This window comes from Paraburkholderia sp. GAS42 (assembly GCF_050436565.1).
In the GTDB taxonomy this organism is placed as follows: domain Bacteria; phylum Pseudomonadota; class Gammaproteobacteria; order Burkholderiales; family Burkholderiaceae; genus Paraburkholderia.
Genome location: NZ_JBNDML010000007.1, coordinates 115,037 through 230,379, shown reverse-complemented (window position 1 = coordinate 230,379; position 115,343 = coordinate 115,037). Strand labels below are relative to the sequence as shown.

The window sequence follows — 115,343 nt, the reverse complement described above, 5'->3', positions numbered from 1 at the left end:
GACCGCCGGGCATCCCGCTTCGGAAACAAGACCGGCATCCGTGCCGGCGAGGATCGGCGCCAGCAGCTTTTCGATCTCGCCAGCCGGCGTGTTGACGTTCAGTTCGCGAATCTCGATTTCCTGAATCGGCCGTTCGGTGCCGACTTTCTTCAGGAATGCCCGGGTCGTCTTCGCGTTTTCGCCGATGTAGTAGTGCAGTGCGGCTGCCTGCGCGCGAACCGGCGCGGGAAGGACCGCTGCGAGTGCGTCCGCGTCGCCTTCGCCGAGGGTGTTGGGGATCAGGTAGAGAACGCCGCTCATCGTGCACCAAAAAGTGGGTAACCGGCCGCGAGGAGCATGCGGGTGAGCGCGATCAGCGGAAGGCCGATCAGCGCAGTCGGATCGTCCGACTCGATCGCTTCGAGAAGCGCGATGCCGAGCCCTTCCGATTTTGCGCTGCCCGCGACGTCGTAGGGCGTTTCTGCTCGCAGATAGGCTTCCAGATCGGTGTCCGGCATGTTCCGGAACCGCACATGCGTGACGACGTCGAGCGTTTGGGCTGCGCCGGAACCGCTGTCGAACAGGCACAGCGCACTATGAAACAGCACTTCGCGGCCGCGCATCGCCTGTAGTTGGGCGAGCGCTTTCTCGTGCGTGCCTGGTTTGCCGATCTGGAGGCCATCGTAAGTGGCGACCTGATCGGAACCGATGACGAGCGTGCGCGCCTCGCCCGCAGCATGAAGCGCCACGACGGCGCGCGCCTTGGCTTCGGCGAGCCGCAACGCGGTTGTCTCGGGGCTTTCGTCGGCAAGCGGCGTCTCGTCGATATCCGGCACGATGACATCGAACGGGATCCGCAGGCGTTCAAGCAGTTCGCGGCGATAGCGTGAACTCGACGCGAGAACGAGGCGGGGCGGGCGATTCAGGGAATCTGACATGTTCAACCAAAGGCTGGAATGGCGGGTCGCAAACGGGATTCCGGATGCGGACTTAAGTGTTTGACTCGAAAAGACAAAACGGATAAGATCTCGGGCTTTTCATCGGTATGTTATTTGCGCGTCGGTTGAACGGTTGCGTAGCATGACATGCCGGATCTTCCCGGCCGAAAGCCTCGCCGACGCAGGAGCGCACATGACTGAACATCCTGGCAAACCTGCAGGTCCCGCTGCCATTCTCGATCCGCGCGAACTCGATCTGTTCGAATTCGCGCGCAGTGGTCGGCAGGCTGCGGGTGTGGTGCGCGTCTCGCAACTGCCGCGCATGTTAAACGAAGTCCCGTCCGAGGCGCCAGATCGCGATACCGCGTTCACCTGGCAGGCGGAAGGGTCGACGCAGCCGGAATTGCAGGACGACGGCACCGAAGGGCCGCAGCCTTACCTGCGGCTCGCGCTTCACGGTGCGGCCTGGCTGGTTTGTCAGCGTTGTCTGGCCCCGTATGAGCAGGCGTTCAACGTCGATGCGATATACCGGGTCGTCAACACTGAGGAAGAAGCGGAGGAATTTCCGCTTGATGAGGATGAAGTCGAGGTGATCGTGGGCTCGCGCCAGTTCGATCTCGTCGAGTTGATCGAAGAGGAATTGCTGCTTTCGCTGCCGCTGGTGCCGAAGCACGATGTTTGCCCTGAGGTTCACGAAAGTCTGGTCTCGGGTGTAAGCGGTGCGGATGCTGAGGGCGACGAAGCGGCGCGGGACGAAGCTGAAGAGGGTGGCGAACCCGAGCGGCCGAATCCATTTGCGGCGCTCAAAGGGCTCAAGCGGGGCGGCCCGGGCGGCGAAAAGCACTGAACAGTTGCATGGGAGCGCGACGGTATATCGGCGTTCTGGCCATTCGGCCAGTGGCGATTGCCGTATCGGGCTGTGTTAGAATTCGGAAAATTTTTAGGAGTTATCATGGCAGTTCAACAAAACAAGAAGTCGCCGTCGAAGCGCGGCATGCACCGCTCGCACGATTTCCTCGGCGCAGCACCGCTGGCTGTCGAACCGAGCACGGGTGAAGTGCATCTGCGTCACCACGTTAGCCCGAACGGCTACTATCGCGGCAAGAAAGTCGTCAAGACGAAGAACGACTAATCGTTCTCGACTCGTCGCTTCATCGCGTTGCGTTCAATGACGTGTCGCATGGCGATCAGCTCGCTTGACATTTTCCCGGCTCGACAAAAAGGCGGCATTCAACTGCCGCTTTTTTGTGCCTGAAATTCGTCGCATTCCATGACTGTAAAGCTCACGATCGATTGCATGGGAGGCGACCACGGCCCGTCCGTGACCGTTCCCGCGGCTGTCAACTTCGTTCGTTCGCATCCCGACGCGCACCTGATGCTCGTCGGCATCGAAACCGCGATCCGGGCCCAGCTGAAGAAGTTGAAGGCGCTGGACGAGCCCGCGCTGACGGTCGTCGCGGCCAGCGAGATCGTCGCCATGGATGATCCGGTTGAAGTTGCGCTGCGCAAGAAAAAAGACTCGTCGATGCGCGTTGCGCTGAACCGGGTCAAGGACGGCGAAGCGCAAGCCTTCATCTCCGCGGGCAATACCGGCGCGCTGATGGCGGTTTCCCGTTACGTGCTGAAGACGCTTCCGGGCATCGAGCGCCCGGCGATCGCGTTCGCCCTGCCGAACCGGACAGGCTACACGATGATGCTGGACCTTGGCGCCAACGTCGATTGCGAACCGCAGCATCTGTTGCAGTTTGCCGAGATGGGTCACGCACTCGTGTCCGCGCTTGAAGGCAAGGAGCATCCGACCATCGGTCTGCTCAACATCGGCGAAGAAGTCATCAAGGGCAATGAGACGATCAAGCGCGCCGGCGAACTGCTGCGCGCAAGCACGCTCAACTTCCGCGGCAATGTCGAAGGTGACGATATCTATAAAGGTACCGTCGATGTGATCGTCTGTGATGGCTTCGTCGGCAATGTCGCGCTGAAGACGTCGGAAGGGCTCGCGCAGATGCTTTCCGATATCATCAAGGAAGAGTTCGGCCGTTCGTGGCTGACGAAGTTGATGGCTGTTCTCGCATTGCCTGTATTGATGCGTTTCAAGAAACGTGTCGACCACCGGCAATACAACGGCGCGGCGCTTCTCGGGCTGCGCAGTCTCGTGATCAAAAGCCACGGTTCGGCGGACGCCTACGCGTTTGAGTGGGCGATCAAACGCGGGTATGATGCCGTCAAAAACGGCGTGCTGGAACGCCTTGCGTCCGCGATGGAAGAGAATGCGGGTCCTCTCGAACAGGCGGTGCGCGGGGTTATCCCCGGGGTTACCCCGGAAGCAGGCGGCGCAGGTCACACAAGCCCGGTCGCCGGCCAGCCAGCCGAGCCCTACGCTCCGCAATCCTCGAAGGCATAATGGCTCAATCGACTATTTATTCCCGCGTGCTGGGCACCGGCAGCTATCTGCCGCCTGGCCGCGTCACGAATCAGGATCTGGCTGAACGTCTCGCAAAGCAGGGTGTCGAGACGAGCGACGAGTGGATCGTCGCGCGCACGGGTATCCATGCCCGCCATTTCGCTGAACCCAACGTCACCACCAGCGATCTCGCCCTGATCGCCTCGCAACGTGCGATCGAGGCCGCTGATGTCGACCCGCAGTCCATCGATCTCATCATCGTCGCCACGTCCACGCCGGATTTCGTGTTTCCGAGCACGGCGTGTCTGTTGCAGAACAAACTCGGCATCAAGAACAACGGTGCGGCGTTCGACGTGCAGGCCGTGTGTTCCGGCTTCGCCTACGCAGTGGCCACTGCCGACAGTTTCATTCGCAGCGGCCAGCATCGCACGGCACTGGTGATCGGCGCGGAGACGTTCTCGCGCATTCTCGATTTCAATGACCGTACCACCTGCGTGCTGTTCGGCGACGGCGCCGGCGCCGTCATCCTGCAGGCGTCCGAAGAGCCAGGCGTGCTTGCAAGCGCGCTTCACGCTGACGGTAGCCATTCGAACATCCTGTGCACGCCGGGCAACGTGAATGGTGGCGTGGTCGCGGGCAGCGCGTTCCTGTATATGGATGGCCAGGCGGTGTTCAAGCTTGCCGTCAATGTACTGGAAAAGGTCGCCGTCGAAGCGCTGGCCAAAGCCAACCTCACGCCGGACCAGATCGACTGGCTGATTCCGCATCAGGCCAACATCCGCATCATGCAGAGCACGTGCCGCAAGCTCGGCCTCCCGCAGGAGCGCATGGTCGTCACCGTCGGTGAGCATGGCAACACATCGGCGGCATCGATTCCGCTCGCGTTCGACGTCGCGGTTCGCGACGGGCGCATCAAGCGCGGACAGAACGTGCTGATCGAAGGTGTCGGCGGCGGCTTCACGTGGGGCGCATCGGTTATCCGCTACTGAGCGACGGTTTCGCGTCTGCGGGCGGCGTATCGCTGCCGCGCGCAACGTCCGGTAGCGCGGTCCCGATCGCGTCAGCCCACCTCTCATCGAATTTTGAGGACGATATGAAATTTGCGTTCGTTTTCCCTGGCCAGGGCTCGCAGTCGGTCGGGATGCTCAATGCGTTCGCCGATCACGCCATCGTGCGCGAGACGGTCCAGGAAGCGTCCGACGCGCTTGGTCAGGATCTCGGCAAGCTGATCGCCGAAGGTCCGGTCGAGGATCTGAATCTCACTACCAATACCCAACCGGTCATGCTGACCGCCGCGTACGCGATCTACCGCGCGTGGCAGGCGGCGGGTGGCCCGGCGCCGGCGATCGTCGCGGGCCATAGTCTCGGCGAATACACGGCGCTCGTCGCCGCGGGCGCGCTGTCTTTCCGCGACGCCGTGCCGCTCGTACGTTTCCGCGCACAGGCTATGCAAACAGCAGTGCCGGTCGGGCAGGGCGGCATGGCCGCGATTCTCGGCCTCGACGACGACACGGTGCGCGCAGTGTGCGCAGAAGCGTCGTCGGCAGGCGTCGTGGAGGCGGTGAATTTCAACGCGCCTTCGCAGGTGGTCATTGCCGGTCACAAGGCGGCCGTTGAAAAGGCGTGTGAAGTTGCGAAGGCGAAGGGCGCGAAACGTGCGTTGCCGCTGCCGGTGTCGGCGCCGTTCCACTCGTCGCTGCTGAAACCTGCTTCCGACCAGTTGCGCGCGTATCTGGCGAACGTCGAAGTTCAGGTGCCGAAGGTTCCGGTCATCAACAACGTCGACGTTGCTGTGGTCATGGAACCAGCCGGCATCAAGGATGCGCTCGTGCGTCAGGCCGCAGGCGCTGTGCGCTGGGTGGAATGCGTGCAGGCGATGGCCGGTCAGGGCGTCACGCACGTGATCGAATGTGGCCCGGGCAAGGTGCTGGCAGGTCTGACGAAGCGCATCGACGGCAACCTCATCGGCGCTTCGATTGTCGACCCGGCATCGCTCGACGAAGCGCTCAAGCTCGCAACGGCGTAGTCGCTCTCTACACGCCACGCCAGGTCACTCAGATTCAACGATTTCAGCCCGCAACCCGCGGGCCATCCGGACACCAAGATGGAAAAGACTCTCGACAGGCAGATCGCGATTGTGACGGGCGCCTCGCGCGGCATCGGCCGTGCAATTGCGCTTGAACTGGCGCGCCAGGGCGCGACCGTGATCGGCACGGCCACCAGCGAATCGGGCGCGAACGCGATTACCGAAGCGTTCAAGGCTGAAGGCGTGAATGGCCGAGGCGCTGTGCTGGACGTGAACGACGCATCGGCAGCGGAAGCGCTGATTGAGGGCACGGTCAAGGAATTCGGCGCGCTCAACGTGCTCGTGAACAACGCCGGCATCACGCAGGACCAGCTGGCGATGCGCATGAAGGACGACGAGTGGGATGCGGTGGTCGACACCAACCTCAAGTCGGTTTTCCGTCTGTCGCGCGCGGTGCTGCGCCCGATGATGAAAGCGCGTGGCGGCCGGATCATCAACATTACGTCGGTCGTGGGCTCGGCGGGCAATCCGGGGCAGGTGAACTACGCTGCCGCGAAGGCTGGCGTCGCCGGCATGACCCGGGCGCTGGCGCGCGAAATCGGTAGCCGCAACATCACGGTGAATTGCGTCGCGCCGGGTTTTATCGATACCGATATGACGAAAACCCTGCCGGAAGAGCAGCAGACTGCCCTCAAGACGCAGATTCCGCTTGGCCGTCTGGGTAGCCCGGAAGACATCGCTCACGCCGTCGCATTTCTCGCTTCACCGCATGCTGGCTACATCACGGGCACGACGCTGCACGTGAATGGTGGCATGTATATGTCGTAAAAGTTTTCGTTTTTCATCCAGGGCTCATACCTTTCGGGTAAACGTGCTTTGGATGGCTGATCAGCAACCGTGCGCGCCGCTTTTTTAGAGTGTCAAACCTGATAAAATGCGCGCACCTGCATTTTTGAACTTCTTTCCCTTGGAGGGGTAATGGACAATATCGAACAGCGCGTCAAGAAGATCGTCGCAGAACAACTGGGCGTTGCGGAAGCAGAAATCAAGACCGAAGCATCGTTCGTGAACGACCTCGGCGCTGACTCGCTCGACACCGTCGAACTCGTGATGGCCCTCGAAGACGAATTCGGTATGGAAATTCCGGATGAAGAAGCCGAGAAGATCACGACCGTCCAGCAAGCGATCGACTACGCCCGCGCAAACGTCAAGGCCTAAGGTCATTCGGACTTTTGGCGGGATTTTGCCAGGTTAACAGCCACAGGGTTCACAGGGCATGTTCCTGTGGCCGCTGTGGCTTTTGCTTTTGTCATCTATGAAAACGAGGTTACCGTGAGCCGTCGTCGTGTTGTTGTTACAGGCCTGGGGCTGATTTCGCCTGTTGGCAATAATGTTGCCGACGGCTGGGCCAATCTGGTCGCCGGCAAGTCCGGCATTGCCGACATCACGAAGTTCGACGCATCGAACTTCTCGACTCGCTTCGCCGGCGAGGTCAAGGGCTTCAATATCGAGGACTACATCCCCGGTAAGGAAGCGCGCCACATGGATACGTTTATCCATTACGGCATCGCCGCCGGCATCCAGGCGATGAACGACAGCGGCCTCGAAATCACCGAAGAGAACGCGGAACGTGTCGGCGTTGTAGTCGGCTCGGGCATCGGCGGTCTGCCGATGATCGAAGTCACGCAGACCGAACTGCTGAATCGCGGCCCGCGCCGGATCTCGCCGTTCTTCGTGCCGGCGTCGATCATCAACATGATCTCCGGCCATCTGTCGATCAAGTTCGGTCTTAAAGGCCCGAACCTTGCAATCGTCACCGCCTGTACCACCGGCCTGCACTGCATCGGCGAGGCATCGCGTCTGATCGAATACGGCGACTGCGATGTCATGATCGCCGGCGGCGCGGAATCGACCGTGTCGCCGCTCGGTATCGGCGGCTTTGCGGCGGCGCGCGCGCTGTCGCAACGCAACGACGATCCCGCCACGGCGAGCCGTCCGTGGGACAAGGATCGCGATGGTTTCGTGCTGGGCGAAGGCGCAGGCGTGATGGTGCTCGAAGAGTACGAGCACGCGAAGGCACGCGGCGCGAAGATCTACGCGGAAGTGTCCGGTTACGGCATGAGCGGCGACGCTTACCACATGACCGCTCCGCTGGAAGATGGCGACGGCGCACGCCGCTGCATGCTGGCCGCGATGAAGAACGCGGGCATCAACGCAGATCAGGTCAGCTACCTGAACGCGCACGGTACCTCGACGCCGCTCGGCGATCTGGCTGAGACGACCGGCATCAAGCGCGCTTTCGGCGATCACGCGAAGAACATGGTCGTCAATTCGACCAAGTCGATGACGGGGCATCTGCTCGGTGGCGCGGGCGGGCTCGAATCGGTGTTCACGGTGCTGGCCGTGCATCATCAGATTTCGCCGCCGACCATCAACATCTTCAACCAGGACCCGGCCTGCGATCTCGACTACTGCGCGAACACTGCGCGGGAGATGAAGATCGACGTCGCGCTGAAGAACTCGTTCGGGTTCGGTGGCACGAACGGCACGCTGGTCTTCAAGCGCGCCTGATCGCTTGACGTCTCACCTCGGCACGGCTGATCCGGCGCATTTCGCCGGATCGGCATCGCCAGACGGCTCGCCGCCGCGTATTGCGCTGCGGTGCTCCCTGACGCTGCGCTGGGTGACAGCGGCTTTTATCCTGATCGCCGCGGCGACCGTCGTTGCCTGCGCCGCGCCGCGTCTCGGCGTCTGGCTGGCGTTTCCGCCAGCTTTAGCTGTATTCGCGTTGCTGGCGATCAGCGCGCTCGCCTGGGAGCGTCGTCAGCCGCGAGAACTGAAAATCGGGGCAAATGGTCTGTCGCTGTGGAAAGAAGCAGGCGGTGCGCCGGTTCAGGCCCGCATAACCGGCTGTTCACAGTGGAGTGACCGGCTCCTCATTCTTGCGCTTGCCGGTGAGAGCGGTCGCCTCAACCCCCTGTTTATTGCGGCCGACGCGTTGCCGGCCGACGTCTTTCGCGAACTGTCGGTCCTCGGCCGGCGTGGCTCTCCCACATCACTGTAAAGACTGTAACCACTGTTACCAGCGTAACGTGACGCGATGATGGGGACGCTACAATGGTGCCCCGCCATGCACCCTATAGTTAACGGATTTATCAGGTGAGCGAAAAAGAAATAGATCAGGTGCTGGTCGAGCGCGTCCAGAAGGGCGACAAGGCCGCGTTCGAGCTACTGGTCACCAAATACCACCGCAAGATCATCCGGCTGATCTCGCGCCTTGTGCGGGACCCCGCCGAGGTCGAGGACGTGGCTCAGGACGCCTTTATCAAGGCTTACCGGGCGCTTCCCCAGTTTCGGGGCGAATCCGCTTTTTATACGTGGTTGTACCGGATTGCGGTGAATACCGCAAAGAACTACCTTGCGACCCAGGGCCGGCGCGCGCCAACTTCGACCGAAGCCGATGCTGAAGAAGCTGAAACTTTCTCGGATGCTGACCAACTAAGGGATATCAACACGCCTGAGTCGATGTTGATGAGCAAGCAGATCGCTGAGACGGTCAATGCTGCAATGGCGGTTTTACCGGAAGAGTTGCGCACCGCCATTACTCTTCGTGAAATTGAAGGTTTGAGCTACGAAGAGATCGCTGAGATGATGGGGTGCCCGATCGGCACCGTCAGATCACGGATTTTTCGCGCTCGCGAAGCCATTGCGGCAAAATTGCGTCCGTTGCTTGACACACCTGAAGGCAAGCGCTGGTAATTGGCCAGCCGGCCTGACGGGCATGGATGCAGTATCTGGGTTAGGTGGTGTCACTACGGGATGTCTGTAAGATGGGGAGCATCATGGGGTCGGTCTCGATGCAATCGCAAGCAAGCTCGCGAGGCGAGCGTCTGTCCGCTTTTGTCGACGGTGAGCTGTCCGGCGAAGAGCATCTGAACAAGTTTATTGCTGATCTGAATCGCGACGATCGCGCAGCGTGGTCGGACTACCACCTGATCGGGGACGCCCTGCGTTCCGACGATCTGGCCGTGAGTCCGGTTGCCAGCAAAGCATTTATGGCTGGCTTTGCCGCGCGTTTCGAGTCGGAGGCGCACGTGCTCGCGCCTGCCGCGATTCCGGTCGCGCGGCGTTTGCTGGCGCTGCGCCGGCGGGTTGTGCCGGCATTTGCCGTCGCGGCCGCTGCGGCAACGTTGACGTGGGTCGTCGTGCCGCAACTGCAGGGCGTCGGCAGTGCGCCTGGTGGCGCGCAGATGGCAGCCGTATCGTCGGATTCGATGCAGCGTGTGGCGATGGCGTCTGTGCCGGCTGCTACCGCGCGGCCTGTCATGCAGGAGGCGAACATCATCCGCGACGCCAATCTCGACCAGTATCTGGAAGCGCATCAGCAGTTCGCGCAGCAACCGGTCGTCCCGGGTTCGATGCCGCTGATCCGTGCCGCCGCTGCCGTGACCTCGCAGGACCAATAGTTGATGCAGACTCCGTGGTTGAATAAAACGACAAACTGGGGGCGGCTGCCGGCATTTCTGTTCTGTGCGGCCGTACTGCTTTCCGCGACATCCCGAGCGTTCGCGCAATCCGAGGATCCCGCCGCCGTCCGCCGCACAGCGGCAGACTGGCTCAATCGCATCCATCAGGCCGCCCAGCAGCAGAACTACGAGGGCGCGTTCGTCTACCAGCGCGGCTCGTTCGTGCAGTCGTCGCGGATCTCGCATTACGCGACCCGCAACGACGGTGAATACGAGCAGCTGGAAAGCCTGGACGGCAAGCCGCGCAGGATGCTGCGCCATAACGACGACCTGTATACGTTCGTGCCGGAACGACATTTGTGCGTCGTCGAGAAGCGTCAGAACAAGGATTCGTTCCCTGCATTGCTGTCCGCGCCCGGTGACCAGGTGCTCGCGGTCTATGAGCCGAAACTGCTCGGGACTGATCGCGTCGCGGGTATCGATAGCCAGGTGATCGAACTCGATCCGAAAGACGCGTATCGCTACGCCTACAAGCTATGGGCCGATACCAAGACGGGGCTTCTGCTGCGTGCGCAGACGCTCGACCCGAGCGGCCAGGTGCTCGAACAGCTGTCGTTTTCGCAAATCCGTATCGGTGTTCCGGTCGACAAAACGGCGATCGTCAGCGGCATTCACAACACGGCTGGATGGACAGTGGTGCGTCCGCCGATCGAGTCTGTCGATATGGAAGCGCAGGGCTGGCTGATGTCGCCGACCGTTCCGGGCTTCCACAAGATCCGTGAGCTGCGTCGCCCAATGGCAGCCCGCGATCCAGGCGATCCGACCATTCCGGTCGATCAGGCAGTATTCTCGGACGGACTCGCGGCCATCTCGATCTTCGTTGAGCCTGTTGAAAAGAACACGCGCAAGGAAGGATCGGGGAGTAGTGGCGCTACGCATGTCCTCGTCAAGCGCCACGGCGATTTCTGGATTACCTTGCTCGGGGAAGTGCCCCAGGCCACGTTGCAGCAATTTGCGTCTGCCATAGAATACAAGGCTACAAAGTAATCCTCCGGCTCAAGACCTTATGACGAACTTCTCGGTGCGCAATTTTCTTGCAGCCGCGGTGGTGGCGGTATGCCTGCCACTCGTGCCGCACACTGCGCTGGCGGCGCCTGCAGCCAGTCTTCCCGACTTCACCGATCTGGTCGATAAGGTCGGGCCCTCCGTCGTGAACATTCGCACGACAGCGCGTGTGTCGAGTTCGACGCGGGGCCTGCCACCGGGCATGGACGACGGCGACATGTCCGAGTTCTTCCGCCGGTTTTTTGGAATTCCGATGCCGCAGACGCCGCAATCGCCCGGTACGCCGCCCCGCGGTGGTGGTGGTGGCGGTGGCGGTGGTGGCGGCAGTCAGGGCCAGCAGGACGCGCCCGACAGCGGCGGCGACACCGAGCAGAACAGTGGCGTCGGCTCGGGCTTCATCCTGTCGGCTGATGGCTACGTGATGACGAACGCACACGTCATCGATGATGCCGACACCATCTACGTCACGCTCACCGATAAGCGCGAGTTCAAGGCAAAGCTCGTCGGTGTCGACGATCGCACTGACGTCGCGGTCGTGAAGATCAGCGCCGCGAACCTGCCAGCCGTCACGGTCGGCGATTCGAACAAGGTCCGCGTCGGTGAATGGGTCGTCGCGATCGGTTCGCCGTTCGGGCTCGAAAACACGGTTACGGCGGGCATCGTCAGCGCCAAGGGGCGCGACACGGGTGATTATCTGCCGTTCATCCAGACCGACGTTGCCGTGAATCCGGGCAACTCGGGCGGTCCGCTGATCAATATGCAAGGCGAAGTGATCGGCATCAACTCCCAGATCTACAGCCGCACAGGCGGTTTCATGGGCATTTCGTTCGCGATTCCGATCGACGAAGCGATGCGCGTCGCCGATCAGCTGAAAACAACCGGCAAGGTCACGCGTGGCCGCATTGCCGTCGCGATCGGCGAGGTGACGAAGGACGTAGCCGACTCGCTCGGTTTGCCGAAGGCGCAAGGCGCGCTCGTCAGCAGCGTCGAGCCGGGTGGTCCGGCCGAGAAGGCGGGCGTGCAGCCAGGCGACATCATCCTGAAGTTCAACGGCCATCCGGTCGATACCGCGACGGACCTTCCGCGTATGGTCGGTGATACCAAGCCGGGCACGAAGGCGACGATCACCGTGTGGCGCAAGGGCCAGACGCGTGATCTGCCGGTCACGATCGCCGAGATGCAGCAGGATAAGACGGCGAAGGCCGACACGAAGAAAACGCCGCCGCCGAAGCAGCGCGCGACCAACGCGCTTGGCCTCGCGGTCAGCGATATCCCGTCTGACCAGCTGAAAGCGCTGAAGCTGCGCGGCGGAGTGCAGATCGACGCGGTAGAAGGGCCTGCCGCGCGCGTCGGACTGCAGAAGGGCGACATCATCCTGCGCGTGGGCGACACGGATGTCTCGAACGCAAAGGAATTCGAAGACGTCACGTCGCATCTCGACCCGCAGAAGATGACGGCGCTGCTCGTGCGTCGCGGCGACAACACGCAGTTCGTGCCGATCCGTCCGCGTTCGACACCGGCGCCGAAGTGACGATGGCGGCACGGCTGACACTCTACGGGCGCACGTGGTGTCATCTGTGCGACGACATGCATGCTGCGCTCGAGCCTTTGCTGGCCGAGTTCGGCGTGCAGCTCGATGTAATCGATATCGATGCTGACGCAGCGCTGGAAGCGCGTTACAACGAACGCGTGCCGGTTTTGCTCTGCGATGGCATCGAACTGTGCCACTATCACCTCGACGCAAAACGTGTCCGTGCCGCGCTCATCGCGCGCGCCGCTCTTGCCCGCGACGTGCGGTGAAAGGGGCGCAACAGTCCGCACGAGCCTTGGCCGACTGGCAGCCCGTCCCGCAAAAACCGCCGGGCGAGGGCCTTTTCGGCTAAAATAGTCCGGTTTTTCACCTACTTACAAGGCGTGCTCCGCAATCGTCCGAGCGCGCCTTTTTCGCTTGATCGGTACTGAATGGATCATATTCGTAACTTCTCGATCATTGCGCACATCGACCATGGCAAGTCGACGCTCGCCGATCGCATCATCCAGCTGTGTGGCGGTCTGTCCGACCGCGAAATGGAATCGCAGGTGCTCGACTCGATGGATCTCGAGCGTGAGCGCGGCATCACCATCAAGGCGCAGACGGCGGCGCTCTCCTATCGCGCGCGCGATGGCAAGGTGTACAACCTCAACATGATCGATACGCCGGGGCACGTCGACTTCTCGTACGAAGTCAGTCGCTCGCTGTCGGCGTGTGAAGGCGCGCTGCTCGTCGTCGATGCCAGCCAGGGCGTCGAGGCGCAGACGGTCGCGAACTGCTACACGGCTATCGAGCTAGGCGTCGAAGTCGTGCCAGTGCTGAACAAGATTGACCTGCCCGCAGCGAACCCGGAAGGCGCGATCGAAGAAATCGAAGACGTGATCGGCATCGACGCTTCCGACGCCACGCATTGCAGCGCGAAGACGGGCCTCGGCGTTGAGGACGTGCTCGAAGCGCTGATCGCGAAAGTGCCGCCGCCGAAGGGCAATACGGAAGCGCCGCTGCAGGCGCTGATCATCGATTCCTGGTTCGACAACTACGTCGGCGTCGTGATGCTGGTGCGCATCGTCAACGGCACGCTGCGTCCGAAGGACCGCATTCGCATGATGGCGACCGGCGCGCAGTATCCGGTCGAGCACATCGGCGTCTTCACGCCGAAGTCGAAGAATCTCGAGGTGCTGTCAGCAGGGCAGGTGGGTTTCATCATCGCGGGCATCAAGGAACTGCCGGCCGCGAAGGTGGGCGATACCGTCACGCTCGTGAACCGTCCCGCAGCTGAACCGCTGCCGGGCTTCAAGGAAGTGAAGCCGCAGGTGTTTGCCGGCCTTTATCCGGTCGAAGCCAACCAGTACGACGCGCTGCGCGAATCGCTCGAAAAGCTGAAGCTGAACGACGCGTCGCTGCAATACGAGCCGGAAGTGTCACAGGCGCTCGGCTTCGGTTTCCGCTGCGGCTTCCTTGGCCTGTTGCACATGGAGATCGTCCAGGAGCGGCTCGAACGCGAGTTCGACATGGACCTCATCACCACCGCGCCGACGGTCGTGTATGAAGTCCTGCAGCGCGACGGCACGACCATCATGGTCGAGAATCCGGCGAAGATGCCGGACCCGTCGAAGATCGAGGAAGTGCGCGAGCCGATCGTCACGGTGAACCTGTACATGCCGCAGGAATACGTTGGCTCGGTCATCACGCTCTGTACGCAGAAGCGTGGCAACCAGATCAACATGCAGTATCACGGCCGCCAGGTTCAGCTCACGTACGAAATCCCGATGGGCGAAATCGTGCTCGACTTCTTCGACCGGTTGAAGTCGACGTCGCGCGGTTACGCGTCGATGGATTACGAGTTCAAGGAATATCGCGCGGCCGACGTCGTGAAGGTCGACATGCTGATCAACGGCGACAAGGTCGATGCGCTGTCCGTGATCGTCCACCGTTCGCAGAGCCAGTACCGCGGCCGCGAAGTCGCGGCGAAGATGCGCGAACTGATCCCGCGCCAGATGTATGACGTGGCCATTCAGGCAACGATTGGCGCGAATATCATCGCGCGTGAGAACATCAAGGCGCTGCGCAAGAACGTGCTGGCAAAGTGCTACGGCGGCGACATCACGCGTAAAAAGAAACTGCTCGAAAAGCAGAAGGCCGGCAAGAAGCGGATGAAGCAGGTCGGGTCGGTGGAAATCCCGCAAGAGGCTTTCCTCGCAATCCTGCGTGTCGAAGACAAATAAGAGAGAAGAAACGGAACCCCATGAATTTTGCGCTGATTCTTTTTGTGCTCGTCATCGTAACGGGCATCGCCTGGGTCGCAGACAAACTGGTTTTCATCCCGCAACGACGCCGCGCCGCAGAGGCCGCGGTCGCCGAGTTCGACCGCCAGCAGGCGCGGGTCGGCGAGCGTTTCGCCGACGAAAACGCGGCGCAGACGCGCGCCCGTCTGCGTGACGACAAGCTGCGCCAGCCCTGGTGGCTCGAATATTCGGCGAGCTTTTTCCCGGTGATTCTCGTCGTGTTTGTCGTACGTTCGTTCGTCGTCGAGCCGTTCAAGATTCCGTCGGGTTCGATGGTGCCTACACTGCTGGTCGGCGACTTCATTCTCGTGAACAAGTACGACTACGGCATCCGTCTGCCAATTACGAACACCAAGATCACGCAGGGCCGTCCGCTCGAGCGTGGCGACGTCGTCGTGTTCCGTTATCCGAAAGACGAATCGGTCGACTACATCAAGCGCGTGATCGGCGTGCCGGGCGACGTCGTCGCGTATCAGGACAAGAAGCTCACGATCAACGGCAAACCCGTGCCGGAAACGGCGCTGCCGGATTACTTCGACGAAGAACGTATCGGCTACGCGAAACAGTTCGACGAAAATCTGAACGGGCGCAAGAACGCGATTCTGAACAACCCGGCAGTGCCGCCGTTTATCATTGGCGCAGAAGATTATCCGTATCGCGACAACTGCACGTACAACGCGCAAGGCGTGATCTGCAAGGTGCCAGCAGGCAACTATTTCATGATGGGCGACAACCGCGATAACAGCGCGGACAGCCGCTACTGGGGCTTCGCGCCGGACAAGAATATCGTCGGTCGCGCGTTCTTCATCTGGATGAACTTCAGCAGCCTCAAGCGCATCGGTTCCTTTAACTGATCGCGTAGCAACGGAGCCGCATAACACGCCGCGCACAACGCGCGGCGTGTTAGCACGCTACTTTAAGAACGTGCGGTAACGTCGCTTCACCACGCTTTTTCGTCGGCCGCCCCGCGTTTTCGCCCGGGCAGGCGCCCGCGTTATACTCTGCACATGCCCCTATCTCCGTTGGAAAGCCGTTTGCGCTACGAATTTCGCAATGCGGAATTGTTGCGTCAGGCTTTAACTCATCGCAGTCACAGTGCTACGCATAATGAACGGCTCGAGTTTCTCGGCGACTCCGTTCTGAATTGCGCGGTGGCTGCGCTATTGTTCCAACGTTTCAGCAAGCTGGACGAAGGCGATCTCTCACGCGTCCGGGCCAATCTGGTCAAGCAGCAGTCGCTTTACGAGATCGCTCAGGCCCTGAATATCTCCGAAGGCCTGCGCCTCGGCGAAGGCGAACTGCGTAGCGGCGGCTTCCGTCGTCCGTCGATCCTCGCGGATACGCTGGAAGCCGTGCTGGGCGCGGTGTTCCTCGATGGCGGCTTCGACGCCGCCCAGACGGTCATCAAGCGGCTGTACGTGCCGATTCTCGATCACATCGATCCGCGTACCCTCGGCAAAGACTCGAAAACGCTGCTGCAGGAATACCTGCAGGGTCACAAGATCGCTTTGCCGACCTATACGGTCGTCGCAACGCATGGTGCGGCGCACAACCAGCAATTCGAAGTCGAATGCACGGTGCCCAAGCTGGACGTGAAGGTGTCCGGCTCGGGCGCCAGCCGTCGCGCGGCTGAGCAGGCGGCGGCCAAGAAGGCGCTCGAAGAAGTCATGGCGGCTGCGCCCGCACTGGTTGCGAAACCGAAGCGCTCGAAAGGCGCGCGGGCCGCGAAGCATGCGGAGCCGGAGATCGTTCCGGGCGTCGCGGGCGTGCAGACGGCGTTGGACCTGCGCGCGCCGGACCATCGCAAGTCGTCTGAACGCGTCGGGCGCGGTGAAGCGAAGCCGACGCTGACCGCGGCGACGGGCGACTCCGATAGCGCAGCTGCTGCCGGGGAATCGCCGGCCAGCGCGCCGACGCCGCTGCCACTCGCGGTGATCCGTGCCGCTCATGTCGAATACAGCGAGCACGCGCAGTCGCAGGACAAAACCGACCGCGCCGACAAAGCCACGGAAAAGTCCGCCGACCGGCTGAATGACAAGCCCAGCGAAAAGTCCAGCGACAAGTCCAGCGAAAAGCCGTCCGACAAGCCGGACACGAGCCGCACCGTCACCGACAAGCCCACGCTTCGCAACCGCGAATCAGTGCCTGGCGTACCGGCATCGGACGAAGCCGAACTCGAACCTGGCGTTGCAGGCGCGGTGCAAACGCGCGCCGCCGACGCCGGCCATTGATGCAAAAAACGCGCTGCATGGGTCGCATCCCGCAGCGCGTCCACCCGAACCAGCCGTAGCCTGAATATGAACGCTCCCACTCCCACTGGTTTTCGCTGCGGCATGGTCGCGATCGTCGGCCGTCCCAATGTCGGCAAATCGACGCTGATGAACGCGCTCGTCGGCCAGAAAGTCAGCATTACGTCGCGCAAGGCGCAGACGACGCGCCATCGCATCACCGGCATCCACACGCTCGAAGACGCGCAGTACATCTTCGTCGACACGCCCGGCTTCCAGACGAAGCACAGCGGCGCGCTGAACCGCTCGCTGAATCGCGCGGTGACGTCGACGCTGACATCCGTCGACGCCATCCTGTTCGTGATCGAAGCCGGCCGTTTCGGCCCGGACGACCAGAAGGTGCTCGACCTGATTCCGCCGTCGGTGCCCACGCTCCTGATCGCGAACAAGCTCGATCGCGTTTCCGACAAGGACAGCCTGTTTCCGTTCATGCAGCAGGTCAGCGCGCTGCGTCAGTTCAACGAAATCGTGCCGCTGTCGGCCAAGAACCCTGACGACATCAAACGCCTGATGGTGACGGTCAAGCCGTTCCTGCCGGAAGGCTCGCCGATCTACGGCGAAGACGATCTGACCGACCGCAGTGAGCGTTTTCTCGCCGCAGAAATCCTGCGCGAAAAAGTGTTCCGCTGGACGGGCGACGAACTGCCGTACACGAGCACTGTGCTGATCGACAAGTTCGAGACGGAAGGGCGCCTGCGCCGCGTCTTCGCGACGATCATGGTCGAGCGCGACACGCACAAGGCGATGATCATCGGCCAGAAGGGCGCGAAGCTGAAGCAGATCAGCACCGAAGCGCGTCTCGATATGGAGAAGCTGTTCGACGGCCCGGTGTACCTCGAAACCTTCATCAAGGTGAAGAGCGGCTGGGCCGACAACGAAGCCGGACTTCGCGCCTATGGGTACGAATGACGCCTGGGTGACGTTGCAACCCGGCGCCGACCCCGACGACGACGCCGGCGACGGCGAACCGGCTGCGCCGGCGCCGTCCCGGGCAAAAAGATCTTCATCTGCAAAGAGCGGTGGCGAAGGCGAGGCGCGCAAAGCGCCCGCGCGCCGTCCTTCGCGCGCGGCCGCGTCCGACTATCGGGTCGCCGAACAGCCCGCGTTTGTTCTCCATAGCTATCCGTATCGCGAAACGAGTCTGATCATCGACGTGCTGTCGCGCGATCACGGCCGGCTCGCGCTCGTCGCGAAAGGCGCGAAACGTCCACATTCGGCGCTGCGCGGCGTGTTGCAGACGTTCCAGCCGCTCGCGCTGTCGTGGTCTGGCAAATCGGAGATGCGCACGCTGACGGGCGCGGAGTGGGTCGGTGGCATGCTGCCGCTCGCTGGCGACGCGTTGCTGTGCGGCTTCTACGTGAACGAGCTGCTCGTCAAATTCTGCGCCCGCGAAGATCCGCATCCGCAACTGTTCCATCACTATGTCGTCACGCTGACGCGTCTCGCGCACGACGAGCCGCCCGTGCAGGTGCTGCGTTCGTTCGAACGCGTGCTGCTGCGCGAAACCGGTTACGCGATGGCGCTCGATCGCACCGTGACGCGCCGCGCGGTCGTGGCCGAGGGGCGTTATGTGTTCGATCCGGAGCGCGGCGTGCGTGAAGCGTCCGATGATCTTCCCGAGCAATGGCCGGTGATCGCAGGACAGACGTTGCTCGACATGGAGCAGGACGATTACCATCGTCCTCAAACGATTTCGCAGAGCAGGACGCTGATGCGTTTTCTGCTTAACACTTACCTTGCCGGCACGCCGCTCGCGACGCGCCAGATCCTGATCGACCTGCAGAATCTATGAGCTTCTTTCTAACGTCGCCGGGCGTGATCGACCTGGGTGTGAATATCGATCACGTCGCCACGCTGCGCAACGCGCGTGGCACGTCCTATCCCGATCCGATCCGCGCGGCGCTGGCCGCCGAAGAAGCGGGCGCTGACGCAATCACGCTGCATCTGCGTGAGGACCGCCGGCATATCGTCGACGCCGACGTGCGCACGTTGCGACCGCTCCTGAAAACGCGCATGAATCTGGAGTGCGCGGTCACGCAGGAGATGCTCGACATCGCGTGCGAAGTGAAACCACACGACGTCTGCCTCGTGCCCGAAAAGCGCGCAGAACTGACCACCGAAGGCGGTCTCGACGTCGCCGGCCAGTTCGACGCAGTGCGCGCGGCGTGCCGCCAGCTGGCCGACGTGGGCTCGCGCGTATCGCTCTTCATCGATCCGGACGAAACGCAGATTCGCGCCGCACACGAAGCCGGCGCGCCTGTCATCGAACTGCACACAGGACGCTACGCCGAAGCGCACGACGCCGGCGAACAGCAGCGCGAATACGAGCGAGTGGTCCGGGGCGTGGAATTCGGCCGGTCGCTCGGCATCAAGGTCAATGCGGGCCACGGCCTGCATTACACGAACGTCCAGCAGATCGCCGCCATCGACGGCATCGTCGAGCTGAACATCGGTCACGCGATCGTCGCACATGCGATCTTCGCCGGCTGGGACAACGCGGTACGCGAGATGAAGGCGATCATGGTTGCCGCGCGTCTCGCCGCGCGCGCCTGACGCGCGTCACGCTCTCGTTACGCTTTCGTTACGAAAAGGCACGGCAATCACGTCATGGCGATCTATGGCATCGGCACCGATATCGTTCAGGTCAGCCGCGTCGCGGCGGTGATGGAGCGCACCAAAGGCCGCTTCGCCGAGAAGGTGCTCGGCGCGGACGAACTGCGCGTCTATCACGCTCGTCACGCGCGTTCGGCGGCACGCGGTCTCGCGTTTCTCGCGACGCGCTTCTCGGCGAAAGAGGCCTTTTCGAAGGCGATTGGTCTCGGCATGCGCTGGCCGATGACCTGGCGCGCGCTGCAGACGCTCAACGAAGCGAGCGGCAAGCCGATGGTGGTCGCTTCGGGCGAGCTGGCCGAATGGCTCGACGCGCGTGGCATCACGGCGCGCGTAACGATCAGCGACGAGCGCGACTATGCCGTCTCGTTCGTGATCGCTGAAGTCGCCGATCCTGTCGCTTCCTGAGCGTCACCTGAATTATTCCAACGCGGCGTCACGCTGCGCTTCCTTCCTGTTGCCAGAAATCAGATGAAATACGCTCCTGGACCCGTGATGCTCGATATGGTCGGCAAAAAGCTGACCGCTGACGATGTGCGCCGCCTCAGTCACCCGATGACCGGCGGCGTGATCCTGTTCGCTCGGCACTTCGAGAGCCGCGCACAACTGGTCGCGCTCACCGACGCGATCCGCGCGGTGCGCGACGATCTGCTGATCGCTGTCGATCACGAAGGCGGCCGCGTGCAGCGCTTTCGCACGGACGGCTTTACCGTGCTGCCCGCGATGGGCAAGCTCGGCGCGCTGTGGGACAAGGACGTGCTGTACGCGACGAAGGTGACGACGGCGGTCGGCTACATCCTCGCTTCGGAGTTGCGGGCGTGCGGCATCGACATGAGCTTCACGCCGGTGCTCGACCTGAACTACGGCCAGTCGCAGGTGATCGGCGACCGCGCGTTTCACAGCGATCCGCGCGTCGTCACGTTGCTGGCGAAGAGCCTGAATCACGGTCTTGCGCTGGCCGGCATGGCCAATTGCGGCAAGCATTTTCCGGGGCACGGCTACGCGGAAGCGGACTCGCACGTCGCGATGCCGACCGACGACCGTCCGCTCGAAACGATCCTCGCCGATGATGTCGCGCCGTATGACTGGCTCGGGATGGCGCTGGCGTCGGTGCTTCCGGCGCACGTGATCTATACGAAGGTCGACGCCAAACCGGCGGGCTTTTCGCGTGTGTGGCTGCAGGACATCCTGCGCGGCCGGCTGCGTTTTCAGGGCGCGATTTTCAGCGACGATCTGTCGATGGAAGCCGCGCGTCAGGGCGGTACATTGACCGAAGCGGCCACGGCCGCGCTACAGGCGGGCTGCGACATGGTGCTGATCTGCAACCAGCCCGAGGAAGCAGAGAAGGTGCTCGATGCGCTGCGTTTCACGCCGTCGAAGGAATCGCGTCAGCGGCTGAAGGCCATGCGCGCAGGCGGCAAGGCGCTCAAGTGGAGCAGGCTGATGGCCGACCCGGCATATCAGCAGGCAAAGACGTTGTTGCGCAACACGTTTCCCTGAGCCGATATCCGAACACAGGTGTTCAAAAATAAAGCCGCATTGTGAGTTCAATGCGGCTTTATTTTGTTGAGGGCGCGACGAATGCGCTCCGGCTCGGGTTTCAGGTGAGCCGCATGCGCTGCAGCTTGTTGTACAGCGTCTTCGGGCTGATACCGAGCAGTGACGCCGCGCGGTGCCGCGTGCCGCCGACGGCATCGAGCGTCGCGCGGATCAGCATTTCCTCGACGTCGGCGAGCGGCGTCCCGACGGTCACCTGCACGCGGCTGCCGTTCAGCTCGCGGGCACCCGGCGCGCCGGTCTCGTCGGCATGCAGCGACTCCAGCACATCGCCCGACGCAACATACGCGCGCTTCACACGATCCTGCAATTCGCGGACGTTGCCCGGCCAGTCGTACGCGAGGCATTCGCGGATGAAGTTCGGCGCGATCAGCTTCATCGTTCCCGTCAGGCCGCGAGCGTGTGCTTCCCGATTGAGTTCGTCGACGAGCGCCTCGGCGAAGAGCGCCGCATCGTCGCCCCGTTCGCGCAACGGCGGCAAGCTCAGCGCCGCCGCGTCCAGACGCAGCCACAGATCCTGGTTCAGCGAGCCATCCGCGACGGCCGCGCGCGGCACCTTGCGCGTCGACGCAATCAGGCGGAAATCCGTCACCAGTTCGTTGGTGCCGCCCACGCGCATGAACGTCTGCGAATCGAGCGCGCGCAGCAGCGCTTCCTGCTGCAACTGAGGCAGTTCGGCGATTTCATCGATGAAAAGCGTGCCGCCGCTTGCCTGTTCGAAGAGGCCCGGCTCGCGCTGATCCGCGCCACTGAACGCACCGCGTTCGTGGCCGAACAGCAGGCTGTCGAGCGGACGATCGCCCGCCGTCGCGGCCGCGGTCCGGCAGTCGAACACGACGAACGGGCCTTTGCGACGCCGGCTCATCTCATGCAGCGTGCGAGCGGCCACTTCCTTGCCCGCGCCGGATTCGCCGGAGATCAACACAGCGGCCTCGGTTGGCGCGGTGTGCTCGATCGTGTCGTAGACATGCTGGATCACGCTGCTGCGGCCGATCATCGGGCCAAATCGCCCTAAAAGGCGCAGCGTCGCGCGCAGCGTCTGCACTTCTTCGGTCAGTTCATAAGGGCGCGGAATGCGCGCCAGCAGGCTGCGTAGACGCGGAATATTGACCGGCTTCAGCAGGTAGTCCCAGATGCCGTGCCGCAAACCTTCGATCGCGCTTTCGACGGTCGCGTTCCCGGTCATCACGATGACGGGCAACGCGCCACCTGGCGGCTGCGCGGGCAGATGCTGGAGCAGATCGAGCCCGCTGCCGTCCGGCAGATTCAGGTCGACAAGGACGACATCGGGGATAAAACGCGCGAGCGCGGCCCGGGCTTCGGCGAGCGTAGTCGCGGTGTCGACGGAAAAACCGTCGGCGGCCAGAATCGCGGACAGGCCGGAGAGGCTATTGGGATCGTCTTCGACAATCAGGGCGTGTGGCATGGCGGACGCACTTTTTCAATTGATCGGAAAGCCTTGCCGATACGCGGTCGCTCGGGGCGCGTGTCGACAGGTGTGATGACATGCCTGGCCTCCATCTGGAAAAGGAAAGCCTCAAGGCCTTACTTCCTCTTAGCAGAGAGCGTGCCAAAGAAAAACATCAAGATTTATCAACGATCTGGCTGCGGCAGGCAGGTATCGGTTGCATGGACACCGGAAAATTTTCGCATCGAGCCGGTAAAGTTTGCTTAAACCATACACGGTCGTGCAAAAAAGAAAAAGCGCCCCGTGGGGCGCTTTTCGATCGCCGCTTCAGGAAAAAGCGGCGGGCAGGTCCGGCGCCAGATTAAGCGCGGCTGCGGTACTCGTGCGTACGCGTATCGATTTCGATCTTGTCGCCGATACTGCAGAAAAGCGGCACCTGCAGTTCAAAGCCGGTGTTGAGCTTTGCCGTCTTCAGAACCTTGCCGGACGACGTGTCGCCCTTGACAGCCGGTTCCGTGTAGAGGATTTCGCGGACCAGCGTGGTCGGCAGTTCGACCGAGATGGCCTTCTCGTTGTAGAACACGACTTCGCAAGCCATGCCGTCTTCGAGGTAATTCAGCGCGTCGCCCATCATTTCGGCTTCGACTTCGAACTGGTTGTAGTCGGCGTCCATGAACACGTACATCGGGTCGGCGAAGTACGAGTACGTCACTTCCTTGCGCTCGAGCAGGACGACGTCGAACTTGTCGTCGGCCTTGTAGACCGATTCCATGCCTGCGCCCGTCAGCAGGTTCTTGAACTTCATCTTCACGACGGCGGAGTTACGGCCCGATTTGTTGTATTCGGCCTTCTGCACGACCATCGCGTCTGCGCCGATCATCACGACGTTACCGGTGCGGAGTTCCTGTGCGATCTTCATAAAACTGTCCTGTACGAAATAAGTAGCTTCAACTTTTGTGCTCAACGGCACACGACGCAAGCGCGCTCGGTGCCTGCGCTCTAACCCTGCGCTTACCCATTCAGGCGCGTACGAATGGCGCCGATCCGGAAAATGCCCTTTCAAGCTGGAAGCATCGCCATGATCGGGCCGCGCTTGAGTCGTGCTTCGAGTCGTGCCTGACTCGTAGGCCGTTGGATAACCGCTTATTTTAACTGACTTTTTGCGAATCCGGCCAGATTTCCGGCGAGGTCGCCGACGTCCGCGAGTTCATGCGCCCAATCGACGGCGCGGGCGTCGAAGGCGGCCCGGTGACGCTGGAAATCGGCCCAGTCCGGTCTGCCGGCGCCGTTCCAGGCGTGCCAGAAGCGGGCGAGCGCGTCACGGGGGGCTTCCGGCAGCGGGCCCGCGTAGTGGGCGAGGGCGGCGTCGAGTTTCGGCAGATGGGCGTCGTCAGCCTGCGGATAAATGTGCCAGACGAACGGTTTCGCGGCCCATTGCGCGCGCACGAACGAATCTTCACCACGCACGAAGTTGACGTCGCAGGCCCAGAGCAGCGCGTCGTAGCCGCGCTGGTCGGTGAAGGGGAGCGAGTGGGCGGTAAGGTTGCCGCGCGCTGCGTGCGTGCCCGCCATGAACGACGAGAGGCCAAAAAAGCGCGCGACCGCGCCCGAAATACGCCCTTCTGGCGCGAGCAGGACGATTTCCCCTGCGTTATCGCGCCATTGTTCGAGGAGGCTGTCGGCGGCCGGGTTTTCGTAGGCGAACAGAGAGATGACCGTCGCGTTTTCACCGGGAGGCGGCGCGCCTGTCGCCTGACGCCACCATGCGGCGCGCTTTTCGTCTGATGCCTCGAAGGCGGCGCGGGCCGCGTCCAGCTCACGTTCCTTTAGTACGCCGCCGGTTCCCGGTCCGAGTCCCGGGAAAAAGAACGTCTTTTTGAGCGCGTAACGCGGATGCGGCGACGGCCGCAGATGAAAATCGGCGACCCAGTCTTCCGCGCTCAGATATTCGAGGTTCAGCCAGACCGGCGTGCGCTCGCGCTGCGCCATCGCCGCGACGTACACAGGCGGCAGTTCGCAGCCAAACGCTTCGATGACGACATCCGCGACTTCGAGCGTATCGCCCGCGTGCGACGGTTCGTGCCAGTGCTCGATCACGATGCCGGCGATGGACTGACGCGCCCGGTCGAGCGCAAGCGTGGGACACAGCGTGTGGAACGCGTGCAGATCGTCGACGAATACGCGCACCTGCCAGCCGTGCTCGTCGGCGAGCTGGCGCGCGAGGCGCCAGCAGACGCCAATGTCGCCGAAGTTATCGATCACCGCGCAGAAAATATCGCATGCGATACCGGCAGCCGGACGTTCACTGGAAACAGGCGGAGAGGACATGGCGGCCGGCGGGCGTTGTTCGGACGCGCGCGGAATGTTCTAAACTGGCGATTCTAAAGCACTTGCCCCCGATTCCGCGTGTCCCGCGCGGCGCCCAGCCTGATTCTGCATGACCGATTCCGAAGCTTTCGAGCCCAAAAAAATACTGACCCAACTGCCGCATCTGCCGGGCGTCTACCGCTACTACGATGCGCACGGCGCGGTGCTGTATGTCGGCAAGGCGCGCGACCTCAAGAAGCGTGTGTCGAGCTACTTCACGAAGACGCTGCTATCGCCGCGTATCGCGATGATGGTGACGCGCATCGCGCGCATCGAGACAACGGTTACGCGTTCCGAAGCCGAAGCGCTGCTGCTTGAAAACAATCTGATCAAGGCGCTCGCGCCGCGTTACAACATCCTGTTTCGCGACGACAAGTCGTATCCGTTTCTGAAGCTGACGGGCCACAAATTTCCGCGCATGGCGTACTACCGCGGCGCCGTCGACAAAAAGAACCAGTATTTCGGACCGTTCCCGAGCGCGTGGGCGGTGCGCGAAAGCATCCAGATCCTGCAACGCGTGTTCCAGTTGCGTACGTGCGAAGACTCGGTGTTCAACAATCGTACGCGGCCTTGCCTGTTGCATCAGATCCAGCGGTGCACCGCGCCGTGCGTCAACGCGATCAGCGAAGAGGATTACGCGCGCGATGTCGCCAATGCATCGCGCTTTCTGCTTGGACGGCAGAAGGAAGTGATGCAGGAACTCGAACAGAAGATGCACGCGTTCGCCGTCGATCTGAAGTTCGAGCAGGCAGCGGCGGTGCGCAACCAGATGAGTTCGCTTTCGACGGTGCTGCATCAGCAGGCGATCGAAACCGGGAGCGAGAGCGACGTCGATATTCTTGCGGTGGTCGCGCTGGGCGGACGCGTGTGCGTGAATCTGGCGATGGTGCGCGGCGGCCGGCATCTCGGCGACAAGGCGTATTTCCCGACGCACGTCGAGGCCGCGCTGACGCCGGATGAAGGCGGCCTTGAAATCGAGGCAGCGGACGCGCGGGTCGATGCGTCTGCTGCGTCTGCTGCATCGATCGACGATGATGCGACGGACGTGTCCGATGCGCTGGCGATCGCGCAGGCGCTTCCTGCTGAGACCAGCGCTGAGAGCAACGATGAAGCCGAAGCCAGCGACGAAGCGGCCGCCCCCGGCGCGCCGCGTGGCACAAGCATCGAAGCTGAAGTGCTCGAAGCGTTTATCGCACAGCACTACCTTGGCGATCGCGTGCCGCCCGTGCTCGTCGTGAGCCATGCGCCGGCGAATCGCGAACTGGTCGATCTGCTGACCGAACAGGCCGGGCACAAGATCGCGCTGCTACGACAGCCACAGGGTCAGAAGCGCGTGTGGCTCGCGATGGCCGAACAGAATGCGCGGCTCGCGCTCGCGCGTCTGCTGTCGGAGCAGGGTTCGCAACAGGCGCGCACCCGCGCGCTCGCGGACACGCTCGGTCTCGAATGCGAGGACCTCGCGCATCTGCGCATTGAATGCTTCGACATCAGTCACACGATGGGCGAGGCGACGCAGGCGTCGTGTGTGGTGTATCACCATCACAAGATGCAGTCGGGCGAGTACCGGCGCTACAACATCACCGGCATTACACCCGGTGACGATTACGCAGCGATGCGCCAGGTCCTGACGCGCCGCTACGAAAAAATGGTCGCACAGGCCGCGCAGAATGCCACCGACGAAGCGACCACGCTGCAACCCGAAGACGCCGCTGACCCGGCCGTCACGCCCGATGCCGCCGAGCCTGTCGCCGCAGGCGGCACGTTGCCGACCATCGTGCTGATCGACGGAGGCAAGGGTCAGGTCGAAATCGCGCGCCAGGTCTTCACCGAACTCGGGCTCGACACCGACATGCTGGTTGGCGTCGCGAAGGGCGAGGGGCGCAAGGTGGGCCTCGAAACGCTGATCTTCGTGGGCGGCCGCGCGCCGCTCGAACTCGGCAAGGAAAGCGCCGCGCTGATGCTCGTCGCACATATCCGCGACGAAGCGCACCGTTTCGCGATCACCGGCATGCGTGCGAAGCGTGGCAAGACGCGGCAGACGTCGCGGCTCGAGGAACTCGAAGGCGTCGGCGCAAAACGTCGTCAGCGGCTGCTGGCGCGTTTCGGCGGGCTGCGCGGCGTGGTGGCGGCGAGCATCGACGATCTGGCGGGCGTCGAGGGCATTTCGCGTGCGCTCGCCGAGCAGATCTACCGTCAACTGCACTGATACCGGCGCCGCGTAGCCGCCTCAGCGCAGCCAGGCGCGAGCGCGCGGCGCAAGCCCCGCGCGCCCCTTTGCTTGTGGCATATCCGGCGACACGGCACAATTGCATCTCCCTTGTCTGACGTGGCCCCCGCCCATGCCGTTTAATTTTCCGATTTTCCTGACGTGGCTGAGGATCGTTCTGATTCCGCTCGTCGTGGGCGTCTTTTATCTAAGCGACTCGATGATGAGCCTCGCGCACCGCAATCTCGCGGCCGCGGTGATCTTCATCCTGGCGGCGCTGACCGACTGGTTCGACGGCTATCTCGCGCGCAAATGGAACCAGACGTCGGCCTTCGGCGCGTTCCTCGACCCCGTCGCCGACAAGCTGATGGTGACCGCCGCGCTCCTCGTGCTGGTGCAGCTCGCACGACTCGACGCGGCGATCGCGCTCGTGATCGTCGGTCGCGAGATCGCGATTTCCGCGCTGCGCGAATGGATGGCGCAGATCGGTGCGTCGAAAAGCGTCGCGGTGAATTCGCTCGGCAAGCTCAAGACGGTTTGCCAGATGGTCGCCATTCCGATGCTGCTGTTGTGGGAGCCCGTGCCGCTCATCGCAGGGCTCGCGATCGACACGCGTGTGTGGGGCACATGGCTCATCTATCTCGCGGCTGTACTGACGATCTGGTCGATGCTGTACTACATGAAGCTCGCGTGGCCGCAGATTCGTGAGCGGGGCGGGATCGTTTAGACAGTTTAGACAGTGTTCAATCTCCCGACTAAAAGGGGTTGACACGTTTCAGAGCCTTGTACATAATCTCGTCTCTCCGGTGCATGCGGTTCTGCAGCGGGGCAGTAAAGAAGCAGCAAAACGGAAGCAGCAAAACGGAAGCAGCAAAACGGAAGCAGCAAAACGCGGGAGTAGCTCAGTTGGTAGAGCGCAACCTTGCCAAGGTTGAGGTCGCGAGTTCGAGCCTCGTCTCCCGCTCCAGATTTTTGAAGCAGCGTTTTGCCGGGGTTGTGCAGTAGTGAAATGGCAGGGCGTTGTCAGGCAGCACAAAGAAGTACAACGCGGGAGTAGCTCAGTTGGTAGAGCGCAACCTTGCCAAGGTTGAGGTCGCGAGTTCGAGCCTCGTCTCCCGCTCCATACACAAGGGGAAGCAACGCTTCCCTTTTTGTTTGGAAGGCCGGTTGGCCATCGCACAAATCTGCGAATCGTCGAAATGCAGTTCGTTATCACGGTTCGGCAGTCCGCTTACGGCGCGATAGCAAAGCGGTTATGCAGCGGCCTGCAAAGCCGTTTAGGCCGGTTCGACTCCGGCTCGCGCCTCCAGCAGTGAAAGAAAAGCCCCGACCTGTCGGGGCTTTTCTTTTTTCTACGCGCCTTAAGCGCAACGCGTCACATTCGCTTCGCACGCGCATCAGGCAGTTCACACATCTAACCTTTCGCCGTTGCCCCAAAAGCACCACGGTCATACGCCTCGGAATAGACACGCCAGTCCGCTTCGACCTGCGTCTCGCATTGCACGGCGAGCTGGATGAGCGGTATCTGCCAGTCCGTGCGACTGCCGAACGCAATAAGCTCGTCGGCGATGGCCGAACCCTGGCGACCACCGCTGCGCAACTGCGACCACGCACTCAACTCCGCCATGTTGTTCACGACGGACTCGAGCCGCGACAGTTTGCCGTTCCAGTTAGCGAGCGCCACGCGATCTTCCGACGGCTGGAGGCTTCGCAGCACATACGGTTTGCCAGCGAATTCGACGGCGTGCAGAAACGCCTGCGAGACGGCCTGCGCGCGCTGCTGGACCGCGACCACGCGTTGCGCTTCGGTGCCCCACACGGGCTGCGTCGTCTTCACGTGCGGTGCGACCGAAGACGGCAACGCTTCCTTCAGATCGAGCAGATAGTTGCCGTCCGGCGATCCTTTTCCTTCCGCGAGGATCACATATCGATCGACGCCCAGACTGCCCGTGCCCGCGATGCGTCGCGCGACGTCGATCATCTTGTAGAACGCCGGATCCGGCTCGCTGGCCGCGAATGCGCTCATGAATGCAGTCACGGCCGCACGCGTTTCATTGTCGACGGGGAGGGCCCTTTTCCCGTCGACCTTCAACGTGCGTTTCTTGCCCTTCAGATCCGTTCGCCGGTTCAGGTGATCGACGCGCGTGCGGCCGTGTAGCGCGTCAAACAGTTCACGCACCATGCCGACCGCCAGTTCCTCCTCGATCCAGCGCGCCTTGCCGAAACGAAGTGCCGCGCTGTATGCATCGATCGCCGTATGGCACAGCGCGAGCGCTTCGGCGCAGCTGACGTGCAGGCCATCCGCGGCGACCAGCACGCTCGCGAGCAGGCGCACGAGTTCCACGAGGCACGGCGCGAGGCAGGCTTCGTCGAAGTCGTTGATGTCGAAATAGATGAGGCGATTGTCGGCTTTGTAGCTGCCGAAATTTTCCAGATGCATATCGCCGCAGATCCACGTCTGCGGTATGCCGTCGAGCACACCGCCCTCGGGCAGCTGCGTGTAAAACAGGTGACACGTGCCACGCAAAAAGACGAATGCCGACGTGCGCATGCTCGCGTACTTCATCGCGAGCCGTTCGGGATCCCGCCCAGCGTTGAAATGTGCGATCTCGGTGATGATGTCGGTCATGGCGGCTCCCGCTTCAACCCGATGGGCGGGGGCGCGCCTGCCGGCCCGGTTACCCGCTCGAAGCGCGGCCGCCTGAATCAGGTTGCATGAGTGCGCATCAGCTTGAGCGCACCCACTTCATTCGCAGCAGATCCGATGATCCGCCGCGATGCTTCAGTGATGTTCCTTGTACTCGGTTCGCGGTTCCGGCGTGGTGCGCACCTTCGCGTACTGGAACTCCGGCAATGCCTTGATCGCGGCCTTCGTCGCGCCTGGCAGCGTCAGCTTGCCGTCGACGAAATCGAGCTGTTCAATCGGAATGGCCACGTCGTGATGCGACACACCGAGGAACTGCTCGGCCGCAATGATCGCAAACGAAACAGAAGCGTCCGGTGCGACGATGATGTCGTGGATCACACCGACGCGTTTTCCTTCTTCGTTATAGACCGGTTTGTTCAGAATCGATTTCCGGACGCTCCAGCCCTGCAGAATCGCTTGCGAGACTTCCACGCTGACGCCGATCGGCTGCGTGCCGGCGACTTGCGCCTGCGATTGCGTTGCAGCCAGCCCAAGCGAGGACACGATGAGTGCAGCGACGAGTTTCGATTTCATGATTTTCCTTGTTGGTGGAGTCGGACAAACGGGGACCGTTCAGGCCTTCAAGGATTCTGACGTGTTTTTTTGTTTTCTGCAGTTGGGCGGCCATCGTCGCGTCAAGTGTGTAGCCTCGCGTATCGCTCAACCGGTTCGACACCTGGTACGCGCGCAGCCGCATAACGCATGATCATTCGCCAGAAGCGTTCCCCGCCGTCCGCGCTGCCGCCAGCAGTTCACGTCTGGTTTCGAGAATGTGCTGTGCGAGCAGCGCCACCACTTCATCGACTGCTCGCCGCCTGCACGCGTCGACGATCGCATGGTGATCGCGCTGCACCTCGTCCTTTCGCGCGTCGAGCGACATCCGCAGATGCGGGTAGCGATTCGTCGTGCTGAGGCAATACTCCTCGATCAGTTTGCGCAGCCGCTCGTTGTTCGACGGCGCGCACAGCGCCAGATGGAACTGACGGTTGCATTCGGCCCATTCGGCGGGCGTCGTCGCGACGTCGTACGAAGCGAGTATGCGCTTCATCAGGTCGATGTCGGCCGCCACCATGTTCGGGACGGCGAGCTTCGCCGCGTAGCTTTCGAGCGCGGCGCGAATGTCGAGCAGTTCCAGGATTTCGGTCGTCGACATCGCGATCACGACGGCGCCGCGGTTGAGCTGATAGCTCACCAGCCCTTCCGCTTCCAGCTGGCGTAACGCCTCGCGCACGGGAATCCGGCTCGCGCCAAAGCGCTCCGCAAGGTTTTCCTGGCGAAGCTGCGTGCCGGGCGGAAGCGTCCCGCGCAGGATTTCGTCGCGAAGTTGATCCCGGATGATTTGCGGCAGCGAACGCCGATCCGTCTTGACCTGCACTTTCGTCATGAGGGAAAGCCGGTCGTGCGCCGACCGACGAAAAGGTCGTCTTCAAAATTCGAGGCTGTCAGGATTGGATCCAATCGACGTGACAATGGATAAATTGCCGTCTATCTTGAATCCGCTGAGCCGGTTTGATCAGTTCAAAAGCCAGTCCAGTCCGCGGGTTGCATGGCGATGGCCGCAGGTCCGCAAGACGAATCAATCTTAGCTTATTCGCCCGGCTCGCGGCGGCGATCCGCCCGGCGAGCGACGCGCAACGCGACGGGTCCCGGTGGTCGTTCGAGGACCGTGCAGCGGTGTTTCTGAAGGCGGCGGATCTGCTGGCCGGGCCGTGGCGACAGAAACCCAACGCGGCCACGATGCTGGGGCAGAGCAACATTGCCGACCAGGTGGAATTGCGACGCAGCCGCACCGGCCGATAAGGCACGGAATTGGCCTTCAGGAGCGCGGCGCGGCATAATTCGGCTTTGATGTGCGCGCAAGCGCCTCCTTGAAGCAGATTGATATGGATCAGCCTTTGTCCTCCCTGTCGCAACCGATGATCGAATGGCGCTGGAAAGCCTTCGACGACCTCACCACGGCCGAGGTCTATGACATGCTGGCCGCGCGCAGCGAAGTCTTCGTGGTCGAGCAGAACTGTGTGTACGGCGACGTCGACGGCCTCGATGCCGAGGCATGGCATCTGTTTGCGTACGGCCCGGGCGAGCCGCGCGCGAAGCTCGCCGGCTACCTGCGTGTGCTGTTGCCGGACGACACGGAAAGTGACATTCGCATCGGCCGCGTGCTGACGACGGCCGATTTCCGCGGTCAGGGGCTGGGCACGCGGATGCTCGAACGCGCGCTCGAACATATCTCGTCGCAATGGCCGACCACGCCGATCCGTCTGCATGCGCAGGCGCATCTGCAGCCGTTCTACGGCGCGTTCGGATTCGAAGCGATTTCAGATGTCCACGAAGAGGACGGCATTCCGCATATCTGGATGCGCTCCGCCTGAGGGCGTCTTCGGATGTGTGCAGTCCCGCTGAGTGCCGGCAGGTCAGCGCTGACTGGCTGCTATCGGGTGCGAATTCAAGGCCGTCTCCGCCGGCGAAGGTGCGACGCGCTCGCTGCGCAGCGCGCGGGCTGACAGCCGCATCCAGTGACGCAGCGCGAGCAGCGCGCCGATCACGCTCATCATCGAGCCCGGAATCCACAGCAACAGCCCGCCGATCTGCTGATCGCGCATCGGGCTGAGCCAGGTGAACGCGCGTCCGCAGATCGAATACACCGGATAAAGCTCGCGCGGCGAGAAGAAGATAAACGCGCCGAGGACGATCTGCGGCGGAATCGCGGCAATCACGACGAGCACGCGTCGGCCGGGCGAAAGTCGCGCTGGGGGCGCGGGTCGCGAATCGAGTACGAGCCACCAGAACAGCAGGCCATCGATGACCATGCTCCAGTTCATCACGCGATACAGCCGCCAGTCGAGCATCGCGACGAAATGGATGGGCGAGAGCAGCCAGAAATAGATCAACCCGACGAACAGCACCACGGCGACGACGGGATGCATCACCACGTCGAGCGTGGCACGCACCGCGCGCGTCTGCAGCGCAGGTCGCACGAAGCGTTGTCGCCAGCGGAACGGTATGCCCGCGCGCAACGCCGCGCCGGGATACGACAGCGCGATAAAGAAGGGCCCGAGGTGATGCAGCACGAGATGCTGCGCACGATGCATGAAGAACTCATGCTCGAAGAAATAATCGAGCCGCGTATGCAGCGCGACGTACAGCGCCATCAGCCCGAACCAGAACGACAGTTGCCGTGCGATGGAGACCTTCGCCTTGCGCACGCCGCGCGCAAACAGCACCGCCGCCACCAGCACCGCGATAACGACAGTCGGCGAAAATTCCCACGGTTCGAGCCAGTCAAGCAGGTTCATCGTGCGGCGTTACTTCGTCTGCGAGGGCGGCTTGACGGCGAACGGCGTGTCCAACGTTTCGCCATCGGAGAACTGCAGTTTCAGGTGCACGGTGTCGCCGGGCGCGACCTTGTGCTTTGGATCTTCGAGCATCACGTGATAGCCGCCCGGCGCGATCGTCACCTGGCCATGCGCGGGCACGGTCAGCTTGTCGACCATCACCATCTTCTGTGTCGAGCCGTTCGAGACCGTCTGATGCAGCATTGCGCCGCCGTAGTCGTCGCTCGAAATGTCGACGAGATCGACGGGTTTGTCGCTGGCGTTGATGAGCGTCACGTAGCCGGCGGCAGGCAGGTTGTTCGGCAGCCAGCGCACCCACGCGTTCTGCGTCGTGATGGCGTGCGCGCCGGCCGCGTGGGCGGTGGCGCTGAAGAGCGCAGCAGCGGTAAGCGCCGCGGCCAGCGCAATGGAGGTTGGGGTCTTGGTCAGCATGAGCGTTCTGGTTGGCTTGGGTCAGGAATGAGCATCAATGATGCGACGCAGATCGTGGGCGATAACGTCCGGCGAATCGTGATCGGTCGCGAGCAGACGCGCATGGCCATCTGCATCGAATACATAGACGGCGGAACTGTGGGTGACTTCGTAATTGCCCTTCGGGTCGCGCTTTTCCATCTGGTACGCGACACGATAGCGTTTTGCGAGCGCTTCGATCTGCCCGTCGCTGCCGGTCAGGCCGAACGCGTGTTTCGAATCGAAAGCGCCGATGTAATCGTGCAGTGCCTGAGCCGAGTCGCGGGCGGGATCGACGGTGATGAACAGGATGCGCACGTGCTGCGCATCCGGGCCGAGTGTGTCGACGACCTGCATCAGCCGGCCCATCGTCTCGGGACAGACATCCGGACAGTGCGTATAACCAAAGTACACAAGCGACGTGCGGCCTTTGAATGTGTCGCCGGTGGCGGGTTTGCCGTCGTCGCCGGTGAGGGCGAACTGCAGATCGGGCAGGTGGCCGGTCACGTTCGTCAACTGCCACGGCGCGTCGTCGTGCGAGCAGGCGGTAAGCGCAGTTGCAGCGAACACGCCGGTTGTGATCACAGTGAGCAACGCCCGCAGGCCGCGCGACGCGATGCGTTTCCTTCGCAGGCCGGTTGCGGCATCGAGCGACGAGTTACGCTGAGTCTTGCAGCTAGACGGGGCGGGCGGGAACAAATGCAATCTCGATGACTCGATCAAACAGGAGAGACGCGAGGGCAGACGCGACGGCAGGCGCTGTTGCAGATTCCGGTGAAACGGCTTGAATCCGGACACGGCGCGATGGCTGCGACTGTATCGCAATTTGTCCGACGATGTGCCCGCGCGCCAGGCCTGACGCGGCGACCGGGGCAAAATGTCACACGTGACTGAAAGCTGCATGAAGCCTGATTGTTCTGTTTTTGAACGAAATCCGGTTGGCCGACGTGCGTTGAAGCCAGGCCAGCCCATGCGCCAGCCTTACTTCCTCGAAAAATTGGCGGATGCGCGGTAAGATGCGCACACTTTTCCGGCTGTAAACGGCTGAAAGGCAAGACAAGACGATGCGAGCACTTCCGGCTGTTCTGTCTCCCAGCGAGACGGCTTTTTTCTTCGACTTCGACGGCACCCTCGTCGAGCTGGCGCCGACGCCCGATGGCGTGCTGGTGCAACCCCGGGTCATCGAACTGCTGACCGAGCTGCGGCGCCTCACGAATGGCGCGGTGGCGATCGTGTCCGGTCGCGGCATCGACAGCATCGATTCGTTTCTCGGCATGCCTGACATGCCGATCGCGGGTCTGCACGGCGCCGAGCGGCGCGACGCGAACGGCGACACGCAGCGCACGGGTTTCAACGACGACCGGCTGCTGCGTATGGAGCAGGACCTCGCGGAAATCGTGCGTACGAATCCGGGCATGTTGCTGGAGATCAAGGGCGCCGCGGTCGCACTGCACTATCGCAATGCGCCTGAGCGCGAACCGGTCGCCCGCGAAGCGACGAGCCGCCTTGTCGCTGAATATCCCGATGCGTACGTGTTGCAGCCCGGCAAGATGGTCTACGAAATCAAGCCGAAGGACGTCGACAAGGGCCGCGCGCTGCGCGCCTTCCTCGACGAGCCGCCGTTCACCGGACGCACGCCCGTATTCGCCGGGGACGACCTCACCGACGAGAAAGGCTTCGCTGTCGTCAACGAGCGCGGCGGCGTGTCGATCAAGGTTGGCGGCGGAGATTCGGTCGCGAAAACGCGACTCGATTCGGTCGGCGCGCTGATCGACTGGCTGGCGTCCGTCGTCGCGGCTGCGGGCAAGGCGTGACTTTCATGCGGCACTTCCGTCGCAGTGACAACTTCTTTCAGCGTGAGAATTGCGCTTCATGAGTCGACTGATCATCGTATCGAACCGGGTCGCACCGATCTCGGAAGGCGGCCCCGCGGCGGGCGGGCTGGCAGTCGGCGTCTATGACGCACTGAAGGAAACCGGCGGCATGTGGTTCGGCTGGAGCGGCGATGTGCTGTCGTCCGGCCAGCCGCAGATCAGCGTCGAAGAGCGCGGCCCGGTGACTTTCGCGACCATCGGCCTCGTGCGGCGCGATTACGACCAGTATTACCGCGGCTTTTCGAACGCGACGCTGTGGCCCGCGTTCCACTATCGCGCGGACCTCGTTCAGTACGACCGGCACGATTTCGAAGGCTATTGCCGCGTGAATACCTGGCTCGCGCAGCAACTCGTGCCGCTGCTGCGCCCCGACGACGTCATCTGGGTTCACGACTATCACCTGATTCCGTTCGCGAAAGCGCTGCGCGCCGCGGGCGTGAAGAACCGTATCGGGTTTTTCCTGCACATTCCGTTTCCCGCTTCGCAGGTGCTGCTCGCGGTGCCGCCGCATCGCGAACTGGTCGAGGCGCTGTGTTCGTTCGATCTGATCGGCTTCCAGACGGAGCCCGACCTGCGTTCGTTCTGCGACTACATCGTGCATGAGGGCAACGGCTCGGTCGACGCACCCGTGAGCGGGCGCCCGACGACCGTTCGCGCGTTCGGCCGGACGCTGCATGCGGCGGCGTATCCGATCGGCGTGTATCCGGATGAAATCGCCGAACTCGCGAAAGCAGGCGAGGGCGGCAAGCCCGTGCGCACGATGCGGGCGACACTGCATTCGCGCAAGCTGATCATGAGCGTCGACCGGCTCGATTATTCGAAGGGGCTGGTCGAGCGTTTCCGCGCGTTCGAGCGGCTGCTGGAGCATGCGCCGGCGCAACGCAACAAGGTGTCGTTCGTGCAGATTGCGCCGCCGACGCGCGCCGACATGCACGCCTATCAGGACATCCGTCTGCAGCTCGAGGGCGAATCGGGCCGCATCAACGGACGGTTCGCGGAGCTGGACTGGACACCGATCCGCTACATCCATCGTCAGTACGAGCGACCGGTGCTGGCGGCGCTGTTTCGCGCGTCGCACGTCGGTTATGTGACGCCGCTGCGCGACGGCATGAACCTCGTCGCGAAGGAGTATGTGTCGGCGCAGGATCCGGACGATCCGGGCGTGCTGGTGTTGTCGCGGTTCGCCGGCGCGGCGCAGGAACTGAACGGCGCGCTGATCGTGAATCCGGTCGATATCGACGGCATGGCTGAAGCACTCGCCACCGCGCTCGCGATGCCACTTGCGGAGCGTCAGGCGCGCTATCGGGAGATGATGGCGCAGCTGCGCGAGAACAACGTCTCTGTGTGGCGCGACAATTTCATGCGCGATCTTCAGGCGGCCGGCCCTCTACAACGTACACGGAAGCGGGCAGGGGTTTCGCTCGCGGAATGAAGGCCCGGTCTGGCTGCCATTGACTCATCGCATTGCACGTAAAAAAGCCGCTTCGATTCGAAGCGGCTTTTTCTTTTAACGCTCGCGCAGCGCGGTTGAACGGCGGCGCGTTGCTCAGGCCACGTGCTGCTCGTCGACCTTTTTGCCGCCGACGTGCAGCGTCGTTCCCTTGCCATACTGCTTCGACAGCAGATCGCGATACAGCCCCGGCCGGTTGCGCAACTCTTCGGGCGTGCCGTCGTCGATGACCTTGCCCGCGCTCATTACGATGATGCGATCGAAGTTGTGCAGCGTCGACAGACGGTGCGCAATCGCGATCACCGTACGGCCGACCATCAGCCGGTCGAGCGCCTTCTGGATTGCTTCTTCCGATGCGCTGTCCAGCGCCGACGTCGCTTCGTCGAGCAACAGGATCGGCGCGTTCTTCAGGATGGCCCGCGCGATCGCGATCCGCTGACGTTGCCCACCCGAAAGCTTCACGCCACGGTCGCCGACGATCGTGTCATAGCCTTCCGGCATCGCCTCGATGAAATCCGAGCAGCGCGCTTCACGCGCAGCGGCCAGCACTTCGTCGCGCGTTGCTTCGGGGCGCCCGTACGCAATGTTCTCGTACACCGTGCGATGGAACAGCGAAATATCCTGCGGCACGAGCGCGATCGAATGGCGCAGGCTGTCCTGCGTGATGGCGCCGATGTCCTGCCCGTCGATCTTGATCTGGCCGCCCTGCGTGTCATAGAAACGCTGCAGCAGCGCGAGCACGGTGGATTTGCCCGCGCCTGACTTGCCGATCAGGCCCACGCGCTGACCCGCTTCGATATGCAGCTCGAAGTGGTCGAGAATCGGCCGGCGGCGCGGATACGCGAACGTGACGCTTTCGAAGTCGACGCGGCCGCCCTGCGGCACGAGTTCACCCGCGTCCTTGCGATCCGGCATGCCGTGCGGTTCCAGCAGCGTCTTGACGGCTTCAGCGAGCCGCGCCACGTGCTGCGTCACATCGACGAGCGCGACGGCCAGATCGCGCGTGCCGTGCAGGATCGTGAAACCGAGCGAGCTGACGAGCACGATGTCGCCGGATGTCGCGCGGCCCTGATCCCACAGCCACAGCGCCCAGCCGAGCAGCCCGGCTGACAGCAGCGCGGTGATGACCGCGTGCAGCAGGCGCAGCTTCTCAAGGTAGAGCAGACTTTGCTGGCGCGCGTCCATCTCGGCTTTCACCGTGTCGCCGAAGCGCTTCTGCTCGCGCAGCGTCATGCCGAAGGCGCGCACGAGCCCCATGTTGCTGATCACGTCGACGAGTTCGCCGTCGACGGAGGCGGCCTTCGATGCAAAGTGATGGTGACGCGCCGAGCCACGGCCCGCGAGCTTGTAGAGCACGATCGACAGGATCGCGGAGCAGAGCATCAGGCCGCCGGCCATCAGCGGGTTGACCGCGGTGATCATCACGATCGCGCCCAGCACGGCGATGCACGGCGGCAGCACGTTCCAGGCGGTGGTGTTTTCGGCGGTATAGACCGCGTTCGACGTGGCCGTGATCCGGCTTGCCAGCATGCCCGGCTGCTTTTCCGAGTAATACGTGGGCGAATGGCCGCTCAGGTACTGGAACAGATCGCGCCTCAGGTCGCCCGTGACGGCGACGAACGTGTGCGCGGCGACCCAGCCGCCGATCCGCCACAGCAGGTTGTCGGCGGCAATCAGGCCGACCAGGATCGCAAAGGCGCCCCACAGCGGGCCCGGATGATGACGGCCTTCGCCAAGCACGTCGATGAGATGCTTGATCGCGTATTGCGACGCGAGCGCACACCCCACGGCCGCGAACACGCTGCACAGGACGATCGCATGCGCGAGCGGGTGGCGGCGAATGAAGCGGAAAAGGAACGCAAGCGGCCGGTGCGCATAGCTCGCAAGCTTTGCGTTGTGGGCATTACGCTGGGCGATGGTGAGATGTTCCAATGTGTTCGTGTGTTGGTGGTCGGTAAGTGACGGCGGGGTTGCAGGCCGTCGGTGCATGTCGCCGCATAGCGACAAAAAAGCGCACGTTCTCGCATTGTAAACATGCAAAGAACTTTCGGAGACTGCAAAAAAGGAAACGGCGGGCAATGACGGGCAACGAAGAGGCATCGCGTGCCCGCCTTCGCGCAATAAAGATTCGCCACCTATGTGTTGCGAGACCCGCCTGCGCAACGCTGGTTCATCCCGGCGGCGGAAAAATTTCGAGATATAATTACAAACTGCATTCAGTCGCGTCGCTGCGCGATGGCAGACGGTTCAAAGACCCGGTAAAACTGCGCTGAAAAAGCGTCGGCCCTGGCGTTGACCGTGCGTTCAAACGCAGCTGTCACCGCGGGCCTTTCAATGTAAAACTGGCTTGTAAAACAAGGGTTTGCAAAGTGTTTCGCCTTTGTAACAACCTAAAGACTTTGAAAGGTTTTGCGTCGCGCGTGCCTCCCGGCACTGATAATGCATGCTCGGTTTGGCCCACTAAAATCTGACAGTTTGTCAACGAGTGCGCGGCCCGTGCGTTTTAAGCCGGATGCACAACCTGGTGACGATGACCAGTCTGGGCATTCCAACCAGCGTTCAATCGCAGAATTTCCCGAATGAAACAGGCCAGCGCCTCCGGTGCGAGCCGCACCGGGTGGGCGGGCGAGTCGCTTTTAACAAACTTGTAGTCTTGATCTTTACCAGGAGTTCACCATTATGCGAATCGCTCAAATCGCTCCGTTACACGAGGCGGTTCCTCCCAAGCTCTATGGCGGCACGGAACGCGTGGTTTCGTACCTGACCGAAGCACTGGTCGAGCTGGGACATGACGTCACGCTCTTCGCGAGCGGCGATTCGCAGACTTCGGCGAAACTCGAAGCCTTCTGGCCGCAGGCGCTGCGCCTCGACCCGACAATCCGCGACACGATGGCGCCGCACATGCTGCTGCTCGAAGAAGTGCGCCGCCGCGCGGACGAATTCGATGTGCTGCACTTCCACATCGACTACTACCCGTTCTCGCTGTTCTCGCGCCAGCCCACGCCGCATCTGACGACACTGCACGGCCGTCTCGACCTGCCGGAACTGCAACCGGTCTTCAACACGTTTAACGACGTGCCGGTCGTCTCGATTTCGGACAACCAGCGCTCGCCGCTGCAACAGGCGAACTGGCTGTCGACGGTGTATCACGGCCTGCCGGAAAACCTGCTGAAGCCGATCCCGAATGTGAAGCCGGGCTATCTCGCGTTCCTTGGCCGCATTTCGCCGGAAAAGCGTCTCGACACGGCCATCCGCATCGCCGAACAGGCCGGCATGCCGATCAAGATTGCCGCGAAGCTCGACAAGGCTGACCGCGCGTACTACGAAGAAGTCATCAAGCCGCTGATGTCGCTGCCGCACGTCGAGTACATCGGCGAAATCAGCGAAGCTGAAAAGACCGAATTCCTCGGCAACGCGCACGCGCTGCTCTTCCCGATCGACTGGCCGGAGCCGTTTGGTCTCGTGATGATCGAAGCCATGGCATGCGGTACGCCGGTGATCGCGTTCAAGCGCGGCTCGGTGCCGGAAGTGATCGAAAACGGCGTGTCGGGCTTCGTCGTCGAAGACGAAATCAGCGCGGTCGCCGCCGTGAAGCGTCTGCACACGCTGCCGCGCGAAAACGTGCGCAAGGCGTTCGAGTCGCGCTTCTCGTCGAAAGTGATGGCGCAGAACTACCTCGCCTCGTATGAAGAGCTGCTTCGTGGCAAGCGCCGCACCGTGCTGCGCGAAGTCAACGCGAACTGAAACGGCTGAAGGCGGGTTTCACCAGTCCATGGTGGAGCCCACCGGCAGGCGCGTCGCATAGCGCGTGTGACACCAGCAACGCCCCGCATGCAAGCTGCATGCGGGGCGTTGTTGCATGTGCGCCGCGTCTGACGCCGCGAAGCACAGTTTCGGTGCTGTGAAGCGTGAGGCGCGGTAGCAATATCCCTATAATGGCCGTGCCGCAAAATTCCCCTGCGGCGCTGCCGACGACAGGAGGATGCCTTGGCGAGAACGAACGAAACGCGTGCGAACGCGGCGCCTGGCGCCGGGACGGTTTTCGCGCTGCGCGCCATCGGTCTCGTGATCCTGGCGCGCTGGCTGTTTTCGATGTCGGACATGGGTTTCAGCCTCGCCACGTTGACGGCGATGGCATCGTCGCCCTGGGTCTGCATCAACCTCGTTTTTCTGTTCCTGATCATTTTCCTGCCGGGCGCGCGCGCCCGCGCCGAGCGTCCGTTCCATCCGCTGCCGCAATGGCTGCGTCAGGCGCTGCGGCTCTTTGCGCTCCTCGGTTTTGTGTTTGCGGTCTGGTCGGTTGGCGCCTTCGTGTGGGCGGCCGGGTGGCGGCGCGCGGTTACCACCATCGCCGCGACGAACGGCTGGCTGGTGGCCGCGCCGGCGCTGTATGCCGCCGTGATGTGGATCTGCCGGCCGCGCGCGTTGTGGCGCACGAACACCGCCGCGCGACGCTATGCGATCGGGCGATACGCGGTTGCGCTCGATCTGGTGACGCGCACCGCCATCGTCTGGGCCGAAAGCCGGAAGCTCGGCCAGTACGATTCGCGCGAATTGTCAGTGCGCTGGCCCGATGTCCCGGCGACCCGTAGCGGCATGCCGAAGGCGGCGGCGGCAACGCTCGTGACCGAGCCGCCTGTGGCGGGCGTCACGCACGCTTCAGTGGCCGCCGCGGCGCCTCGCGCCAGCCTTGCGGCGTGGTGGCATCGTCCGAAAGTCGAGTTGCTATGGGATTCGCCTGCCGCAGCCGGACATAACCGGCAGACGGTGTTCCGCGCGCCGCTCGTTACCGAAGGCGATCGCGTCGCCGCCCGCGCGCTCGACGCCATGCTGCAGCAGGCCTGATCTCGCTGGAAACACGTCGCCTGGATCGAACGGGCGAGTCGCACGGAAGGAGTCGCCATGCTGTTTCGCTGGTTGCTTGCCGCTATCCACCTGCTCGCGTTCGGTTATGCACTCGCGTCCATTGTTGGGCGGTCGAGGTTGTTGCGCCGCTGCACGACGACAGCTGAATTGCCCGCCGTGTTTCGCGCCGACGCCGGCTGGGGTCTTTCGGCGCTGGTGCTCATCCTCACCGGCGGCATGCGCGCTTTCGGCGGCTTCGAAAAGGGCGGGGACTATTACCTTCACGCGTCGCTGTTTCACCTCAAGATGGGGGCGCTCATATTGATCCTGCTGCTCGAAATCGCGCCGATGATGGCGCTCATCCGCTGGCGTATCGCGCTGAGGGACGGTACGACGCCGGACCTGACTCGCGCAGCCCATTTCGCGCGTATCGGCACGCTGCAGACTGTCCTTCTGGTCGTGATGGTGTTCGCGGCGTCGGGCATGGCGAGGGGAATCGCGTTGGCCGCCGGAGCAGGGTAGGCGGTTTCTAACCGCACGGCGACTGGCGCTTTGGAAAATCAAGAAAACGATTAACTTCTTCGAGATGCGGTCGCGGTTGCCTCGTCATGAGGACACGTTAATGCCGGCTGCTCGCAGAAAGAGTCCGAGGTCGCGGGCTACATGAACACCAGGCTCTTCTGCCCCCTTCTGTGCGTGCATTCGTGCACACTCACCTTACCAGCATCTCCCCGGAATTCCGCCCGCCGGATCGGTTGGTTCGCGCTCCTGGGGTTTTGCCTGGAATCCCGTTTTTTTGCACACGAGGTGCCGGATTGAGCTATAAAATAGCCACCAAGGAAAACGTTTAACTCTTTCCGGAGCGCGACTTTTCCCGCTGCCCGCGTCATACGCGTCCGGGTCGGCGCCCGGTGCTCGTACTGGACATCAATTACACAAGCGCGGCATGGCGAGCCAGGTCGCGCAGGAGACAACCATGCAATCTGCCGTTATAGGCGTGGTGCGCGTCGCCAGCCGCTATCGCTGGACCGTGTGCGCGCTGCTCTTTTTCGCGACGGTCATCAACTACATGGACCGGCAGATTCTCGGCCTGCTCGCGCCGGTCCTGCAACACGACATCGGCTGGAGCCAGGTGCAGTACGGTCGCATCGTGATCGCGTTTTCGGCCTTCTATGCGGTCGGGTTGCTGGGGTTCGGGCGCGTGGTCGACTGGATCGGCACACGCGTGTCGTATGCGGCGGCAATGCTGATCTGGAGCGTCGCGGCGATGCTGCATGCGGCCGTCGGCTCGGTCACGGGTTTCGCTGCGGTGCGCGCGCTGCTCGGCATTGGCGAAGGCGGCAATTTTCCGGCTGCTATCAAGGCCACAGCGGAATGGTTTCCGCGTCGTGAGCGGGCGCTTGCCACCGGCATCTTCAACTCAGGCGCGAACATCGGCGCGGTCTTCGCTCCCGCGATCATTCCGCCGCTCGCGATCGCGGTGGGCTGGCGCGCGGCATTTGTCGTCATCGGCGCGCTCGGTCTTGTCTGGATTGTCGTGTGGATGACGATCTACAAGCCGGCCGACCAGAACCGCGCGGAATCCCTCGACGGCGCCGATGCGCTCGAAGACGGAGAAGAAGCCGACACAGGCGTCGGCGCGCCGGGCTGGGGCTCGCTGTTGAAGATGCGCGAGACGTGGGCGTTCATCATCGGCAAGTTCCTGACTGATCCGGTGTGGTGGTTCTACCTGTTCTGGCTGCCGAAGTGGCTCAACGAAGCGCGCGGTATGGATCTGCAGCACATTGGACCGCCGCTCGTCTGCATCTATGCGCTGACGACGGTCGGTAGTATTGGTGGCGGCTGGATTTCGTCGGCGCTGCTGAAAGGCGGCTGGAGCGTGAACCGCGCCCGCAAGACCGCGATGCTGATCTGCGCATGCTGCGTACTGCCGATCGCGTTCGTGTCGCAGGTGGACAATCTCTGGCTCGCGGTGCTGATCATTGGGCTCGCGGCGGCTGCGCATCAGGGCTGGTCGGCGAATCTTTTCACAACGGCGTCCGATATGTTCCCGCGACGCGCAGTGGGCGCGGTGGTCGGGATCGGCGGCATGGCGGGGTCGATCGGCGGCGTGCTGTTCTCTGAAGTCATTGGTCAGGTGTTGCAGCGGACCGGCCAGTACTGGGTGCTGTTCGTGATTGGCGCGTGCGGTTATCTGGTTGCGCTGGGCATCATGCATCTGCTCGTGCCGAATATGAAGACGGCGTCGCTTAAAGCCTGATTTCGCTTCGGACGCTCACGCAAAAAAGAGCCGATATCCGTTGAGGGGATATCGGCTCTTTTATATGCGGCGGAAAGCGTATGGCGGGGCGTGCTTACGGCGTGTCGCCGCGCCGGATCGTCGAGTCGCGCACAATAAGGCGCGGCTCGAGTGTGACATGACCCGTGTCGGGTTTGCCGGAGAGTGCGTCGATCAGCTTCAGCATCGCGGTCTCGCCCATTTTTTCGCTTTGCAGATCGACGGTGGTGAGCGCGGGAACCGCATATTCGCCGTAAGGCACGTTGTCGAAGCCCGTCACCGACAGGTCCTGCGGCAGCTTGAAACCGAGCGCCATGGCTTCCTTCATGAAGCCGAGCGCGATCAGGTCGTTGTAGCAGATCAGCGCTTCGGGGCGGCCCGGGCCCAGCATGATCGATGAGCAGGCGCTTTTCCCGGCCAGCGTCGACGGCGCGTGCGCATCGTGCACGTCGAGCGTCAAACCGGCTTCCGCGAGACACGTGCGCGCGCCGCGAATCCGCTCGGCGTCCCAGCGCGAGCCGGCGAAACCGAGGTAGCCGATACGCCGGTGCCCCTGGTTCAGCAGGTGTCGCGCCAGCATGTACCCTGCGAGATAGCTGTCGTTGCTGACGCTCGGAATGGGGAACTGCTGGTTGCGCCCGAGCAGGACAACGGGTTTATTCAGCTTCGTCATCCATTCCATCGAGTCTTCCTGCATCCGCGAACTGATGATGACGCCGTCCACACGCCGCGCCAGCGCCTCGATGAGCGGCTGCTCGCGCTCCTGGTTCTCTTCGGTATCGACCAGTAGCAGCGTGTAGTCGTGTCGCAGCGCGATGCGGTTCGCGCCCTTCACGATGTTGGTGAAGTACGGATTCCGGATATCGAGGATCGCAAGGCCGATGGTGCGCGTTTCCCCGGTGATCATCGAGCGGGCGAGTGGATTGGAGCGGTAGCCGAGCTGCGCGATCGCTTCTTTCAGACGGGCTTCGACGGGCGCGGAGAAACGCTGCGCGCCGTTCATGTACTTCGATACCGTTGCCACTGAGACACCCGCTGCAGCGGCGACATCGCGAATCGTAGGCGTATTTTTTTTCATTTTCTTCGAGTAAACGTTTTCTTTTTGTATGGTCTGGTCCGGATGCCGGTCAAGTCAATTGACGCAAGGGTGCCTGAAAATATAATATGTAGTTAGGAAAACGTTTTCTCTCGCCGTTTTTTCGGCCTGACTACCGATCATACGCAATCAGGGACACTGCAACATGAGCAACGAAGCATCAGCATCACGCAAGCCCTTCCACCGTATTCTCCTGACGGGCGCCGCGGGCAATCTGGGCGCCCAGTTGCGTACTCCGCTCGCCGACTGGGCCGACATCGTGCGCGTCAGCGACATCGCGCCCCTGGGCGAGGCGGCGCCGCATGAAGAACTCGCGGTGCTGGATCTCGCTGACCGGGCGGGCGTCGATGCCCTGGTCGAAGGCGTCGATGCCATCGTGCATCTGGGTGGCATTTCGGTCGACGCCCCGTTCGACGATCTGATCGAAGCCAATATCCGCGGACTCTACAACCTGTACTCGGCGGCGCACAAGCATCGCGTGAAGCGCATCGTGTTCGCGAGCTCGAATCACACGATCGGTTTTCACCCGACCACCTCGGTGATCGACGCCGATTCGCCGATGCGGCCTGACAGCCTCTACGGCGTGACGAAATGCTTCGGCGAATCGCTGTCGCGTTATTACTACGACCGTTTCGGGCTGGAAACCGTGTGCGTGCGGATCGGCTCGTCGTTCGAGGAACCGAAGAATCCGCGCATGCTCGTCACGTATCTCAGCTACCGCGATTTCATCGAACTGGTGCGCTGCTCGCTGTTCACGAACCGTGTCGGGCACGCGATCGTGTACGGCGCGTCGAACAATCCGGTGAAGTGGTGGGACAACACGAAGGCCGGGTTCCTCGGCTTTAACCCGCAGGACAGCTCGGCGAAGTTCGACGGTCTTTTTCCGCTGACTGCGCCGACCGACAATCGCGACGATCCCGCGCAGTTGTACCAGGGCGGCCCGTTCGTGCTGGGCGAGCCGATGGAGCGTAAGCGATGACCATGGGCGTATCTGTCGAGCGGATTGACGCGGCAGGGCAGGCGTCGGTCGGCGAGAGTCCGGTGTGGCGCGCAGCGGATGAGGCGCTTTACTGGGTCGATATTCCCGCGCAGAAGATTGTGCGGCTCCATGTCGCTTCGGGCGCGCGGTCGGAATGGACGCTGCCGGAGAAGGTCGCGTGCATCGCGTTCGACCGGGCTGGCATCGTGCTCGCGGGGATGGAGACGGGGTTGTTCGCGGTGACCTTGCCTGAGCCTGAGCGTGCGACGGGCGGGAATCTGAGTCCATCGCAGATGCGGCAACTGGCGGCGCCGGTGTTTCCCTCGAAGGACATGCGTTTCAACGATGGCCGTTGCGATCGGCAGGGGCGTTTCTGGTCGGGGACGATGGTGCAGGACATGTCGCTGGCCAGTCCGGCGGGCGCATTGTTCCGGTTCGACGCGGCGGGCGTTCTATCGGCGCCGGTGATCGACGGCCTGATCACGCAGAACGGTCTGGCGTGGTCGCCGGATGGCATGACGATGTACCTGTCGGACTCCCATCCATCGAAGCGCCTCGTGTGGGCGTTCGATTTCGACGTCGATAGCGGGACGCCACGAAACCGTCGCGTGTTCGTCGATCTTCACCATCACGCAGGCCGTCCGGACGGCGCGGCCGTGGACGCCGACGGCTGCTACTGGACCTGTGCGAACGATGCCGGACTGCTTCTGCGTTTTACGCCACAAGGTGTTCTCGACCGGAAGATCGAGGTGCCGGCGGTGAAGCCATCGATGTGTGCCTTTGGCGGGCGCGATCTCGATACGCTGTTCGTCACGTCGATCCGTCCAGCCAGTGAGGCGACGGAGGATGACGGCGGCGTCTTCGCGATTCGGGCTGGCGTGCGGGGGTCGCCGGAGCCGGAGTATGCGGGCGCGTTGTGAACCTGGGCGCGGCTGACCGCGCCTTGTTGCAACCGATGCGGAAGCCGGGTTTTGCGCCGGTTTTTCGTACCGGGTTTTGCACGGTTAACGAAAAAAGCCCAGGTCGTGAGACCTGGGCTTTTCGCGCACATTCTGGTGGGTAGTACTGGGATCGAACCAGTGACCCCTGCCGTGTGAAGCGAAATTCAGCCCCTGCTTTACTTGCGATGAAGCGATGCATCCACCGCCTCAGGCTTGATTCTACAATGTTTTGTGCTTCTTCAAATTTTGTCAAATTTCCTCATGTTTTGAATCTGACTCCGCCACTTTTCCGCCAGCACTAACTGTCGTCATGCTCGCGTTGGGTGAGCGCCTCCTTTTCCGCAAGCCGCTGGCGCTACCGGCTACGCTCAAAAAATTCGGTCAGGTCGTCGCCATTGGCTTCCAAGAACCCGAACCATTCGCACAGTGGATGTGGGTACGCCGAATAGCTCCGTCCACCGAACCAAAGCCTCAACTGCTTTACTTTGCTGGGGTGGTGATCCGGCAAGGGAGAGGAAGTGGGAATCGATTCCAGAAGCTCTCCGTTGTCGTCAACTGGGCAATATGGATACCAGTCGTCCGGTACGGCTTCTTCACAACGCGCTTCCCATGCGTCTTGGCCGTAACAGGATAGCGGCCACATGCACCGGCAGTGGTCGAGGCATCGGCATCGGGTCAGCCGACCGCCGAGCGATTCAATTGAGGAACTCCAACGCTGATAGCAGCGTGCAGCTTCTTCGTCGCTCTTGGGGGGGCGGATCTCGCGCCCATTGGGGCCACCAGTGGCCACCGGCAGCAGGCCGAGCAGGATTCGGGCTTTTCCGCTTAGGAATCGGGTATAGGCTTTCCCGCGGTTTTTGAAAATGTCAGCTGGATCCCACTTTTCAAGCGTGTCCGCGAGACCGAGTTGGATTAGGTCGTCGCTGTCCAGCCACCGCCGTTCGGGCGTGGAAAACATTCGCACGAAGCTGATAAGCCGGTCGCGCATCATTGGCCGCTTTCCATAGCGATACTTGCCGTAGGCCGCGCCATTTGCTTGAGGGAGGCCCACGATCGACTCGAGTTTCGTCTGGGTGTAGCCGCTCCGGACCGCGACTCTATCGAATACGGAGCGTGTGGTGCGCCGCTCCAGAGCCCTATCAGTCGTCATCTTGTTTGTGCTGGATGCCATAACTCGCGATCTTTGCCTTTAAGGATTCGATACAAGAGTACGCACACTCATCCTCATTGGTCAAATATGAAATGAGGTAACTCGATGCAGGCAATATCAAATCACGCTGATTTTCGCGAGAGATTCTCAAAATACGATCCTGAGGCGCTGATCGGTCCAGCGGAATTCGCCGCCCTAATTGCGATTACGGTCAGTGCATTTCGCCAACGAGACATCCTTGGCGAGTTTCCGCCCGCCGTCATGCGAGGAAACCGCTGCGTGCGTTGGCGTGTTTCAGATGTACGTGAATGGCTACGAGGACTGAAGCCGCAGGACAAGCGACATGTAGCAAAGGTCGACGTCAATGGCACGCCGAAGCCGCGCCGTGGTCGCAAGCGGCAGTCGGCTGAGCTGATGGCTTAAGGCTCAGGTACCGGCGATGAAAAGCGTGGGCACCAACTCTCCAGCGGACGACGCTACCAGACCAGCACTGCGGGATACCGAGATGTTCGATCTACCGGTTCAGCTTGAGATATGCACGCCCGGGCCGTATGAATTGCCAAAAGAGCTTGAAGGAATTGCACTCGACTCCGCTGTACTTGGAGCGCTGCAAAGCGGTAAGCCAGTCGCTGAAGTCCTCCGAAAATTCCCTCGCGCAGTAGCGACGTCGGCCGCGAGTGAGGCAAAGTTGCAAGCTGCCGAGGCGGGCTTTCGTGACAAATCGATGACGCCTGGACAACAGCTGACGTTGGGGTTCTGGCCGCAGGGATTCCGCGCCGCGCCCAATGAGCTGTTCCGTTGCGCTCTCTTCAATGCGCGTAACAGAAACGTTCGACGAAAATACCTCAAGGATTTCGAAGTGTTCGTAATTGGGCCGGGGAGCATCCGATATACAGGCGAAGAATTGAGACAGGATGATCTACGAGTCTGGTTGCAGCTCATCGAACTTGCCAAAGCTTCGCCTGGGGAGGTCATACGCTTTAGCGCTCATTCGTTTTTGAAAGAAATCAGATGGCCCATCAAGACGACGTCAACATTTAAGACGGGCAAGAAAGCGGGGACGATTGTCAAAGGTAGCTATGAGCGCCTGAGAGAAATCATCACGCGCCTGCAGGCAACGTCCCTTCGGTTGGTCTTTGATCGGCTTGGCTCGACGGGCGAGGGCTTTTCAATGATTCCCCATTTCCGGTGGAGAGACGAAAGGACAAAAAAAAATCTCCCGCTATACGAAATCAGGATTCCCATTGAGTTGGTCAAGTTGTTTGGTGAGAGATCGAAATATTCCACACAGATCGAATGGCAGCAGCGTTTGGACCTCAATGACGGCCTCGCAACCTGGTTGCATGGCTACTTTGCCAGCCATCGCGAGCCCTTTCCGGTGAAACTTGGGACGTTGATGGCTGGGGCAGGGTTAGAAGCCAACCGGTTGAAACATTTTAGGCAATCCATCAGACAGGCACTCAAGGAACTTGAACGAGTAGGGTTTCTTGAGAAAGGGTCGGCTATTAACGACGCGGATCTGGTGGTCGTCATACGAACGAGATCGAACAGTGTCCAGCGGAGTCCGAAAGACGCCTAACTTTAGACCGACCGGGACGGTTTGGAAGCTGGCAATCCATGCCGGTCGATCAGGTTGCTTGGCAGGCAATTTACCTGTCGCGCAACTTGCCTGACAGGAAAATTGATCGATTTTTAGGCGGTAGCGGCGCATAACTCTAGGCCGACCTACGCCTAACTTTAGGCCGGCCTATACTAACTTTAGACCGACCATCTCCTAACTTTAGGTCGACGGATACATAACTTTAGGCCGGCCGCCTCCCTAACTGTAGGCCGACCTGACATTGTCCGAGAGCCTTGCCGGTAAGGGGGTTACGGCCGAAATTTATTTTTCTAACCGTTTACTAACCATTCTTTAACCGCTTTTTAACCGGTCCCTGACCTGTGGACAAGATATCGGCAATCGCTTCGTTTGTTGTCGGGTATCGGTCGAAGTTGACCGCTGGTCAGCCTTACATCCACCCCGGTGAGGGAGACAAGTGCGCGCTGTGGCCGCGAAACCCCCAACCCCTACGCAACCCCTTCAGACCCACTATCCCGATCCTGGACGGTGCACGCTGTGCGCCGGGTGGTGCGCGAAGGTATCGAACCGAAAGCCGCTCTAAGCTCACACAACACCCGCAAAGAAAAGCCGCGGTCGTCCACCGCCATTGCGCGTGAGCGCGCAAACGCATCCGGTCATCCAGCGTTTTTAAAAGCAGCTTGCAAGGACAGGGGTGAATCGGGTTTTATGGCTCGGAATTAGGCTGGTGGCTGGCTTGGCGCAGTTTGTGTGAGGGGTTCTGCGCACAACGGGAACGTCAGCGCCGCTGAGAGGCTGCGATTTTCGGCCGCCCTGTAGATGATTTTGGGGGTGAATTGGTGGCGGTCCCGCACGATCGATCAAAACGCCATGGCGTAACCGGGGGTGTCCGCGTATGCTGGCTTTCACAGATCAACAAGCACGGAACGACCGCACATGCCAGCCGACAAGTTAGGCCGATTTATGACGAGCCCAGAATTCCTGCGGCGCGCTAATGCCGCCGTTGTGCAGGCCTGCCGCGGGTTGCAGGCGAAAGGCATCGCACCAGCCTGGATCGAGCGCGGACCCATCGGCATCACTATGCAGGGAGAGCAGGCGCAGGAAGTCATCGAGGAGTTGCTGCGCGGTTCAGAGCACGCCGCGTTGCGCCGTCAGGTGGTCGAGCTTGGGAAGCAGGAAGGCGACACGCAGCGCGTGAGCGAAGCCGTGCGGACGGTTGCTCGTGCGCTGCTGCTGGCGAAAACCGCCATGCCTGCAGAGGGCGCTTTCCAGGAAGCCATCGCCGCAATGCTGGAGAGCGTGAAGCAAAGCCGGACTCTGGTCGAGATCGGCCTGCTGATGGTCGACGCCGAGGCGGCGACGTGTGACGATGTTTTTCGCGATAGAAAGGTCATTTCCGATGCGCTGTTTGCACAGCGCATCGAGGCAATCAGGAACACGCTAATATTGCGCGACTAAGCGGCAGCGGATTAAGCATTCGCTGCCGGCGTAATCGATGCCATCCAATTGCGGCTGGCCGCAGCCTATGCGAGAGCGCGTCGAACACTCCGCAGTTCCTACATGCTGATCGCGTCGGACATCTGGGCAAAAAACGCGCTTCGCAAACTCAGGTGCCGCCGCCTTCGCCGCCTCAATGGTGGCAAAGCCTCCCGTCTTGTAGCCCAAGTAGAGCAGTGCAAATTTACCCACACGCTCGGCTTGCGCATGCATGTCGTTACCTGCAAACAAGGCTGTCTGAGACACAGCGGAGCTTTCTCCGTACCACTGTTGCTGCGGTAATTTCATGAGTTGTTGGCTGCCGCTGCCGTAGAGTTCAATGTGCATAGTCCATCCAAGGATCAGAGCGTGGGTTTCGTGCTGCGAACTGTTCTGGCGAGTCGGGCCGCCAAGGCGGCGTAATCGTCGCGTTCCTGCTCGATTACTTTGAGCTGTGCCTCAATTGCCGCGAGCTTTGCCTTGAGCTTCTCCGCGTAGGCCATCCACTCCTGTGCCATTCGCGCATTAGCGTCGGCGACGGCCGCGTTGCGATCGGCTACACGGCGGTTATCTTCGGCAACAGCAAACGCGTATCCAGACATATCGGGCATGACAGCTCCTATTTCTTTAACCGGGCAGCCTTCAATAAAAGGCGCTCGATGAGCGCCGTTTCAGTGACTGACGCGTCACTCTCCCGCATCAATTTTTGAAGCGCAGCGTGAGCTTCCGGCGATAGGCGAAAAGTCTTTCGGGCACCCCCCGCCGCAACGAGTGCGGCGGTGCTTGCCGCGACTCGATCGCTTGCGGTCGTTCCTTCAGGAAATTTGCGCGGACGGCTCATGTATTTATTGTAGTCGCACACAAAACAAAATCAACCCACTTTCAATCATCCAGTGGTGGTGGGGATATGGTCGCATTAGCGGGTGCCGAGGTCGGGCTTCTCGGACCAGGACGTCCCAATGGAGCTGCAGCATTTCTGCCGTGTCCGACTGCCCCGCCAAGGACACCATGGCTCTTGTCGTGCATGTCTGATCCGACGCGACCGGCAATCTGGCCGCCGATCCACGAAAACATCTGATCCGGGATCACGTGGATCATGCTGAAGAGGCTACTACAAAGCGTCTGGCACATACCCACGTACAGGACGATAAAAGCCAAGATGCTAACGATCCCCGTCACAGAACCGAACTGCGCATTTTGCATGGCGACGACGAACATCGTGTTGAGCAGTGTGCCCAGTGCAACGATACCCATGCTTGCGAGGATAAATCCGACGACCATGGCGACCGGCCGGAGCATCAGGTTGAGCAGGAAAATATAGCCGTGTGTGGTGCGCTGCCCCAGCCCTTCTCCATCGCCGTCCAGGTGCGCAAAGGCCCACAGCGGCGATGCAACGACGCCTTCACACACAATCACAAACCAGCTGGTAATTCCGCCGAACCAGGTGATGAACGGCAGCATGGGAAGGTAGACCGAGAGCATCACGCCGAAGAAAAACAACGCGATGGCCAGCATCAAAAACAACGGTCCGAGCGCATCCAGAACACCTTTGATGGCACCCATTACTGCGCCTGACACACCGCCGGTTCCAAGGTTTAGCGCCGTTGAAACAACCTTTCCTAACGTCGATCCGGTCGCCTCTTCGAAACCTTTGGCAGCGGCATATCCCGCGAGTAGCGTCCAGCCTGAATCGAGGATGGTGTCTCCGAGGTTCTTCATGCCGATCAGCGGGTTGATGCCCGTTCCGCCGTTCGAACCCGATGGTCCCGCGCTGGACGTCAGAGAAATCACCTTGTTCACGAGGGCCTGGCCGGGAAACAGGCTCGTAAAGATGCCCTGCGGGTCGGTGGTTCCCGTGAACAGGTTGGTCGCTGCTGGCGGTGATTCACTGGAGGACGAGGGTGAGGAGTTCGCGGTAGAGGTCGACGCGTCCTGCTGGATCTGCTGGTGGTATACCGCCAGCACAGTGTTGTAGATAGCCGGATAAGGCAAGCTATCCAGACTGGTCGGCGGCACGCCTGTCGCACTCGACTTCGCCATGGTGGTGAGCTGCGAGTTTGCCATGGCGAACGATTGATACCACCCACCCAGCATGATCCAGCCGTCGCGAGTGAGGTTCGATTGAACCGTGGTGCCTACGTTGCTGATCGAGTCGCCGGCAGCGCTTATCGCGGCCTGGATTGACTGCTGGTAGGCCTGCGCGGCGTTGTTGATCGTTTGCTGCGGATCCTCAGGCCGTTTGCCGCTGTTCACCGCCTTGATGTAATCTGCCGCGGCGCTCGAAAGCGTGGCCTGCATGGCAGTGAGCGCGCTTTGCTGGGCTGATTGCAACGATGACGAAATGCTGGCGGTATCCGGCGCGTATGCGGCAAGGCCTGTGGCCGATGCGTCATCTGGCGGAGTGGCTGCAGCTGCTGAAGATGCTGCGTCGATCTGTGCGCCGCCGCACGACAACCCGTTCTGGTTCATCAGAACGATCTTGCCTGTCGCGGTCTTCGCACTAAACTTTTCGCTCGCGTCGGCCGACACGTCCGTATCGTCGGGCAGGTTAGACAGCGCCTGATTTGCGGCCTGCGCACACAGGTTCGCTTCGTAGAGCGCTTTGGAGAGCGTCGTTACCTGTGGCGCGACGGGAGAACTGAGCATCGAGCCACCGCTCGCCAGCACGCTGGTCGCCGCGTCCAGACTCAGGTTTGCAATGCCCACGCCGAGCATCGCGGCCCAAAGCATGATTGCCTGTGCGCCCGAGTACCCCCCGAACACTGGCACCAGCATGCTGAATCCGCCGCCCATGCGAGCCACATACCAAGGCGATGACTTCTTCTGGCCGAGAAACTCGCCCTCAGCGCCGGTCGCGATCAGAGCCGAGACGAAGTGATAGAGCGCCCAAATCGCCCCTACCCCGAGAATGCAGCCGTTCATCACGAGGAACAAGTGAGCGAGCATACCGCCAGAGCCGCCGCCCGAAAGCGGGTTCGTGACGATCGATCCAAAAACCATTTGCAGCACCGACATCGACTTGTCAGTGCCGTTGTTGGCCGCGCTCGTAATCTGGCCGATGGACTCGGTTTGCTGCGCCATGACTGCCGGCGACGTCGCGGCCAGCCAAAAGAGGGCAAACAGTGAGCCGGTGCGTTTTGTGAGTGTGTTCATCGCGCTTACCGGAAAGGATACGGATTGAGCAGGCGCAGCAGGACGCCACGCGTGCGAAGGAATTCGCTCACGCTACCCAGTGGTTCATCGGGACGCGTCGGGCCAACCTCCATCTGCCAAAGCCGGTGTTCGTCACGGAGCACGAATAGCGCTGGCATCGTGCTACCGACGATGCCGCCATAGACGCCGAGAATATCGCCACCGAGGATGCCGCCGAACGCGTACGACAAGCACACATATACAAACGCGAGCGCGACCCTCTTGCGGGTAAGGCAGTCGCTGGCGATCTTTGCCAGCGGGAGCGCGTCAGCCGGTCGTGCGGCCAACGCCTGATTCCATGTGCGCACGCGTCGCGTCTTTGTCTGCCCTTCTACCTGTTCCTTTAACTCGCCGATCGCATGCGCGCCGGTCATGATCGTTGCGCGGGCACTCCCTAGCGCCTTCACAATCGGGTAACCGGGGATCATGTTGAGGCCGATTGTCTTCACCAGTTTCAGAGCTGGGCGTTGTTGTTTTTGTGCGCTCACTTCCGATCTCCAATGAGGTTTGCGATCGCGTTCAATTCTTTGATGATCTCGCGGACCACGTGAGTCCAGCCCCAAAGCACAACGCTCGTGGTAAGTACGGCACCGAGCCAGTAAAGCCAGTAGATGTTGTCATGGTGATATAGCGCGTACACCATGAAGACAGCAACAATCGGTGTGAGAAAGCAGAGGTCCTTCACGCCTTGGGCCAATTCCGGGTTGGGACGCTGGCGACGCGTCATTCGACGCAAGGACTCGATATAAATGGCGATCTTTTGCATCAAGAACTCCTTTATTAATGACCAAGGCTACTGGTTTAGTGTCCGCAGTTACCGTCAAAGACAACTTGCGTCTGAGTCCAGCGATCCACATTCCCGCCGGGAGACACCGAGCACATCAGAAAGTACAAGTTCTGGCCGCCATGGCATTCAGTCTCGTACACAGGGCCGGAACCGTTCCATTCCAGCACGGCATCGCCAGGAAAGCTGGGGTCGTGACCGTTGGCATTCATAAAACCCGCGAGGGAAAAGCCGCTCGGGACGCTCGTTTGACACGAAGTCATCGGATCAGGGGTAGACGGCGGAATCGGCGGCGGTGCCGCGCAGCTCGGCGCGGTCCATGTGGAACCGGTCCATACCGCCGGAGACACGGTTGTGTCGCCCGGAGGGCAGACCGGCTCAGCCTGGTAGTTACACGTTGGCGACGTCCAGCGCGAACCGATCCATTGAGCGGCGGCAGCCGTGGTCCAGCCGGCGGCGGTCGAACAGGCCGGCTGTATTTGCGGGGCTTGATAGGTCGGGGTCAGACATTGCGCATCTTGATTGCCATCCCCGCACCCTACCGGCGGCTGAGCGAATGCGGCACGGCCTGTGAGCAGTAGCACGGCTACGAGTGCCACCTTGAACCAATAGGATGCGAGTTTCATTTGGCTCTCCCCTATCAGTTGCCAGTCGTGAAAGACCACGCGAGATTGATTGGTGCGCCATCACGAGCACCCGTGAAGCTCGCCGTATAGACGGTGTTCGCAGCAAGGGCCTGCGACGGCACGAAGGCGGTAACGCCCGCGCCGAGCAGCTTGTTGGAATCGACGGTTGCACTCGCAATCGACCCGGCTTGCGCCGCTGCAGGAATCAGAATCAGCCCTGGAACGCTACTGCCGTTCGAAGCCGTCGTGATACTCGGGGCCGGGTTGGGCGTCTCCGTGACCATCGTGAGCGCGACACCCGTTTCGTTTGCCAGTGGCACATGCGCTACTGCTGTGGTCGCCATCTGCTGGCTACCGTATCCGGGAATAGCATTCGCCTGCGGCGTGCCGTAGACGCCGGTTGTCGATCCGAAGTCGAAGTTGCAGACCGCGAAGCCGAGTTGACCGGAAACCGGCATGTATCCGATGCCGACCGTTTGCTGAGGATCGGTGATCCCGGCGAGGTGATACACCGTATTGTAAAGTTGGTTTACGCAGTCCTTGCCGGCGGCTGCATCGCTTGCCAGCATCGAATCGCCCACAGTCTCGCCGATCCATTCGGTAGCCGGTGCGCCAGCCTTACGTGCCCGATCGAGAGGGGTGTCGGCGTAGTAGTTAGCGAAGCTCGACAATTCATCATGCGACAACGCGGTGAGTTTGCTGTTGATGAAATTCGCGTTCAGATAGGTCGCGTGTGCCTGGGCTGACGTGTCCAGGATCGGGTCTTGCGTCAGCGCACCGACACCCATCGCAAGACGGTACGCATTCAACTGGTTGAATGCGGCGAATTGCATGCTGGAAGCCGCATAGGTCGACGTCGGAGCCGATGTTGTCAGCGGCGTCGGGTCCTGCGGAGTTTGGGGTACGGCAGGAGCGCTACTGCCGCCGTCACTGCCGCCACCACCACACGCGGAAAGAACGAGAGCAGCGATCACAGCCAACGGAAGACATTTATTGTTCTTCATGAAGAAGCCCCGAGAAAAATAGTTTTTTGAAAACGTCGCAAAAGGCGATACGTCGTAAAAAGCGATACATCGCAAAAAACAATGCTTGTTAGCGACCGCCCGAATAAATGGATGCGAGTCGCTGGTCCAGAAGGCCAAACAGGAAGCCACGAAGCTCGCCCGGTTCAGTCGCCTGAATGAGTACTTGGATGCGTTCGGGTTTCATCAGGAATGGATCTTCCATTTCAAATATCAACGCGAGATCGGAATCGAGCGGCAGTGCCGCGAGGGGGTGGGATGCTTGTAAAATTGGATCAGCCATGGCGAACCTCCAGTCAGGTTTGGCAGGGTTAGGCGTATTGGGCGGTGCCAGCCACCTGATACGCCGCCACACATACATTATGTACAACTAAATAGAAATAATTTAGCAATATCAATTGTCACCACTAACGCCGTCGATGCAATCCCCTTCGGTTGTGTGTTTGCGCTATAGCGCAATTTTCATCAACTATTTTTTATTACCAGCATGTAATTTGACTGCTAGTCAAAACGTTGTTTGATTGACAGAGAAAAACATGCGACTGTGTAACATTGGGACGGTCACTTGGCTTATTCCCCTTATTTGAGAATCCGTCGAACTCGGTTCCAGAACGCCTGAGCCCATGACCTGCTGCCGGAGCCTCTCGACGCAATAGCAGGTCGCAGACTCAACCACTGGATGTCGTGTTCAGTGAGGACTCGCAGCCGACGGTCCCGGCCATCCGCCTTTTTGACGGCCTCGTGTAGCTTGGTTACAAGCTCGCCAACCTGAGTCTCCGCCTTGCTCACAGCATCATCGAGGCTACGGATCAGATCGCCATATCGATCGTCAGCTATGGTGCTGGCGTTTTCGAGGGCCTTGAACGCGGCGTCCCGCATGCTTTGCATCAGAGAGGCGACTTCTCGCTGTGCGCAGCCCTCGATCATTGTCATTGCCTCTTCGCCCGACGAAATAAGCTCTTCACGTTGTTTCTTTATCTGCTCGAGGATCGGATCTAGCGCTGCGGTCTGTTTCTGTAAAGCGTCGGCCAGGACTACCTCGATGATCAACAGAACTAGAAAGAGCGGATCATCCTCGGAGATTTTCATATCCCGTTTTTCTAGGATGAGCGCCCGAAGTGCTTGCAAGTCCATAGTTACCAGCCAACCGCGTCGAGCTGCTTGAAAACGTCATCGAACATTCGATTAAGACGGCGCTTGTCGAAGAAATCGTACTTTGCGTTCTGCATAACTTCGTCAATCGTCAGGCGGGCTGCATTCATGCGTGTCCACGCAACGCCATTTGTCTCTGGGTTATATTTAAACAGCACTACTCGGCCGGCGATATTCTTCTCATAGCCTTTGTACAGACTGGTTTCGGAAAAATGCTTTCCGGCTTCAGTTGCCAGTGCGCCGTTATGCTCGTTCTCCCAGACGATAATGGGAATATTCGCGGACTTTGCCACCTCGGCAATATCATTAAAACCGTCGGCGGTCTCCTTATACGTGTCTCCGCCACCGATGATGATGTGGATATACGTTTTTTTCCCCTGTTCTTTCCATAATTCGAAAATATCATTTTCGATGATGTAGGCAAGGACGGGAGAGAAGCTGTTCGACCCAGTATCAATGACAGCATTGCCGTTATGTGACATAAGATCGATCGCCCATGGGTCAAATTTCTTCGGGTCGAAAGTGCGAGATCCTTCACGCATGACGTTGAAATGTTTCGCATCAAAAGCTGTGTAGGCCGCGAAGGTTTGGTTTTCCTGATCCATGTCATAAGCCACGAGAGTTCCTGGGTGGCGGGACATCACCCAGTTTGCGTGATAGCTACAGGTGACGGTTTTCCCGATGCCGCCTTTCGACTGCAAAAATAGGTGATTGGTGTTTTGCATAAATTTTTCTCTTATTCGTCCAGGTTAAGTTCTTTCTTGGTGCGCGTGAATGTTTTCGGCCGTTCAACTACTGGTTTATGGCTGGGCGAGCCGTGTGTTCTCTCCAGTGAAACGGCCTCCGGTCCCATGTGAAGGTTGCTCTGCGTCAGTGGGGTGATTTGATGTACGGCCGGAGTGGTCGTGGCTCGCTGACAGGACGTTTTGATCATTCTCGTGGGCGAAGGTATGCCAGCCTCAGCTCGCTCTTCCCTGATCCGTTCCAAGGCCGATTTGAAGCTGGCCAGCGTCATTTTGAAACCCTGTTCCTGAAGTGCTGTCACCACTGCTTTACGACGAACCCCCGATCGCAGTACGGTTTCCACTTCATCGAAAACGTCTCGGAGTCTTGCGGTCTCCGATCGAGCCTTGTCATCATTCGCCAAGGCGCGCAGCGCGACTGTGAGCCTCTCTCGCGTCATCCGCGTTTCTCTCCGTATATCCATTGCGGCCAGTATGCGGCCGATCCTCGGCCGCAATACAGGCAAAAATCGGCCTTTTTGGGTGCCTTCTTGGGCGGCGTCTTATTTGGATGTTGCCGAAGCTACGTGGCGTATGTATGTTGTCCTAATTAGGAGGCCGCAGACGTGGTTCGCTAGTCGGAGAGGTAGCAAGGTGTAACTCGCGCTTCGCTTGAGTTGTTACCCTCGGGCGAAGCCCTCGCCCCCGATCGCTTTGCTCTGGGGTTGCCTTCGCGCCGCGCTTCGCTCGGCGCTGCGCGTTTCGCTTCGCTCAACTTTGCAGAAGAGGATGCATGACCATTGACGTTAGCAAGAGGCGTCGCCGTGGACCGGTGCCCCTAGACTCCGACGACAAGCGCGATCACACGGTGTCAGTCCGCCTGAATGCCGGGGAGATAGACCGACTGGATTCGTTGCGTGCGAGAGTGTCCATGCAGCGCGGAGAGTACCTACGTGCTGCTGCGCTTCACCAGTTGCCGCCGACCATTCCGGCGATCAACCGCGAGGCGTGGGCGGCAATGGCGCGCGTTGCCGGTAACCTGAATCAATATCAAACTGCGATCAACGAAGGGTGGGCGCACGAATATCCGCTGGATTTTCTGAGAAAATTGCGCAACTTGGTGAATGATTTGCGCCGCGATTTAATTGGCGTGCGGCCAGCTAGTGACGGCGGCGAAGAAGAATAACTATGAAAGCCAACATTACTCGCGGGGGTGGTTTTCGTGGAGCGCTAAACTACGTTTTTGACGCAGGTCCAAAGGCCACCCACACGAAAAAAGCAGAGCTCGTCGGCGGTAATGTGATCGGGGATAATCCGATGGCTCTTGCACGTGAGTTTGCAGTAGTGCGGATATTGAGACCGGATATAAAAAAGCCGGTGTGGCATTGTTCGCTCGCTTTGTCGAAGGATGAGAGACTGTCTACTGAGAAGTGGAACGAGGTAGCACGGGATTTTATGGGGCGTATGGGTTTCGAAATTGATAAAAGACCCTATGTAGTGGTCAGGCACAACGATACGAACCATGACCATATTCATATTATCGCGTCACGAATAGCATTGGATGGGAGTGTCTGGCTAGGTCGGTGGGAAGCCCGCCACGCGATCGAGGCAACACAGGAGCTTGAAAAGAAACATGGATTAATCGTAACTCCGGGACTCGGAGATGCTCGGGCAGAGCGGAAGAAATCAAGCCGAAATGAAACGAAATTGGCGACGCGAACGAGGCAGGAACCGCCGCGCGAGCGTTTGCAGCGGTTGATTGATGGCGCAGTGAAAGGAGAGCCGAGTGCACTAGAGTTTGCACAGCGGCTTGAAGCCGTTGGGGTTAATGCGCGAGTTAATCTCGCAAGCACTGGTCGCCTGAATGGTTTCAGCTTCGAGATCGGGGGCATCCATTTTAAGGGGCAGGATTTAGGAGAAGTCTACAAATGGAATGGGTTGCAAAAGCGAGGCGTTACCTATGAGAAAGAGCGGGATAGCGCCGGTCTGGAACGTTTCCGGGCGGCTGCAGCGGTGCGGAAAGTACACGGCGGTGACGATCGGCCAGTCTTCGTGCAAGCCCCGAGGCCCGACCTATGGAGGGCATACCAGGCATGGAACCAGCAGCGATCGCAACAGCTTGATGAGCGCCGCACCGTGCAACGAGAGAGCGAAAAGGTCCGTAGGACGGCCGTCAAAAGTAGTTTCGAGGCAAGGCGCACGCAGCTTAACGCGGAGCGCAGCGCCGGCAACGCCGCGCAGATCCGCGCGCAGCTATCGATCGCACGCATGGAGCGCGCAACAAGTGAGGTTGCGTTGCGTGAGCAGATCGACCGCGAGCGCGCCGAACTTAAGGCCGCGAGAAATCGACCGTATGCAGAGCGGTATCTGGATTTCCTTGCGGAACGGGCGCAGACCGGCGACGAGTTGGCGCTTGCCGAGTTGCGCAGGATGCAACACGACAAACCACGTCCGATCGAAGGCAGCGTCGCCGTGCAATCGGCCGAATACATGTCGGCCGCTGTGCGCGATCCGTTCCACGAGGACATTGCGCTGTCCCACGTGGTTCACGTGAATGGTGACGTCTCGTACTCGCGCGGAGCCGACAAGATCATTGTGGACCGCAGGCATGAAGTTGCCCTCCTCAGGCAAGACGACAAAACGATCGAAACCGCGTTGCGATTTGCGATTGCGAGATGGGGTAACCGGCTCGACATGGCCGGGACTGACGAGCTGAAACGCAGGGTCGCCGAGCTGGCAGCGGAAAAGCACATGAACATCACGTTTGCTGATCCTGCGATGAATGCCATCGTGGCCGAGCGAAGGCAACAGATAGCGCAGGCGAGCATACGACGCTATAAAAGCTTGGGGGACAGGGCCGCGCCTTTGCTAGGTGCGCGCACGGAGCGTGATGCAGACCAGGCTCCTGAACCTCAGGAACAACCGCAGCAAACGAGTGGGGGAGGGGCTCGGCCACGCGGTTGATGAATCGGGGGCCGGTGTTTGGTCCGTGCCTTCCTATCTCATTCGTGGTGGCGCGCGGTGGAGCTTGTGGGCAACGGCCGACCTGTTGGCAAGGTGGGGCAGCCAGAAGGGTTGTCCCGTCTTGTCAACAGGGGAGCGCGCAGCGCTCAGGACGGAAACCCGCGTAGCGGGTTTGTCCATAAATCCACGGCGGTAGGGTGTGACAGGGTTGCGATCGTTCCCGCGCCCGAGCATGGACAACAGCGCTGCCCACCCCGCCGATGGCGTGGACAGCCGCTTCGCGGTATCGCAGTTGCCCACACTCTCCCCGCGGACCTTTGCCTGCGGCCTGACGCGCCCTGCGGGCTTGCCCAACGTTGAGATTACCAACCTGCAAAACCGGCGCTGTCAGCGCGGCACGTCGCAGTGCATGGTTAGCTGTTCGGAATTCTTGAAAGTTAAGGGTATCTGCTCACTTCACCAAGACGGCGGAGGGATCTGCAGCCCGACCAACCTGAAAACTAGATGTGATCCATCGCGAGTCGTCCCGTCAGGATTAGTCACTGAGCGGCCAGACAGAATCGATTGCGTCGTTCTAGCGCTGAAAGTGCCACTCAGCCGTTGAAGTTACCCTGTCTAATCTTTGTCGCGCGCCGACTCCAAGCGCTCGGGCGAGACATTGATGTGCAACCCAAGCTGCCTAGCAGTCCCGAATGGCAGGCGCATCACCACATCGGCGCCTCCCTGTTTTCGTGTGTGTAGTTCCACGCTGGCGCTGCATAACGCCAGATAAACCCCGCCCGCTTCGAAAACCTCTTCGTAGAAGCGCCAGACGGAAGCTGCGCGAGCCGCCGTGCACGCAAGTGGGGGCCCACCCGCATTTCACGCGGGTTGTGCGCAGATGAACATTTTGCTATTCTGCGCATCACCCCCGGAAAAGCAGGCGAATTATGGTCCGCTGTCATCTATCGACCCTTATGGGCCGCGACAAGCTTCGCATCTCTGACGTTTCGCGACTCACAGGGTTGAATCGGAGCACCGTCAGTTTCTTGTACAAGGAGACTGCGACGCGGCTGGACTTGGCCGCCATCGATGCCTTGTGCCGACTATTTCAATGTCAGATCGGGGAGCTGTTTGAGTACGTGCCTGACTCCGAAAGGAGTTCTGCGTGACGCTTAGTGCATCCCGATGGCACGTCATTGCTGAATCCAGCTTCTCTTGGGAGCGCGAAGCCCTTGAATGGCTGCGGGCCAACCTGCCCGACCGCGATTCGTGGCACGTGTGGACCAACTTCGAGTTCATCGACGAAGAGGGCAAGGTAAGCGAAGTCGATGCACTGGTGCTGTCGCCCGCCGGACTCTTCCTGGTCGAGGTCAAAAGCCGGCCGGGGGTGCTCCGTGGTGACACCCATAGCTGGACGTGGACCACCGACGGCCGGTCGTCCACTTACGACAACCCGCTGATCCTGGCCAATCGCAAGGCGAAGCGCTTGGCCAGCTTGCTGCGCCGCCAGCCGGCCATCATCAAGGCCAAGATCCGGTTGCCTTTTGTAGAGCCGGCCATCTTCTTGTCGTCCAGCAGCTTGGCATGTCAGCTTGAGGGCTTGGCCAAGAGCGCCACGTTCCAGCACGGCCGGCCGGGAGCCATGGACGATCCCGGCATCGTCGGGGCGCTGAGCAATGGCATCACCACGAGGGCGACCACGCCCGTCGACACCACGCAGGCCCGCGCCATTGCCAGAGGCCTGGCTGAGGCGGGCATTCGCACGTCCAACAAGCATCGCCAGGTCGGTGACTACAGGCTGATCAAACTCATCGCCGAGGGCGAAGGCTTCCAAGACTGGGAGGCCAGCCACGTAAGCATCGACACGGTGCACAGGCGTGTGCGCATCTACACCGTGGCCACGGCTTCCAGCCCGGAAATTCGTGCGGCCCGACTCCGTCAGGCACGCCGTGAGTTTGAGGTCCTCGAGGGCATCGATCACCCAGGCATCCTGCGCGTCAAAGACTACAAGGAAACTGAACTTGGCCCGGCGTTGATTTTCGACCACGATCCCAAGGCAGTCCGGTTAGACCACCTGCTTCGAGAAAAAGGCAAAACGCTCACTGTGACACAGCGGCTGCAGTTGGTTCGTGACGTAGCCGAGACGCTGAAGTATGCCCACGCCAACCGCCTCTACCACCGTGCTTTGGGTCCGCAAAGCATTCTCGTTCACGGTGCGGACAGCGGTGCCATGCACCTGCGCCTCATGAATTGGCAGACCGCGTCGCGCAACGTCGGGGGTTCGGCTGCGCCCGACACAATTCACCGCACGACTGGGACACGCCACGTTGAGGACTATGTCGAAGACCCCGGGCTCATTTACCTTGCGCCCGAAACCACGCGGGCCGACCCTGCACAAGGCGCCAGCCTCGACGTGTTCTCGCTCGGCTGCATTGCCTTCTACATCTTCACCGGACAACCTCCGGCGGAGTCAACGCTGGATCTGTCCGAGAAGCTTCGTATTGGTCAGGGCTTGAGGCTCTCCGACACGATGGACGGCTGCGGCGCGCGCCAGCAAGACCTGATCCAGTTCGCCACCTCGCCTGATCTGCTGACGCGTTATGACACAATCCAGGGCTTCCTCGACGACCTCGACCTCGTCGAAGACGAGCTGACCACACCGGATCCCGAAGTCACCGTCGACCCCAGCATCGCCAGCGCGGGCGACCGGCTTGACGGCGGTTTCACTGTTGTCAAACGCATGGGGCGTGGCTCGTCCAGTGATGCCTTGCTGGTACGCCGCGATGGCAGCGATGACGAGGCCATCCTCAAGGTGGCCTGCGATGTCGCCCACAACGATCGACTGGTTGCAGAGGGCGAGGTGCTTGCCCGCCTGCACCACCAGAATATCGTGGCCCACCGTGAGACGCTTACGGTCGCCGGGCGAACCGCGCTGCTCCTCAAGAGCGCTGGCGCCAAGACGTTGGCGGAGAAGCTCAAGGACGAGGGGCGCCTGTCGCTCGACATGCTGCAACGCTTCGGCGAAGAGCTGATCGAGGCCGTCAGCCATCTTGAATCCGAAGGCGTGGCGCATCGCGACATCAAGCCCGAGAATATCGGCATCTCTGAGAACCGCAGCGGAAAGTTGCAATTGGTCCTGTTCGACTTCTCGCTGTGCCGCACGCCGGCCGACAACATCACGGCCGGGACCCACCCTTACCTCGACCCCTTCCTTTCGCTGCGCCGGCCGCCGCGTTGGGACCTCTACGCCGAGCGCTTCGCCCTTGCCGTCACGCTTTACGAGATGGCCGTGGGTCAGCCGCCGGTGTGGGGCGATGGCCAAACGTCTCCGGCCATGCTTGATGTTGAAGCCACGATCGAAAGAGACGTCTTCGACCCTGTCACGCGCGAAGGCTTCGCCAGCTTTTTCGAGAAGGCGCTCAGGCGCGACTTCCGCGAGCGTTTCGACAACGCCGAGGACGTGCTCCGCGCATGGCGCGCCATCTTCGCGGCGCGGCAGACGGTCCACCCTATCGAAGCAGCGCCCGCCAGCGGCCTGGCCGCCATTGCCCTGACAGCCACCCCGCAGACCACGATGGCAGAGTTGGGCTACAGCCTGGAAGCCCAGGACGTGCTTGAGCGTATGGGCGTGCACAACGCCCGCGAGCTGTTGGCGGTGGACCGCATCCGCTTTCGATTACTTAGGGGCGTTGGGGACAAAATCCGCAAGGAAATCCGGCTGACGGCCAAAGAACTGGCGCGCCTGCGGCCAGACCTCACTCAGGGCAGAACCGTCGCGCACGACGCTGACGAACAGGTTGAAGGTGCAGTCAGCATCAACGAGCTGGCCGCTCAACTGCTGCCTCGTCGCCCGGCAGGCGACGACCGGCCGGAAGAAGCGGCCCTGGCGCACTACCTGGGTCTGGACGACGCGGTGAGAGCCGGTACCTGGCCCAGCCTTGGTGATGCCGCGCAGGCCGGCGAAGTGGATCGGGGTACGCTGACGGCGACCCTGATCAAGGCCCGTGAACGGTGGCTCAAGAACCCGGCCTTCACGGAGCTCCGTCATCAAATTGATTCGCTCGTCCGCGGCCAGGGCAGTGTGATAAGTGCGCAGGAAGGAGCGCTTGCTCTGCTGGCCCTGCGTGGCTGCGCTTCACAGGATGACACTGAACGGCTGCGGCAGGCCACCGCCGTCCTGCGTGGCGCGGCGGAGGCCGAGGCTCACCTCGATCGTCCACGCTTCGAGGCATTCGACCATCAACCGTCCATGCTGATCGCCAGCGCCGCAGCCTGGGCCGACTACGCGCGCCAGCTGGGCAGCGCGGCAGATGCCTGCGCATTGGCTGACCCGTTGTTGCCGCCTGCACGTGTGCTTGAGATGCTGGAAGGCGTGGCCCTACCAGCGGCCGAACAGCCCGGCGGCACCGTGCCCACGCCGCTGACACCCACCCGCCTGCTGCGACTGGCCGCCTCGGCATCCCGCAAGGCCGCTGTCTCCAGCCGGCAAGAAATGTACGCTCGGGGCATGGCGCCTATCCAGGCACTGCGCCAGTCTTTGGGTGCCTTGGTGGGGGCCCCCGAGCTTCGCGTAAAGGACATCCAGGATCGCGTCCGTGGCCGATACCCCGAGGCATCGGCACTGCCTCATCGCCCCGGTCTGGATCGCCTGCTGGAAGAGGCCGGCGCGCCCTTGGCCTGGGATGTCACTGCGGCCGATGGTCGTGGCGCATACAGGCTGGCCACCTTGGGGCGCGGGCAGACGGCAGGCACCACTACCCAGTTTTCTCGCCACGCCACCTCACTGACCAACCATGTAATGGGAGATGGCGATGTGGCCCAGGCCGCCGCCGTTGAGGAGCGCCTCGTGCGTTCACTGGACCAAGGCGGCATGCTAGCGCTGACGGTGCATCCTCGCCTCGCGCGCCACGCGGAGGCCGAGCTGCTGCACCGCTTCGGCAACCCCGCCACATCTGCCGTGGCCGTGAAGCGCGTCAACTTCGACGCGCTGCTGCTCGTGTCCCTGCGTGAACAGGCCCAGGCCGCACGAGTGGACTGGAGCGTCGTTCTTGAAGCCGATGCCGCTGACCGCAGCAGCCGGCACTGGATCAACCTTCAACGCCTGGTGCAGCGCGCATTGCCGGCGGTGCGAGCCGCCTTGCTGAACAGCCCATCGCCCATCCTGCTGGTGTGCGTCGGGCTCCTGGCCCGCTATGAGTTGATGAGCCTCGTCACCGAACTCGAACAGTACGCCGGCCGGCCAGGTCACACGCCCAGCGCATGGGTGCTGCTGCCCTCCAGCCACCAGGGGCTACCTGTCATCGACGGCGTGGCCGTGCCCCTTGTCAACAACATCAACAATACCCGCGCCCTGGCATTGCCGCAGGCTTGGGTCGAAAATAGACACCGGGCCAAGACGGGCAGCCATGCCAGTCCGTCCGTAGCCGGAAAGCTTCCACAGTGATCAACGCCCCCCAACTACTGTCTGACCTGACCAAGCTGCTCAAACGCCTGGAAGGCGATCTGCGGCAACGCATCGAAGAGATCGCCGAGCTCAAGATCAGCCTGCAAGCCGAATGGCAGGCTGCCCGCGATGCAGACCGCTCGGCCGAGACCTTCGAGACTTGGGCTGACCAGGTTATCACCCAGGCCGGCGTGCATTGGTTGTTGAGCTGTGTATTCTTGCGCTTCATCGAGGACAACCAACTGGTCGATCGCCCCTGGCTGGGCGGCACGCCGGAATCAGGCCGCCTGGCACTGGTGCGCGACCGGCACGAGGCCTACTTCCGGGCCCACCCGCTGGAAAACGATCGTGACCACCTGTTGTCCGCCTTCCGCGAGGCGGGCACGCTACCCGGCCTGCACACCTTCTTTGACGAGGTCCACAACCCGGCCTTCCGGCTGGGCATCAGCGGCGACGCAGCCATGGCGCTGCGCCAGTTCTGGCAGCAGGTGGACCCGAACACCGGCACGTTGCTGCACGACTTCACCGACCCGGCTTGGAACACCCGCTTCCTAGGTGATCTGTATCAGGACCTGTCCGAGGCCACCCGCAAACGCTACGCGCTGCTGCAGACACCGGAGTTCGTCGAGGAGTTTATCCTCGACCGCACCCTGACGCCGGCCATCCGCGAGTTCGGGTTCCGCGAGGTACGTATGATCGATCCCACCTGCGGATCGGGCCACTTCTTGTTGGGTGGCTTCTACCGGCTGCTGGCCGAGTGGCAGCGGAACGAGCCCGGCCGCAACCCGGTGGATTTGGCGCAGAAGGCACTGGATGCCGTGGCGGGTGTGGACCTCAACCCCTTTGCGGTCGCTATTTCCCGCTTTCGCCTGTTTGTGGCTGCTTTGCAGGCATCAGGTGTGCAGCGTCTGGCCAATGCGCACGACTTCAAAGTTTCAGTCGCCATCGGCGACAGCCTGTTGCACGGCACCCGTTTCGGCCTGACGTACAGCCAAGAGTTGTTTGACGCTGGCGAGAGCCATGCCGACACCGGCTTGGCCCATGCCTACGCAAGTGAGGACCTGAGCGAAGTACAGCGCATCCTGAGCCGCCAATACCACGCGGTGGTAGGCAACCCGCCTTACATCGTCGTCAAGGATGCGGCGCTCAATGCGGCCTACCGGCGCCAGTACGCCAGCTGTCATCGCCAATACTCGTTGGGCGCGCCGTTTACCGAGCGCTTCTTCGAGCTGGCGGTGACGGGGGCAGATGGGCGCAGCGCCGGCTATGTGGGCCTGATCACGGCCAACTCATTTATGAAGCGCGAGTTCGGCAGCAAGCTGATCGAGCAGGTGTTGCCCCGGTTGGACCTGACGCACGTGGTGGATACCTCCGGCGCCTACATCCCCGGCCATGGCACGCCCACCGTTATCCTGTTCGGTCGCCATCGAGCACCGGTGGATGAGAGCGTGCGCACAGTAATGGGCATCAAAGGTGAACCGAGCGCCCCGGCCGATCCGTCGCAAGGACTGGTGTGGAGCGCGATTCTTGGGCAGATTGACCAAGTTGGTAGCGAGAGCAATTTCGTCAGTGTCGCTGACACGTTAAGGCCCACGTTTGGCAAGCACCCTTGGAGCATTGGGGGCGGTGGGGCGTCTGAAATGCGAGAAGCATTGGAAGAGCGCCGTGCGACGCTGAAGTCATCGGGCGCTGATCTGGGCTATCTCGTAATCACTGGCGAAGACAACTGCCTAATGTTGCCGAACAGCGCGGTTTCGCGGCTCGGTTTTTCTTGCAGTAAACCGATTGCGGAAGGCGACTCGGTCCGCGACTGGCGCGCCGACACAGACCTCAGTGTGCTGTGGCCTTACCTGCCAGTCGGTGGTGACCTTCCGCCAGAACAGGCCGAGGCTCATGTCCGTGGCTTGTGGTCGTATCGAACATCGCTCAAGGACCGCAAAGCCTTCGGCGTTCCCGTCGAGCAAAAAGGCTTACGCTGGTGGGATTTGCGCGAGGTCTATGGAACTCGGCTCGACCGTCCGCTAACGATTACCTTCGCTGAAGTCGCCACCCACAACCACTTCGTCCTCGACCGCGGCGGTAAGCTCTTCAAGCAGACCGCGCCGGTCATCAAGTTGCCCGTTGGCCGTAGCGAAGACGAGCACTTGGGACTGCTCGGGCTGCTGAATTCGTCGGTGGCGTGTTTTTGGTTGAAGCAAGTATGCTTCAACAAGGGCAACGGTGGCATCGGCGGAGGCATCTCCGACGAGAAGTGGGAGCTTCGATACGCGCACAACGCATCGCAGGTTGCCGAGTTCCCGTTGGTTGATTCCCGCCCACTCGACATCGCCGCTCGCGTTGACACCCAATCCCACCAACTCACCGCCGTTCAACCCGACGCACTGCTGGCGCACAGCGCGCTACCCACCCGCGCCAGCCTGGATACCGGCCGCGACCAGGCTGCCCAGCTGCGCCGCCAGATGATCGCCGGCCAGGAAGAGCTGGATTGGCGCTGCTACCGGCTCTATGGCCTGTTGCCCGCCAGCGTGACTGCGGACGAGGTGGAGTTTCACGCCCCGGTGGAAGTGGCGCTGGGCGAGCGTGCATTCGAGATCGTGCTGGCCCGTCGCGTGGCCGCCGGTCGGGAGCAGACCACGTGGTTCGAGCGCCACGGTTCAACGCCCACCAGCGATATTCCAGAGCATTGGCCCGAGGGCTATCGCCGCGTAGTGGCACGCCGCATCGAGTTGATCGAAAGCGACAAATCCATCTGCCTGATCGAGCGCCCGGAGTTCAAGCGACGCTGGAACTCCCCGCGTTGGGAAGACCTGGAACAAACCGCTCTGCGCGACTGGTTGTTGGCTCGGCTGGAAGCACCCGCGCTGTGGCCTGCCAGTGCCGATCAACCGCCCGAACTCAGCAGCACCAGCCGCCTGGCCGACGCGGTGTCCCGTGACGAAGACTTCTTGCAAATCGCCGCACTGTACGCCGGCCACGCCGACTTCGACCTGCCTCAGTTGGTGGCTGAATTGGTGACCGGGGAAGCCGTACCGGCCCTGCCGGTGCAGCGTTACACCGAGACCGGCCTGCGCAAGCGTGCTCAGTGGCAAGACACCTGGGCCCTGCAGCGCCGTGAAGACGCCATCGACGCTCAGGTAGTGGCCAACAACGGTGACAGCTGGCGCGCCGAGTTGGCCGACCTCGCCCGAACCTCCTTCGGAACTGACACCTCCGAAGACGCGCGTGCCTGGATCGAGAAGAAGCTGGCCGAGGAGATCAAGCGTCACCAGGACGAGCGCAAAGTCATCGAGGTGGGACCCATCCCCGTGCCACCCAAGTACCAGAGCAAGGACTTCCTGAAGTCCGACTTCTGGCGCCTGCGCGGCGCGCTGGACGTTCCCAAGGAGCGCTGGATCAGCTATCCCGGCTGCGAACGTGGCTCAGACGGCAGCCTGGTTATCGCTTGGGCGGGCTGGAACCACTTGCAGCAGGCGACGGCACTGGCCGGCTACTACATGGACATGAAGGACAGCGAAGGCTGGGAACCGGCGCGCCTGCAGCCCTTGCTGGCCAGCCTGCTGGAACTGGTGCCCTGGCTGGAGCAGTGGCACAACGAACTGGACCCGATGTTCGGCGAGCGCATGGGCGACTATTACCGGGGCTTCGTCAGTCAGGAAGCGCGCGAGCTCGGCTTCACGCTGGATGACCTGCGCGCATGGAAGCCCGCCGTGGTGGCGGCAAAGCACGGTCGTCGCAAAGTCAGCTGATCGCCCGCGAGAACACAAGGAAACACAACAATGACGCTGCTGAAAGACCTCATCGCTATCCCCGAGCGGGTGCACCAGGGCGACTTCGTCCTGCAACTGTCCAAGGGCGTGACCGAGCCCGAGCAAACTCTACGTGACTACGTCGTCACGCCGCAATTGGTGGATGCCTTTGCCAATGCGCTGGGCTTCATCCAGCAAGCAGTGCAAACCGGCGGCAGCAAGGCCGCCTACCTGCATGGCAGTTTCGGTTCAGGTAAGAGTCACTTCATGGCTGTGCTGAACCTGCTTCTGGCTGGCAACACCCAAGCCCGCGCAACCCCTGATCTGGCTGATGTGGTGGCCCGCCATGCTTGGACCGAAGGGCGGAAGTTCTTGCTGGTGCCATACCACATGATCGGCGCGCGGGACATGGAGTCGGCCATTCTCGGCCAGTACGCCGAGTTCGTCCGCAAGAAGCATCCGGATGCACCGGTGCCGGGCTTTTATCTTGCGGAAGGCCTGTTCAAGGATGCCAGCGAACTGCGGGACCGCATGGGGGACGACGCCTTCTTTGCCAAGCTCAATGATGGGGCCATCAGTGGTAGCGGTGGAGGCGGTGGCTGGGGCGCATTCGAAAGTGGCTGGGATGCCATTGCCTTTGAGGCTGCGATGCTGGAGGCGCCCAACGGCGAAGAACGCTCGCGCCTGGTAGGAGATTTGATCACACAGTTCTTCTCGGCGTACCGGTCCTTGGCGGGCAGTGGCGAGTCATTCGTGTCGCTCGACGATGGTTTGAGCATCATGAGCCGGCATGCCAAAGCTTTGGGCTACGACGCAGTCATTCTGTTCCTGGACGAACTGGTGCTGTGGCTGGCCAGCCATGCCGCCGACGTCAACTTCGTTAGCCGCGAGGGCACCAAGCTGGTCAAGCTGGTGGAGGCCACCAATGCTGACCGGCCCATCCCGCTGATCAGCTTTGTAGCGCGGCAGCGTGACCTGCGTGATCTGGTGGGTGAGAATCTGGCGGGCTCGGTGCAGGTGCAATTCGGCGATGTGCTGAAGCACTGGGAGGCACGCTTCCACCGCATCACCCTGGAAGACCGCAACCTGCCGGCTATCGCCGAGAAGCGGGTGCTGCGCCCGGTGGATGAGGCTGCGCGGCAGACGCTGCAGAGCACTTTCGACGACGTGCTGAAGATCCGCAAGGACGTGCTGGATACGCTGTTGACCACCACGGCGGACCGGGAGATGTTCCGCAAGGTGTACCCGTTTTCGCCGGCTTTGGTCCAGACCTTGATTGCCGTATCGGCTGCCCTGCAGCGGGAGCGCACGGCGCTCAAGCTGATGCTTCAACTGCTGGTGGACCGTCGAGCAGATCTTGAACTTGGCCAGCTGATTCCCGTGGGCGACCTGTTTGACGCCATCGCCGAGGGCGATGAGCCCTTTAGCGAAGGCATGCGCCTGCACTTCGAGAACGCCAAGCGTTTGTACAACCAGCGCTTGTTGCCCATGCTGGAGCGGCAGCACAACGTCACCTGGGAGGCCATCAAGCTGGGCCAGGCCGACCCCGCGGCGGCGAAAAACCTTCGCAACGATGCCCGTCTGTTGAAGACGCTGCTACTCAGCGCTCTGGTGCCGGAAGTCGAAGCGTTGAAAGCATTGACCGGCCCTCGATTGGCGGCTCTGAATCACGGTACGTTCAAGTCGCCGATTCAGGGACGTGAGGGTGCTGACATTATTCGCAAATGTCGCGATTGGGCCAGCGAGATCGGAGAGATCAAGATCACCGAAGACTTGCAGCCGGTGATCTCGCTGCAGGTGACCGGCATTGACATCGAGCCGATCCTGCGCGCGGCCGAGGCCAATGACAATCCGGGCAACCGCCGCAGGCGGATTCGTGAAGCGCTGTTCAAAGAACTGGAGATCGCAGACACGGGTGACCTGTTCAACACCTACGAGTTCAACTGGCGCGGCACGCGACGTGAAGTCGAACTGCTGTATGAGAACGTCCGCGAAATGACTGATGAGCGTCTGCGTGGTCGGTCGGGCACGTGGACGGTGGTGCTGGACTTCCCGTTTGACGATCCGAACTTTGGCCCGGCCGACGATTTGGCGCGACTCACGGAATACCGGGGAGGGGACACCAAGACCTTGTTGTGGATTCCTTCCTTCCTGAGCAACAAGGCGCTGGCTGATCTGGGCCGCCTGGTCGTGCTGGACTACATCCTCCAGGGGGATCGCTTCGAGACCTATGCGGGTCACCTGTCGTTTGTGGATCGCGTGCAGGCGAAAGCGTTGGCCCGTAATCAGCTTGACCAACTGCGCATCAAACTGCGTTCGCAGCTGGAAGTGGCCTATGGCATTAGCACCGAGCCCCGCGACGCGGTCAGCAACCCGCTGACGGCGGACCAGCAGTTCCGCTCGCTGGACCCGACCCTGTCGCCGCGGCCGCCGGTGGGCGCGGACTTCAAGTCTGCGTTCGAGAGTCTGCTGGGGCAGTTGTTCGCCCATCAGTATCCGGCCCACCCCGAGTTCGATACCGAGATCAAGCCGATCGTCATTCGCAAGATCTGGCCGGAGGTGCAAAAGGCCATCGAAGCACCGGGGCACCGCGGGCTGGTTCAGGACGCCGGCATCCGCAAGCTGGTGCGTGCGGTGGTGAACCCCTGCCAATTGGGGCAGATGGGCGAGACACACCTGTTGATCGAGCCACATTGGCAATCTCGCTTCTCGCAAAGCCATGCGCGCGACGGCGGCGGCCCAATTACCGCGGCCAAGTTGCGGCAGTGGATCGACACACCAACGCCCATGGGGCTGCCGCTTGAGTTGCAGAACCTGATCATCCTGGCTTTCGCTGCGTCAACCAACCGCCGCTTCACGATGCGTGGTGGGCCCTTTGAGCCATCGGTGGACAGCTTGCCTGACGAGCTGGAATTGCGGGAGCAATCGCTGCCCAATACCGGCCACTGGGAGATCGCGCTACAGCGCGCGTCCAGCTTGTTTGGCCTGACCTTGGGCCAGACGCTCAATGCCGCCAACGTGGGAAAGTTGGTGGATGAGGTGAAGCAGCGGGCCGGTGAGAAGCGGGATGTGGTGACGCACCTGGTGGTCCAGGTGCGAGATAGGTCGAGTCGCTACGCAGCTGGCGCGACGGGAGCTCGCCAGCAAACCGCAGAGTCTGCTCAGGCGTTGTTAGCCGCTCTGACCCAAGCTACCGAAACTGACGTTGTTGCATCGCTTGCGACTGCAGATCTGCAAACCTCGGAGGCCGCCGTTGGCCGTACCTTGGGGCAGGCGAAGGCCTGTGCTGATGCACTGACTTCGGGTAATTGGCAGCTCTTCGATGGAGTGCGAAATCTGCAAGACCATCGGGCTGAGGCCGCGCAGATTATCGTGAGGCGCCTCGCTGAAGTGCTGACCAGCGACGAGCACGTGATTGCCTTGAAAGGCCGGCTCGATGAGCTGGGGCGCGATGCCATGCAACTGCTGACAGCTCCCGCCCCTACGCCTGCGCCGACTCCTGTTCCAGCCCCCACGTCCACGCCGGGTGTGCCGGCACCCACACCGGCACCTGTGACGATCTCACCGCTACCGGCCAACCTAGCGCCACAAATAGTGGATGAGAAGCAGGAATTGCACTTGAGTGGCACAGATGCGGTGGCTGCGCTGGAAGAACTGAAGGCGCGCGTGGCCAACGAGCGTGACCTGGAGTTGACACTTAGCTGGCGCCTGCTGCGCAAGGGAACTCAGCTATGAGTTTGTCAACGCCGCAGATCACGGCACAGCTCGAACGGGTGCTGGCGAGCGACCCGACGGCGCAGGCCATCGCGATTCGCGCGGGCGCCAAGCAAGTTTGGCCTGATGTCGTCTCGCAGCATGGCCGGCAATTTAAACTGCGTTGGTGCGAGTCGTCGCTGGCCATCCGCGAAGCTCTGTGCGAATTCGAGCTTCAGGACCCGGCCGAGTTTGGTATGGTCGTCATCACACCCTTGTCGACGCACGAAGTTGCTGAAGACATTGCTGCGCGGCTCGCCCGAGCCCGTGTGTTCCAGCCGGAGGGATGGGACATCGTTCGATTGATGTTCGAGGCCAAGGAGACCGATGCCCGGCTCGGTAGATTTGCCTGGATGCCACAAGCATTGATCGATGGTGCATCACAGGGAGCCTATCAACCTGTAGCCAATGGATTCCTCGATCTGGAGACGGCTTGGCGAGAGGTGCTCGCGCGGTTTCTCGGGATCGAGACGGCACGGCCGGACGCCGTGGCATTGCTCCGGTGGTCGATCACCCCGGATGCAGACCCGAGGCTGGGTCCCTTGCCCGTATCGATGCGATCGGACATCGTATCTTGGCTTGCAGAAGCTGCCGGCATGGCGGGCGCCATGGTGCTGGGTTGCGTTGAAGCGGCCTGCACAAGCGATGCGCTGCCTTTGGGACTAGTCAGTGGCGTCATCTTCGCCGCCGATGGTGAGGGACAGGTCGCACTGGGCCAGGCGGCGATTCGCCTGGAGCGCTTCGTAAACGACAGGCATGTTGGCGTCGCTGAAGGCCGGGCGTGGGCTACCGCGGCGGAACAAGCGGTTCGGAGCTTGGGCTTGGAGGCCTGCCGGCCCATGCTGGATCGTGCCGATGCCTTGTTGCGTGACCTTCGCATTTCCGAGTTTGCACAGCTGAGCGATGTGCTTCCGTCGGCGCTTGATCAGCGCTTGACGGGGTTTGCCCTAGCGTTGAGCGCTCACGCCGTCGAGCCCAGTGAGGGTAATCTCGAGCAGGTAGAGGTTCAGGCCGATCGGGCGCTCAAGCATGCGCTGATGAACGACCAGAAGACGCGCATGGAGCGCGTCGAGATGGCGCGACGCCTGGCGCGTTGGCTGCTCAGCCCGATGGCCTCTGGGAAGTCACTGCCCGACTCGGTCGAATGGCAAGCCGACCAAGGCGCCTATGTCGACTGGGCCAGGTTCAGGCTCCTGGGCGGAGACGAGCTGACTGAACTGTCTGACGCCTATGCTGCATGCCGGCAGGCGGCCATTGCTCGACGCGACACGTTCGCCAAACCATTTGCCCACTCTTTGATGCAATGGAATGCACACACGTCGGCGGACAACGGGCGCGTCGTTCCGCTTGAGCGAGTTCTGGACAAGGTGCTGGCTCCGATTGCGGCAGCGCAGCCGACGCTGTTACTGGTGATGGACGGCTTAAGCAACAGCATTTTTCGCGAGCTGTTCTCTCGGGTGGCCGGGCAAGGCTGGACAGAGCTGGTGCCAACGAATCTGGGTAAACCGCTGGTTGGCGTCGCAGCGGTCCCCACCGTCACCGAGGTGAGTCGCGCCAGCTTGTTGTGTGGCCGTTTGACGATTGGCACGCAAGGGCAGGAGAAACCGGGATTCGCAGCTCACGCGGCCTTGCTGGCGCACAGTCGGGCTGAACAGCCACCGAAGCTCTTTCACAAGGGAGACCTGACTGATGCTGGCAATCTCTCTCCGGAGGTCAGGGCAGCCATCTCTAATCAGCGCCAGCGGGTCGTGGGCGTGGTCTACAACGCGATCGATGACCATCTCAGCGGTCCCGACCAACTCAACCAGCGCTGGGCTCTGGAAGACCTTCGGCACTTGCTGCCCTTGTTACGGGAAGCCCGGGAAGCCAAACGCGTGGTGGTGATCACTGCGGATCACGGCCACCTGCTGGAGGATGGGACGACTTTGGTTCCTGGCGGTGAAAGTGACCGTTGGCGGCCGGGCAAGACCGCCGCGTCTTCACAGGAGGTTGCGGTCAGTGGCGGGCGGGTAGTCACCGGTGACGGTTCCAACGCGGTGGTCTGCCTGTGGGGAGAAAGTAGCCGCTATGCGGGTCGCAAGAACGGCTACCACGGCGGGATATCGCCCCAGGAGGTCACGGTGCCGCTGAGCGTGTTTGTTCCAGTGGGGGCAAGCCTTGCGGGTTGGAGCCCTGCGCCACCAAACCTGCCGGAATGGTGGGAGCTTCCGCCCATCCTGCAGGCCAGGAAGTCCGCAACTGCGGTGCAGCAGCCAAGGCCGACTCGCAAGAAGTCAGCGGAGACGGAGGCGCAGCCTGGACTCTTTGCGTTGGTCGATTTGCAGCCCTCAGCAGCGCAGGAGGGGGCCGTTTATGACTGGATCGGCGGGCTGTTGTCCAGTCCAATCTATGCGTCGCAGCGGCAACTGGCGGCACGTGTGGCTTTGCCAGACGACAAAATGCGATTGCTGCTAGAGGCGCTTGCCGAGCGTGGCGGGAAGCTATCCCGGACGGCATTGGCGAATCGCCTTGCGCTGGTAGAGGTGCGTATAGGGGGGCTGCTGAGTGCAGTTCGGCGCATGCTAAACGTAGACCAGGCGGCGGTGCTCACTGTCGATGAAGCTACTGGCTCGGTCGAACTTAACATTGCCTTGCTGCAGCAGCAGTTCAAGTTGCCCCGCACAGGAGAGGCGCGATGATCAGTGAAGCACGCAGGGAGGACATTGTCAGTGCGCTACGCCGCGGCACTGTGCCAGGCAGTGGCCTGGATGCCTTGGCCGTAGGCATTGAGACCTTTGGACCCACGCTCACCGAAGAGCTTGAATCGGTGGCTTCCGGGCGCGGTGGGTTCAAGGCAGTGCGTGGCGAATACGGCACCGGGAAGACGTTCTTTGGCCGCTGGCTGCAAGAGCGCGCCCGCTCGCGAGGCTTCGCGGCGACCGAAGTTCAGATCAACGAAAGCGAGACGCCGCTTCATCGGCTAGAGACCGTCTACCGGCGGTTGGTGGAACACCTCGGCACGGCTGACATGGCCGGCGGCGCATTCAGAGGCGTGATCGACGGATGGTTCTACGCCCTGGAGCAAGATGTCCTGGCTGACCCGGCCGTGGACCCGGACGATGCTCAAGGCTTGCTGCAGCGAACGGATGCGCTGATGGAAGCGCGACTCAGTGCCATCAGCAAGACGGCGCCGGCCTTCTCGGCAGTGCTGCGCACTTACCGGCAGGCATCGGCCAACAACGACGGCATGCTGGCCGACGGCCTGATCAGCTGGCTGGCCGGCCAGCCCAACGTGGCGGCCAGCGTGAAGCGCGCAGCCGGCATCAAGGGCGATTTGGATCACTTTGGCGCAAGCAACTTCCTCGTCGGCATGCTCACTATCCTGCGGGACAGCGGCTTTGCCGGGCTCGTGATGGTGCTGGATGAGGTGGAAACGCTTCAGCGCATGCGCACCGACACGCGCGAAAAGGGTCTTAATGCGCTGAGGCAATGGATCGACGAGATCGATGCAGGCCGCTACCCAGGTCTATATCTGGTGATCACCGGAACCCCTGCGTTCTTTGATGGTCCGCAGGGCGTCCAGCGGCTTGCGCCGCTCGCTCAACGGTTGCATGTGGACTTCGGTACGGACCGCAGATTCGACAACCCCAGGGCGGTCCAGATCCGATTGGCGCCTTTCGACCACAGCGCACTGCTGTCAGTGGGGCGCCGTGTGCGCGACATTTACGCGGCAGGGCGCGAGCACGAGCAGCGCCTTCGCGCCGTTGTCGATGACAGCTACCTGGATGCCTTGGCACGGGCTGTGGCGGGTGGTCTTGGAGGGAAGGTGGGCGTGGCGCCGCGCCTGTTCCTGAAGAAGCTCGTCGCAGATGTACTTGATCGCGTGGATCTGCATGCGGACTTCGACCCGCGCCAGCACTATTCGCTGACCTTGGCCGAATCTGAGATGTCTGCCATCGAGCGGGCGGCGGCGAGCGCAAACTCCGTGGATGACATTGAGCTGTGAGCGAATTCGAGCAATTGCACCCATCCCTCCAGTACCACGTGGTCAACACGTTGGGCTGGAGCACGCTGCGTCCCACGCAGTTGGCTGCAATCCCGCCGATTCATGCCGGTTTGCACTGCCTGCTATTGGCGCCGACAGCCGGTGGTAAGACAGAAGCGGCCGCCATCCCCATCCTGTCGCGGATGCTGAAGGAGTCCTGGCCAGGTACGAGTGTCCTGTACATCTGTCCCATCAAGGCCCTACTGAACAATCTTGAGCATCGGCTGACCCACTACGCAGGGCTCGTGGGGCGCACGGTAGAGGTCTGGCACGGCGACGTGTCGCAGTCACGCAAGAAGAAAGCGCTGAAAGAGGCTCCGGACATCTTGCTGACAACGCCGGAATCGCTCGAGGCGATGCTGATTTCCGTCAGAGTGGACCGCCCCACATGGTTCGGGAATCTGCGTGTCGTGATTGTCGACGAGTTGCACGCCTTCGCCGCTGATGACCGTGGCTGGCACATGCGCTCGGTGTTGCGTCGGCTAGAGCACTACACGGAACGACCGCTCCAGCGAATCGGCTTGTCTGCAACCGTCAGCAACCCGGCCGAGTTGCTGGATTGGTTCGCCCCCGTAGGAGAAAGGTGTGTGGTTGGTAGCGCCTCGGTGAGCATTGATGCCGATGTCACAATTGACCATGTCGGTACGCTAGAAAATGCGGCGACCGTTATTTCGCGCTTGCACCGCGGCGAAAAGCGCCTGGTGTTCTGTGACTCACGCAGCAGCGCGGAGCAACTGAGCAGCATGCTGCGAGCGAGGCAGGTGCGAACCTTTGTCAGCCATGCGTCGCTCAGCGCGTCCGAGCGCAAGCAGGCCGAAGCTGCATTCGGTGAAGAGAAAGACTGCGTGATTGTCGCGACATCTACGCTGGAACTCGGCATCGATGTCGGCGATCTAGACCGCGTAATTCAGATCGACTCTCCCTCGACGGTGTCGTCGTTCCTGCAGCGCATGGGTCGCACCGGTAGACGAGCAGGCGGCCGGCGCAATTGCCTGTTCTTGACGACCAGCCAAGACGCCTTCCTGTTGGCGCTGGGCGTCACGCGCCGCTGGTCTGAGGCTTGGGTCGAAGCCGCGCGCCCGCCAGAAGAGCCTTGGCACATCGCCGCGCAGCAGATTCTCGTGGCCACATTGGAACGCGGAGAGTGGCCCCTGAATGAAGTTGTCGCTCTGCTAGCACGTTGTTTTCCCGAATTGTCGCCTGACAGAATTAGATCGCTCGTCCGTCACATGATTCACGAGGCCTACCTGGATAGTGCGGAGGGCCTTGTCCGCATTGGACCGCGTACTGAACGCGAGTTCGGCCGAGGCCACTATCGAGACCTGCTGGCCTCATTCAGCGGTGCCCAACTTCTGACCGGGCGCTGCGGCAGTGCGGAGGTCGGCTATATCGACCCGACGGTGCTGACGGGTGAGGCTCGTCCCCGCCTTCTCTTGCTGGCCGGTCGCAGTTGGCTTGTAAATGAGATTGACTGGGGCAAACGCACGGTCTGGTTGGAACCCGCGAAAGAGGGAGGCAAAGCCAGATGGATGGGCAGTGCGCGCAGCTTGAGCCAGATTGTCTGTCAAGGCATTCGCGCGGCACTTGCCGATGGCGCAACACTTGGCGTGCACTTATCTCAGCGGGCAAAGATCGAGTTCGCAGCCTTGGCGGAAGAGCTGGCAATTTCGGCGGATTCGCAATTCATGTCAAGGCTTGAGGGTGGACAGGCGCGCACTTGGACGTTTGCTGGTACCAAGATAAACCGGACCTATGCCCGGGCTGCTGGCAAGGGCGGCACGCGCGTTAAGTTTGATGCGTTGAGTGTTCAAGCGCCGGCGGCAACCTTGTACCTTGGGCTTTGCCGGGGCGCGACTCCACCACTGACAAGTGAAGAGCAAGGAACCTTTGCCGACGGGATCAAGTTCGCTTCCGCTGTCCCATCCGATTTACTTTATCGGACCATTCTTGCTCGGAATTTTGCGGTACCCGTTGAATCCGAACAGCCCTACATGGGGGCCTAGTCACTGTCTTCCCAGGGGAGCCAGTCATGGGTTATCTATTCACGCGGAAGCGGTTGTATGAGGGAGTCTGGGCTGGTCCAATCACAACGCTGGCAAAATCGGTGGCCATCTCCGACGTCGGGCTCACTCAATTCGCGTTGGTCTCAAAGCCAACGAAACCGGCCTCAATGAGCTTTACGCACAATTAGCATTTTCGAACTGTCCTCGTAAACATCTGGAAGGTCTGCTTCGAAGAAATGCAGGATGAAGGCCACCCGTAATTTTTGGCGACTATAAAGGAATCCACTAATTGCGGGACAGTATTAATCATTTTGCTAATAATACGATGGGGATCGAGATGAATCTTAAAATCGTCGTTGTCTTGGTGGCCTCTTTCATGTCATCTGCAGCGTTAGCCTGCACGGCTACCAACGAAACTGGAGGGAGTTGTTCCGTCGATTCGTGCCCGGACGGGAGCCACCCACAGTGTCAAAATGTCGCCGATGGGTCCACTCCAGTTTGCGAATGCGCGCATAATTAGATAACTAAAATTGCTTTCGTGAGCACAATGAATCATTGTGCTTTTCGTATTTAAGTTGTTTCTGAGGCTTGCTATGTCACCTACAGTGCGTCGAGTCGTCGGAGTAGTAGCGGCAAGCGTTTTCAAAAAATTATTCTTGCGTTGCTGCAATCGGAACCTGCCATGCCGAGCCATATTGGGATTGGTCGGCGTTATCGGGTTATCAGTTTTGCTCTGGGCTCCACCCGCTGCGGCCGACCTTGAAATCAGCGGTAAAGTAGGGCCAGAAAAGTACGTTGAGCCGAGAAACTGGAACCTATACGACGGAAAAGAACATACAATGAATCGGCAAGGCTGGTTGAACAAGGTGCCTGTTAAGTCTCCGAATGACGACCCCGATTGTGGGGACGAGCTTCATGCACACTGTCACGAGATGTGCGTGGAAGTTGACCTCTCAAAGTATCATGTAGAGAGACCGTTGTCCGTGCAATATGGTGGAAGGTTTGCAGATGACCCGAACGAGTGTAGACGTGGACCGTATAGCAGCTGCGCCTATGGCCAAACCTGTGCAGACGGATTCAGCAATTTCAAGTATCAGGCAGAAAGCGAAAATAATAAGGAATTAAAGGTTTGCGCTATCTTTAAACACTGGGTTACTGAGTCAGGTCGATGTGGCGCAATGCTTATTAATGGAGTCACTCCGCGTTAGTTCTCGTATCAGTAGACTCTGTTGTAGCGGTTTTCAAGTCCGCATCCGCTCGAAGTGATAGCTGACATTTGTGGCCGCCCGGGTGTGAGTATCGGGAAAGCGATCTACAACCGCCTCATAGATGCCGGTACATGGATTTCGGGTATGGCCGAGAAGCGGCTTCGGTCTGCCAAAATTCAAAGTCCGTTTGCTGGGCTTATCCGACGTCCGGATGCCCTGTTGACGGTGCCGGCGAACGACGGTTCATGGCCGGCTGCCGTCCCACGCAGACAGCAGAGGTCGACCCGGATGGGGATGTTGGGGCAGCGACGGGTGAATGGCCGCGTCAGACGTTCCTCGGCCATCGACGTCCTCACGGCAGGCGACCAATGTGCGGCCCCGTGTTTGGATCGGGAAGCGAACTCGGCATGGGGTTTATAGCAACGGAAACTATCTCTATATCCGTAACGGTCGACCGGTCGCGGCTCGGACGGGCGGCTAACGCATTGAGAGGTTCACAAAACAACGGGCGCCCTTGAAGGCGCCGGCTACGTCGCGTCTCGAGTGATCAAAGCACCGGCTACAGCAGATCTCACGAATAGTTGCGCCACACAGCATCGTCGATCCGCTCTCGGCCGACTCGATCTCCTTCATGCGGGGCTTATATGTCGTGGCGGCGCCTTTCACGGTAACAAGTCGAATAAAAAGTGCCGAGCGCACGGTAGGGATGGCGATGCACTCTATCGTTTGTTTGCGAAAAGATACCCGTCTTCTCCCAGTATAAAATTGCTAACAAATGTCCCGCCGTTTATTGTGCCATTTCCACAAAATTCGCCGACGCCACCTTTGCAGGTGTAATCAAAATTACCCCAATTGAGCAAGATTCCGCCATTCTGTAGTGTGGACCGTCTCAATACATCGTTCAGGCCAAGATCTGTCCTGTTTCGCCAAAGGGCACCACTGAAGTTGATTTCCCGCAATAATTCTGTGGCAGTGCTGGCGTTCTCTCTTTCAAATTGAGCGAAGTGCGACAACATAGATTGTATTTCTCTTTTGTTTTTTTGCAGAACAACGACATATTCCTTTGCGTCTCTGCATACAAAAAATAGCTCGGGTGGTATGGTATTGACGACCGTCGTTTCGTGGATTCTGACTTGTGGATATTTCAGCTTGAATGTTTCAACTATTTTCATCCATTTCGGGGTGTTTCCATGTAGGTTGATTCGATCCAAAAGACGATCAAACATAATGGCCTCGTTTGGTTAAATTCTATTTCTCACGTCAAGCACCAAGTTCACCGGGTATGGATCTCCATTTTCAATAGTATCACTAAGGATGGCGGCGTCGAGAATGAGCAACGCGAGTTGCGCGTCAAGCCATCGTTTGCCGGAGCCGGGAAGCAGGTGTGGTCCGCTCGATTATCCACCGATGACTGCTGAGACGTTCCTGGGCTCTCACTGCCCGTGCAAGGAATGGCTAGTCGCAATGCTCCGCCGGTGGCAAGTGCAAGTATCGTTTGACCGATGACCGGCCCAGTATGGAGCGGCCATTTAGGCCCGCTAACTGTAAGAAGGCCCTAGCTTTGCCACCCCGTTCGAACAGCATTCCGCGGGTTGCGTCATTTAGTAGAGAGCGCGCCAGGTGCATTTATGATCCACCGATCCACCGATTACGCAAAGCGCTTCGAAGCTCCCTTTGACTATCGTATGAATTCGTAGACGGGACGAAGCAGAACGCGGCATCTTCGTCTAGGCAATACGAAATAAACGCTGCGGCCAGTTCGCGCCATGAATCGCCCGTCATCTTGCCTTTTACCTCCCAAAGAGATTGAATACGATCCTTGTTTGCGCCAATTCGCAAGGGGGTAGCAATAGCGTTTTCAATAATATAGTTCATGTTAGAAACTCCCCATTCAAGATGAATCTTTCCTGAAGGCGTGATTCGAAGCCTGCTGGATTCATTCAGGGCCGCCTCGATCGGACTATAAGGATCGACTAACCGCGCGTCCGATAATGCTTGCGCGTGAGCTTTAATTGCGGAGCGCGCAAATCCCATAGAGTCGAAATATTCAAATATCTTTTCAAGTGAGATGTGTGAATTGTCAGTATCGGCACGCTGCTCAATGTCCAGCATCAATCTAAGAATGGAAAGCCTAAGAAGTGGGCTAGTGATTTTACCACCACTAACTTGATAGATGCCCAGCACAAAATCGCTAGAATCAACGTTAAAATGATTTGAATCGCCACACAAAATGGCATAGTTTACTTGCCGCTGATGGATTTGAACCGCTCCATCGGTGAAGTAAAGCTTTATCAGCTCTTCAATCCTTATATGCGGGGATGTCATGATCCGCTTGGATAATTGCAGGCTTCTGCGAACATCGAAATTCGCCAGACCACCAATGATCCTTGATTGGCCTTCGTTGCCAATGAAAACTTCTTCTATACAGGCGGCAAAAGCTTTGATGTCTTTTATGCTTAGACGAATCCCCTTGCTTAAGAAATACTCTTTCCGCTCGGCCGTTTCGTCATCACCTGCTTTATCCTTGATGAAATTTACGCGTTTCGCCAATACCTCTTTCATTGCCGGCACTGGCAGGAAAAAGGAAGTTGTCTCGTACGACTGTAGTGGGCCGTGTTTCGATAGTTGCCATATCGTTCGATCAGTGATCGGACATATGATAAAACTGAAAATCCGTCGATATATTGATTGGGCGTACTGGAAGACCTTCTCTTGAAACTGTTCATCAAAGTGGTCAGTGTTATCAAATATCAAACAAGGCATTTTCTTACGATTTGCGACCACATCGGATAGCAGGGCAAGAATGTACGAATGCGGATCATCTTTTCGCATCCGCTCAAGATAATCGCCGAATTTCTCCTTAAACGCTACTTTGTTCGATCCATACAGTACCTTATGCGGGCCATCACGCCATCTCTGATATTCGCTATAAAATACACCTTGCAATTGTTCGTATGTCGCTCGCCCATTAGAGAACAAAGCAACTTCCAAGGCATCAAGTAGTTGCTTATCGATCCACGGGACTATGCTGTCTTTGTGACCCGGCGATGTTCCCACGTCTATGGTTAATACGACGCATCGCTCAAGCAATGGTTTTGACAGAATTTGATTAAAAAAGCGACTGATGAAGGTGGATTTTCCAGCGCCTTTGTTTCCAATGATAAGGACGAATTCACCATTTTGTGAGTCGACTGCGCTTTCTAAACGTTCAACCAGTTCCGCGCCCGATTCAGATGACATCAACTCCAAGCGATTTATCAAAGCGTTCGATATTTTTTCAAGGCTTATATCAGCTTCACGGCTTTCTTTCGATTCTACAAAGCAATTCTCTACCATCTCTCGATCAGTATCCCCTGACATTGAGCTAAAGAATTGTTTGAACATCCCGTCGAGATCGTGGGCTAATTTCGATCGAGCGAGAAGCTTGTAGTCTCCATCGCGGAGTATCGGCTTTAGAGTTTCAGCTGACTGTATTGTCAGTCCTTCAGCCTCTTTTATACGAATTTGATAGCGCTCTTCCAGAACGGCGTCTCTTGAAAAAAGATCCCAGAATATTGGAAATTCGTTCGAGATTGAGTCTAGCGTAGGAAAAACTATAACCTTTCCCTCAGCTGGTTTCACCCCTTTTCGAATTGCCCAATATGCAATCCATTCCATCCCATTCGTCAATAGTGAAAAATGAACTCCGTTGTCAAGACAGTAGCCTTGGGCTTGCGAGAGACCTGGCTGGGCGGACTTGAGACCGCTGCTTTTGGCTGTTAGGTATTGGACGTGACTCACACGCGTGTCAACCAGCATTGAACCCGAGCGTTTTGCCTCGACGACCATACGCTCTCGGCTATCAGCACTCAGGATGTAATCGGCAAACCCGGATTCGCCGTAGGCTTCCAAGTTGAAGTCGCCTAGCTTGTCCCATCCAAGCACCTCAGTCAGTATGGTATCGATTAGGTGAAACCTAGTATTGGCTTCGTTCTCGATATTCGGCGCATTGCCTGCCCAAGCAGAACACAGAGCATCTAACTTGGCTTTAGCATCGTCCATGTTTGTGTGCATCGTCCTATCCCCCGTTGCAATTTGAGCCACTGCAGATAGTAACTGCCTGATCCTGCTTAACGGTAGCCCAATCTCGTTTTTAGCATCCAAGTCTGTCAGCCTCGCCTTCCTGCGGATGTGAGCTTTTGAAAGCCACCTTCGTGCGACGGCTCCTCCGTTGCAGCAGGGCAGGAGCGGATACAGGTGCGGCAGACATTTAGAACGGGAAATGTCTGCTTCCGGGGCGCAGCAGACGCTCGGATGTCCAGTGAAACTGGCACGCCGACGGCCGAACTTGGGCCGATCTCTGCCTGCCGGCGATCGGCCCTACTCGGTCCGATATAGGGTCGCTCGATAACGACCAATGAAGCGGCCGTTCCCATGATTAGCCTAACCAGCTTAAACATACGTCCTTCGGCAAGTATCCGATGGTGACGCGGCCAAGTATCGTCAACTTGGCTAGAAACCGGGCAGAGACCTGTCTCACGGCTTGTACACCTGATTACAGATTGAATCCTTGACATCCTATCCGCCCACACCTACCTTCAATTGATTGTCAGCGTACGTAACATCACGCCCCGCGCCGATTTGCATGAGCCTGTTGGAATAGGGGATTTGTAACCAAAAGCGTTTAGCATACCGCCGCGTCAGCGATCGCGCATTGCTCGAACGCCCTTGTCAATCCGTAATGATGAACGGTGAACTTGGCCAAAAATGATGCTCGTGGTTGCAGCATAAACGTATCTCCACGAAGGAGACATTTCATGCCTTTCGAATACGTAACGAGCACGGTATCATTGTTAGTCAACGACGGAATTGCAGTCCACGTCCTCAATAACGGCGCTAGCACGGAACGCGCGCGCATTCAGTTTTTCGAAAACACCGGCGCCGGAGCAGTCCAAGTTGCGGATAGCGGCGACATCGAATTTATTGCGACAGGGGCAGGGGGGACTGGTCTTACTGTACAAAAATCAGGCGAGTATTGGGTCAGAATTCGTGTAAGTAGCGAGTTTCTAGTTGCACAGGTCTCCTTCGAAAGACTCGACGGAACAAGTCGGAATCCGATCATTGTCTATTCGCCGCGTGACTTCGCCGTATTCGAACTTCCTCATAGAATATGGTAGCGCTGACCTTGCCTTCCCACTACGCCACATGGATGTTAATGACCTTTCCCCATGACGCACCACGGAATCAGAGCCACGTTTTTGAAGTGGGCATTTCCGGGCGATAGCACTAATCGAGTCGGTGTGCGGCGCTCCGCCTTAATCAGATCATTACCGCTCAATCAACACTCGGCGGCACAAAGCGAATCCTTCGCTGTTGGTGGCCAGAGACAAGCATAAAGTGCTATTGGTCCCGCGGAGCGCGCAAAGCCCTACCGTCATTTGCTGAGGGGGTAGCGTGAGCTAGAGTCGACCGTCCGGCGTGCGCCTTTCTGTGCCTCTGTCGAATGACCGAAAGTGGCCGCCCCATTACGGTCACTCGACACGTGGGCGGCGTAGGTCTCCTCTCAAACTACAACGGTCAATCTCCCTCTGTCCTCGCAATCTGTATCGCCCATTTTCGGTCATTCGCCCATGCGGGCGGAAGGGCTCGAAGAAAGTCTGCAGGGTGGCCGGTGCGCCGCTCTCTATTTCTATCGTTTCTGTGCGCTAGCGCACACTCATCAATCTGGGCCGGCTTGGCTTTCAATCAATACGATCTATGCTTTCACGAAGATGACAGGCAGTCCGATGGTCTCGATATCGCATTCAAGAGGCGACGTGCAGGCGTATTCATTTTTTTCTGATTGAAAGGGGTGAAAAATGGAAAATAAAAGTGCAGTTATAGAAGCATCGCTGGAAGACGTCGAGAGAGCTGATAACGCGTACGTTGTCATTGCACCGTTTGGATTTAAGAAGATTGAAATAGGATCCAAAAAATTCTTACAGGCTATGACTAGAGAGGAGCTTATTCAAAACCTCCGTGAATCTCCAGATGGCCGCCACGCTAAATTGCTCGCCGACCTCGAAGCAGGTATTGAACAGGTAGCGGGACGCTGCGTCCCCTCGTCTGGCGGCGCTCTATGCCGCGTTATTCAAGGGTGCAGACAATGTGACCCAGAGCCTGCTGGAGGCGGAGGCTGGCTTTGCTACTGTATTCCATAATTCATGATTCGCGGTTCGAATTTTTTTGTATCACTTGAGTATCTGCATTTAAAAATTAACTGAAGCAAATGCAAGTTGCCGTCGCATTCGCGAGGGCATTCATATTGGAGACGCGCGATGACAACAATCAAAACTCCGACATCTGCTGATGAGATGCAGAATGCACAAACGCAGCCTGATGATGCAGTAATTGTTAAACGAACAAAGTTTCCAAAGATTTCGTTAGAGCCGACATTCTCTGACCTTCAAATGGTTGGTGAATCTCTGCGGGTAATTATCCGGTCATGGGAGTTCCACTGGCATCGCAACGTAGTCGGTTATGCCGAGACGACGTTCAACGGATCTGCGCAACTCGTGCGTCCAGACGGAACAATCGTTCACTGGAATCTGGTGGAAAGCTGGTCGCACGATGACTGTGGAGCGACTACCGCAGATGCGCGTTGGTACAAGGCTTCAAGTAACACGGACACAAATTCATTCGGCTGGGGTACTAAAGAGCACGAATCGCAGTACGTAAGCGCGCTCCTGCGATTTACTGGCCCAAATGGCGCATGGACCGCCATGATTTCTTCGGAAAACTGCGGCTAGCCCGTAAACGCTCTGTCGTACTGGTAACTTACAAAAAGTGGATTCGAGCCACCGCGACGGACGTCTGTATCGGCTTGCCGAGCAGAGCGTGCGGCGGACGGCCGTTTAGGCAGGCTTGTCGTGATCGAGCGCGATCTCGACTGCCTTGGAAATCATCGCGCCTGCTCTGATCCAAAGGGCCCGAGATGGGGACATAAAGCTTCCCGCCCGGCTCAAAGAGGATTGCCTGCGCATATGTGTCGAACCGCAATATGAATCGTTTCGCAACGCGTCATGCTCGCCTCCGTTTCGGAAGATAGTTCCCTCCCAAATGGGAGTGTCGGAAGAGCGCAAGTTGGTCGAAAGTACTTTCAAAATCGTATCCCGTGACTCGTCCTGATCGTCGTTGACACCCCTGCATACCCTCACGAGCGCGCGCTTTTAGGGTTTGCGCCTTGGGGTGAAATGGTGGCGCTTCACCTGAACGCGCAGGCGTTCGCGCGGGCGTCGTACAGCGCGTGATGTTCCCCGCCGTGTTGCGCGAAATACGTCGCAAGTCGGGCGGCATCAAGCCGGTTAAAGATGTTTTCCGTTTTCCATCCGCGTGGCAGCGTACCGCCAATCAGGTGCGTCAGGAGCTGCAGATCGCCGAGGTAATCGAAGCACAGAACCGGCTTTGGTTTCGTTGGCACCTCGTTCAACCATGCCATCAGTTCGCTTCGCAACTGGGAGAGCGGCATCGATCGGCCCGGAATTTTGCCAAGCTGCGGCAGCACGACTTCGCGCACGAAGTCGCTACACAGTGGGCGCTCGAAGTCCGAGCACTCGCCGTAGAATTCTCGCCCGTTCTCTCCCACGATCGCCACGCTGATGAGCTGGCAGGCGTCGAAAGCCGTGAACTCGGTGTCAAGAAAATAGCGTGGCTTCCACGGGTCGCGTGGTGCATTGATGATTGCTGGGTGTTCGGCCTGTTTGATGTTCATATCGCTACCAACGCGGAAAGCGTCCCTCCAGCCAGCCTTTCCAGTCCGTCGCCCACGCGCACTCACCCACGCCATCGATCACGGGGCAGCACGAGCCGTGCAGCGCCGCGCGAAACGTGTCTTGCCACGGTTGCGGAATGTCGTTCAGACAGACATAGTCCGGTTGCCCGTTGCGCTCAATCACGGGCACTCTTGCAACCAGGATCGCGCGTCGATATTCCGCCGTCAGTTCGCTGAACATGACGCTGTTGCGATGGACCCAGCCCTGCCATACGCCAGGCGTTGATTCTAGGCCGCCGTTGAGCCCGGCCAGTTCGTAGGACTGCCCGGTGACGTCGACGCCCACGCCGGTTTGGGGATCGAAATACTCAATTGCCTCGCTCGCGCAGTAGTGCCCGTACGGCGGTTTTTCGCGGCCGACGAAATGTCGTGTGCCCTTGTCCGTCTCGTAGACGGTCCAATCCGAGAGCTGGACACAAGGTTCTTCGAGGACGGGCGGCGTTGTAGTCATGATCATTCCCACTCGATAACAACGGCCGTTTCGTCGGGGACGAACGGCATGGCTTCGTACATCAAGTCGAGTTCGTTTAGATACTCGCCATCGATGGGTGTTCCAGGGGCAACGCGCCTGACCGGAACGGCGAGAAGACGGCGCAGTGCAGCATAGCCCCGGCCCTCCTGAAGCGGAACAACAACGCACGCGTCAGCCGGAAAGGCGCGCAGGTGTTCGATCAGTTCGGAGACAGTCATAGTAGAGTTCTCCTTTCGTGTTCGACGTGCGCGTCGCAGCGCACGGTGAGCCAGCTACCCCCCCGACGCTCGCCGGGACGGCCGCACAGATCGCAGGCAAGCGTGCTGCGCACCTCAAGCGCCTCGATCGCCGTGTAGGCTTCGTCGGTGACGTGGCCTTCATAGCCGAACACCAACCGGCCCAGTTCTTCCTTGACGACCCCCACCCTGATCCGTTTGCGTGGCCGCAGTTGCTGCAGTTGCTGCAGTCGCTGCGCTTCGGCTTCAAGCAGCCGGGAGATTGCAAGGACAAGCTCATACCAGCCGTCGCCACACTCAAATCGCAGGTCCCTGAACCGGGGCCGGTCGTGCCGGTAGAGCGTCGGGCAGGCCGCGAGGATCGTGGCTTCGAGTTCCTTTTTCATCATCGGCCTTGCGAGATGCGTGTCCAGAGACGAAGTGATTCGGGTGGGCGGGGCGTCGTACAGCGCGTGATGTTCGCCACCGTGTTGCGCGAAATACGCGACCATGCTGTCGTCGCAAGTCGAGACGGTTGAGTGATCCGCAGCCCCTAGTGATCCGCGTTCAATTCGCGTTGCGACGTTGGATGGTTCTTCCTTTGCCCATGTTCGCGACTATTCCGGAAAAAACCCCTCGTCCAAAACTTTCGACGGTGTCCAGGGACAGGTTGCCGGGTAAGGTTCCGTCACCTTACCGGACGCTCTTCGTTCGGCGACCGCGCCTTCCCATGCATCCTGCCAGAAGGTCGCCTTCGCGAGCCATATGGAAAGACTTGGTGTGCGGCGCAATAGTTTGATGGCCTCCCTACGACGAACGATGATCAATGTTCGCAGCTTTTTCGTGCGTCCCTCTGCCGTATGCTCCCACGTCAGCAGATGCCGCAGCACCAACGACATGGCATGATAGAACTGCCCGATCTCTGCAGTGCCTGCTCGTTCCACGAGCAAGATTATGCGTTCAATATCAAGTTGGGCAAAAGAACCGGCGCGCAAAAGCGCAGCCTGTTCGTCAGCCCATGCGATCACATCTTTTTCATAACGAGTCACGTCGATTCTCCCTTGGGGGAATGTCCAATACGACAAGTGGTGTTCCCGCTCCCGTACTCCGCGATAATTTCGTGGCGTCGTGGGTGAAATGGTGGCGGGTGTTGCGTCTGATGCGATTGTCAGTCACGACTCCAAAATCTCTTTCAACCCAGTTTCAGAGCCAGGTCCGATGCGCGAGGATGGTAGTACCGCCTCAAAATTTGCACGGTTTTATGCCCGGTGACGGCTGAAAGTTCCAGCACATTGTCTAGGCGCTCGGCGATGCGTGACGTGGCTTCGTGACGAAGATCGTGGAAATGCAAGTTCTTAATGCCCGCGCGCTCGCAAGCGCGGGTGAAGGACTTCTTTAGCGCCTCGGGTGAGATTAATAGAACGCGGCCGCTGGCGTGACGCGGCTTCTTCGATAGTTCAGTCAGGATTTGTACCGCACGGGTCGAGAGCGGGACGTCCCGAGGCTCCCCGTTTTTAGAATCATGCAATTGCACGTAGCGGTCGGCCAGATGGACGTCAGGCCAGAGCAGACCAAGCAGTTCACTGCGGCGCATGGCGGTCTCGATGGCGAGCATCACGGTGGGTCGGGCGTATTCGTTCCGGCAGCCGCCCGGGGCATATGCTCCCGACGTGGTGCGCGGTTTCACTTCAAGTTGAGCCAGAAGACGTTCTTCCTCGCTGGGAGTTTCTCCATCGGGCCGACGCAATCTGCGACAGCGTGCCCGGTTTTCTTTGGGGCGGCGGATTGCCGAAACCGGGTTGACGGCCACGTGAATGCCCCATTCCTTGGTCGCTACATTAAGGACGTGACTTAGCAGGTTCAGTTCGCGATTGACGGTGGAACCAGAAACGGGTTTCGACTCCAAGTCCCCGGCCAGCCGGCGATCTCGGTAGTCAGCCATGTGCTTGCGACGAAGCTCGGAAACCTTAATCTGGGCGATGGGTTCAGCGCACAGCTTCCGAATTCTCAAAATTTCTAGGTCGCCGCCCTTCTTCTGCGGCGAAATTTTCTCGCTATAACGGAGCAGCAGATCTCCGAGAGTGTTTCGCTCCGCCTCTTTCAGCTCTTTCAGGTCTGCGAGCTCGCCACGGTCCATCTTCGCTTCGACCTGACGCGCCCAAGCGTCCGCCTCGGCTTTAGTGTCAAAGCTGCGATTTTGCCTTGGTTGGCCAAGGCGCCGGATTTCCACTCGCCAGTAGTTGCCGCGTTTCCAGATTGCCGCCATGTGATGCTCCAGACTGTACTTGTCATCATGTTGTGTCTGGGCTAATTTTCGGCTCCGCCCCTTCTCCGCCCTAAAGGCAAAATTCGCGATTTTTGGTGCAAACAAAAAGGCCCTCGACTTTCGTCTGAGGGCCTTTATTTCTGCGGGTCACGCGAATCTGGTGGGTGGTACAGGGATTGAACCTGTGACCCCTGCCGTGTGAAGGCAGTGCTCTACCGCTGAGCTAACCACCCGAAGAGAGCCGAATTATGTCAGACGACTGAAGTGCCGTAAAGCATTTTTTAAGCAGGCTGCGCATCGGCAGCGGTATCGGCCGCCGGCGCCGGTTCGAGACGCCAGATGCTCGTGCCCTTGACGGCCTTGTCGAGGCCATCGAGCACGGATTGATGCTCGGCGAGTTCTTCATCGCTGGCCGCCAGCACGATCAGTTCGAGCGAGTCGATTTTCACGCGCGGCGCGTGAGCATCGCCGCCGCCGGATGTTTCGCCCATCATGTCGATGACGAGGCTTTCCTGGCCGCGCGTCATCGCAAGAAACACTTCCGCGAGCAGTTCCGAGTCGAGCAATGCGCCGTGCAGTGTCCGGTGTGCGTTGCTGATGCCGAAGCGATCGCACAGCGCGTCGAGTGAATTACGCTTGCCCGGGAAAATCGACTTCGCCCGCACCAGCGTGTCGATCACCTCGCCGCAATGCTGGCTGAACGGCGGCAGCCCGAGCAACGCGAACTCGGCGTCAAGAAAACCGATGTCGAACGGTGCGTTGTGGATGATCAGTTCCGCGTCCTGCACGAAATCGCGCAGCGTATTGGCGATTTCAGCGAACTTCGGTTTGTCGCGGAGGAACTCGGTTGTCAGCCCGTGGACGGCAAGGGCGCCCGGATCGCTGTCGCGTTCCGGGTTGACGTAAAAGTGCAGGTTATTGCCCGTCAGCCGGCGGTTGACCAGTTCGACACAACCGATTTCGATGATGCGGTCGCCCGTGCGCGCATTGAGGCCAGTGGTTTCGGTGTCGAGAACAATTTGACGCATGTCGGATCAGCCTGCGTTGGAAAAAGCGATAAAAAAGGGAGTGCGACCGTATTCAGATCGAAGCGACGCCGCGATTCGCCAGCGCGTCGGCGCGTTCGTTTTCCGGGTGCCCTGCGTGGCCTTTCACCCAGCGCCATTCGATCTCATGCTGCTGAACCAAGGCGTCTAACCGCTTCCACAGGTCGGCGTTTTTCACCGGTGTTTTTGCGGCCGTCATCCAGCCCTTCTTTTTCCAGCCGTGGATCCATTCGCTGATGCCTTTCTGCACGTATTGCGAATCGGTGTGCACGACAACCTTGCATGGACGCTTCAACGCTTCGAGCGCTGCGATCACGCCCATCAGTTCCATGCGGTTGTTGGTGGTGAGCGCTTCACCGCCGAACAGTTCCTTTTCCTGCGTGCCGAAGCGCAGCAGCGCACCCCAGCCGCCGGGGCCGGGGTTACCTTTGCAGGCGCCGTCGGTGAAAATTTCGATGATGTCTTGGGTCATTTGCGGTGATTGCGGGTATTCGGAGTGGCGGCGGGCGCGAGCCCGGCGGCGAGAACAGGTTTTTTCACCTTCAATGGGCCGACGAGCCGCATGCCGCGCACGCGCTTGATCGCCGTCACCATGTAGGCCGCGCCGAAGATGGGCCACCAGCGGTCACCGGCGGCTTCCATGAAGGCATAGCGCGCGAGCCACTGATCGCTGACGAGGGGCGGACGATAGCAGCCGAAGCGTCCGCGTTCAAGGTCGAAGCCTAACAGCTTGATCCAGTCCTTCAGACGCGTGAAGGCGATCAGGTCATGCTGGGCGGGCACGAACGGCCGACCGGTGACCTTGCCGAGCGACTGCCGCGCGCCCCACAGCGACAGCGAATTGAAGCCAAGAATAATCAGCTGGCCTTCCGGCATCAGCACGCGCTCGGCTTCGCGCAACAGACGGTGTGGGTCGCTCGTGAATTCGAGCGTGTGCGGCATCACGATCAGGTCGACGCTCTGCGCTTCGAACGGCAGGTCGAGCAGATCGCACCAGACGGTGCTGCGTCCCGCAGGCGCGTGGCGCTCGGCGAGGCTGTGCACGGGGCCGGGCGTGGGCCCGCGCGGGAAGATGTAGGGCGCGCTGCTGCCGCTGGCGGCGTCCAGCACGAGGCCGCGGCAGGGCATGCGGTTCTCGCGCAGCGCGTCGAGCTGCGGCAGGCCAAGCTGCAGCGCGTGGTAGCCGAATATGTCCGACACCACGCGGTCGAGCTGCGCCTGCTCCCACTCGAGCACGTAGCGTCCGGGCGGCGAATCGGTCCAGGCGGGCCAGTCTATAATCGATCGGTCAGACATGTTAAAGAATGCGTCGCCCATGAATTCGCTTGAACTTGAATACGTCCCGGTCCCGGCGTTTGAAGACAATTACATCTGGCTCGTGTCGGACGGCCGCCATGCGGTGGTCGTCGATCCGGGTGAGGCCGAGCCCGTTCGCGCGTATCTGGCGAAGCGGGGGTGGCAACTGAGCGCTATTTTACTCACGCACCATCATCGCGACCACGTCGGCGGAGTGGCCGATCTGCTGAACGGCCAGGCGCTGCCCGTCTACGGCCCGGCCGGCGAAGCGATCGAGCATCTCACGCATCGTCTGAAAAACGGTGATCGCGTGAGCATTGCCGAACCTGCACTCGAATTCGCCGTGCTCGACGTACCCGGCCACACGAGCGGCCACATCGCGTATTTCCAGGCCGCCGACCCGCGCGGCACGCCGCACGTATTCTGCGGCGACACGCTGTTTGCATGTGGCTGCGGCCGGCTTTTCGAAGGCACGCCCGCACAGATGCTCGACTCGCTCGATTCGCTTGCCGCGCTGCCCGGTTCAACTGAAGTGCACTGCGCGCACGAATATACGCTGTCGAACATCCGCTTCGCGCTCGCCTGCGATCCGGACAACCGCGCGCTGCAAGCCTGGCGCGACGAAGCGACCGGGCTGCGGGCCCGCAAGGTGCCTACGCTGCCTACGACGATTGCCCACGAAAAAGCCGTGAATCCGTTCCTGCGGGCCGGCGATCAGGCCATCCAGGCCACGCTCGCGGAACAATTGCACGAATCGGTGCCCGACCGGCTCGCAGCGTTTACATTGATGCGCGAATGGAAAAACCGGTTCCGTTGACCCGCCCCCCAGCACGGTTTTGCTCATGCCAAAAATAGAAAAAATTCGCCAAGCCTAGGATTTGCCAAGGTTTTCCTATATTTCTGATTGACGGAAACAATGCGGTTTCGTACTATCGGCTGCAAATTCCAGTCCTATGGAAGCCGAGATCTTCATGCGATTTATCCTAAGTGCGCTGTTGGTCCTGACGCTCGCCGCATGTGCGAGCTCGGGGCCAACAGCGAATAGCCCGACCACCGCAACGAACCCCGCCACGCAGCAGGCAGTAGCTGACGCCCTCCGCAAGACCGCATCCGCAAAAGAAATCATCAACGTCGATCAAGGCTCCGTCAATCAGTTGACGAGCGCCGATGCCGACCTGTGGGGCCGCATTCGTCGTGGTTATCAGATGCCCGACCTGCAGACCGATCTGGTCGATATGCAGGTCAACTGGTACGCACAGCGTCCCGACTACGTCGAACGCATGACCGTCCGGTCGCAAAAATACCTGTATCACATCGTCGAAGAGCTCGAAGCGCGTCACATGCCGACCGAGCTTGCACTGCTGCCGTTCATCGAATCCGCGTACAGCCCGCAGGCGCTGTCGGTCGCGAAGGCCGCGGGCATGTGGCAGTTCATGCCCGGCACGGGCCGCACGTACAACCTCAAGCAGAACATGTGGCAGGACGAGCGTCGCGACGTGCTCGCGTCGACGAGCGCCGCACTCGACTATCTGTCGCGTCTGCACGACATGTTCGGCGACTGGTATCTCGCGCTCGCCGCGTACAACTGGGGCGAGGGCAACGTGCAGCGCGCGATTGCGCGCAACGAGGCGGCCGGTCTGCCGACTGACTACCAGAGCCTGCGCATGCCGAACGAGACGCGTAACTACGTGCCGAAGCTGCAGGCTGTGAAGAATATCGTCGCGAATCCGCAGATGTATGGCCTGTCGCTGCCGACCATTCCGAATCACCCGTACTTCGTGACGGTCACGACGTCGCACGACATCGACGTCGACACGGCGGCGAAGCTCGCGAACATGTCGACCGACGAGTTCCGCTCGCTGAATCCGTCGTTCAGAAAGCCGGTGATTCTCGGTGCGACGCAACCGCAGATCCTGCTGCCGTTCGATAACGCCAGCGCCTTCGAAACGAACCTCAAGTCGTACAGCGGCTCGCTGTCGTCGTGGACCACGTACACGGTCACCGAGCGCGCGGGCCCGGCTGCGATTGCGCAGAAGATCGGCGTTGACGCGGACACGCTGATGGAAGTCAACAAGATTCCGGCGGGCATGCGTCTGAAGCCGGGCTCGACGATCGTCGTGCCGCGCGGCAACGATGACGACGAAGACATCAGCGCCGACGTCGCCGAAAGCGCTGTGCTCGCGATGGAGCCGGACGTTCCCGATACGCGCAAGATGCTGATCCGCGTGCGCCGCTCGCAGTCGATGGCTTCGCTTGCAGACCGTTATGGCGTTTCCGTCGGGCAGCTGAAGGCCTGGAACCGTACGCACCGCAACCAGGTATCGCCTGGACAGGTGATCGTGCTGCATGTGCCGGTTGGCAAGGCGCTGCCTGCTGAGCCGGGCCCTGTGCTGCGCGCCAGCGCATCGGCGGACGATAGCGGCGGGGTCCAGAAGATCGGCACCGGCGCCGCAGACACGAAGGCCGAATCGCGCTACGATAAGAAGAAGGGTCGTAGCCAGGGCAAGGTCGTCAAGGCTTCGGACCCGGTGAAGGCCAGCGCGTCGACGGGAGCCAGCAGGGGCAAAACGTCGAAGGCGGCGGTTTCATCGGGTGCACCCAGCAAGGCGTCGAAGGCTGCGGGTAGCCGCCCGAAGGCCACAGCCAACGCGCAGAAAGTCAAGTAAATAACAGCGGCACCTGCAGGGGTGACCACATGCGCTGCGGGGGCAGCGCATGAATTACGCTCCGATCACCTCCAGCTTTTAAAACGCCGTCACCCGTGGTGACGGCGTTTTCATTTCTGCAGACGTTTCAGCGCGCTTCTCCCGTTTGTCTTATCGTTCGGGTTCCTGCTTTCGCGGTTACTTCGTTGCGCGCCATGTCGTCGATCCAGTTTCGTGTGTTCCTGCTGTTCTCGCTCGGTTACTTCGTTTCCTATCTGTTTCGCGGCGTCAATCTCGGCTTTGCGCCGCTGATTACCCATGACCTCGGTCTCTCCGCCGCCGATCTCGGACTGCTGACGAGTCTCTATTTTCTTGGCTTCGCGGGCGCACAGATTCCCGCCGGCGTGCTGCTCGATCACTTCGGCCCACGACGTGTGACGGCCGCGTTGCTGCTGTTCGCGGCGGCGGGCATCTGGGTCTTCGGTGCGGCGCACAGCGTTGGCATGATGATGCTGGGGCGGCTGCTGATCGGCGTCGGTGTGTCGGCGTGCCTCGGCGCCGCGTTCAAGGCGCTGACGCAACACTTCGTCGTGACCAGGCTGCCGCTCGTCAACGGGCTCGTCATGGCGGTCGGCGGGCTGGGTGGCGTCGCGGTCGGCTCGCCGCTCACGTGGGTGTTGGGTTTCGCGGGATGGCGGTCCGTTTGCGTCGCGCTCGGCTTGCTGACTGTCGCGGTCTCGACGGCGATCTGGACCATGGCGCCGGACAGGCGCGAAACGCATCATCAGGCCGGCCTTGTCAGCCAGTTCAAGGGCACATGGCACATCCTGAAGAGCGCCGCCTTCTGGAAGATCGCATCCTTCTCCGTGATGACGCAGGGCGTGTTTTACGCGATGCAGTCACTGTGGGTCGGCGCGTGGCTGCGTGATGTCGCCGGTTTGCAGCCAGGTTCGGCGGCGGCACTGGTATCGATTCTCGGCGTCGCGATGATGGCGGGCAGCGTGGGTTTCGGTGCGGCGGCGGGCACGCTGGAGAAGCGCGGCGTGTCGCTCTATGCGCTTAGTGGCATTGGCATGGCGCTCTTTGTTGTCACGCAGGTGCTGATCATGCTGCGCGTGCCGTTGCCCGCAGGGCTGTTGTGGGGCGCGTACGGGATATTTGGCGGAACGGGCATTCTCAGTTATGCCGTGCTCGCAAGGCATTTTCCGCCGCATATGACGGGCCGTTGCAATACCACGCTCACGCTGATCATTTTTCTGCTGATTTTCAGCTTCCAGATTGGCGTCGGCGCGGTTCTGTCGCGCTGGCCAGCAACCGAAGGTCACTATCCGACGGCGGCGCATCTCACCGCATGGGGCATCCTGGTCGCTCTGGAGATCGCGAGTGCGATCTTGTACGTGCTGCCGGGCCGCGTGCCCGCAAAACCGGCGCCTCTGCAGGCCGAGCATCTGTCATAGCGCGCAACCATGCGAGCCGTCCCGATTTTCGCGGCACGGCGACCGCTGGACGGCCGCAAAAGCCTTTGCCAGAAAGGCTCGCAGCGTGATGGCGAGTGCTCAGGCACGCGTCGGAAGCTATCCTGGATTTGAAGGGAAGGGTACTTTCGGGCTATAATTGCAAGGTTTGAGCTTATCAACCCGCACCCTAGCGCCTACCTCTCCCACACCGTTTATCCGCCGCGCCGCGAGCGTCCCGCCTCCAGCCGATCCGTCCACACAATGGACCCATCGCGCCCAACACGACGTGACGTCAGCCGCGATACGCGAGCGGGCCTGCGCGCGCATCCTGTCGATGCGCCTCGCCGCGGCCCGCACGGTCGGATAGACAGGTCGGCAACAGGGTGTTCCCCAAGGAGTCTCCCGTGTTGCCGTCTTTTTCTCCTGCTTTGCTCGCACTCGCCGACGGCACGGTCTTTCGTGGGTACTCGATCGGCGCGCCCGGTCATACGATCGGCGAAGTTGTCTTCAATACGGCCATCACGGGCTATCAGGAAATCCTGACTGACCCGAGCTACGCCCGCCAGATCGTCACCCTGACGTATCCGCATATCGGCAATGTCGGCGTCAACGCCGAAGACGTCGAAGCCACGAAAGTCCATGCCGCCGGCCTCATCATCCGCGATCTGCCCGTCCTCGCGTCGAACTTCCGCATGGAGCGCACGCTCCCGCAGTATTTGCAGGACGAAGGCGTCGTCGCCATCGCCGGCATCGACACCCGCATGCTGACGCGCGTGTTGCGCGACAAGGGCGCTCAGAATGGCGCCATCCTCGCTGGTTCCGATGACGAAGTGAAGGCAATCGAACTTGCGCGTTCGTTTCCGGGCCTCGCCGGCATGGACCTCGCGAAGGTCGTGTCGACGAAGGAATCGTATGAATGGACGCAGCGCGAATGGCGTCTCGGCAGCGGCTACGGCACACAGGATGCGCCGAAGTACCGCGTCGTCGCATTCGACTACGGCGTGAAGTACAACATCCTGCGCATGCTGGCTGAGCGCGGCTGTCACGTCACCGTACTGCCGGCAGAGGCCACCGCAGCCGAGGCGCTCGCGCTCAATCCGGACGGCGTGTTCCTGTCGAACGGCCCCGGCGATCCGGAACCGTGCGACTACGCGATCGCGGCCACGAAGGCATTCATCGAGCGCGGCATTCCGACGTTCGGTATCTGCCTCGGCCACCAGATCATGGGTCTCGCCGTCGGCGCGAAGACGATGAAGATGAAGACGGGCCACCACGGCGCGAATCATCCGGTGAAGGATCTCGAAGACGGCCGCGTGATCATTACGTCGCAGAACCACGGCTTTGCGGTCGACGCGGCCACGCTGCCGGCGAATGCGAAGGTCACGCACACGTCGCTCTTCGACGGCACGCTGCAAGGCTTCGCGCTCACCGACAAGCCCGCGTTCTGCTTCCAGGGCCACCCGGAAGCGTCGCCTGGCCCGCACGACATCGCTTACCTGTTCGACCGCTTCACTGCGTTGATGGACAAGCGGAAAGCGGGCAGCACGGCAACGGCCGCGATCGCGTAAGCGAAGCTCGCGCAAGTCGAAAGAGTAGAGAGCGCGCGCGAGGTGAAACGCGGCGGGCGAAAAGCGCGAGCCGGAAAGGCTGGCGCGCAGTAGTTCAAAGCAGACGCCAGGACGCAGCGCGCCACGGCAAGAACACAGGAATACATTAGCGAGAGCGTTATGCCCAAGCGGACAGACATCAAGAGCATCCTCATCATCGGCGCGGGTCCGATCATCATCGGCCAGGCGTGCGAGTTCGATTACTCGGGCGCGCAGGCGTGCAAGGCGCTGCGTGAGGAAGGCTACAAGGTCATTCTCGTCAACAGCAATCCGGCGACGATCATGACCGACCCGAACACGGCCGACGTCACCTACATCGAGCCGATCACGTGGGAAGTGGTCGAACGCATCATCGCGAAGGAGCGCCCGGACGCGATCCTGCCGACGATGGGCGGCCAGACCGCGCTCAACTGCGCGCTCGACCTGCATCACCACGGCGTGCTGGAAAAGTACAAGGTCGAGCTGATCGGCGCGTCGCCGGAAGCGATCGACAAGGCCGAAGACCGTCAGAAGTTCAAGGACGCGATGACGAAGATCGGCCTCGGCTCGGCCAAGTCGGGCACCGCGCATTCGATGGAAGAAGCGCTGACGGTGCAGGCGCAGATCGCTGCGGCAACGGGCAGCGGCGGCTATCCAGTCGTGATCCGTCCGTCGTTCACGCTCGGTGGTTCGGGTGGCGGCATCGCGTACAACCGCGACGAATTCGAAGAGATCTGCAAGCGTGGTCTCGACCTGTCGCCGACGCGCGAACTGCTGATCGAAGAATCGCTGCTCGGCTGGAAAGAGTATGAGATGGAAGTGGTCCGCGACACGAAGGACAACTGCATCATCGTCTGCTCGATCGAAAACCTGGACCCGATGGGCATCCACACCGGCGACTCGATCACCGTCGCGCCGGCGCAGACGCTCACCGACAAGGAATACCAGATCCTGCGTAACGCATCGCTCGCGGTGCTGCGCGAAATCGGCGTCGATACAGGCGGCTCGAACGTGCAGTTCTCGATCAATCCGAAAGACGGCCGGATGATCGTGATCGAAATGAATCCGCGTGTGTCGCGTTCGTCGGCGCTGGCTTCGAAGGCCACGGGCTTCCCGATCGCGAAGGTCGCAGCGAAGCTCGCCGTCGGCTACACGCTCGATGAGCTGAAGAACGAAATCACCGGCGGCCAGACGCCGGCGTCGTTTGAACCGACGATCGATTACGTCGTCACCAAGATTCCGCGTTTCGCGTTCGAAAAATTCCGCGAAGCCGATCCGCGCCTGACGACGCAGATGAAGTCGGTCGGCGAAGTGATGGCGATCGGCCGCACGTTCCAGGAATCGTTCCAGAAAGCGCTGCGCGGCCTCGAAGTGGGCGTCGACGGTCTCGATGAAAAGACCACGAGCCGCGACGAAATCATCCGCGAGATCGGCGAAGCCGGTCCGGACCGGATCTGGTACGTCGGCGACGCGTTCCGTGTGGGCATGACGCAGCAGGAAATCTTCGATGAGACGTCGATCGATCCGTGGTTCCTCGCGCAGATCGAACAGATCGTCCTGAAGGAAAAGGCGCTGGCCGGCCGCACGCTCGTGAGCCTCTCGAAGGAAGAACTGAAGTATCTGAAGCAGAGCGGTTTCTCGGACCGTCGTCTTGCGAAACTGCTTGGCGCCACGCAAACCGACGTGCGCCGCCGTCGTATCGAACTGAACGTGCGCCCGGTGTACAAGCGCGTCGATACGTGCGCGGCCGAGTTCGCGACGAAAACCGCGTACATGTACTCGACCTACGAGGAAGAGTGCGAAGCTCATCCTACGAATAACAGGAAGATCATGGTGCTGGGCGGCGGCCCGAACCGGATCGGCCAGGGCATCGAGTTCGACTACTGCTGCGTGCACGCCGCGCTCGCGATGCGCGAAGACGGCTACGAAACGATCATGGTCAACTGCAACCCTGAAACCGTTTCGACCGACTACGACACGTCCGACCGTCTGTACTTCGAATCACTGACGCTCGAAGACGTGCTCGAAATCGTCGACAAGGAGAAGCCGGTCGGCGTGATTGTCCAGTACGGCGGCCAGACGCCGCTGAAGCTTGCGCTCGACCTCGAAGCGAACGGTGTGCCGATCATCGGCACGTCGCCGGACATGATCGACGCCGCCGAAGACCGCGAGCGCTTCCAGAAGCTGCTGCAGGACCTCGGTCTGCGTCAGCCGCCGAACCGCACCGCACGCGCCGAAGACGAAGCGCTCAAGCTCGCCGACGAAATCGGCTATCCGCTCGTCGTGCGTCCGTCCTACGTGCTGGGCGGCCGCGCAATGGAAATCGTCCACGAGCCGCGCGATCTCGAGCGCTACATGCGCGAGGCCGTGAAGGTGTCGAACGATTCGCCGGTGCTGCTCGACCGCTTCCTGAACGACGCGATCGAATGCGACGTCGACTGCATTTCCGATGGCGAAGCCGTGTTCATCGGCGGCGTGATGGAGCACATCGAGCAGGCAGGCGTGCACTCGGGCGACTCGGCGTGCTCGCTGCCGCCGTACTCGCTGTCGAAGGCAACGATCGCCGAACTGAAGCGCCAGACCGGCGCGATGGCGAAGGCGCTGAACGTGGTCGGCCTGATGAACGTGCAGTTCGCGATCCAGCAGGTGACGCAGGCGGACGGCTCGAAAGAGGACGTGATCTACGTGCTCGAAGTGAACCCGCGTGCGTCGCGTACGGTGCCGTATGTGTCGAAGGCGACGAGCCTCCCGCTCGCGAAGATCGCCGCGCGCGCGATGGTCGGTCAGAAGCTGGCGGAGCAGGGCGTGACGAAGGAAATCGATCCGCCGTACTTCAGCGTGAAGGAGGCGGTGTTCCCGTTCGTCAAGTTCCCGACCGTCGATCCGGTGCTCGGACCCGAAATGCGTTCGACCGGCGAGGTGATGGGCGTTGGCCAGACTTTCGGCGAAGCGCTGTTCAAATCGCAGCTCGCGGCAGGTTCGCGTCTGCCGGAGTCGGGCACGGTGCTGCTCACGGTGATGGACGCCGACAAGCCGAAGGCCGTCGAAGTCGCTCGCATGCTGCATGAACTGGGCTACCCAATCGTCGCCACGAAGGGCACGGCTGCCGCGATCGAAGCGGCCGGCGTGCCGGTGAAGGTCGTCAACAAGGTGAAGGACGGCCGTCCGCACATCGTCGACATGATCAAGAACGGCGAGATCGCACTCGTCTTCACGACCGTCGACGAAACGCGCGCCGCGATCGCCGATTCGCGCTCGATCCGCATGAGTGCGCAGGCGAACAAGGTCACGTACTACACGACGATGTCGGGTGCGCGGGCCGCGGTGGAAGGTTTGCGCTATCTTCGGAACCTGGAAGTCTATGATTTACAAGGACTCCATGCTCGCCTAAACTAAGGCTTCGATTCTGAGTCAGAGATGTAAGTGCCGCGGTTAAGCGGCGTCCCACTAGGCACCGGCCCCAGTTCCGGCCAGGTTCCTCCGGGATGCACTTAACCGCGGCGATTTTTTTACGGCCGTTTTTTGCCACTAGAGTTGTTTATGAGCACTATTCCATTGACGAAGCGCGGCGCAGAAATGTTGCGCGACGAACTGCAGCGCCTGAAATCGGTTGAACGTCCGGCGGTCATTAATTCGATCGCGGAAGCGCGTGCCCAGGGCGATCTGTCGGAAAACGCCGAGTACGACGCTGCAAAAGAAAAGCAGGGCTTTATTGAAGGCCGTATCGCCGACATCGAGTCGAAACTCGCTGGCGCACAGGTGATCGATCCGGCCGTCGTCGAGGCGGATGGCCGCATCGTGTTCGGCGCAACCGTCGAGCTCGAAGACCTGGATTCGAGCGCTACGGTCACTTACCAGATCGTCGGCGACGATGAGGCTGATATTGACCACGGCCTGATCTCGATCAGCTCGCCGATCGCGCGCGCTCTGATCGGCAAGTCGGAAGGCGACGTTGCGTCGGTGCAGGCACCGAGCGGCGTGCGCGAGTACGAAATCATTGTGGTTCGCTACGTTTGACGAAGGGCGCGTCGTGTCGCTAATGCCTCATCGCGTGTTCCGGTTGCTGACCGTTGCGTGGGTCGGCAGCCTCTTCACGATCGGCTATGCCGTCGCGCCGGTGCTGTTCGCATCGCTCGATCGCACGACGGCCGGCTCGGTCGCGGCGCAGCTGTTTCGCATTGAGGCGGTGCTGGGCGCGGTGTGCGGCGTGTTGCTGCTCGCGCTCGGCAATGTGCTGGTGCGCCGTGGTGGCGACGCATACCGTCGGCTGCGATGGTTAACCGCCGCGATGCTGGTTTGCGTACTGGTGGGATATTTCGCGCTGCAACCGTTCATGGAGGCATTGCGTGTGGCCGCGTTGAACGCGGGCACGGATGTCGGGCACTCCGCGTATGCAGCGCGCTTCGGCATGTTGCACGGCGTGTCGAGCCTGTTCTATCTCGTCGAAAGCCTGCTTGGCCTCGCGCTTGTCTGGATGTTGCCGGTCGGCGCGGGTGTGTCGTCAGCGCAGGGCGCGCGCGGTGATGTGGGGGCAGGCAAGGTTGCGGGCTGATTTCAAGCGCTGACTTCGACCCGGCAGGAACACCTGGAACGTTGGGTGCAGCCGTTGGGTGCAGTACGCAATCCGGGACTCGGGCGAATGCCCTGGCGGACCGGACTCGCTCACGCAACCGGTGAAGTCGCCGAAAGAAGGCGCGCGTATTTCCGCGCGCCGTCACAAACTGTTACTTCGACGTCTGATGTTGCCGTTTCGCGCTGGTCTGGCGTTTCTTGGCGCGTTTGATATTGCCGCCCTGAGTCACGCGTTCGTTGCCGCGCACCACAACCGCCTTCGCCTTCGGCTTGCGCATCGGGATTTCAGAAGGCTTCACCACCTTCACGACGCGCGGGGCACGGCCCTTGCCCGGTTTCGCTTCTTCAGCGGCTTCGCGGGCGCTCGGCAGGGCGCCACGCTTCGCTTTCGCGGCCGGCTGGGTGGATTCGGGCTTCCAGATCACCAGCAGCTTGCCGATATGCTGGATCGGCGCGGCGTTCAGCTGGTCGCAGATCTGTTCGTAGATCGCGAGCCGCGCCTCGCGTTCGTCGCCGAACACGCGGATCTTGATCAGCTGGTGCGCCTTCAGGTGAACCTTGATCTCGGTCAGCACAGCGTCGGTCAGCCCTTCGGCGCCGACGAGCACGACCGGTTTGAGCGCGTGAGCCTGGGAGCGCAGTTCGGCGCGTTGGTCGGAGGAAACTTTGAGGGCGGGCATGGGAAGTGGGAGACTCGACTAAAATGACGGCGCCCGCATTCCCGATTGCTTCGGTTTTCGCGCAGGACAACGCGTCGTCAGAACAACATGGAAGCGCGGAACACTGCTCAACGAGCGGCAGCCGCGCGAATTAAACGCGTATTATCCGCTAAAAGCACCGCATCACGCAGCAAGAGATCAACGTTTAATGGCAAAAAACAAGTTCAACACGTCGTGGTTGCACGATCACATCAACGATCCGTACGTGAAAATGGCGCAGCGGGAGGGTTACCGTGCCCGCGCGGCCTACAAGCTGAAGGAAATCGATGAGCAGGACAAGCTGATCCGTCCCGGCCAGGTCATTGTCGACCTGGGCTCGGCGCCGGGCAGCTGGAGCCAGTACGCACGCAACAAGCTTGCGAAGGGCGCGAAGCGCGACGAGGAGCGTCAGGGCGGCATCGACGGCACGATCATCGCGCTCGATCTGCTGCCGATGGAGCCCGTCTCCGACGTCCACTTCATTCAGGGCGATTTCCGCGAGGACAGCGTGCTCGCGCAACTCGAGGAAATGGTGGGCGCGCGCCAGGTGGACCTTGTAATTTCCGATATGGCGCCCAACCTGTCGGGAGTGGCGCTGGCGGACGCCGCGCGGATCGAGCATGTGTGCGATCTCGCGCTGGAATTCTCCCAGAACCATCTGAAGCCGGATGGCGCCCTTTTAGTCAAATGCTTTCACGGCAGTGGTTACAGCCAGATTGTTGAAAAGTTCAAGCAGCAGTTTAAAACCGTGGCTGCCCGCAAACCGAAGGCGTCCCGGGATAAATCATCCGAAACGTTTATTTTGGGTAAGCATCTGAAGCGTCCGAACTGACCGCCAGAAAGGGGAGTGCAGCGTGAGAGCGCCGTATCTTCCGGTGGCCGGAACCCGCCGCCGGCTTGCGCGATGCGCTATTTGTGCGGTAGTGAATGGTTATGGCAGGGGTCTGCGGACTGGATTAGAATGCCTTAGTGGTGCCGCAAGGCAAATGTAGGCGCCCGTCTATGAGTGAAGGAGTGGTGCTTTGAACAACAATATGTTTTCGAAGGCAGCAGTGTGGCTGGTTATCGCACTGGTGCTGTTTACGGTGTTCAAGCAGTTCGACAAGCCCCGTGTCCAGGAAGGCGTTTCCTATTCGCAGTTCATGGACGACGCAAAGAACGGCAAGGTCAAGAACGTCATTGTCCAGGGGCGGAACCTCACGGTCACTCCAGCAGACGGCCAGAAATACCAGATCGTGTCGCCCGGCGACATCTGGATGGTCGGCGATCTGATGAAGTACGGCGTTCAGGTGAGCGGCAAGGCTGACGAAGAACCGAACGCGCTCGTCTCGGCGCTGTATTACCTTGGGCCTACGATCCTCATCATCGGCTTCTGGTTCTACATGATGCGACAGATGCAGGGGGGCGGGAAAGGCGGTGCCTTCTCGTTCGGCAAATCCCGCGCGCGTCTGATCGACGAGAACAATAACGCCATCAATTTCACTGACGTCGCCGGTTGCGACGAAGCCAAGGAAGAAGTCTCCGAACTCGTCGACTTCCTGCGCGATCCGCAGAAGTTCCAGAAGCTGGGCGGGCGCATTCCGCGCGGCGTGCTGCTCGTCGGCCCTCCCGGGACGGGTAAGACGCTGCTGGCGCGCGCTATCGCCGGTGAGGCGAAAGTGCCGTTCTTCAGCATTTCGGGTTCTGACTTCGTCGAAATGTTCGTCGGCGTGGGCGCGGCCCGCGTGCGCGACATGTTCGAACAGGCGAAGAAGCACGCGCCGTGCATCGTGTTCATCGACGAAATCGACGCGGTCGGCCGTCATCGCGGCGCCGGCATGGGCGGCGGTAACGACGAACGCGAACAGACGCTGAACCAGATGCTCGTCGAGATGGACGGCTTCGAAGCGAATTCCGGCGTGATCGTCATTGCTGCGACGAACCGTTCGGACGTGCTCGACAAGGCGCTGCTGCGTCCGGGCCGTTTCGACCGCCAGGTGTACGTCGGTCTGCCGGACATCCGCGGTCGCGAACACATCATGAAGGTCCACCTGCGCAAGGTGCCGATCTCGAACGACGTCGACGCGGCGGTGATCGCGCGCGGCACGCCGGGTTTCTCGGGCGCCGATCTGGCGAACCTCGTGAACGAAGCGGCGTTGTTTGCTGCGCGTCGCGGCAAGCGCATCGTCGAAATGACCGACTTCGAGGACGCGAAGGACAAGATCTTCATGGGCCCGGAGCGCAAGTCGGCGGTGATTCGCGAAGAATCGAAGCGCGCCACGGCGTATCACGAGTCGGGTCACGCGGTGATCGCCAAGCTGTTGCCGAAGGCCGATCCGGTGCACAAGGTCACGATCATCCCGCGCGGCCGTGCGCTGGGCGTGACGTGGCAGTTGCCGGAGCACGACAACGAAACGTATTCGAAGGACTATCTGCTCGACCGTCTGGCCATTCTGTTCGGTGGCCGTGTCGCGGAAGAGCTGTTCCTGAACCTGATCAGCACCGGCGCATCGGACGACTTCAACAAGGCAACTGCCACCGCCCGTGCAATGGTCGCGCGTTTCGGTATGACGGATGCGCTTGGACCGATGGTCTACGTCGATGACGAGAACGACGCTTCGCCGTTTGGCCGCGGCTTCACGCGCACCATCTCCGAAGCGACGCAGCAGAAGGTCGACGCCGAAATCCGTCGCGTGCTGGACGAGCAGTACACCCTTGCGAAGCGTCTGCTCGGCGAGAATCGCGACAAGGTCGAAGCCATGACCGCCGCGCTGATGGAGTGGGAAACGATCGACGCCGATCAGATCAACGACATCATGGCCGGCCGTCCACCGCGTTCGCCGAAGAGCTCGACGCCGCCGGCAGGCGATGCGTCGGGTGGCAGCACGGGCACTGAAGTCAAGCCCGGCGCAACCGCACCGGCGTGATCGGAGCCGCAACACGCTACGGGCCGGTGTGATTCCACACCGGCCCGTTTTGCATTTTCTTTCCCCTTCCTGACCCGTTTCCGCAGTGTCGAATACCGATCTCCTGATGCATGCCGAACCCGAGCCGCTGCAATGTGGCAGGTTCACGCTGACCTTCGAGCGCCCGCTGGTCATGGGCATTCTGAACGTCACGCCTGATTCCTTTTCCGATGGCGGACTTTTCGTCGCGCACGCCGACGCATTGCGTCAGGCTGAGCGCATGCTGCTCGACGGAGCGGACATCATCGATATCGGCGGCGAATCGACGCGCCCGGGCGCACCGCCCGTGCCGCTCGATGAGGAACTCGAGCGCGTGATTCCTTTGATCGAGCAGTTGCGCGGCGCGAATGTGCCGCTGTCGGTGGATACGTACAAGCCTGAGGTCATGCGGCAAGCATTGGTGGCCGGTGCGGACCTGGTCAACGATGTATGGGGCTTTCGTATGCCCGGCGCTATCGACGCCGTACGCGACAGCCAGTGCGGTCTATGCGTGATGCATATGCTCGGTGCGCCGCAGACGATGCAAACGGGCGAGCCCACTTATGACGACGTGGTCCGCGAGGTGCGCGAGTTTCTCGAAGAGCGAGTCAGTGCGTTGACGGCGGCCGGGGTCGCAAAGGCGCGGATCAGCGTCGATCCGGGCTTTGGCTTTGGCAAGACAGTCGTGGAACACAACTACGCGCTGCTTGCGCACCTGCGCGATACGGCGCCGCGCAGCGAATCGCCGTTCCCGATTCTGGCCGGCATGTCGCGCAAGTCGATGCTCGGCGCAGTGACTGGCCGCGCCACGCGTGAGCGGGTCGTGGCGAGCGTCGCGGCGGCCGTCTGCGCAGCGGAGCGGGGCGCGGCGATCGTGCGGGTACACGATGTCGCCCCGACCGTCGACGCCTTGAAAGTATGGTCGGCCATGCGCGACGCCGCGCGTCGCAACTAACTGGCCGCGCGTCACAACTCACCACGCAACACACAGAGTACGAAGAGAGGGCATCAGGCAATGGCACGTCGCTATTTTGGGACTGACGGTATTCGAGGTAAGGTCGGCGACGCGCCGATCACGCCGGATTTTGTATTGCGGCTCGGTTATGCGGCCGGGAAAGTGCTCGCGGGTGCGGACCGCTGGGCGAAAACGGGTGCCCGGCCCACCGTGCTGATCGGCAAGGACACGCGTGTTTCCGGTTATATGCTCGAGGCGGCGCTCGAGGCGGGTTTTTCGGCTGCTGGCGTCGACGTGATGCTGGCCGGCCCGATGCCCACGCCGGGCATCGCCTACCTGACGCGGGCACTGCGTCTGGCTGCGGGCGTCGTGATCAGCGCCTCGCACAATCCGTATTACGACAACGGCATCAAGTTTTTCTCCGCCGACGGCAACAAGCTGCCGGACGAAGTCGAATCGCAGATCGAGGAGCAACTCGACCAGCCGATGGACTGCGCGGCGTCCGAGCAGCTCGGCAAGGCACGCCGGCTGGATGACGCCGCCGGTCGCTACATCGAATTCTGCAAGAGCACGTTCCCGGCGGCGTACGACCTGCGCGGGATGAAGCTCGTCATCGACTGCGCGCACGGCGCCGCCTATGACGTCGCGCCGCACGTGTTCCATGAACTCGGCGCCGACGTGATCCCGATCGGCGTCGCGCCGAACGGCTTCAACATTAACGATGGCGTCGGCGCAACCGCACCGGACGCGCTGGTGCGCGCCGTGCGGGCGAATCGCGCCGACCTCGGCATCGCGCTCGACGGCGACGCTGACCGTCTGCAGGTGGTCGATGCGGCGGGTCGGCTCTACAACGGCGACGAACTGCTTTACGTGCTGGTGCGGGACCGGATCGCAACCGACGGCAAGGTCGAAGGTGCGGTCGGCACGCTGATGACCAACCTCGCGATCGAGGTTGCCTTGAAAAAGACGGGCGTCAGGTTTGTCCGCGCGGCGGTGGGCGACCGTTACGTGCTGGAGCAGTTGCGCGAGCACGGCTGGCAGCTTGGCGCGGAAGGATCGGGGCACATCCTGTCGCTGGATCGCCATTCGACGGGCGACGGCATCGTGTCCGCGCTGCTCGTGCTGGCGGCGATGAAGCGCAGCGACAAGACGCTCGCCGAGTTGCTCGACGGCGTGAAGCTGTTCCCCCAGAAGCTGATCAATGTGCGGATGAAGCCCGGCGCCGAGTGGAAGGGCAACGAGGCGATCCAGCGCGCCATCCAGGAAGCGGAAGGCGCGCTGGACGGCACCGGCCGCGTGCTGATTCGTGCGTCCGGCACCGAGCCGGTACTACGTGTGATGGTCGAGGCGGCCCGGCAGCAGGACGCGGTCCAGCATGCCGAAGCCATCGCAGAAGTCGTGAGACAGGCGACAACCTGATCTGAACCATCGGCCCGATGTGTTCGGGCTGGCACCACAAAAGCGGGGAACGGCAAACCATGTCGTTTCCCCGCGCATCCAATCCGTCCGCAAGAGACGGGAAACGCGAACCGTCCCTGTTTCCGGCGTACGTTCCCTCCCCAAAATTTTCGGCGATCCCGAAAAGCCGAAAACGGCCGACAGCCGCGCCGGCCTTGCACCTTTCATCGCAGTAATGAGACTGTCACACGAGTTTCACGATCAGTCACGTTACTGTCACAAAGAGACCCTATTCTTCGCGGTGTCGTGTAATCCGCTCACACCACTGGAGGTCTCATGAAATTGATGCAAACCGCGTTTGCTGGCATGGCTGGCGCACTTTTCGCGATCGCAGCGCACGCCACGGACATCACCGGCGCGGGCAGCACCTTCGCAGCACCGATCTACACGAAGTGGGCTGACGCCTACGCGAAGACGGGCGGCGGCAAGGTCAACTATCAAGGTATCGGTTCGTCGGGCGGCGTGAAGCAGATCGTCGCGAAGACGGTCGATTTCGCCGGTTCGGACGCGCCGCTGAAGGACGAAGACCTCGCGAAGGAAGGCCTGTTCCAGTTTCCGACGGTGGTGGGCGGCGTGGTGCCGGTCATCAACGTGCCGGGCGTGAAGCCGTCTGAACTGACGCTGTCGGGCGAAGTGCTCGGCGACATCTACCTTGGCAAGATCAAGAAGTGGAACGATCCGGCCATCGTCGCGCTGAACCCGAAGGCAAAGCTGCCGGATACCGACATCGCCGTGGTTCGCCGCGCGGACGGTTCGGGCACGAGCTTCATCTGGACGAACTACCTGTCGAAGGTCAACGCAGACTGGAAGGCGAAGGTCGGCGAAGGTTCGACGGTCAACTGGCCGACGGGCACGGGTGGCAAGGGTAACGACGGCGTCGCAGCCTTCGTGCAACGTCTGCCGGGCGCAATCGGCTACGTGGAATGGGCATACGCCAAGCAAAACCACATGACGTATGTCGCCCTGAAGAACTCGGCTGGCACGGTCGTCGAGCCGCAAACGGAAACGTTCAAGGCCGCAGCCGCCGGCGCAGACTGGTCGAAGTCGTTCTACCAGATCCTGACGAACGAGCCGGGCAAGAACGCATGGCCGATCGTCGGCGCAACGTTCGTGCTGGTGCATACGACGCAGGAAAAGGCGCCGCAAGGCACCGAGACGCTGAAGTTCTTCGACTGGGCGTTCAAGAACGGCTCGCAGGCTGCGAACGATCTGGACTACATTACGCTGCCGGAATCGGTTGTGTCGGAAATCCGCACGCAGTGGAAGTCGAAGGTCAAGGACGCTTCGGGCAAGTCGCTCGCGGAGTAAGCTGTATCGTCTGACGATGTTGCCGCCCGGCCTCGCGTGAGGCCGGGCGGTTTGCAGTACCAGCTGTCGCGGCATCGTGCCGTGCAGCTTCAGGAATCACAGGCTCTCAAGGCTGACATGTCCGACCTTCCTATCGCACCTGGCGCGGCACCGGCCAGCCCGCCCCGTTCGAACCCGCCTGGCAGCGCAGGGCAGCAGAAAGCGCCCAGTCGCGCCGGCGATGTCATTTTTGGCGGCCTCACGCGTGCGGCCGCGATCGTTACCTTATTGCTGCTCGGTGGCATTATCGTGTCGCTGATCGTGGCCTCGATGCCCACGATCCAGAAGTTCGGCGTGAGCTTTCTCTGGACCTCCGAGTGGGATCCACCCAGCGAAAAGTTCGGTGCGCTCGTCCCCATTTACGGCACGATCGCCACGTCGATCATCGCCCTGATCATCGCGGTGCCTGTGAGCTTCGGCATCGCGCTGTTCCTGACCGAACTCTCGCCCACGTGGCTGCGCCGGCCGCTCGGCGTCGCGATCGAACTGCTCGCCGCGATTCCGTCGATCGTGTACGGCATGTGGGGTCTGCTCGTTTTCTCGCCGATCTTCGCGCAATATTTCGAGAAGCCGCTTGGTCATCTGCTGAGCGGCGTGCCGTATGTCGGTGCGCTCTTCAGCGGGCCGCCGATCGGCATCGGCATCCTGTGCGCCGGTGTGATTCTCGCGATCATGATCATCCCGTACATCGCTTCGGTGATGCGCGACGTGTTCGAAGTCACGCCCGTGCTGCTGAAAGAATCCGCATACGGTATCGGCTGCACGACGTGGGAAGTGATGTGGAAGATCGTGCTGCCGTTCACGAAGAGTGGTGTGATCGGCGGCGTGATGCTCGGCCTCGGCCGCGCGCTCGGTGAAACGATGGCTGTCACGTTCGTGATCGGCAACACCAATCTGCTCGACAACGTCTCGCTCTTTTCGCCCGGTAACAGCATCACGTCGGCGCTCGCCAACGAGTTTGCGGAAGCGAGTCCGGGCCTGCACACGGCGGCGTTGATGGAACTCGGCCTCATTCTGTTCGTGATCACGTTCATCGTGCTCGCGATCTCGAAGCTGATGCTGCTTCGCCTCGAAAAAGCGGAGGGCGCAAAGTGAGCCAGCCTCTCATGAACATGCCAGGTTCGACCGACGGTGCTGTGCTCGAAGCGATGCGCAACCGTCTGCAGCGGCGGCGCCGCGCGACCAATGCGGTCGCGCTGACGCTTTCGCTGGCCGCGATGGCCTTCGGCCTCCTGTGGCTGATCTGGATTCTGTACACGACGCTGCGTCTGGGCGTCGGTGGTCTTTCCGTCGAGCTGTTCACGCAGTCGACGCCGCCGCCGAACACCGATGGCGGCGGTCTCGCCAACGCGATCGTCGGCAGCCTGATGCTGGTGCTGCTCGCGACGTTTATCGGCACGCCGATCGGCATTCTCGCCGGCGTCTATCTCGCGGAATACGGCCAGAAGGGCTGGCTCGCCAGCATCACACGCTTTATCAACGACATCCTGCTGTCGGCGCCGTCGATCGTTGTGGGTCTGTTCGTCTACGCGCTGGTTGTCGCGAAGATGGGTCACTTCAGCGGCTGGGCGGGTGTGATCGGTCTCGCGCTGCTGCAGATTCCAATCGTGATCCGCACGACCGAAAACATGCTGAAGCTGGTGCCGAACGCGCTGCGTGAAGCCGCTTTTGCACTCGGTACGCCGAAGTGGAAGATGGTGATGTCGATCACGCTGAAGGCGTCGATTGCGGGCATCGTGACGGGCGTGCTGCTCGGCGTCGCGCGGATTGCCGGCGAAACGGCGCCGTTGCTGTTCACCGCGCTGTCGAACCAGTTCTTTACGTGGAACATGAACCAGCCGGTCGCCAACCTGCCCGTCACGATCTTCAAGTTCGCGATGAGCCCGTTTTCGCAATGGCAATCGCTCGCGTGGGCGGGCGTGTTCCTGATCACGCTCGGGGTGCTCGGTCTGAACATCCTCGCGCGCACGATCTTCTCGAACAAGTAATGAGTTACGGCGGAGTCATCCGATGAATATGGCAGAAAGTCACCTCAACACGGCCGCGCGTCCTGCGGCGCCCGCCGGTTTCGATCCCGCCCAGGGCGACAGCGCGCTCGCGCCGTCGGCGCCGAAGATCGAGGTCAACGACCTCAACTTCTTCTACGGCAAATATCACGCGCTGAAGAACATCAACCTGCGTATTCCCGAAGGCAAGGTGACCGCGTTCATCGGCCCGTCGGGTTGCGGCAAGTCCACGCTGCTGCGCACGTTCAACAGGATGTATGCCCTGTATCCGGAGCAGCGCGCCGAAGGCGAAATTCTGATGGACGGCGAAAACCTGCTGACGTCGAAGCGCGATATTTCGCTGCTGCGCGCACGTATCGGCATGGTGTTCCAGAAGCCGACGCCGTTCCCGATGTCGATCTACGACAACATCGCGTTCGGCGTGAAGATGTTCGAAACGCTGGCGCGCTCCGAAATGGACGACCGCGTCGAGTGGGCGTTGACGAAAGCCGCGCTGTGGAATGAGGTGAAGGACAAGCTGGGCCAGAGCGGCTACGGCCTGTCCGGCGGCCAGCAGCAGCGTCTGTGTATCGCGCGCGGTATTGCGATCCGCCCGGACGTGCTGCTGCTCGACGAACCGTGCTCGGCGCTCGACCCGATTTCGACGGGCCGGATCGAAGAGCTGATCGCTGAACTGAAGAGCGACTACACGGTGGTGATCGTCACGCACAACATGCAACAGGCT

The 115,343-nt window shown here is 60.9% G+C and carries 99 protein-coding genes and 4 tRNA genes (2 of these 103 running past the window's edge); 67 read left to right on the top strand and 36 right to left on the bottom strand.

The window, feature by feature from the left end; translation table 11 throughout:
- Positions 1–300 carry the 5' end (the start) of an SAM-dependent methyltransferase gene (locus P3T16_RS13425; protein WP_429256819.1) on the bottom strand. It extends 420 nt beyond the left edge of the window, so only the first 300 of its 720 coding nucleotides appear in the window; the start codon lies at positions 298–300; its stop codon lies beyond the left edge, outside the window.
- A complete protein-coding gene (locus tag P3T16_RS13420) occupies positions 297–917 on the bottom strand; it encodes a Maf-like protein (RefSeq protein ID WP_429342662.1) in 621 nt (206 codons plus the stop codon). Before P3T16_RS13420 ends, P3T16_RS13425 begins: the two co-directional genes overlap by 4 nt.
- A 193-nt stretch (positions 918–1,110) precedes the next feature.
- Between P3T16_RS13420 and P3T16_RS13415 the strand changes: the two genes are divergently transcribed.
- From P3T16_RS13415 to nagZ, 22 genes are all read left to right on the top strand, one after another.
- Positions 1,111–1,764 (top strand): DUF177 domain-containing protein, encoded by a 654-nt coding sequence (locus tag P3T16_RS13415; RefSeq protein WP_429256817.1) that lies wholly within the window; start codon positions 1,111–1,113, stop codon positions 1,762–1,764.
- A gap of 105 nt (positions 1,765–1,869) precedes the next feature.
- Positions 1,870–2,049 carry a 50S ribosomal protein L32 gene (rpmF, locus tag P3T16_RS13410; RefSeq protein WP_061149014.1) on the top strand — a complete coding sequence of 60 codons (180 nt, stop codon included), beginning with the start codon at positions 1,870–1,872 and terminating at the stop codon, positions 2,047–2,049.
- 138 nt (positions 2,050–2,187) lie between these two features.
- Positions 2,188–3,318, top strand: coding sequence for a phosphate acyltransferase PlsX (gene plsX / locus P3T16_RS13405; protein ID WP_429342661.1), 1,131 nt, complete (start codon positions 2,188–2,190; stop codon positions 3,316–3,318).
- On the top strand, positions 3,318–4,307 hold the full coding sequence (locus tag P3T16_RS13400) for a beta-ketoacyl-ACP synthase III (protein WP_429256815.1): 990 nt from the start codon (positions 3,318–3,320) through the stop codon (positions 4,305–4,307). Before plsX ends, P3T16_RS13400 begins: the two co-directional genes overlap by 1 nt.
- A gap of 104 nt (positions 4,308–4,411) precedes the next feature.
- The gene (gene fabD / locus P3T16_RS13395) at positions 4,412–5,344 is read left to right on the top strand and encodes an ACP S-malonyltransferase (RefSeq protein ID WP_429342660.1); all 933 of its coding nucleotides are present in this window, start codon (positions 4,412–4,414) and stop codon (positions 5,342–5,344) included.
- Between the two features lie 78 nt (positions 5,345–5,422).
- Positions 5,423–6,172, top strand: a complete 750-nt coding sequence (gene fabG, locus P3T16_RS13390) for a 3-oxoacyl-ACP reductase FabG (protein WP_429342659.1) — start codon at positions 5,423–5,425, stop codon at positions 6,170–6,172.
- Between the two features lie 150 nt (positions 6,173–6,322).
- The gene (gene acpP / locus P3T16_RS13385; RefSeq protein ID WP_014897657.1) at positions 6,323–6,562 is read left to right on the top strand and encodes an acyl carrier protein; all 240 of its coding nucleotides are present in this window, start codon (positions 6,323–6,325) and stop codon (positions 6,560–6,562) included.
- A gap of 114 nt (positions 6,563–6,676) precedes the next feature.
- Positions 6,677–7,915: a beta-ketoacyl-ACP synthase II gene (fabF, locus tag P3T16_RS13380; RefSeq protein ID WP_429256812.1), complete on the top strand. Its 1,239-nt coding sequence runs from the start codon at positions 6,677–6,679 to the stop codon at positions 7,913–7,915.
- A 4-nt stretch (positions 7,916–7,919) separates the two neighbouring features.
- On the top strand, positions 7,920–8,408 hold the full coding sequence (locus P3T16_RS13375) for a protein YgfX (RefSeq protein ID WP_429342658.1): 489 nt from the start codon (positions 7,920–7,922) through the stop codon (positions 8,406–8,408).
- A 95-nt stretch (positions 8,409–8,503) separates the two neighbouring features.
- Positions 8,504–9,103 (top strand): RNA polymerase sigma factor RpoE, encoded by a 600-nt coding sequence (gene rpoE, locus P3T16_RS13370; RefSeq protein ID WP_096717241.1) that lies wholly within the window; start codon positions 8,504–8,506, stop codon positions 9,101–9,103.
- An 83-nt stretch (positions 9,104–9,186) separates the two neighbouring features.
- Positions 9,187–9,810: a sigma-E factor negative regulatory protein gene (locus tag P3T16_RS13365; protein WP_429342657.1), complete on the top strand. Its 624-nt coding sequence runs from the start codon at positions 9,187–9,189 to the stop codon at positions 9,808–9,810.
- 3 nt (positions 9,811–9,813) lie between these two features.
- The gene (locus P3T16_RS13360; protein ID WP_429342656.1) at positions 9,814–10,857 is read left to right on the top strand and encodes a MucB/RseB C-terminal domain-containing protein; all 1,044 of its coding nucleotides are present in this window, start codon (positions 9,814–9,816) and stop codon (positions 10,855–10,857) included.
- Between the two features lie 19 nt (positions 10,858–10,876).
- A complete protein-coding gene (locus tag P3T16_RS13355; protein WP_429342655.1) occupies positions 10,877–12,406 on the top strand; it encodes a DegQ family serine endoprotease in 1,530 nt (509 codons plus the stop codon).
- Complete coding sequence (locus P3T16_RS13350; RefSeq protein WP_429342654.1) at positions 12,403–12,675, top strand: glutaredoxin family protein; 273 nt, start codon at positions 12,403–12,405, stop codon at positions 12,673–12,675. Before P3T16_RS13355 ends, P3T16_RS13350 begins: the two co-directional genes overlap by 4 nt.
- Positions 12,676–12,837: 162 nt before the next feature.
- Entirely contained in the window at positions 12,838–14,631 is a 1,794-nt protein-coding gene (lepA, locus tag P3T16_RS13345) for a translation elongation factor 4 (protein ID WP_429256806.1), read from the top strand.
- Positions 14,632–14,651: 20 nt separating this feature from the next.
- Positions 14,652–15,545, top strand: coding sequence for a signal peptidase I (lepB, locus tag P3T16_RS13340; protein ID WP_429256805.1), 894 nt, complete (start codon positions 14,652–14,654; stop codon positions 15,543–15,545).
- A gap of 153 nt (positions 15,546–15,698) precedes the next feature.
- Positions 15,699–16,922 (top strand): ribonuclease III, encoded by a 1,224-nt coding sequence (gene rnc / locus P3T16_RS13335; RefSeq protein ID WP_429342653.1) that lies wholly within the window; start codon positions 15,699–15,701, stop codon positions 16,920–16,922.
- Positions 16,923–16,988: 66 nt separating this feature from the next.
- Entirely contained in the window at positions 16,989–17,888 is a 900-nt protein-coding gene (gene era / locus P3T16_RS13330; RefSeq protein WP_429256803.1) for a GTPase Era, read from the top strand.
- Positions 17,875–18,771 (top strand): DNA repair protein RecO, encoded by an 897-nt coding sequence (recO, locus tag P3T16_RS13325; RefSeq protein WP_429342652.1) that lies wholly within the window; start codon positions 17,875–17,877, stop codon positions 18,769–18,771. The genes era and recO overlap by 14 nt, the downstream gene beginning before the upstream one ends.
- Complete coding sequence (pdxJ, locus tag P3T16_RS13320; RefSeq protein ID WP_429342651.1) at positions 18,768–19,532, top strand: pyridoxine 5'-phosphate synthase; 765 nt, start codon at positions 18,768–18,770, stop codon at positions 19,530–19,532. The genes recO and pdxJ overlap by 4 nt, the downstream gene beginning before the upstream one ends.
- A 54-nt stretch (positions 19,533–19,586) precedes the next feature.
- Positions 19,587–19,997 carry a holo-ACP synthase gene (acpS, locus tag P3T16_RS13315; RefSeq protein WP_429256800.1) on the top strand — a complete coding sequence of 137 codons (411 nt, stop codon included), beginning with the start codon at positions 19,587–19,589 and terminating at the stop codon, positions 19,995–19,997.
- A gap of 63 nt (positions 19,998–20,060) precedes the next feature.
- Complete coding sequence (gene nagZ / locus P3T16_RS13310) at positions 20,061–21,089, top strand: beta-N-acetylhexosaminidase (protein ID WP_429342650.1); 1,029 nt, start codon at positions 20,061–20,063, stop codon at positions 21,087–21,089.
- A gap of 100 nt (positions 21,090–21,189) precedes the next feature.
- Here nagZ and P3T16_RS13305 read toward each other — a convergent pair whose 3' ends face one another.
- Positions 21,190–22,572 (bottom strand): sigma-54-dependent transcriptional regulator, encoded by a 1,383-nt coding sequence (locus P3T16_RS13305; RefSeq protein WP_429342649.1) that lies wholly within the window; start codon positions 22,570–22,572, stop codon positions 21,190–21,192.
- A gap of 80 nt (positions 22,573–22,652) precedes the next feature.
- Here P3T16_RS13305 and P3T16_RS13300 point away from each other — a divergent pair, with 80 nt between their 5' ends.
- Entirely contained in the window at positions 22,653–22,919 is a 267-nt protein-coding gene (locus P3T16_RS13300; protein WP_429256797.1) for a hypothetical protein, read from the top strand.
- On the opposite strand, the gene efp is transcribed toward P3T16_RS13300, so the two are convergent.
- Together efp and earP are read right to left on the bottom strand one after the other, a co-directional pair.
- Positions 22,916–23,473: an elongation factor P gene (gene efp / locus P3T16_RS13295; protein WP_429256796.1), complete on the bottom strand. Its 558-nt coding sequence runs from the start codon at positions 23,471–23,473 to the stop codon at positions 22,916–22,918. The genes P3T16_RS13300 and efp overlap by 4 nt on opposite strands.
- A gap of 224 nt (positions 23,474–23,697) precedes the next feature.
- Complete coding sequence (gene earP, locus P3T16_RS13290; protein ID WP_429342648.1) at positions 23,698–24,882, bottom strand: elongation factor P maturation arginine rhamnosyltransferase EarP; 1,185 nt, start codon at positions 24,880–24,882, stop codon at positions 23,698–23,700.
- Positions 24,883–24,991: 109 nt separating this feature from the next.
- On the opposite strand from earP, the gene uvrC reads away from it, so the two are divergent.
- The 5 genes from uvrC to P3T16_RS13265 all read left to right on the top strand — a co-directional run bounded on the left by uvrC (position 24,992) and on the right by P3T16_RS13265 (position 28,436).
- Positions 24,992–27,127 carry an excinuclease ABC subunit UvrC gene (uvrC, locus tag P3T16_RS13285; RefSeq protein WP_429342647.1) on the top strand — a complete coding sequence of 712 codons (2,136 nt, stop codon included), beginning with the start codon at positions 24,992–24,994 and terminating at the stop codon, positions 27,125–27,127.
- Between the two features lie 133 nt (positions 27,128–27,260).
- Complete coding sequence (pgsA, locus tag P3T16_RS13280; protein ID WP_429256793.1) at positions 27,261–27,854, top strand: CDP-diacylglycerol--glycerol-3-phosphate 3-phosphatidyltransferase; 594 nt, start codon at positions 27,261–27,263, stop codon at positions 27,852–27,854.
- 164 nt (positions 27,855–28,018) lie between these two features.
- Positions 28,019–28,094, top strand: a tRNA-Gly gene (locus P3T16_RS13275).
- An 80-nt stretch (positions 28,095–28,174) separates the two neighbouring features.
- Positions 28,175–28,250 (top strand) — tRNA-Gly (locus tag P3T16_RS13270).
- 112 nt (positions 28,251–28,362) lie between these two features.
- Positions 28,363–28,436: transfer RNA gene (locus P3T16_RS13265), tRNA-Cys, on the top strand.
- A gap of 105 nt (positions 28,437–28,541) precedes the next feature.
- On the opposite strand, the gene P3T16_RS13260 is transcribed toward P3T16_RS13265, so the two are convergent.
- From P3T16_RS13260 to P3T16_RS13250, 3 genes are all read right to left on the bottom strand, one after another.
- Positions 28,542–29,756: a DUF2252 domain-containing protein gene (locus P3T16_RS13260; RefSeq protein ID WP_429342646.1), complete on the bottom strand. Its 1,215-nt coding sequence runs from the start codon at positions 29,754–29,756 to the stop codon at positions 28,542–28,544.
- 153 nt (positions 29,757–29,909) lie between these two features.
- Positions 29,910–30,347 carry a PRC-barrel domain-containing protein gene (locus P3T16_RS13255; protein WP_429342645.1) on the bottom strand — a complete coding sequence of 146 codons (438 nt, stop codon included), beginning with the start codon at positions 30,345–30,347 and terminating at the stop codon, positions 29,910–29,912.
- Positions 30,348–30,519: 172 nt separating this feature from the next.
- Positions 30,520–31,197, bottom strand: a complete 678-nt coding sequence (locus P3T16_RS13250) for a GntR family transcriptional regulator (protein WP_429256790.1) — start codon at positions 31,195–31,197, stop codon at positions 30,520–30,522.
- 125 nt (positions 31,198–31,322) lie between these two features.
- Between P3T16_RS13250 and P3T16_RS13245 the strand changes: the two genes are divergently transcribed.
- Together P3T16_RS13245 and P3T16_RS13240 are read left to right on the top strand one after the other, a co-directional pair.
- A complete protein-coding gene (locus tag P3T16_RS13245; protein ID WP_429256789.1) occupies positions 31,323–31,613 on the top strand; it encodes a hypothetical protein in 291 nt (96 codons plus the stop codon).
- 83 nt (positions 31,614–31,696) lie between these two features.
- A complete protein-coding gene (locus tag P3T16_RS13240) occupies positions 31,697–32,185 on the top strand; it encodes a GNAT family N-acetyltransferase (protein WP_429256788.1) in 489 nt (162 codons plus the stop codon).
- 42 nt (positions 32,186–32,227) lie between these two features.
- On the opposite strand, the gene P3T16_RS13235 is transcribed toward P3T16_RS13240, so the two are convergent.
- The 3 genes from P3T16_RS13235 to P3T16_RS13225 are packed head-to-tail and all read right to left on the bottom strand — an operon-like array spanning position 32,228 to position 34,183.
- Positions 32,228–33,109, bottom strand: coding sequence for a cytochrome c oxidase assembly protein (locus tag P3T16_RS13235; protein WP_429342644.1), 882 nt, complete (start codon positions 33,107–33,109; stop codon positions 32,228–32,230).
- A gap of 9 nt (positions 33,110–33,118) precedes the next feature.
- Positions 33,119–33,580 (bottom strand): copper chaperone PCu(A)C, encoded by a 462-nt coding sequence (locus tag P3T16_RS13230; protein ID WP_429342643.1) that lies wholly within the window; start codon positions 33,578–33,580, stop codon positions 33,119–33,121.
- 21 nt (positions 33,581–33,601) lie between these two features.
- Positions 33,602–34,183, bottom strand: a complete 582-nt coding sequence (locus P3T16_RS13225; protein ID WP_429342710.1) for an SCO family protein — start codon at positions 34,181–34,183, stop codon at positions 33,602–33,604.
- A 479-nt stretch (positions 34,184–34,662) separates the two neighbouring features.
- On the opposite strand from P3T16_RS13225, the gene otsB reads away from it, so the two are divergent.
- The gene (otsB, locus tag P3T16_RS13220) at positions 34,663–35,412 is read left to right on the top strand and encodes a trehalose-phosphatase (protein ID WP_429256785.1); all 750 of its coding nucleotides are present in this window, start codon (positions 34,663–34,665) and stop codon (positions 35,410–35,412) included.
- 58 nt (positions 35,413–35,470) lie between these two features.
- Entirely contained in the window at positions 35,471–36,904 is a 1,434-nt protein-coding gene (gene otsA, locus P3T16_RS13215; protein ID WP_429342642.1) for an alpha,alpha-trehalose-phosphate synthase (UDP-forming), read from the top strand.
- A gap of 114 nt (positions 36,905–37,018) precedes the next feature.
- Here the strand turns inward: otsA and P3T16_RS13210 are convergent, their stop codons facing one another.
- Positions 37,019–38,911, bottom strand: a complete 1,893-nt coding sequence (locus tag P3T16_RS13210; RefSeq protein ID WP_429256783.1) for an ABC transporter ATP-binding protein — start codon at positions 38,909–38,911, stop codon at positions 37,019–37,021.
- Positions 38,912–39,601: 690 nt separating this feature from the next.
- Here P3T16_RS13210 and P3T16_RS13205 point away from each other — a divergent pair.
- The 4 genes from P3T16_RS13205 to P3T16_RS13190 all read left to right on the top strand — a co-directional run bounded on the left by P3T16_RS13205 (position 39,602) and on the right by P3T16_RS13190 (position 44,027).
- The gene (locus tag P3T16_RS13205) at positions 39,602–40,666 is read left to right on the top strand and encodes a glycosyltransferase family 4 protein (protein ID WP_429256782.1); all 1,065 of its coding nucleotides are present in this window, start codon (positions 39,602–39,604) and stop codon (positions 40,664–40,666) included.
- 243 nt (positions 40,667–40,909) lie between these two features.
- Positions 40,910–41,767 carry a hypothetical protein gene (locus P3T16_RS13200; RefSeq protein WP_429342641.1) on the top strand — a complete coding sequence of 286 codons (858 nt, stop codon included), beginning with the start codon at positions 40,910–40,912 and terminating at the stop codon, positions 41,765–41,767.
- Positions 41,768–41,824: 57 nt separating this feature from the next.
- A complete protein-coding gene (locus P3T16_RS13195; RefSeq protein ID WP_429256780.1) occupies positions 41,825–42,289 on the top strand; it encodes a DUF2214 family protein in 465 nt (154 codons plus the stop codon).
- 454 nt (positions 42,290–42,743) lie between these two features.
- Entirely contained in the window at positions 42,744–44,027 is a 1,284-nt protein-coding gene (locus tag P3T16_RS13190; RefSeq protein WP_429342640.1) for an MFS transporter, read from the top strand.
- Between the two features lie 94 nt (positions 44,028–44,121).
- Here P3T16_RS13190 and P3T16_RS13185 read toward each other — a convergent pair whose 3' ends face one another.
- The gene (locus P3T16_RS13185; protein WP_429342639.1) at positions 44,122–45,123 is read right to left on the bottom strand and encodes a LacI family DNA-binding transcriptional regulator; all 1,002 of its coding nucleotides are present in this window, start codon (positions 45,121–45,123) and stop codon (positions 44,122–44,124) included.
- A 163-nt stretch (positions 45,124–45,286) separates the two neighbouring features.
- Between P3T16_RS13185 and P3T16_RS13180 the strand changes: the two genes are divergently transcribed.
- Both P3T16_RS13180 and P3T16_RS13175 read left to right on the top strand, forming a co-directional pair.
- Positions 45,287–46,120: an NAD-dependent epimerase/dehydratase family protein gene (locus P3T16_RS13180; protein WP_429342638.1), complete on the top strand. Its 834-nt coding sequence runs from the start codon at positions 45,287–45,289 to the stop codon at positions 46,118–46,120.
- Complete coding sequence (locus P3T16_RS13175) at positions 46,117–47,040, top strand: SMP-30/gluconolactonase/LRE family protein (protein ID WP_429342637.1); 924 nt, start codon at positions 46,117–46,119, stop codon at positions 47,038–47,040. Before P3T16_RS13180 ends, P3T16_RS13175 begins: the two co-directional genes overlap by 4 nt.
- Before the next feature lie 376 nt (positions 47,041–47,416).
- Here P3T16_RS13175 and P3T16_RS13170 read toward each other — a convergent pair whose 3' ends face one another.
- The gene (locus tag P3T16_RS13170; protein ID WP_429342636.1) at positions 47,417–48,112 is read right to left on the bottom strand and encodes a hypothetical protein; all 696 of its coding nucleotides are present in this window, start codon (positions 48,110–48,112) and stop codon (positions 47,417–47,419) included.
- A 204-nt stretch (positions 48,113–48,316) separates the two neighbouring features.
- On the opposite strand from P3T16_RS13170, the gene P3T16_RS13165 reads away from it, so the two are divergent.
- From P3T16_RS13165 to P3T16_RS13155, 3 genes are all read left to right on the top strand, one after another.
- Positions 48,317–48,634: a helix-turn-helix transcriptional regulator gene (locus P3T16_RS13165; RefSeq protein WP_429342635.1), complete on the top strand. Its 318-nt coding sequence runs from the start codon at positions 48,317–48,319 to the stop codon at positions 48,632–48,634.
- A gap of 82 nt (positions 48,635–48,716) precedes the next feature.
- Positions 48,717–49,790, top strand: a complete 1,074-nt coding sequence (trfA, locus tag P3T16_RS13160) for a plasmid replication initiator TrfA (protein ID WP_429342634.1) — start codon at positions 48,717–48,719, stop codon at positions 49,788–49,790.
- A 936-nt stretch (positions 49,791–50,726) separates the two neighbouring features.
- Entirely contained in the window at positions 50,727–51,248 is a 522-nt protein-coding gene (locus P3T16_RS13155; RefSeq protein WP_429342633.1) for a hypothetical protein, read from the top strand.
- Here P3T16_RS13155 and P3T16_RS13150 read toward each other — a convergent pair.
- The 9 genes from P3T16_RS13150 to P3T16_RS13110 form a co-directional block, all read right to left on the bottom strand.
- The gene (locus P3T16_RS13150; RefSeq protein ID WP_429342632.1) at positions 51,231–51,614 is read right to left on the bottom strand and encodes a hypothetical protein; all 384 of its coding nucleotides are present in this window, start codon (positions 51,612–51,614) and stop codon (positions 51,231–51,233) included. The genes P3T16_RS13155 and P3T16_RS13150 overlap by 18 nt on opposite strands.
- 14 nt (positions 51,615–51,628) lie before the next feature.
- Entirely contained in the window at positions 51,629–51,877 is a 249-nt protein-coding gene (locus P3T16_RS13145; RefSeq protein ID WP_429342631.1) for a hypothetical protein, read from the bottom strand.
- A gap of 271 nt (positions 51,878–52,148) precedes the next feature.
- Positions 52,149–54,419 carry a DotA/TraY family protein gene (locus tag P3T16_RS13140; protein ID WP_429342630.1) on the bottom strand — a complete coding sequence of 757 codons (2,271 nt, stop codon included), beginning with the start codon at positions 54,417–54,419 and terminating at the stop codon, positions 52,149–52,151.
- 5 nt (positions 54,420–54,424) lie between these two features.
- On the bottom strand, positions 54,425–54,946 hold the full coding sequence (locus P3T16_RS13135; RefSeq protein WP_429342629.1) for a hypothetical protein: 522 nt from the start codon (positions 54,944–54,946) through the stop codon (positions 54,425–54,427).
- Positions 54,943–55,224, bottom strand: coding sequence for a hypothetical protein (locus P3T16_RS13130; RefSeq protein WP_429342628.1), 282 nt, complete (start codon positions 55,222–55,224; stop codon positions 54,943–54,945). The genes P3T16_RS13135 and P3T16_RS13130 overlap by 4 nt, the downstream gene beginning before the upstream one ends.
- Before the next feature lie 658 nt (positions 55,225–55,882).
- Positions 55,883–57,010 carry a CAP domain-containing protein gene (locus tag P3T16_RS13125; RefSeq protein WP_429342627.1) on the bottom strand — a complete coding sequence of 376 codons (1,128 nt, stop codon included), beginning with the start codon at positions 57,008–57,010 and terminating at the stop codon, positions 55,883–55,885.
- Entirely contained in the window at positions 56,961–57,173 is a 213-nt protein-coding gene (locus P3T16_RS13120) for a hypothetical protein (RefSeq protein WP_429342626.1), read from the bottom strand. The genes P3T16_RS13125 and P3T16_RS13120 overlap by 50 nt, the downstream gene beginning before the upstream one ends.
- Positions 57,174–57,469: 296 nt before the next feature.
- A complete protein-coding gene (locus tag P3T16_RS13115; RefSeq protein ID WP_429342625.1) occupies positions 57,470–57,979 on the bottom strand; it encodes a hypothetical protein in 510 nt (169 codons plus the stop codon).
- 47 nt (positions 57,980–58,026) lie between these two features.
- A complete protein-coding gene (locus P3T16_RS13110) occupies positions 58,027–58,767 on the bottom strand; it encodes a hypothetical protein (RefSeq protein ID WP_429342624.1) in 741 nt (246 codons plus the stop codon).
- A 790-nt stretch (positions 58,768–59,557) separates the two neighbouring features.
- Here P3T16_RS13110 and P3T16_RS13105 point away from each other — a divergent pair.
- The 9 genes from P3T16_RS13105 to P3T16_RS13065 all read left to right on the top strand — a co-directional run bounded on the left by P3T16_RS13105 (position 59,558) and on the right by P3T16_RS13065 (position 80,679).
- Positions 59,558–59,950 carry a plasmid mobilization protein gene (locus P3T16_RS13105; protein ID WP_429342623.1) on the top strand — a complete coding sequence of 131 codons (393 nt, stop codon included), beginning with the start codon at positions 59,558–59,560 and terminating at the stop codon, positions 59,948–59,950.
- 2 nt (positions 59,951–59,952) lie between these two features.
- Positions 59,953–61,728 (top strand): relaxase/mobilization nuclease domain-containing protein, encoded by a 1,776-nt coding sequence (locus P3T16_RS13100; protein ID WP_429342622.1) that lies wholly within the window; start codon positions 59,953–59,955, stop codon positions 61,726–61,728.
- A gap of 929 nt (positions 61,729–62,657) precedes the next feature.
- Positions 62,658–62,879 (top strand): helix-turn-helix domain-containing protein, encoded by a 222-nt coding sequence (locus tag P3T16_RS13095; RefSeq protein ID WP_429342621.1) that lies wholly within the window; start codon positions 62,658–62,660, stop codon positions 62,877–62,879.
- Positions 62,876–67,153: a BREX system serine/threonine kinase PglW gene (gene pglW / locus P3T16_RS13090; protein WP_429342620.1), complete on the top strand. Its 4,278-nt coding sequence runs from the start codon at positions 62,876–62,878 to the stop codon at positions 67,151–67,153. Before P3T16_RS13095 ends, pglW begins: the two co-directional genes overlap by 4 nt.
- Positions 67,150–70,899: a BREX-2 system adenine-specific DNA-methyltransferase PglX gene (gene pglX, locus P3T16_RS13085; protein ID WP_429342619.1), complete on the top strand. Its 3,750-nt coding sequence runs from the start codon at positions 67,150–67,152 to the stop codon at positions 70,897–70,899. Before pglW ends, pglX begins: the two co-directional genes overlap by 4 nt.
- Before the next feature lie 30 nt (positions 70,900–70,929).
- Positions 70,930–74,634, top strand: a complete 3,705-nt coding sequence (locus tag P3T16_RS13080) for a phage resistance protein (RefSeq protein WP_429342618.1) — start codon at positions 70,930–70,932, stop codon at positions 74,632–74,634.
- Complete coding sequence (gene pglZ / locus P3T16_RS13075) at positions 74,631–77,330, top strand: BREX-2 system phosphatase PglZ (RefSeq protein WP_429342617.1); 2,700 nt, start codon at positions 74,631–74,633, stop codon at positions 77,328–77,330. Before P3T16_RS13080 ends, pglZ begins: the two co-directional genes overlap by 4 nt.
- Complete coding sequence (brxD, locus tag P3T16_RS13070) at positions 77,327–78,637, top strand: BREX system ATP-binding protein BrxD (protein ID WP_429342616.1); 1,311 nt, start codon at positions 77,327–77,329, stop codon at positions 78,635–78,637. The genes pglZ and brxD overlap by 4 nt, the downstream gene beginning before the upstream one ends.
- Positions 78,634–80,679 (top strand): DEAD/DEAH box helicase, encoded by a 2,046-nt coding sequence (locus P3T16_RS13065; RefSeq protein WP_429342615.1) that lies wholly within the window; start codon positions 78,634–78,636, stop codon positions 80,677–80,679. The genes brxD and P3T16_RS13065 overlap by 4 nt, the downstream gene beginning before the upstream one ends.
- Positions 80,680–82,606: 1,927 nt before the next feature.
- Here P3T16_RS13065 and P3T16_RS13060 read toward each other — a convergent pair.
- Positions 82,607–83,113, bottom strand: coding sequence for a hypothetical protein (locus P3T16_RS13060; RefSeq protein WP_429342614.1), 507 nt, complete (start codon positions 83,111–83,113; stop codon positions 82,607–82,609).
- 400 nt (positions 83,114–83,513) lie between these two features.
- Positions 83,514–85,928, bottom strand: coding sequence for a hypothetical protein (locus P3T16_RS13055; protein WP_429342613.1), 2,415 nt, complete (start codon positions 85,926–85,928; stop codon positions 83,514–83,516).
- 755 nt (positions 85,929–86,683) lie between these two features.
- On the opposite strand from P3T16_RS13055, the gene P3T16_RS13050 reads away from it, so the two are divergent.
- Together P3T16_RS13050 and P3T16_RS13045 are read left to right on the top strand one after the other, a co-directional pair.
- Complete coding sequence (locus P3T16_RS13050) at positions 86,684–87,043, top strand: hypothetical protein (protein ID WP_429342612.1); 360 nt, start codon at positions 86,684–86,686, stop codon at positions 87,041–87,043.
- A 1,140-nt stretch (positions 87,044–88,183) separates the two neighbouring features.
- Positions 88,184–88,654 (top strand): hypothetical protein, encoded by a 471-nt coding sequence (locus P3T16_RS13045; protein ID WP_429342611.1) that lies wholly within the window; start codon positions 88,184–88,186, stop codon positions 88,652–88,654.
- Positions 88,655–89,109: 455 nt separating this feature from the next.
- Here P3T16_RS13045 and P3T16_RS13040 read toward each other — a convergent pair whose 3' ends face one another.
- From P3T16_RS13040 to P3T16_RS12995, 10 genes are all read right to left on the bottom strand, one after another.
- The gene (locus P3T16_RS13040; RefSeq protein WP_429342610.1) at positions 89,110–89,616 is read right to left on the bottom strand and encodes a hypothetical protein; all 507 of its coding nucleotides are present in this window, start codon (positions 89,614–89,616) and stop codon (positions 89,110–89,112) included.
- A 4-nt stretch (positions 89,617–89,620) separates the two neighbouring features.
- Positions 89,621–90,127, bottom strand: a complete 507-nt coding sequence (locus P3T16_RS13035) for a hypothetical protein (RefSeq protein WP_429342609.1) — start codon at positions 90,125–90,127, stop codon at positions 89,621–89,623.
- Between the two features lie 2 nt (positions 90,128–90,129).
- Positions 90,130–90,366, bottom strand: coding sequence for a hypothetical protein (locus P3T16_RS13030; protein WP_429342608.1), 237 nt, complete (start codon positions 90,364–90,366; stop codon positions 90,130–90,132).
- A complete protein-coding gene (locus P3T16_RS13025) occupies positions 90,363–90,875 on the bottom strand; it encodes a hypothetical protein (protein WP_429342607.1) in 513 nt (170 codons plus the stop codon). The genes P3T16_RS13030 and P3T16_RS13025 overlap by 4 nt, the downstream gene beginning before the upstream one ends.
- A gap of 105 nt (positions 90,876–90,980) precedes the next feature.
- Positions 90,981–91,412: a DUF29 domain-containing protein gene (locus tag P3T16_RS13020; RefSeq protein WP_429342606.1), complete on the bottom strand. Its 432-nt coding sequence runs from the start codon at positions 91,410–91,412 to the stop codon at positions 90,981–90,983.
- A 143-nt stretch (positions 91,413–91,555) separates the two neighbouring features.
- Complete coding sequence (locus P3T16_RS13015; RefSeq protein WP_429342605.1) at positions 91,556–92,629, bottom strand: site-specific integrase; 1,074 nt, start codon at positions 92,627–92,629, stop codon at positions 91,556–91,558.
- 158 nt (positions 92,630–92,787) lie between these two features.
- Positions 92,788–92,862: transfer RNA gene (locus P3T16_RS13010), tRNA-Val, on the bottom strand.
- 48 nt (positions 92,863–92,910) lie between these two features.
- Positions 92,911–93,657: a DNA polymerase III subunit epsilon gene (gene dnaQ, locus P3T16_RS13005; protein ID WP_429342604.1), complete on the bottom strand. Its 747-nt coding sequence runs from the start codon at positions 93,655–93,657 to the stop codon at positions 92,911–92,913.
- 52 nt (positions 93,658–93,709) lie between these two features.
- Entirely contained in the window at positions 93,710–94,147 is a 438-nt protein-coding gene (gene rnhA / locus P3T16_RS13000; protein ID WP_429342603.1) for a ribonuclease HI, read from the bottom strand.
- A complete protein-coding gene (locus tag P3T16_RS12995; RefSeq protein ID WP_429256773.1) occupies positions 94,144–94,971 on the bottom strand; it encodes a class I SAM-dependent methyltransferase in 828 nt (275 codons plus the stop codon). Before P3T16_RS12995 ends, rnhA begins: the two co-directional genes overlap by 4 nt.
- A gap of 19 nt (positions 94,972–94,990) precedes the next feature.
- Between P3T16_RS12995 and gloB the strand changes: the two genes are divergently transcribed.
- The 7 genes from gloB to P3T16_RS12960 all read left to right on the top strand — a co-directional run bounded on the left by gloB (position 94,991) and on the right by P3T16_RS12960 (position 105,211).
- A complete protein-coding gene (gloB, locus tag P3T16_RS12990; RefSeq protein WP_429342602.1) occupies positions 94,991–95,788 on the top strand; it encodes a hydroxyacylglutathione hydrolase in 798 nt (265 codons plus the stop codon).
- Between the two features lie 154 nt (positions 95,789–95,942).
- Complete coding sequence (locus P3T16_RS12985) at positions 95,943–97,637, top strand: transglycosylase SLT domain-containing protein (protein ID WP_429342601.1); 1,695 nt, start codon at positions 95,943–95,945, stop codon at positions 97,635–97,637.
- A gap of 194 nt (positions 97,638–97,831) precedes the next feature.
- Positions 97,832–99,073: an MFS transporter gene (locus tag P3T16_RS12980; RefSeq protein ID WP_429342600.1), complete on the top strand. Its 1,242-nt coding sequence runs from the start codon at positions 97,832–97,834 to the stop codon at positions 99,071–99,073.
- A 404-nt stretch (positions 99,074–99,477) separates the two neighbouring features.
- On the top strand, positions 99,478–100,641 hold the full coding sequence (carA, locus tag P3T16_RS12975) for a glutamine-hydrolyzing carbamoyl-phosphate synthase small subunit (protein WP_429342599.1): 1,164 nt from the start codon (positions 99,478–99,480) through the stop codon (positions 100,639–100,641).
- Between the two features lie 159 nt (positions 100,642–100,800).
- Entirely contained in the window at positions 100,801–104,055 is a 3,255-nt protein-coding gene (carB, locus tag P3T16_RS12970; protein WP_429342598.1) for a carbamoyl-phosphate synthase large subunit, read from the top strand.
- Positions 104,056–104,199: 144 nt separating this feature from the next.
- Positions 104,200–104,676, top strand: coding sequence for a transcription elongation factor GreA (greA, locus tag P3T16_RS12965; RefSeq protein WP_429256767.1), 477 nt, complete (start codon positions 104,200–104,202; stop codon positions 104,674–104,676).
- A 22-nt stretch (positions 104,677–104,698) separates the two neighbouring features.
- Positions 104,699–105,211 (top strand): DUF4149 domain-containing protein, encoded by a 513-nt coding sequence (locus tag P3T16_RS12960; protein WP_429342709.1) that lies wholly within the window; start codon positions 104,699–104,701, stop codon positions 105,209–105,211.
- Between the two features lie 172 nt (positions 105,212–105,383).
- On the opposite strand, the gene P3T16_RS12955 is transcribed toward P3T16_RS12960, so the two are convergent.
- Positions 105,384–105,911, bottom strand: coding sequence for a YhbY family RNA-binding protein (locus P3T16_RS12955; RefSeq protein ID WP_429256766.1), 528 nt, complete (start codon positions 105,909–105,911; stop codon positions 105,384–105,386).
- 187 nt (positions 105,912–106,098) lie between these two features.
- Between P3T16_RS12955 and P3T16_RS12950 the strand changes: the two genes are divergently transcribed.
- The 8 genes from P3T16_RS12950 to pstB all read left to right on the top strand — a co-directional run.
- A complete protein-coding gene (locus tag P3T16_RS12950) occupies positions 106,099–106,761 on the top strand; it encodes an RlmE family RNA methyltransferase (protein WP_429256765.1) in 663 nt (220 codons plus the stop codon).
- Between the two features lie 190 nt (positions 106,762–106,951).
- Positions 106,952–108,835, top strand: a complete 1,884-nt coding sequence (ftsH, locus tag P3T16_RS12945; RefSeq protein ID WP_429256764.1) for an ATP-dependent zinc metalloprotease FtsH — start codon at positions 106,952–106,954, stop codon at positions 108,833–108,835.
- 106 nt (positions 108,836–108,941) lie between these two features.
- Complete coding sequence (gene folP / locus P3T16_RS12940; RefSeq protein WP_429256763.1) at positions 108,942–109,808, top strand: dihydropteroate synthase; 867 nt, start codon at positions 108,942–108,944, stop codon at positions 109,806–109,808.
- Between the two features lie 60 nt (positions 109,809–109,868).
- Positions 109,869–111,227, top strand: a complete 1,359-nt coding sequence (gene glmM / locus P3T16_RS12935) for a phosphoglucosamine mutase (protein WP_429342597.1) — start codon at positions 109,869–109,871, stop codon at positions 111,225–111,227.
- Positions 111,228–111,542: 315 nt separating this feature from the next.
- Positions 111,543–112,574 (top strand): phosphate ABC transporter substrate-binding protein PstS, encoded by a 1,032-nt coding sequence (pstS, locus tag P3T16_RS12930; RefSeq protein ID WP_429342596.1) that lies wholly within the window; start codon positions 111,543–111,545, stop codon positions 112,572–112,574.
- 117 nt (positions 112,575–112,691) lie between these two features.
- Entirely contained in the window at positions 112,692–113,708 is a 1,017-nt protein-coding gene (pstC, locus tag P3T16_RS12925; RefSeq protein ID WP_429342595.1) for a phosphate ABC transporter permease PstC, read from the top strand.
- Positions 113,705–114,601 (top strand): phosphate ABC transporter permease PstA, encoded by an 897-nt coding sequence (gene pstA / locus P3T16_RS12920; RefSeq protein ID WP_429342594.1) that lies wholly within the window; start codon positions 113,705–113,707, stop codon positions 114,599–114,601. The genes pstC and pstA overlap by 4 nt, the downstream gene beginning before the upstream one ends.
- Positions 114,602–114,623: 22 nt before the next feature.
- Positions 114,624–115,343: the 5' portion of a phosphate ABC transporter ATP-binding protein PstB gene (gene pstB / locus P3T16_RS12915; RefSeq protein WP_429342593.1), read on the top strand. The gene runs 129 nt beyond the window's last position; 720 of the gene's 849 nt are visible here — the first part of the coding sequence; it begins with the start codon at positions 114,624–114,626; its stop codon lies off the right edge, out of view.

Bases quoted from the DNA above. Each gene is read 5' to 3' on its own strand.
- otsA (WP_429342642.1), top strand. From the start codon at position 35,471: ATGAGTCGACTGATCATCGTATCGAACCGGGTCGCACCGATCTCGGAA.
- P3T16_RS13145 (WP_429342631.1), bottom strand. From the start codon at position 51,877: ATGCCCGATATGTCTGGATACGCGTTTGCTGTTGCCGAAGATAACCGC.
- carB (WP_429342598.1), top strand. From the start codon at position 100,801: ATGCCCAAGCGGACAGACATCAAGAGCATCCTCATCATCGGCGCGGGT.
- P3T16_RS13235 (WP_429342644.1), bottom strand. From the start codon at position 33,109: ATGAACCTGCTTGACTGGCTCGAACCGTGGGAATTTTCGCCGACTGTC.
- P3T16_RS13420 (WP_429342662.1), bottom strand. From the start codon at position 917: ATGTCAGATTCCCTGAATCGCCCGCCCCGCCTCGTTCTCGCGTCGAGT.
- fabD (WP_429342660.1), top strand. From the start codon at position 4,412: ATGAAATTTGCGTTCGTTTTCCCTGGCCAGGGCTCGCAGTCGGTCGGG.
- P3T16_RS13015 (WP_429342605.1), bottom strand. From the start codon at position 92,629: ATGGCGGCAATCTGGAAACGCGGCAACTACTGGCGAGTGGAAATCCGG.
- P3T16_RS13355 (WP_429342655.1), top strand. From the start codon at position 10,877: ATGACGAACTTCTCGGTGCGCAATTTTCTTGCAGCCGCGGTGGTGGCG.
- P3T16_RS13415 (WP_429256817.1), top strand. From the start codon at position 1,111: ATGACTGAACATCCTGGCAAACCTGCAGGTCCCGCTGCCATTCTCGAT.
- P3T16_RS13100 (WP_429342622.1), top strand. From the start codon at position 59,953: ATGAAAGCCAACATTACTCGCGGGGGTGGTTTTCGTGGAGCGCTAAAC.
- greA (WP_429256767.1), top strand. From the start codon at position 104,200: ATGAGCACTATTCCATTGACGAAGCGCGGCGCAGAAATGTTGCGCGAC.
- P3T16_RS13095 (WP_429342621.1), top strand. From the start codon at position 62,658: ATGGTCCGCTGTCATCTATCGACCCTTATGGGCCGCGACAAGCTTCGC.
- P3T16_RS12950 (WP_429256765.1), top strand. From the start codon at position 106,099: ATGGCAAAAAACAAGTTCAACACGTCGTGGTTGCACGATCACATCAAC.
- P3T16_RS12985 (WP_429342601.1), top strand. From the start codon at position 95,943: ATGCGATTTATCCTAAGTGCGCTGTTGGTCCTGACGCTCGCCGCATGT.
- dnaQ (WP_429342604.1), bottom strand. From the start codon at position 93,657: ATGCGTCAAATTGTTCTCGACACCGAAACCACTGGCCTCAATGCGCGC.
- P3T16_RS13080 (WP_429342618.1), top strand. From the start codon at position 70,930: ATGACGCTGCTGAAAGACCTCATCGCTATCCCCGAGCGGGTGCACCAG.
- pglZ (WP_429342617.1), top strand. From the start codon at position 74,631: ATGAGTTTGTCAACGCCGCAGATCACGGCACAGCTCGAACGGGTGCTG.
- P3T16_RS13165 (WP_429342635.1), top strand. From the start codon at position 48,317: ATGCAGGCAATATCAAATCACGCTGATTTTCGCGAGAGATTCTCAAAA.
- nagZ (WP_429342650.1), top strand. From the start codon at position 20,061: ATGAAATACGCTCCTGGACCCGTGATGCTCGATATGGTCGGCAAAAAG.
- P3T16_RS13240 (WP_429256788.1), top strand. From the start codon at position 31,697: ATGGATCAGCCTTTGTCCTCCCTGTCGCAACCGATGATCGAATGGCGC.
- pdxJ (WP_429342651.1), top strand. From the start codon at position 18,768: ATGAGCTTCTTTCTAACGTCGCCGGGCGTGATCGACCTGGGTGTGAAT.
- P3T16_RS12960 (WP_429342709.1), top strand. From the start codon at position 104,699: ATGCCTCATCGCGTGTTCCGGTTGCTGACCGTTGCGTGGGTCGGCAGC.
- P3T16_RS13300 (WP_429256797.1), top strand. From the start codon at position 22,653: ATGCCTGGCCTCCATCTGGAAAAGGAAAGCCTCAAGGCCTTACTTCCT.
- trfA (WP_429342634.1), top strand. From the start codon at position 48,717: ATGTTCGATCTACCGGTTCAGCTTGAGATATGCACGCCCGGGCCGTAT.
- lepA (WP_429256806.1), top strand. From the start codon at position 12,838: ATGGATCATATTCGTAACTTCTCGATCATTGCGCACATCGACCATGGC.
- P3T16_RS13030 (WP_429342608.1), bottom strand. From the start codon at position 90,366: ATGACTGTCTCCGAACTGATCGAACACCTGCGCGCCTTTCCGGCTGAC.
- P3T16_RS13155 (WP_429342633.1), top strand. From the start codon at position 50,727: ATGCCAGCCGACAAGTTAGGCCGATTTATGACGAGCCCAGAATTCCTG.
- P3T16_RS13230 (WP_429342643.1), bottom strand. From the start codon at position 33,580: ATGCTGACCAAGACCCCAACCTCCATTGCGCTGGCCGCGGCGCTTACC.
- P3T16_RS13045 (WP_429342611.1), top strand. From the start codon at position 88,184: ATGACAACAATCAAAACTCCGACATCTGCTGATGAGATGCAGAATGCA.
- P3T16_RS13110 (WP_429342624.1), bottom strand. From the start codon at position 58,767: ATGCAAAACACCAATCACCTATTTTTGCAGTCGAAAGGCGGCATCGGG.
- P3T16_RS13210 (WP_429256783.1), bottom strand. From the start codon at position 38,911: ATGCACCGACGGCCTGCAACCCCGCCGTCACTTACCGACCACCAACAC.
- lepB (WP_429256805.1), top strand. From the start codon at position 14,652: ATGAATTTTGCGCTGATTCTTTTTGTGCTCGTCATCGTAACGGGCATC.
- era (WP_429256803.1), top strand. From the start codon at position 16,989: ATGAACGCTCCCACTCCCACTGGTTTTCGCTGCGGCATGGTCGCGATC.
- P3T16_RS13150 (WP_429342632.1), bottom strand. From the start codon at position 51,614: ATGCACATTGAACTCTACGGCAGCGGCAGCCAACAACTCATGAAATTA.
- P3T16_RS13260 (WP_429342646.1), bottom strand. From the start codon at position 29,756: ATGACCGACATCATCACCGAGATCGCACATTTCAACGCTGGGCGGGAT.
- rpmF (WP_061149014.1), top strand. From the start codon at position 1,870: ATGGCAGTTCAACAAAACAAGAAGTCGCCGTCGAAGCGCGGCATGCAC.
- P3T16_RS13195 (WP_429256780.1), top strand. From the start codon at position 41,825: ATGCTGTTTCGCTGGTTGCTTGCCGCTATCCACCTGCTCGCGTTCGGT.
- P3T16_RS13055 (WP_429342613.1), bottom strand. From the start codon at position 85,928: ATGGACGATGCTAAAGCCAAGTTAGATGCTCTGTGTTCTGCTTGGGCA.
- P3T16_RS12955 (WP_429256766.1), bottom strand. From the start codon at position 105,911: ATGCCCGCCCTCAAAGTTTCCTCCGACCAACGCGCCGAACTGCGCTCC.
- P3T16_RS13400 (WP_429256815.1), top strand. From the start codon at position 3,318: ATGGCTCAATCGACTATTTATTCCCGCGTGCTGGGCACCGGCAGCTAT.
- rnhA (WP_429342603.1), bottom strand. From the start codon at position 94,147: ATGACCCAAGACATCATCGAAATTTTCACCGACGGCGCCTGCAAAGGT.
- P3T16_RS13175 (WP_429342637.1), top strand. From the start codon at position 46,117: ATGACCATGGGCGTATCTGTCGAGCGGATTGACGCGGCAGGGCAGGCG.
- glmM (WP_429342597.1), top strand. From the start codon at position 109,869: ATGGCACGTCGCTATTTTGGGACTGACGGTATTCGAGGTAAGGTCGGC.
- uvrC (WP_429342647.1), top strand. From the start codon at position 24,992: ATGACCGATTCCGAAGCTTTCGAGCCCAAAAAAATACTGACCCAACTG.
- fabG (WP_429342659.1), top strand. From the start codon at position 5,423: ATGGAAAAGACTCTCGACAGGCAGATCGCGATTGTGACGGGCGCCTCG.
- P3T16_RS13180 (WP_429342638.1), top strand. From the start codon at position 45,287: ATGAGCAACGAAGCATCAGCATCACGCAAGCCCTTCCACCGTATTCTC.
- gloB (WP_429342602.1), top strand. From the start codon at position 94,991: ATGAATTCGCTTGAACTTGAATACGTCCCGGTCCCGGCGTTTGAAGAC.
- P3T16_RS13255 (WP_429342645.1), bottom strand. From the start codon at position 30,347: ATGAAATCGAAACTCGTCGCTGCACTCATCGTGTCCTCGCTTGGGCTG.
- P3T16_RS13035 (WP_429342609.1), bottom strand. From the start codon at position 90,127: ATGACTACAACGCCGCCCGTCCTCGAAGAACCTTGTGTCCAGCTCTCG.
- folP (WP_429256763.1), top strand. From the start codon at position 108,942: ATGCATGCCGAACCCGAGCCGCTGCAATGTGGCAGGTTCACGCTGACC.
- P3T16_RS12995 (WP_429256773.1), bottom strand. From the start codon at position 94,971: ATGTCTGACCGATCGATTATAGACTGGCCCGCCTGGACCGATTCGCCG.
- acpP (WP_014897657.1), top strand. From the start codon at position 6,323: ATGGACAATATCGAACAGCGCGTCAAGAAGATCGTCGCAGAACAACTG.
- plsX (WP_429342661.1), top strand. From the start codon at position 2,188: ATGACTGTAAAGCTCACGATCGATTGCATGGGAGGCGACCACGGCCCG.
- P3T16_RS13365 (WP_429342657.1), top strand. From the start codon at position 9,187: ATGGGGTCGGTCTCGATGCAATCGCAAGCAAGCTCGCGAGGCGAGCGT.
- P3T16_RS13060 (WP_429342614.1), bottom strand. From the start codon at position 83,113: ATGTTTGATCGTCTTTTGGATCGAATCAACCTACATGGAAACACCCCG.
- P3T16_RS13050 (WP_429342612.1), top strand. From the start codon at position 86,684: ATGCCTTTCGAATACGTAACGAGCACGGTATCATTGTTAGTCAACGAC.
- pstS (WP_429342596.1), top strand. From the start codon at position 111,543: ATGAAATTGATGCAAACCGCGTTTGCTGGCATGGCTGGCGCACTTTTC.
- otsB (WP_429256785.1), top strand. From the start codon at position 34,663: ATGCGAGCACTTCCGGCTGTTCTGTCTCCCAGCGAGACGGCTTTTTTC.
- P3T16_RS13185 (WP_429342639.1), bottom strand. From the start codon at position 45,123: ATGAAAAAAAATACGCCTACGATTCGCGATGTCGCCGCTGCAGCGGGT.
- P3T16_RS13140 (WP_429342630.1), bottom strand. From the start codon at position 54,419: ATGAACACACTCACAAAACGCACCGGCTCACTGTTTGCCCTCTTTTGG.
- P3T16_RS13040 (WP_429342610.1), bottom strand. From the start codon at position 89,616: ATGAACATCAAACAGGCCGAACACCCAGCAATCATCAATGCACCACGC.
- acpS (WP_429256800.1), top strand. From the start codon at position 19,587: ATGGCGATCTATGGCATCGGCACCGATATCGTTCAGGTCAGCCGCGTC.
- P3T16_RS12980 (WP_429342600.1), top strand. From the start codon at position 97,832: ATGTCGTCGATCCAGTTTCGTGTGTTCCTGCTGTTCTCGCTCGGTTAC.
- rnc (WP_429342653.1), top strand. From the start codon at position 15,699: ATGCCCCTATCTCCGTTGGAAAGCCGTTTGCGCTACGAATTTCGCAAT.
- efp (WP_429256796.1), bottom strand. From the start codon at position 23,473: ATGAAGATCGCACAGGAACTCCGCACCGGTAACGTCGTGATGATCGGC.
- pstC (WP_429342595.1), top strand. From the start codon at position 112,692: ATGTCCGACCTTCCTATCGCACCTGGCGCGGCACCGGCCAGCCCGCCC.
- P3T16_RS13250 (WP_429256790.1), bottom strand. From the start codon at position 31,197: ATGACGAAAGTGCAGGTCAAGACGGATCGGCGTTCGCTGCCGCAAATC.
- P3T16_RS13360 (WP_429342656.1), top strand. From the start codon at position 9,814: ATGCAGACTCCGTGGTTGAATAAAACGACAAACTGGGGGCGGCTGCCG.
- P3T16_RS13120 (WP_429342626.1), bottom strand. From the start codon at position 57,173: ATGGCTGATCCAATTTTACAAGCATCCCACCCCCTCGCGGCACTGCCG.
- P3T16_RS13305 (WP_429342649.1), bottom strand. From the start codon at position 22,572: ATGCCACACGCCCTGATTGTCGAAGACGATCCCAATAGCCTCTCCGGC.
- P3T16_RS13105 (WP_429342623.1), top strand. From the start codon at position 59,558: ATGACCATTGACGTTAGCAAGAGGCGTCGCCGTGGACCGGTGCCCCTA.
- P3T16_RS13205 (WP_429256782.1), top strand. From the start codon at position 39,602: ATGCGAATCGCTCAAATCGCTCCGTTACACGAGGCGGTTCCTCCCAAG.
- pgsA (WP_429256793.1), top strand. From the start codon at position 27,261: ATGCCGTTTAATTTTCCGATTTTCCTGACGTGGCTGAGGATCGTTCTG.
- brxD (WP_429342616.1), top strand. From the start codon at position 77,327: ATGATCAGTGAAGCACGCAGGGAGGACATTGTCAGTGCGCTACGCCGC.
- P3T16_RS13190 (WP_429342640.1), top strand. From the start codon at position 42,744: ATGCAATCTGCCGTTATAGGCGTGGTGCGCGTCGCCAGCCGCTATCGC.
- earP (WP_429342648.1), bottom strand. From the start codon at position 24,882: ATGTCCTCTCCGCCTGTTTCCAGTGAACGTCCGGCTGCCGGTATCGCA.
- P3T16_RS13025 (WP_429342607.1), bottom strand. From the start codon at position 90,875: ATGGTCGCGTATTTCGCGCAACACGGTGGCGAACATCACGCGCTGTAC.
- P3T16_RS13130 (WP_429342628.1), bottom strand. From the start codon at position 55,224: ATGCAAAAGATCGCCATTTATATCGAGTCCTTGCGTCGAATGACGCGT.
- P3T16_RS13115 (WP_429342625.1), bottom strand. From the start codon at position 57,979: ATGAAAATCTCCGAGGATGATCCGCTCTTTCTAGTTCTGTTGATCATC.
- recO (WP_429342652.1), top strand. From the start codon at position 17,875: ATGGGTACGAATGACGCCTGGGTGACGTTGCAACCCGGCGCCGACCCC.